At 57.5% G+C, this 112,021-nt stretch carries 114 protein-coding genes, 3 tRNA genes and 1 other RNA gene (2 of these 118 only partly in view); 59 read left to right on the top strand and 59 right to left on the bottom strand.

Going from position 1 to position 112,021, the window contains the following annotated elements; translation table 11 throughout:
- On the top strand, window positions 1-1,673 hold the 3' portion of the coding sequence (locus ACR0AH_RS10995; protein WP_480562409.1) for an acyl-CoA synthetase. The gene continues 217 nt to the left of window position 1, outside the view; only the last 1,673 of its 1,890 coding nucleotides appear in the window; its start codon lies off the left edge, out of view; it ends in the stop codon at window positions 1,671-1,673.
- Between the two features lie 12 nt (window positions 1,674-1,685).
- On the top strand, window positions 1,686-2,609 hold the full coding sequence (locus tag ACR0AH_RS10990) for an alpha/beta hydrolase (RefSeq protein WP_480591945.1): 924 nt from the start codon (window positions 1,686-1,688) through the stop codon (window positions 2,607-2,609).
- A gap of 6 nt (window positions 2,610-2,615) precedes the next feature.
- Here ACR0AH_RS10990 and ACR0AH_RS10985 read toward each other — a convergent pair whose 3' ends face one another.
- The 14 genes from ACR0AH_RS10985 to ACR0AH_RS10920 form a co-directional block, all read right to left on the bottom strand.
- Complete coding sequence (locus tag ACR0AH_RS10985; protein WP_170732972.1) at window positions 2,616-3,452, bottom strand: alkaline phosphatase family protein; 837 nt, start codon at window positions 3,450-3,452, stop codon at window positions 2,616-2,618.
- A 162-nt stretch (window positions 3,453-3,614) separates the two neighbouring features.
- On the bottom strand, window positions 3,615-5,252 hold the full coding sequence (locus ACR0AH_RS10980; protein WP_480586765.1) for an ABC transporter ATP-binding protein: 1,638 nt from the start codon (window positions 5,250-5,252) through the stop codon (window positions 3,615-3,617).
- A complete protein-coding gene (locus ACR0AH_RS10975) occupies window positions 5,249-6,064 on the bottom strand; it encodes an ABC transporter permease (RefSeq protein WP_170392918.1) in 816 nt (271 codons plus the stop codon). The genes ACR0AH_RS10980 and ACR0AH_RS10975 overlap by 4 nt, the downstream gene beginning before the upstream one ends.
- Window positions 6,064-7,020 (bottom strand): ABC transporter permease, encoded by a 957-nt coding sequence (locus tag ACR0AH_RS10970; protein ID WP_170392259.1) that lies wholly within the window; start codon window positions 7,018-7,020, stop codon window positions 6,064-6,066. Before ACR0AH_RS10970 ends, ACR0AH_RS10975 begins: the two co-directional genes overlap by 1 nt.
- Before the next feature lie 15 nt (window positions 7,021-7,035).
- Window positions 7,036-8,622: an ABC transporter substrate-binding protein gene (locus tag ACR0AH_RS10965; RefSeq protein WP_170392257.1), complete on the bottom strand. Its 1,587-nt coding sequence runs from the start codon at window positions 8,620-8,622 to the stop codon at window positions 7,036-7,038.
- A 334-nt stretch (window positions 8,623-8,956) separates the two neighbouring features.
- Entirely contained in the window at window positions 8,957-10,060 is a 1,104-nt protein-coding gene (locus ACR0AH_RS10960) for a glycerate kinase type-2 family protein (protein ID WP_480591943.1), read from the bottom strand.
- Window positions 10,060-10,497: a D-aminoacyl-tRNA deacylase gene (gene dtd, locus ACR0AH_RS10955; protein WP_170512407.1), complete on the bottom strand. Its 438-nt coding sequence runs from the start codon at window positions 10,495-10,497 to the stop codon at window positions 10,060-10,062. The genes ACR0AH_RS10960 and dtd overlap by 1 nt, the downstream gene beginning before the upstream one ends.
- Window positions 10,498-10,519: 22 nt before the next feature.
- Window positions 10,520-11,188 carry a nitroreductase gene (locus ACR0AH_RS10950; RefSeq protein ID WP_480591941.1) on the bottom strand — a complete coding sequence of 223 codons (669 nt, stop codon included), beginning with the start codon at window positions 11,186-11,188 and terminating at the stop codon, window positions 10,520-10,522.
- 63 nt (window positions 11,189-11,251) lie between these two features.
- The gene (locus ACR0AH_RS10945) at window positions 11,252-12,343 is read right to left on the bottom strand and encodes a TFIIB-type zinc finger domain-containing protein (RefSeq protein ID WP_170392249.1); all 1,092 of its coding nucleotides are present in this window, start codon (window positions 12,341-12,343) and stop codon (window positions 11,252-11,254) included.
- A gap of 35 nt (window positions 12,344-12,378) precedes the next feature.
- Window positions 12,379-13,527 (bottom strand): SPFH domain-containing protein, encoded by a 1,149-nt coding sequence (locus ACR0AH_RS10940; RefSeq protein ID WP_480567274.1) that lies wholly within the window; start codon window positions 13,525-13,527, stop codon window positions 12,379-12,381.
- Window positions 13,528-13,549: 22 nt separating this feature from the next.
- Window positions 13,550-14,521, bottom strand: coding sequence for a DUF2927 domain-containing protein (locus tag ACR0AH_RS10935; RefSeq protein ID WP_170609448.1), 972 nt, complete (start codon window positions 14,519-14,521; stop codon window positions 13,550-13,552).
- Window positions 14,521-15,711 (bottom strand): toxic anion resistance protein, encoded by a 1,191-nt coding sequence (locus ACR0AH_RS10930; RefSeq protein ID WP_170392243.1) that lies wholly within the window; start codon window positions 15,709-15,711, stop codon window positions 14,521-14,523. Before ACR0AH_RS10930 ends, ACR0AH_RS10935 begins: the two co-directional genes overlap by 1 nt.
- 29 nt (window positions 15,712-15,740) lie before the next feature.
- Complete coding sequence (locus ACR0AH_RS10925) at window positions 15,741-16,655, bottom strand: 5-bromo-4-chloroindolyl phosphate hydrolysis family protein (protein WP_480591938.1); 915 nt, start codon at window positions 16,653-16,655, stop codon at window positions 15,741-15,743.
- 175 nt (window positions 16,656-16,830) lie between these two features.
- The gene (locus ACR0AH_RS10920; RefSeq protein WP_480444218.1) at window positions 16,831-17,646 is read right to left on the bottom strand and encodes a pseudouridine synthase; all 816 of its coding nucleotides are present in this window, start codon (window positions 17,644-17,646) and stop codon (window positions 16,831-16,833) included.
- A 61-nt stretch (window positions 17,647-17,707) separates the two neighbouring features.
- Between ACR0AH_RS10920 and ACR0AH_RS10915 the strand changes: the two genes are divergently transcribed.
- On the top strand, window positions 17,708-18,160 hold the full coding sequence (locus ACR0AH_RS10915; protein ID WP_170420696.1) for a nucleoside deaminase: 453 nt from the start codon (window positions 17,708-17,710) through the stop codon (window positions 18,158-18,160).
- Here ACR0AH_RS10915 and ACR0AH_RS10910 read toward each other — a convergent pair.
- The gene (locus tag ACR0AH_RS10910; RefSeq protein WP_480591935.1) at window positions 18,157-19,323 is read right to left on the bottom strand and encodes a M24 family metallopeptidase; all 1,167 of its coding nucleotides are present in this window, start codon (window positions 19,321-19,323) and stop codon (window positions 18,157-18,159) included. The two genes, ACR0AH_RS10915 and ACR0AH_RS10910, sit on opposite strands and share 4 nt — an antisense overlap.
- Entirely contained in the window at window positions 19,323-20,015 is a 693-nt protein-coding gene (locus ACR0AH_RS10905; protein ID WP_480591933.1) for a metal-dependent hydrolase, read from the bottom strand. The genes ACR0AH_RS10910 and ACR0AH_RS10905 overlap by 1 nt, the downstream gene beginning before the upstream one ends.
- 57 nt (window positions 20,016-20,072) lie before the next feature.
- Here ACR0AH_RS10905 and ACR0AH_RS10900 point away from each other — a divergent pair, with 57 nt between their 5' ends.
- On the top strand, window positions 20,073-20,756 hold the full coding sequence (locus tag ACR0AH_RS10900) for a ceramidase domain-containing protein (protein WP_480591931.1): 684 nt from the start codon (window positions 20,073-20,075) through the stop codon (window positions 20,754-20,756).
- Between the two features lie 29 nt (window positions 20,757-20,785).
- Here ACR0AH_RS10900 and ACR0AH_RS10895 read toward each other — a convergent pair whose 3' ends face one another.
- On the bottom strand, window positions 20,786-21,349 hold the full coding sequence (locus ACR0AH_RS10895) for a DUF4202 domain-containing protein (RefSeq protein ID WP_480591929.1): 564 nt from the start codon (window positions 21,347-21,349) through the stop codon (window positions 20,786-20,788).
- Window positions 21,350-21,503: 154 nt separating this feature from the next.
- A complete protein-coding gene (locus tag ACR0AH_RS10890; RefSeq protein WP_170588530.1) occupies window positions 21,504-21,662 on the bottom strand; it encodes a hypothetical protein in 159 nt (52 codons plus the stop codon).
- A gap of 224 nt (window positions 21,663-21,886) precedes the next feature.
- Between ACR0AH_RS10890 and gatC the strand changes: the two genes are divergently transcribed.
- The 5 genes from gatC to rnpB all read left to right on the top strand — a co-directional run bounded on the left by gatC (window position 21,887) and on the right by rnpB (window position 25,584).
- Window positions 21,887-22,174: an Asp-tRNA(Asn)/Glu-tRNA(Gln) amidotransferase subunit GatC gene (gene gatC, locus ACR0AH_RS10885; RefSeq protein WP_170392224.1), complete on the top strand. Its 288-nt coding sequence runs from the start codon at window positions 21,887-21,889 to the stop codon at window positions 22,172-22,174.
- Between the two features lie 3 nt (window positions 22,175-22,177).
- The gene (gene gatA / locus ACR0AH_RS10880) at window positions 22,178-23,665 is read left to right on the top strand and encodes an Asp-tRNA(Asn)/Glu-tRNA(Gln) amidotransferase subunit GatA (RefSeq protein WP_480591927.1); all 1,488 of its coding nucleotides are present in this window, start codon (window positions 22,178-22,180) and stop codon (window positions 23,663-23,665) included.
- 41 nt (window positions 23,666-23,706) lie between these two features.
- Window positions 23,707-24,411 (top strand): hypothetical protein, encoded by a 705-nt coding sequence (locus ACR0AH_RS10875; RefSeq protein ID WP_170732965.1) that lies wholly within the window; start codon window positions 23,707-23,709, stop codon window positions 24,409-24,411.
- Entirely contained in the window at window positions 24,395-25,066 is a 672-nt protein-coding gene (locus tag ACR0AH_RS10870; protein ID WP_480439162.1) for an N-acetylmuramoyl-L-alanine amidase, read from the top strand. The genes ACR0AH_RS10875 and ACR0AH_RS10870 overlap by 17 nt, the downstream gene beginning before the upstream one ends.
- 124 nt (window positions 25,067-25,190) lie before the next feature.
- An RNA gene (gene rnpB / locus ACR0AH_RS10865) (RNase P RNA component class A) lies at window positions 25,191-25,584 on the top strand.
- Window positions 25,585-25,590: 6 nt separating this feature from the next.
- On the opposite strand, the gene ACR0AH_RS10860 is transcribed toward rnpB, so the two are convergent.
- Window positions 25,591-25,923: a GYD domain-containing protein gene (locus tag ACR0AH_RS10860; RefSeq protein ID WP_170732963.1), complete on the bottom strand. Its 333-nt coding sequence runs from the start codon at window positions 25,921-25,923 to the stop codon at window positions 25,591-25,593.
- A 379-nt stretch (window positions 25,924-26,302) separates the two neighbouring features.
- Between ACR0AH_RS10860 and rpmG the strand changes: the two genes are divergently transcribed.
- Both rpmG and ACR0AH_RS10850 read left to right on the top strand, forming a co-directional pair.
- Window positions 26,303-26,470, top strand: coding sequence for a 50S ribosomal protein L33 (gene rpmG, locus ACR0AH_RS10855; RefSeq protein ID WP_010441901.1), 168 nt, complete (start codon window positions 26,303-26,305; stop codon window positions 26,468-26,470).
- Window positions 26,471-26,677: 207 nt separating this feature from the next.
- Window positions 26,678-27,184, top strand: coding sequence for a membrane lipoprotein lipid attachment site-containing protein (locus tag ACR0AH_RS10850; RefSeq protein ID WP_170392214.1), 507 nt, complete (start codon window positions 26,678-26,680; stop codon window positions 27,182-27,184).
- Between the two features lie 294 nt (window positions 27,185-27,478).
- On the opposite strand, the gene ACR0AH_RS10845 is transcribed toward ACR0AH_RS10850, so the two are convergent.
- The 8 genes from ACR0AH_RS10845 to ACR0AH_RS10810 all read right to left on the bottom strand — a co-directional run bounded on the left by ACR0AH_RS10845 (window position 27,479) and on the right by ACR0AH_RS10810 (window position 36,388).
- Window positions 27,479-28,534 (bottom strand): ABC transporter ATP-binding protein, encoded by a 1,056-nt coding sequence (locus ACR0AH_RS10845; protein WP_480591925.1) that lies wholly within the window; start codon window positions 28,532-28,534, stop codon window positions 27,479-27,481.
- Window positions 28,534-29,781 (bottom strand): MGH1-like glycoside hydrolase domain-containing protein, encoded by a 1,248-nt coding sequence (locus ACR0AH_RS10840; RefSeq protein WP_480591923.1) that lies wholly within the window; start codon window positions 29,779-29,781, stop codon window positions 28,534-28,536. The genes ACR0AH_RS10845 and ACR0AH_RS10840 overlap by 1 nt, the downstream gene beginning before the upstream one ends.
- A 5-nt stretch (window positions 29,782-29,786) precedes the next feature.
- A complete protein-coding gene (locus tag ACR0AH_RS10835; RefSeq protein WP_170512414.1) occupies window positions 29,787-30,995 on the bottom strand; it encodes a carbohydrate ABC transporter permease in 1,209 nt (402 codons plus the stop codon).
- A complete protein-coding gene (locus ACR0AH_RS10830) occupies window positions 30,995-32,227 on the bottom strand; it encodes a carbohydrate ABC transporter permease (RefSeq protein ID WP_170512378.1) in 1,233 nt (410 codons plus the stop codon). Before ACR0AH_RS10830 ends, ACR0AH_RS10835 begins: the two co-directional genes overlap by 1 nt.
- A gap of 57 nt (window positions 32,228-32,284) precedes the next feature.
- Window positions 32,285-33,640, bottom strand: a complete 1,356-nt coding sequence (locus tag ACR0AH_RS10825; RefSeq protein WP_170625244.1) for an extracellular solute-binding protein — start codon at window positions 33,638-33,640, stop codon at window positions 32,285-32,287.
- On the bottom strand, window positions 33,637-34,794 hold the full coding sequence (locus tag ACR0AH_RS10820) for a LacI family DNA-binding transcriptional regulator (protein ID WP_170733103.1): 1,158 nt from the start codon (window positions 34,792-34,794) through the stop codon (window positions 33,637-33,639). The genes ACR0AH_RS10825 and ACR0AH_RS10820 overlap by 4 nt, the downstream gene beginning before the upstream one ends.
- A gap of 442 nt (window positions 34,795-35,236) precedes the next feature.
- Window positions 35,237-35,974, bottom strand: coding sequence for a Bax inhibitor-1/YccA family protein (locus tag ACR0AH_RS10815; protein ID WP_010441904.1), 738 nt, complete (start codon window positions 35,972-35,974; stop codon window positions 35,237-35,239).
- A gap of 195 nt (window positions 35,975-36,169) precedes the next feature.
- Window positions 36,170-36,388: a DUF1127 domain-containing protein gene (locus ACR0AH_RS10810; RefSeq protein ID WP_480591922.1), complete on the bottom strand. Its 219-nt coding sequence runs from the start codon at window positions 36,386-36,388 to the stop codon at window positions 36,170-36,172.
- 127 nt (window positions 36,389-36,515) lie between these two features.
- Here ACR0AH_RS10810 and ACR0AH_RS10805 point away from each other — a divergent pair, with 127 nt between their 5' ends.
- On the top strand, window positions 36,516-37,394 hold the full coding sequence (locus ACR0AH_RS10805) for a LysR family transcriptional regulator (RefSeq protein WP_170392200.1): 879 nt from the start codon (window positions 36,516-36,518) through the stop codon (window positions 37,392-37,394).
- Here the strand turns inward: ACR0AH_RS10805 and ACR0AH_RS10800 are convergent.
- Window positions 37,378-38,346, bottom strand: coding sequence for an NADPH:quinone oxidoreductase family protein (locus tag ACR0AH_RS10800; RefSeq protein ID WP_480567255.1), 969 nt, complete (start codon window positions 38,344-38,346; stop codon window positions 37,378-37,380). The two genes, ACR0AH_RS10805 and ACR0AH_RS10800, sit on opposite strands and share 17 nt — an antisense overlap.
- A 337-nt stretch (window positions 38,347-38,683) precedes the next feature.
- Here ACR0AH_RS10800 and ACR0AH_RS10795 point away from each other — a divergent pair, with 337 nt between their 5' ends.
- From ACR0AH_RS10795 to ACR0AH_RS10785, 3 genes are all read left to right on the top strand, one after another.
- Window positions 38,684-39,055, top strand: coding sequence for a helix-turn-helix domain-containing protein (locus ACR0AH_RS10795; RefSeq protein WP_170588513.1), 372 nt, complete (start codon window positions 38,684-38,686; stop codon window positions 39,053-39,055).
- Window positions 39,056-39,099: 44 nt separating this feature from the next.
- Entirely contained in the window at window positions 39,100-39,891 is a 792-nt protein-coding gene (hisN, locus tag ACR0AH_RS10790; protein ID WP_480591920.1) for a histidinol-phosphatase, read from the top strand.
- Between the two features lie 114 nt (window positions 39,892-40,005).
- Window positions 40,006-41,340 carry an 8-oxoguanine deaminase gene (locus ACR0AH_RS10785; protein WP_480591919.1) on the top strand — a complete coding sequence of 445 codons (1,335 nt, stop codon included), beginning with the start codon at window positions 40,006-40,008 and terminating at the stop codon, window positions 41,338-41,340.
- Between the two features lie 62 nt (window positions 41,341-41,402).
- Here the strand turns inward: ACR0AH_RS10785 and guaD are convergent, their stop codons facing one another.
- A complete protein-coding gene (guaD, locus tag ACR0AH_RS10780; protein WP_480591918.1) occupies window positions 41,403-42,695 on the bottom strand; it encodes a guanine deaminase in 1,293 nt (430 codons plus the stop codon).
- Window positions 42,696-42,833: 138 nt separating this feature from the next.
- Between guaD and mgtE the strand changes: the two genes are divergently transcribed.
- The 5 genes from mgtE (at window position 42,834) to ACR0AH_RS10755 (ending at window position 48,429) form a co-directional block, all read left to right on the top strand.
- Entirely contained in the window at window positions 42,834-44,228 is a 1,395-nt protein-coding gene (gene mgtE / locus ACR0AH_RS10775) for a magnesium transporter (protein WP_170563935.1), read from the top strand.
- Window positions 44,225-44,791, top strand: coding sequence for a 5-formyltetrahydrofolate cyclo-ligase (locus ACR0AH_RS10770; protein WP_223116808.1), 567 nt, complete (start codon window positions 44,225-44,227; stop codon window positions 44,789-44,791). The genes mgtE and ACR0AH_RS10770 overlap by 4 nt, the downstream gene beginning before the upstream one ends.
- A gap of 112 nt (window positions 44,792-44,903) precedes the next feature.
- Window positions 44,904-45,716 (top strand): TIGR00282 family metallophosphoesterase, encoded by an 813-nt coding sequence (locus tag ACR0AH_RS10765; RefSeq protein ID WP_480591916.1) that lies wholly within the window; start codon window positions 44,904-44,906, stop codon window positions 45,714-45,716.
- Between the two features lie 91 nt (window positions 45,717-45,807).
- Window positions 45,808-47,586 carry an SLC13 family permease gene (locus tag ACR0AH_RS10760; RefSeq protein WP_170392185.1) on the top strand — a complete coding sequence of 593 codons (1,779 nt, stop codon included), beginning with the start codon at window positions 45,808-45,810 and terminating at the stop codon, window positions 47,584-47,586.
- A 96-nt stretch (window positions 47,587-47,682) separates the two neighbouring features.
- Window positions 47,683-48,429, top strand: a complete 747-nt coding sequence (locus tag ACR0AH_RS10755) for a YbaY family lipoprotein (protein WP_480591915.1) — start codon at window positions 47,683-47,685, stop codon at window positions 48,427-48,429.
- On the opposite strand, the gene ACR0AH_RS10750 is transcribed toward ACR0AH_RS10755, so the two are convergent.
- The 4 genes from ACR0AH_RS10750 to ACR0AH_RS10735 form a co-directional block, all read right to left on the bottom strand.
- The gene (locus tag ACR0AH_RS10750; RefSeq protein WP_480591913.1) at window positions 48,430-50,091 is read right to left on the bottom strand and encodes an FAD-binding dehydrogenase; all 1,662 of its coding nucleotides are present in this window, start codon (window positions 50,089-50,091) and stop codon (window positions 48,430-48,432) included.
- A gap of 11 nt (window positions 50,092-50,102) precedes the next feature.
- A complete protein-coding gene (locus ACR0AH_RS10745) occupies window positions 50,103-50,960 on the bottom strand; it encodes a bile acid:sodium symporter family protein (RefSeq protein ID WP_170732954.1) in 858 nt (285 codons plus the stop codon).
- A 72-nt stretch (window positions 50,961-51,032) separates the two neighbouring features.
- A complete protein-coding gene (locus ACR0AH_RS10740; protein ID WP_480591911.1) occupies window positions 51,033-51,767 on the bottom strand; it encodes a glutamine amidotransferase in 735 nt (244 codons plus the stop codon).
- A 16-nt stretch (window positions 51,768-51,783) separates the two neighbouring features.
- The gene (locus ACR0AH_RS10735) at window positions 51,784-53,556 is read right to left on the bottom strand and encodes an SLC13 family permease (RefSeq protein ID WP_170732952.1); all 1,773 of its coding nucleotides are present in this window, start codon (window positions 53,554-53,556) and stop codon (window positions 51,784-51,786) included.
- Window positions 53,557-53,666: 110 nt separating this feature from the next.
- Here ACR0AH_RS10735 and ACR0AH_RS10730 point away from each other — a divergent pair, with 110 nt between their 5' ends.
- Complete coding sequence (locus ACR0AH_RS10730) at window positions 53,667-54,407, top strand: YebC/PmpR family DNA-binding transcriptional regulator (RefSeq protein ID WP_170392173.1); 741 nt, start codon at window positions 53,667-53,669, stop codon at window positions 54,405-54,407.
- A gap of 172 nt (window positions 54,408-54,579) precedes the next feature.
- Window positions 54,580-55,854: an MFS transporter gene (locus ACR0AH_RS10725; protein WP_480591908.1), complete on the top strand. Its 1,275-nt coding sequence runs from the start codon at window positions 54,580-54,582 to the stop codon at window positions 55,852-55,854.
- Here the strand turns inward: ACR0AH_RS10725 and ACR0AH_RS10720 are convergent.
- Window positions 55,851-56,744 (bottom strand): LysR family transcriptional regulator ArgP, encoded by an 894-nt coding sequence (locus ACR0AH_RS10720; protein ID WP_170392170.1) that lies wholly within the window; start codon window positions 56,742-56,744, stop codon window positions 55,851-55,853. The two genes, ACR0AH_RS10725 and ACR0AH_RS10720, sit on opposite strands and share 4 nt — an antisense overlap.
- A gap of 84 nt (window positions 56,745-56,828) precedes the next feature.
- Between ACR0AH_RS10720 and ACR0AH_RS10715 the strand changes: the two genes are divergently transcribed.
- The 6 genes from ACR0AH_RS10715 to ACR0AH_RS10690 all read left to right on the top strand — a co-directional run bounded on the left by ACR0AH_RS10715 (window position 56,829) and on the right by ACR0AH_RS10690 (window position 62,656).
- Complete coding sequence (locus ACR0AH_RS10715) at window positions 56,829-57,428, top strand: LysE/ArgO family amino acid transporter (RefSeq protein ID WP_170392168.1); 600 nt, start codon at window positions 56,829-56,831, stop codon at window positions 57,426-57,428.
- A 40-nt stretch (window positions 57,429-57,468) separates the two neighbouring features.
- Window positions 57,469-58,401, top strand: coding sequence for a DMT family transporter (locus ACR0AH_RS10710; protein WP_480591905.1), 933 nt, complete (start codon window positions 57,469-57,471; stop codon window positions 58,399-58,401).
- A gap of 57 nt (window positions 58,402-58,458) precedes the next feature.
- On the top strand, window positions 58,459-59,031 hold the full coding sequence (gene betI, locus ACR0AH_RS10705) for a choline-binding transcriptional repressor BetI (protein ID WP_170392164.1): 573 nt from the start codon (window positions 58,459-58,461) through the stop codon (window positions 59,029-59,031).
- On the top strand, window positions 59,028-60,536 hold the full coding sequence (gene betC, locus ACR0AH_RS10700) for a choline-sulfatase (protein WP_170732949.1): 1,509 nt from the start codon (window positions 59,028-59,030) through the stop codon (window positions 60,534-60,536). Before betI ends, betC begins: the two co-directional genes overlap by 4 nt.
- An 88-nt stretch (window positions 60,537-60,624) precedes the next feature.
- On the top strand, window positions 60,625-62,283 hold the full coding sequence (betA, locus tag ACR0AH_RS10695) for a choline dehydrogenase (RefSeq protein WP_480591903.1): 1,659 nt from the start codon (window positions 60,625-60,627) through the stop codon (window positions 62,281-62,283).
- A gap of 133 nt (window positions 62,284-62,416) precedes the next feature.
- Window positions 62,417-62,656, top strand: a complete 240-nt coding sequence (locus ACR0AH_RS10690) for an HP1242/YdcH family protein (RefSeq protein WP_170392158.1) — start codon at window positions 62,417-62,419, stop codon at window positions 62,654-62,656.
- A gap of 56 nt (window positions 62,657-62,712) precedes the next feature.
- Here ACR0AH_RS10690 and ACR0AH_RS10685 read toward each other — a convergent pair whose 3' ends face one another.
- Complete coding sequence (locus ACR0AH_RS10685; protein ID WP_480591900.1) at window positions 62,713-64,113, bottom strand: helix-turn-helix domain-containing protein; 1,401 nt, start codon at window positions 64,111-64,113, stop codon at window positions 62,713-62,715.
- 64 nt (window positions 64,114-64,177) lie between these two features.
- Window positions 64,178-65,383 carry a multidrug effflux MFS transporter gene (locus ACR0AH_RS10680; RefSeq protein ID WP_170420747.1) on the bottom strand — a complete coding sequence of 402 codons (1,206 nt, stop codon included), beginning with the start codon at window positions 65,381-65,383 and terminating at the stop codon, window positions 64,178-64,180.
- Window positions 65,384-65,564: 181 nt separating this feature from the next.
- Between ACR0AH_RS10680 and ACR0AH_RS10675 the strand changes: the two genes are divergently transcribed.
- From ACR0AH_RS10675 to ACR0AH_RS10665, 3 genes are all read left to right on the top strand, one after another.
- The gene (locus tag ACR0AH_RS10675) at window positions 65,565-67,097 is read left to right on the top strand and encodes an acyl-CoA carboxylase subunit beta (RefSeq protein WP_170563888.1); all 1,533 of its coding nucleotides are present in this window, start codon (window positions 65,565-65,567) and stop codon (window positions 67,095-67,097) included.
- Window positions 67,098-67,125: 28 nt separating this feature from the next.
- The gene (locus tag ACR0AH_RS10670) at window positions 67,126-67,605 is read left to right on the top strand and encodes a DUF6497 family protein (protein ID WP_480439172.1); all 480 of its coding nucleotides are present in this window, start codon (window positions 67,126-67,128) and stop codon (window positions 67,603-67,605) included.
- 136 nt (window positions 67,606-67,741) lie between these two features.
- On the top strand, window positions 67,742-68,095 hold the full coding sequence (locus tag ACR0AH_RS10665; RefSeq protein WP_170392151.1) for a hypothetical protein: 354 nt from the start codon (window positions 67,742-67,744) through the stop codon (window positions 68,093-68,095).
- An 86-nt stretch (window positions 68,096-68,181) separates the two neighbouring features.
- On the opposite strand, the gene ACR0AH_RS10660 is transcribed toward ACR0AH_RS10665, so the two are convergent.
- On the bottom strand, window positions 68,182-69,333 hold the full coding sequence (locus ACR0AH_RS10660; RefSeq protein ID WP_170563885.1) for a DcaP family trimeric outer membrane transporter: 1,152 nt from the start codon (window positions 69,331-69,333) through the stop codon (window positions 68,182-68,184).
- Window positions 69,334-69,983: 650 nt separating this feature from the next.
- Here ACR0AH_RS10660 and ACR0AH_RS10655 point away from each other — a divergent pair.
- Together ACR0AH_RS10655 and ACR0AH_RS10650 are read left to right on the top strand one after the other, a co-directional pair.
- A complete protein-coding gene (locus ACR0AH_RS10655) occupies window positions 69,984-70,187 on the top strand; it encodes a hypothetical protein (protein ID WP_170392147.1) in 204 nt (67 codons plus the stop codon).
- 117 nt (window positions 70,188-70,304) lie between these two features.
- Window positions 70,305-72,350, top strand: a complete 2,046-nt coding sequence (locus ACR0AH_RS10650) for an ATP-binding protein (protein WP_480591896.1) — start codon at window positions 70,305-70,307, stop codon at window positions 72,348-72,350.
- Window positions 72,351-72,426: 76 nt separating this feature from the next.
- Here the strand turns inward: ACR0AH_RS10650 and ACR0AH_RS10645 are convergent, their stop codons facing one another.
- Window positions 72,427-72,873, bottom strand: coding sequence for a DUF4174 domain-containing protein (locus tag ACR0AH_RS10645; protein WP_170392143.1), 447 nt, complete (start codon window positions 72,871-72,873; stop codon window positions 72,427-72,429).
- Between the two features lie 170 nt (window positions 72,874-73,043).
- On the opposite strand from ACR0AH_RS10645, the gene ACR0AH_RS10640 reads away from it, so the two are divergent.
- The 7 genes from ACR0AH_RS10640 (at window position 73,044) to ACR0AH_RS10610 (ending at window position 79,310) form a co-directional block, all read left to right on the top strand.
- Window positions 73,044-73,859, top strand: a complete 816-nt coding sequence (locus ACR0AH_RS10640) for a hypothetical protein (protein ID WP_480591893.1) — start codon at window positions 73,044-73,046, stop codon at window positions 73,857-73,859.
- Window positions 73,856-75,982: a methylmalonyl-CoA mutase gene (scpA, locus tag ACR0AH_RS10635; protein ID WP_170661943.1), complete on the top strand. Its 2,127-nt coding sequence runs from the start codon at window positions 73,856-73,858 to the stop codon at window positions 75,980-75,982. The genes ACR0AH_RS10640 and scpA overlap by 4 nt, the downstream gene beginning before the upstream one ends.
- A gap of 109 nt (window positions 75,983-76,091) precedes the next feature.
- Window positions 76,092-76,694, top strand: a complete 603-nt coding sequence (locus tag ACR0AH_RS10630) for a VOC family protein (protein WP_170732941.1) — start codon at window positions 76,092-76,094, stop codon at window positions 76,692-76,694.
- Window positions 76,691-77,215, top strand: coding sequence for an N-acetyltransferase family protein (locus ACR0AH_RS10625; protein WP_480591890.1), 525 nt, complete (start codon window positions 76,691-76,693; stop codon window positions 77,213-77,215). Before ACR0AH_RS10630 ends, ACR0AH_RS10625 begins: the two co-directional genes overlap by 4 nt.
- Before the next feature lie 9 nt (window positions 77,216-77,224).
- Window positions 77,225-77,905: a molecular chaperone DjiA gene (locus tag ACR0AH_RS10620; RefSeq protein WP_170392133.1), complete on the top strand. Its 681-nt coding sequence runs from the start codon at window positions 77,225-77,227 to the stop codon at window positions 77,903-77,905.
- A gap of 3 nt (window positions 77,906-77,908) precedes the next feature.
- Window positions 77,909-78,901, top strand: a complete 993-nt coding sequence (locus ACR0AH_RS10615; protein WP_480591887.1) for an endonuclease/exonuclease/phosphatase family protein — start codon at window positions 77,909-77,911, stop codon at window positions 78,899-78,901.
- A 37-nt stretch (window positions 78,902-78,938) separates the two neighbouring features.
- The gene (locus ACR0AH_RS10610) at window positions 78,939-79,310 is read left to right on the top strand and encodes a hypothetical protein (RefSeq protein WP_480591885.1); all 372 of its coding nucleotides are present in this window, start codon (window positions 78,939-78,941) and stop codon (window positions 79,308-79,310) included.
- Here the strand turns inward: ACR0AH_RS10610 and ACR0AH_RS10605 are convergent, their stop codons facing one another.
- From ACR0AH_RS10605 to ACR0AH_RS10585, 5 genes are all read right to left on the bottom strand, one after another.
- Window positions 79,311-80,855: a Ppx/GppA family phosphatase gene (locus tag ACR0AH_RS10605; RefSeq protein WP_480591882.1), complete on the bottom strand. Its 1,545-nt coding sequence runs from the start codon at window positions 80,853-80,855 to the stop codon at window positions 79,311-79,313.
- 50 nt (window positions 80,856-80,905) lie between these two features.
- Window positions 80,906-81,595, bottom strand: a complete 690-nt coding sequence (locus tag ACR0AH_RS10600; protein WP_170392125.1) for an HdaA/DnaA family protein — start codon at window positions 81,593-81,595, stop codon at window positions 80,906-80,908.
- Window positions 81,596-82,669: an AI-2E family transporter gene (locus ACR0AH_RS10595; protein ID WP_170392915.1), complete on the bottom strand. Its 1,074-nt coding sequence runs from the start codon at window positions 82,667-82,669 to the stop codon at window positions 81,596-81,598.
- Window positions 82,670-82,759: 90 nt separating this feature from the next.
- Complete coding sequence (locus ACR0AH_RS10590; protein ID WP_170647978.1) at window positions 82,760-83,734, bottom strand: 2OG-Fe(II) oxygenase family protein; 975 nt, start codon at window positions 83,732-83,734, stop codon at window positions 82,760-82,762.
- Window positions 83,734-85,131, bottom strand: coding sequence for an FAD-dependent oxidoreductase (locus ACR0AH_RS10585; RefSeq protein ID WP_480591879.1), 1,398 nt, complete (start codon window positions 85,129-85,131; stop codon window positions 83,734-83,736). The genes ACR0AH_RS10590 and ACR0AH_RS10585 overlap by 1 nt, the downstream gene beginning before the upstream one ends.
- Window positions 85,132-85,263: 132 nt before the next feature.
- Here ACR0AH_RS10585 and proS point away from each other — a divergent pair, with 132 nt between their 5' ends.
- Window positions 85,264-86,604, top strand: a complete 1,341-nt coding sequence (proS, locus tag ACR0AH_RS10580) for a proline--tRNA ligase (RefSeq protein WP_480591876.1) — start codon at window positions 85,264-85,266, stop codon at window positions 86,602-86,604.
- Window positions 86,605-86,634: 30 nt separating this feature from the next.
- On the opposite strand, the gene ACR0AH_RS10575 is transcribed toward proS, so the two are convergent.
- A complete protein-coding gene (locus tag ACR0AH_RS10575) occupies window positions 86,635-86,991 on the bottom strand; it encodes a hypothetical protein (protein ID WP_170563856.1) in 357 nt (118 codons plus the stop codon).
- Window positions 86,992-87,383: 392 nt separating this feature from the next.
- On the opposite strand from ACR0AH_RS10575, the gene ACR0AH_RS10570 reads away from it, so the two are divergent.
- Window positions 87,384-88,670 carry a lipoprotein-releasing ABC transporter permease subunit gene (locus tag ACR0AH_RS10570; RefSeq protein WP_170512314.1) on the top strand — a complete coding sequence of 429 codons (1,287 nt, stop codon included), beginning with the start codon at window positions 87,384-87,386 and terminating at the stop codon, window positions 88,668-88,670.
- Window positions 88,663-89,349: an ABC transporter ATP-binding protein gene (locus ACR0AH_RS10565; protein ID WP_170392116.1), complete on the top strand. Its 687-nt coding sequence runs from the start codon at window positions 88,663-88,665 to the stop codon at window positions 89,347-89,349. The genes ACR0AH_RS10570 and ACR0AH_RS10565 overlap by 8 nt, the downstream gene beginning before the upstream one ends.
- Here the strand turns inward: ACR0AH_RS10565 and ACR0AH_RS10560 are convergent.
- Window positions 89,333-89,770: a DMT family transporter gene (locus ACR0AH_RS10560; RefSeq protein WP_170512310.1), complete on the bottom strand. Its 438-nt coding sequence runs from the start codon at window positions 89,768-89,770 to the stop codon at window positions 89,333-89,335. The two genes, ACR0AH_RS10565 and ACR0AH_RS10560, sit on opposite strands and share 17 nt — an antisense overlap.
- Before the next feature lie 97 nt (window positions 89,771-89,867).
- On the opposite strand from ACR0AH_RS10560, the gene ACR0AH_RS10555 reads away from it, so the two are divergent.
- On the top strand, window positions 89,868-90,275 hold the full coding sequence (locus tag ACR0AH_RS10555; RefSeq protein ID WP_170512308.1) for a c-type cytochrome: 408 nt from the start codon (window positions 89,868-89,870) through the stop codon (window positions 90,273-90,275).
- Window positions 90,276-90,280: 5 nt separating this feature from the next.
- Here ACR0AH_RS10555 and ACR0AH_RS10550 read toward each other — a convergent pair whose 3' ends face one another.
- The gene (locus ACR0AH_RS10550) at window positions 90,281-90,967 is read right to left on the bottom strand and encodes a hypothetical protein (RefSeq protein WP_170392110.1); all 687 of its coding nucleotides are present in this window, start codon (window positions 90,965-90,967) and stop codon (window positions 90,281-90,283) included.
- 42 nt (window positions 90,968-91,009) lie between these two features.
- The gene (locus tag ACR0AH_RS10545) at window positions 91,010-91,672 is read right to left on the bottom strand and encodes a DNA-3-methyladenine glycosylase I (protein WP_170732935.1); all 663 of its coding nucleotides are present in this window, start codon (window positions 91,670-91,672) and stop codon (window positions 91,010-91,012) included.
- A gap of 334 nt (window positions 91,673-92,006) precedes the next feature.
- Here ACR0AH_RS10545 and ACR0AH_RS10540 point away from each other — a divergent pair, with 334 nt between their 5' ends.
- The 6 genes from ACR0AH_RS10540 (at window position 92,007) to ACR0AH_RS10515 (ending at window position 99,091) form a co-directional block, all read left to right on the top strand.
- Complete coding sequence (locus ACR0AH_RS10540; RefSeq protein ID WP_170392106.1) at window positions 92,007-92,957, top strand: ABC transporter substrate-binding protein; 951 nt, start codon at window positions 92,007-92,009, stop codon at window positions 92,955-92,957.
- Window positions 92,958-92,967: 10 nt separating this feature from the next.
- Complete coding sequence (locus tag ACR0AH_RS10535; RefSeq protein WP_170732934.1) at window positions 92,968-94,017, top strand: betaine/proline/choline family ABC transporter ATP-binding protein; 1,050 nt, start codon at window positions 92,968-92,970, stop codon at window positions 94,015-94,017.
- The gene (locus tag ACR0AH_RS10530) at window positions 94,014-96,077 is read left to right on the top strand and encodes an ABC transporter permease subunit (protein ID WP_170401463.1); all 2,064 of its coding nucleotides are present in this window, start codon (window positions 94,014-94,016) and stop codon (window positions 96,075-96,077) included. Before ACR0AH_RS10535 ends, ACR0AH_RS10530 begins: the two co-directional genes overlap by 4 nt.
- A gap of 105 nt (window positions 96,078-96,182) precedes the next feature.
- On the top strand, window positions 96,183-96,848 hold the full coding sequence (locus tag ACR0AH_RS10525) for an NnrU family protein (RefSeq protein ID WP_480591872.1): 666 nt from the start codon (window positions 96,183-96,185) through the stop codon (window positions 96,846-96,848).
- 75 nt (window positions 96,849-96,923) lie between these two features.
- Window positions 96,924-97,460, top strand: coding sequence for a DUF2478 domain-containing protein (locus ACR0AH_RS10520; protein WP_170732932.1), 537 nt, complete (start codon window positions 96,924-96,926; stop codon window positions 97,458-97,460).
- A 158-nt stretch (window positions 97,461-97,618) separates the two neighbouring features.
- A complete protein-coding gene (locus tag ACR0AH_RS10515) occupies window positions 97,619-99,091 on the top strand; it encodes an ArnT family glycosyltransferase (RefSeq protein ID WP_480591869.1) in 1,473 nt (490 codons plus the stop codon).
- An 86-nt stretch (window positions 99,092-99,177) separates the two neighbouring features.
- Here the strand turns inward: ACR0AH_RS10515 and ACR0AH_RS10510 are convergent.
- Window positions 99,178-99,261, bottom strand: a tRNA-Tyr gene (locus ACR0AH_RS10510).
- A 116-nt stretch (window positions 99,262-99,377) separates the two neighbouring features.
- On the opposite strand from ACR0AH_RS10510, the gene rlmB reads away from it, so the two are divergent.
- From rlmB to ACR0AH_RS10485, 5 genes are all read left to right on the top strand, one after another.
- Entirely contained in the window at window positions 99,378-100,151 is a 774-nt protein-coding gene (gene rlmB, locus ACR0AH_RS10505) for a 23S rRNA (guanosine(2251)-2'-O)-methyltransferase RlmB (protein ID WP_170512293.1), read from the top strand.
- 12 nt (window positions 100,152-100,163) lie between these two features.
- A complete protein-coding gene (locus ACR0AH_RS10500) occupies window positions 100,164-100,439 on the top strand; it encodes a hypothetical protein (RefSeq protein WP_255612144.1) in 276 nt (91 codons plus the stop codon).
- Between the two features lie 175 nt (window positions 100,440-100,614).
- On the top strand, window positions 100,615-100,986 hold the full coding sequence (locus ACR0AH_RS10495) for a YHS domain-containing (seleno)protein (protein WP_170735482.1): 372 nt from the start codon (window positions 100,615-100,617) through the stop codon (window positions 100,984-100,986).
- A 291-nt stretch (window positions 100,987-101,277) separates the two neighbouring features.
- Window positions 101,278-101,748: a CoA-binding protein gene (locus ACR0AH_RS10490; protein WP_170392089.1), complete on the top strand. Its 471-nt coding sequence runs from the start codon at window positions 101,278-101,280 to the stop codon at window positions 101,746-101,748.
- A gap of 120 nt (window positions 101,749-101,868) precedes the next feature.
- Window positions 101,869-102,285, top strand: coding sequence for a VOC family protein (locus tag ACR0AH_RS10485; protein ID WP_170392087.1), 417 nt, complete (start codon window positions 101,869-101,871; stop codon window positions 102,283-102,285).
- A gap of 53 nt (window positions 102,286-102,338) precedes the next feature.
- Here ACR0AH_RS10485 and ACR0AH_RS10480 read toward each other — a convergent pair whose 3' ends face one another.
- The 3 genes from ACR0AH_RS10480 to hisF all read right to left on the bottom strand — a co-directional run bounded on the left by ACR0AH_RS10480 (window position 102,339) and on the right by hisF (window position 104,032).
- On the bottom strand, window positions 102,339-102,887 hold the full coding sequence (locus tag ACR0AH_RS10480) for a hypothetical protein (RefSeq protein WP_170732927.1): 549 nt from the start codon (window positions 102,885-102,887) through the stop codon (window positions 102,339-102,341).
- Between the two features lie 69 nt (window positions 102,888-102,956).
- Window positions 102,957-103,274, bottom strand: a complete 318-nt coding sequence (locus ACR0AH_RS10475; RefSeq protein WP_170732926.1) for a phosphoribosyl-ATP diphosphatase — start codon at window positions 103,272-103,274, stop codon at window positions 102,957-102,959.
- Window positions 103,271-104,032, bottom strand: coding sequence for an imidazole glycerol phosphate synthase subunit HisF (hisF, locus tag ACR0AH_RS10470; RefSeq protein WP_480591865.1), 762 nt, complete (start codon window positions 104,030-104,032; stop codon window positions 103,271-103,273). The genes ACR0AH_RS10475 and hisF overlap by 4 nt, the downstream gene beginning before the upstream one ends.
- Window positions 104,033-104,152: 120 nt before the next feature.
- Between hisF and ACR0AH_RS10465 the strand changes: the two genes are divergently transcribed.
- Window positions 104,153-104,599: a DUF302 domain-containing protein gene (locus tag ACR0AH_RS10465; protein ID WP_480439179.1), complete on the top strand. Its 447-nt coding sequence runs from the start codon at window positions 104,153-104,155 to the stop codon at window positions 104,597-104,599.
- A gap of 1 nt (window position 104,600) precedes the next feature.
- Here the strand turns inward: ACR0AH_RS10465 and hisA are convergent, their stop codons facing one another.
- Window positions 104,601-105,320 carry a 1-(5-phosphoribosyl)-5-[(5-phosphoribosylamino)methylideneamino]imidazole-4-carboxamide isomerase gene (hisA, locus tag ACR0AH_RS10460; RefSeq protein WP_170392079.1) on the bottom strand — a complete coding sequence of 240 codons (720 nt, stop codon included), beginning with the start codon at window positions 105,318-105,320 and terminating at the stop codon, window positions 104,601-104,603.
- 134 nt (window positions 105,321-105,454) lie between these two features.
- Between hisA and ACR0AH_RS10455 the strand changes: the two genes are divergently transcribed.
- Window positions 105,455-105,856, top strand: coding sequence for a DUF2147 domain-containing protein (locus tag ACR0AH_RS10455; protein WP_170392077.1), 402 nt, complete (start codon window positions 105,455-105,457; stop codon window positions 105,854-105,856).
- 3 nt (window positions 105,857-105,859) lie between these two features.
- On the opposite strand, the gene hisH is transcribed toward ACR0AH_RS10455, so the two are convergent.
- Both hisH and hisB read right to left on the bottom strand, forming a co-directional pair.
- Window positions 105,860-106,498: an imidazole glycerol phosphate synthase subunit HisH gene (gene hisH, locus ACR0AH_RS10450; RefSeq protein ID WP_480591862.1), complete on the bottom strand. Its 639-nt coding sequence runs from the start codon at window positions 106,496-106,498 to the stop codon at window positions 105,860-105,862.
- The gene (gene hisB / locus ACR0AH_RS10445; RefSeq protein ID WP_170563807.1) at window positions 106,499-107,086 is read right to left on the bottom strand and encodes an imidazoleglycerol-phosphate dehydratase HisB; all 588 of its coding nucleotides are present in this window, start codon (window positions 107,084-107,086) and stop codon (window positions 106,499-106,501) included.
- 154 nt (window positions 107,087-107,240) lie between these two features.
- Between hisB and ACR0AH_RS10440 the strand changes: the two genes are divergently transcribed.
- A complete protein-coding gene (locus ACR0AH_RS10440) occupies window positions 107,241-107,480 on the top strand; it encodes an Lrp/AsnC family transcriptional regulator (protein ID WP_170325761.1) in 240 nt (79 codons plus the stop codon).
- Here ACR0AH_RS10440 and ACR0AH_RS10435 read toward each other — a convergent pair.
- From ACR0AH_RS10435 to ACR0AH_RS10425, 3 genes are all read right to left on the bottom strand, one after another.
- On the bottom strand, window positions 107,477-108,343 hold the full coding sequence (locus tag ACR0AH_RS10435) for a GNAT family N-acetyltransferase (protein WP_170594744.1): 867 nt from the start codon (window positions 108,341-108,343) through the stop codon (window positions 107,477-107,479). The genes ACR0AH_RS10440 and ACR0AH_RS10435 overlap by 4 nt on opposite strands.
- Before the next feature lie 85 nt (window positions 108,344-108,428).
- Window positions 108,429-108,503: transfer RNA gene (locus ACR0AH_RS10430), tRNA-Gly, on the bottom strand.
- Window positions 108,504-108,536: 33 nt separating this feature from the next.
- Window positions 108,537-108,611, bottom strand: a tRNA-Gly gene (locus ACR0AH_RS10425).
- Between the two features lie 148 nt (window positions 108,612-108,759).
- On the opposite strand from ACR0AH_RS10425, the gene ACR0AH_RS10420 reads away from it, so the two are divergent.
- Entirely contained in the window at window positions 108,760-108,912 is a 153-nt protein-coding gene (locus tag ACR0AH_RS10420; RefSeq protein ID WP_170609401.1) for a hypothetical protein, read from the top strand.
- Between the two features lie 6 nt (window positions 108,913-108,918).
- Here ACR0AH_RS10420 and ACR0AH_RS10415 read toward each other — a convergent pair whose 3' ends face one another.
- The gene (locus ACR0AH_RS10415; RefSeq protein WP_170401416.1) at window positions 108,919-109,302 is read right to left on the bottom strand and encodes an MAPEG family protein; all 384 of its coding nucleotides are present in this window, start codon (window positions 109,300-109,302) and stop codon (window positions 108,919-108,921) included.
- A 71-nt stretch (window positions 109,303-109,373) separates the two neighbouring features.
- Window positions 109,374-112,021, bottom strand: the 3' portion of a protein-coding gene (locus ACR0AH_RS10410; protein WP_170420808.1) for a pyruvate carboxylase. Its footprint extends 790 nt past the window's final position; 2,648 of the gene's 3,438 nt are visible here — the last part of the coding sequence; its start codon lies beyond the right edge, outside the window; the stop codon is at window positions 109,374-109,376.

Here is a 112,021-nt window from a genome sequence, read left to right as displayed (position 1 = left end):
ACCTATTCCGTTCCCTTGGCATCGGAGAAAACGATGTGGTGGCCTATGTGCTGCCCAACTGCAACGAGACGCTGGTCACCATGATGGGCGGTGCGGTGGCCGGGATCGTGAACCCGATCAACCCGTTGCTGGAGCCAGAGCAGATCGCGGCGATCCTGCGTGAGACCAAGGCCAAGGTTGTCGTCACCCTGAAATCCTTTCCCAAAACCGATGTGGCCCAAAAGGTTGAAGAGGCTGTGCGTCACGCTCCGGGTGTCAACACGATCCTTGAGATCGACCTGAATCGCTATCTGACGCCGCCCAAATCCTGGCTTGTACCGTTCTTGCGCCCAAAGATGGGTGATAAAGAAAAGCTGGCCCATGCGGACTACAAGAACTTCCTTGATGAGCTGAACAAGCAGCCTAAAACGCTGAACTTTGAGGATAGCCAGGAAGATCGGGTGGCGTGCTACTTCCACACGGGCGGCACCACGGGCATGCCGAAAGTGGCGCAGCACAAATACTCGGGCCTTATCTACAATGGCTGGTTGGGCAACACGCTGCTCTTTGACGAGAACGACGTCATCATGTGCCCTCTGCCGATGTTCCATGTCTTTGCGGTGCATGTCATCGTGATGGCGGCGGTGTCGTCTGGTGCACATGTGGTATTCCCGACGCCTGCCGGGTATCGCGGTGATGGCGTATTCGACAATTTCTGGAAACTGATCGAACGCTGGAAGGTTTCGTTCATCATCACAGTGCCGACAGCGATTTCAGCCAAAATGCAGCGACCTGTGGATGCGGATATATCCAGCGTTAAAACAGCATTTTCGGGATCAGCTCCGTTGCCGGTCGAACTGTTCCGTCGGTTTGAAGAAGCGACCGGCGTTACTATCGTCGAGGGCTACGGCCTGACCGAGGCCACTTGTCTGGTGTCATGCAACCCCGTGGATGGGGAAAAGAAGATCGGCTCGATCGGCATCCCGTTCCCCTATACGGACGTCAAAATCCTGCAGGACGGGCCGGATGGACCAACCGAGTGCGGCGTAGATCAGATCGGTGAAATTTGCATCTCGAACCCCGGCGTATACGCGGGAAATACTTATACCGAGACCGACAAGAATACGAACCTCTATCATTTCGATAAATACCTGCGCACGGGCGATCTGGGACGGTTTGATGAGGACGGCTATCTGTGGATCACCGGTCGCGCGAAGGACCTGATCATTCGCGGCGGACACAATATCGATCCTGCAGAAATCGAAGAGGCCTTGCTGGGCCATGATGCCGTCGCCTTTGCAGGGGCCATCGGTCAGCCTGATGCGCATTCGGGTGAGGTGCCTTGCGCCTTTGTTGAACTGGTCGAGGGGGCCTCGGTCACTGAACAGGAGCTGATGGACTATTGCAAGGTCCACGTCCATGAACGTGCGGCACAGCCCAAGCATATGACCATTCTGGATGAATTGCCGAAAACCGCCGTTGGCAAGGTTTTCAAACCCGAACTGCGCAAGCAGGCCATCACTCGCATCTACAACGGTGCTTTGGACGCCGCAGGCATTGAAGCGCGTGTCGTTTCGGTAATCGACGACAAGAAGAGGGGTCTTGTCGCGCAGCTTGACGCGAATGGGTCTTCCGAAGACGATGTCTCAAAAGTGCTGGGTTCGTTTACCCGGCCATGGGAGTGGTCTGAATAATTCGGAGGAACAATGGACTATGAACGTCTGATCGACGAGGAGACCTGGGGTTTCATCCGGCGCACAGCCGAGAGCTATCCGGATGATACAGTAGAGATGTCCATTGCTGACCAACGCCGGGTCTATGACGCGATGTGTCAGGACTTCCGCCAGCCGCGCCCACCTGGCATCGAGGTGCGCGACAGGTCCGCCGATGGCGTACCTCTTCGCATCTATAGTGCCGGTGACCCCACCCGGACCGTCATCTATATACATGGTGGTGGGTTCGTCGTCGGGGGCTTGGATAGCCACGATGATGTCTGTGCGGAACTCTGCGCCCAGACGGGCTATCGGATCGTTTCGGTCGACTATCGGTTGTGCCCTGAGCATGTGCACCCGGCGCAGTTTCAGGATAGCTGGACCGCCACGAACTGGGTGGTTCAGGAATACGGAGAGCCGATCGTGCTGGCCGGTGACAGCGCGGGTGGCAATCTGGCAGCAGCCGTTTCGCACCATGGTCGGGGGCGGTTGGAAAATGTGCTGGGGCAGGTCCTCATATATCCCGGCTTAGGCGGAGATATGTCGCAGGGGTCGTATATCGAACATGCCAATGCCCCGCTGCTGACATTGGACGATATCCGGTTTTATGAGACTGTTCGGTATCAAGGGACCACGCCCCAGAACGATCCTACCTATGCACCGTTGCATGACGTCGATTTCTCGGGGCTACCGCCGACGGTGGTGGTGACCGCCGATTGCGATCCGCTGCGCGATGACGGGCAAGCTTACTGTGACCGGATCACAGCCGCAGGTGGGCAAGCACATTGCATCAACGAGGCCGGTTTGGTCCACGGATACCTGCGCGCCCGAACATCGGTCAGGCGCGCCGCTGACAGCTTTGAGCGGATTTCCGTGGCGATTGAGGCTTTGGGGCAGGGGATTTGGTCCTACGACTGAACCGCGTCAGGTCAGGAACGGCTTGGCTTTCATCGTATCCGCCACCGGTGCGCCCATGCGCTGAAGTATGGTTGGTGCAAGCTGTAGCTGGTCTATCACGGTATCGGGATCAGGGCCTTTGGCCTCTCCAAAGTAGTAAAGCGCTGTTTCCTGCTGCAACGGGCTGCGCCCTCCGTGGTGGCCACGTTCGTCTTGTCCATGATCAGCCGTCACGATGACGTCATAGCCCAACTGCTGCCAGCGCGGAATGAACGGGGCCAGCATTTCGTCCATGACAAAACAGGCATGGTCCATCTCGGCGCAATCGTGGAAGAAACGATGCCCCATACTGTCCAGTGTGCAGGTGTGCAGGATGCCATAATCCAGCCCAAAGCGCAGACACAGATTGGTCAGCGAGGCAAACAGATCGACATCACTGGGCGTCATCTGGTTCGCTTTGCCGTATCCCGTCATCGAATGAAATCGACCATGGTTGATGGTCAGGCTGTCGGGCTCGTCATATTCAACGTCGCGGACGTAGTCGAATGGGTGGCGATTGAAGAATTGAGACCAATAGCTGTGGGTGACCGCGCCGGTTATGCCGCCTGCCTCACGCACCTGGCTGAACACATCCTTGTGGCTTAGCCGGAAGACGTTGCCGTTGCCGGTGCAGCCATGCTCTTGCGGTGTGACGCCGGTATGGATCGACGCATAGCAACTGGCAGAGGTCGAAGGCAGTACAGAGCAGAGTTTCCAAACCCGGGCAGCACCGCTGTCGACCCATCCTTCAAGATTGCCAAACAGTCGACGAAAGTTGCGCCAGGGGACGCCGTCGAGGATGATCAAAAGCAGTTTGCGGTCCATGTTCCGGCCCTTGTTTCTGAGTATTCGTTCCGGCGAACCTATGAGATTCGTCCGGCTATGGCTGCGCATTTGCGCCCCAAATAGCAAAATCCCGACGTCTGCTTGTGTTCACAGCGCCGGGAATTTGAATGGTCTTCGGTGTTTCTATGAGAAGGGCGCGGATCAGTTCCCCGCGCTCTCCATTTTGCGGTGAGCGACAACCTCTTCCAGCCAGCCAAGATGCATCTCAGGCACCGAGCTAAGCAGCAAGTCTGTATAGTCGTCGAATGGAGGGCTTAGCACCTGGCTCTTGGGACCGTAGCGAACCACCCGACCCTGGTACATCACCGCGATACTATCGCTGATCGCACGGACTGTCGCCAGATCGTGGGTGATGAACAGGTATGCCACATCCTCGATCTTTTGCAGATCCAGCAGCAGCTTGAGGATACCGTCCGCGACCAGCGGGTCGAGCGCCGAGGTGACCTCATCACAGATGATCATCTTTGGCTTGGCTGCCAGCGATCGCGCGATACAGACACGCTGTTTTTGACCACCTGACAGTTCCGCCGGATAACGATCGATGAACTTCTCGCCCAGTTCGATCTCATCCAGCAGCTCAACGATCCGCTTGCGTTTCTCGGCGCCACGCATGTTGAAGTAGAACTCGAGTGGGCGGCCGATAATCGTACCGACGGTCTGACGCGGGTTCATTGCCACGTCGGCCATCTGGTAGATCATTTGCAGCTCACGCAGGTCTTCACGCGTGCGGCCTTTCAGATCAGAGCTGAGCTTGCGGCCCGCAAAGGTAATCTCACCATCGCGGGGTGGAAGAAGCCCGGTGATGACCCGTGCCAGCGTAGACTTACCCGACCCGGATTCACCCACAACCGCCAGTGTCTGGCCCGGATGAAGCTCGACGTTGACATTATGCAGCACGTCGAAATTCAAGCCTTTGTAGCGTGCGGTGATACCATCGACGCTCAGCACGGGTTCAGGAGTTGGTTTTTTCTCTTCGTGCTCGATTGAGCGGACCGAAACCAGCGCCTGTGTGTACTCTTCTTGCGGGCGGTTGATGATTTGGTCGGTATTTCCGTATTCGACCGTATCGCCCATCCGCAGCACCATGATGTCATCACTGACCTGGGCCACAACTGCCAGATCATGGGTGATATACAAGGCGGCAACGCCCGAGTCGCGAATGGCGTCTTTGATGGCCATCAGCACATCGATTTGGGTAGTCACGTCCAGTGCCGTGGTAGGTTCGTCAAAAACCACCAGATCAGGCTCGGGGCAAAGCGCCAGCGCCGTCATGCAGCGCTGCAGCTGTCCGCCCGAAACCTGGTGCGGGTAACGATCACCGATATTGTCAGGGTCGGGCAGACCCAGCTTGGCAAAAAGCTCACGCGCGCGGGATTCAGCCTCTTTGCGCGAAAACTTCTTCTGCTCAACTGCGGCCTCAACCACTTGATCCATGATCTTCTTTGCGGGGTTGAACGATGCGGCGGCGGATTGAGAAACATATGTTACCTCGCCACCGCGTAGTTTGCGGATATCCCCATGAGATGTCTTGAGGATATCACGCCCGTTTACCCAAACCTCGCCCCCGGTGATTTTCACACCGCCACGGCCATAGGCCATCGAGGCCAGACCGATGGTAGATTTGCCAGCCCCGGATTCGCCGATCAGACCCAGCACCTTGCCTGGCGCGAGGTCAAAGCTGACCCCGTGCACGATCTCGATGTCATGGGGCTTTTCACCCGGCGGATAGACGGTCGCGCCGATTTTGAGGTCGCGGACCTTGAGAAGGACATCACTCATCCCCGGCCTCCTTTCAGCGATGTGGTACGATTCAGGACCCAGTCAGCCACCAGGTTGACCGAGATTGCCAGCGTCGCAATGGCCACAGCGGGATAAAGCGCTGCGCCGATGCCATAGACGATGCCATCCTTGTTTTCCTTCACGATACCGCCCCAGTCAGCCAGCGGTGGCTGGACGCCCAGTCCCAGGAACGACAGGGTCGAGATGAACAGAACCATGAAGATGAACCGTAGCCCGAATTCGGCCACAAGTGGCGACAGCGCATTGGGCAGGATTTCCCGGAAGATGATCCAGGCGCGCCCTTCGCCGCGCAGCTTGGCGGCTTCAACATAGTCCATCACGTTGATGTCCACCGCTACAGATCGCGATAGGCGATACGGGCGGGTGGCATCCAGTAAGCCCATAACAAGGATCAGGATCGGGACGGTCACCGGAACGATGGCCAGAATGACCAGTGCCAGGATCAGAGTCGGGATTGACATGATCAGATCCACCGTACGGCTGAGCGCCTGATCAGCCCATCCGCCCAGTACAGCAGCCAGCAGGCCCAGCGACGTACCGGTCAGAAAGCTGAGCAGCGTCGCCGCTGCCGCGATGAAGATTGTCGTGCGCCCGCCATAGATCATGCGGGTCAGCAGATCGCGACCGATATTGTCAGTGCCTAGCAGATGTTCGGAGCTGCTCGGCTCCCAGACGTCGCCGACGACTTCTGCCATTCCATAGGGTGCAATCAACGGGGCGGCGATCGCCACGAAGAAATAAGCGAAGGTGAAGATAAGGCCAATCAGAGCCGAAAGAGGAATGTTCTTTATCATTTCGGATGCCTCAGTCTTGGGTTGGCAAGGATCGACACGATATCTGCAACCATGTTCAGACCGATATAAACGGCCGCAAACACCACGCCGCAGGCCAGAACAACCGGCACATCACGTTTGGTCACGGCATCCACAAGGTATTGCCCCATACCGGGATAGACGAACACAACCTCGACCACGACAACACCCACGACCAAATAGGCCAGGTTCAGCATGACTACGTTCACGATCGGTGAAATCGCGTTAGGAAAGGCATGGCGGGCAATAACCTGAAATGTGCTGAGGCCTTTCAATTCAGCGGTTTCGATATAGGCCGATTGCATGAGGTTCAGAATGGCCGCGCGCGTCATGCGCATCATCTGCGCCAGCACGACCAGCGTCAGAACAAAGGCAGGCAGTGCGATTGCATTCAACTTTTGTCCAAACGACATAGAATCATTGATCATCGCAAGCGACGAGAACCACCCCAATTTCACTGAGATATAGTAGATCACCACATAACCGATCAGAAACTCGGGGATCGAAACCGTCGTCAGGGTGATGGCTGAAATCAGTTTGTCGGGCCAGCGATTGCGGAACCGCACGGCAAGCAGCCCCAGAAAGATTGCAAGCGGTACGGAAACTATTGCTGCCACGCAAGCCAGGAACAGAGTGTTCCCAAGGCGTTTTCCAATACTCTCGGAGATATCAAGTTTGTTGGTCAGGGATTGACCCAGGTCACCCTGAAGTATGCCGCCCAACCACTCGAAATAGCGTGTAAGGGCAGGCCGGTTCAGGCCCATTTCTTCGCGTAGGTTTGCCAAGGCCTCTGGAGTTGCGGACTGCCCCAGGACGGCTTGCGCGGCGTCTCCGGGTAGGGCTTCGGTTAGGCCGAAAATCAGGGCCGAAGCGCCGAGCAGCAAAAGGAGTCCCAGCGCCAGGCGCTGGGAAACCAATTTGATGATGGGATGCATTATCCGTAGCCCGTTTTAGACGAACCACATTTTGCGGGATATGTTGCCGTTCATCATCTCTTGCGTTGGGTCAGATTCCCAGCCATCCAACTGGTTGCTGACGCCTTCGACAAAGTCGTTGAACATCGGGCAGATCAGGCCGCCTTCGTTGCGGACCATTTGACCCATCTGGCTATAGATGGCTTTGCGTTTCTCAGGGTCGAGTTCCGCCTTTGCTGCAAACAATAAGTCGTCAAACGCCTGAACCTTAAACCTCGTGTCATTCCAGTCTGCGGTCGACAGATACGCAGTCGAGTACATCTGGTCCTGAACCGGACGGCCGCCCCAGTAAGACGCACAGAAGGGTTGAACGTTCCAAACCTCGGACCAGTAGCCATCATTGGGCTCACGCTTGATTTCAAGCGGAATTCCAGCCTGTGCAGCAGTCTGCTGGAACAGAGCAGCAGCATCTACAGCACCTGGGAACGCACCATCGGCAACGCGCAAAATAATCGGAGAGCCATCATGTCCAGATTTCTTATAGTGCTCTGCAGCCTTTTCAACGCTGAATTCGCGCTGTTCGATGGTTTCATCAAACAATGGATAGGCTGAATTGATCGGCATATCATTCCCGATCGAGCCATAGCCGCGCAGAACTTTGTCAACCAATTCTGCGCGGTTGATGGCGTACTTCAGTGCGGTGCGCAGTTCATTGTTATCAAACGGAGCCGTGTCGCAATGCATGATGAAGACATAGTGACCGCGACCAGCGGTTGAATGCACCGTCAGGTTAGGCGCACGGCCCAACAGGTCGGCAACTTTGGGTTCAACGCGGTTGACGGCGTGGACCTGTCCGGACTGCAGTGCAGCGGTCCGTGCCGTCGCATCGTTGATCACAACAACTTCTACGCTGTCAAAATTGCCGAAATCGCTGTTCCAGTGGTTTTCGTTCTTGGTGAACAAGTGACGGACGCCGGGTTCGTCCACTTCTAGTTTGTACGGGCCGGTGCCGATACCTGCCGCCGGATTATCCATGCCGCCATCGGGCTGAATGATGAGGTGATAGTCGGCCATTAGATACGGCAGGTCGGCGTTCGGCTCGGTCAGTGTGACCTGGAAATTATCTCCATCGGCCTTCATCGACTCGATGCCTTTCATGATGCCCAATGCACCTGATTTGGAATCTTCGTTCGAGTGGCGCTGCATAGTTTTCAGCACGTCTTCGCTGGTCATGGTCTTGCCGTTGTGGAACTCGACCCCTTGACGCAGCTTGAACGTCCATACTTTCGCGTCTGCACTTCCTTCGACGCTTTCAGCCAGGCGCGGTTCGATGGTTCCGTCGGGCGCCACTTCGACCAGTTGGTCTCCGAACTGCTTGCCGTTCTGGAACGGGACTGAGCTTGCGTAGGTTGCCGGATCAAGTGAGTTGGTTGATTCACCACCCTGCAAACCGAATTTCAGATCGCCGCCCTTTTTCGGACCAGCGGCACGTGCCGCATCGGCAAACATAGTGCTTGCCATTGCGGCCGAGACACCCAGTGCCGCTGCTTTGCCCATGAATTCACGGCGGGTCAGCTTTCCAGCTGTGACCTGCTTTGACATGTGAGTGAGTTGTTCGTTCATCCAGATTTCTCCCAGTTGATAGGATGTTCAGCCCGTTGGCGGGCTTTTTATTGACGCATGAGTCAACTTAGGTGCAATTCAGGGCAGCGGGCAAGTGCAAATCTCTTGAAATAATGGGGAGGTTCCGCCTTTGATCGCGCCAGATGATCTTGTTATGAGCCTTTGGAAATCCAAAACCCCTTATTACTAACTACTTACTCTGACCTGAACAAATTATCCGATAGTTGCCTGGTCAGTTTAGCATGAACTTTCGTTCCACAGATCAAACGCCATTCCGGCCTTTAAGTGATTCTATCTGGTGGTTTTTTCGGATGGGCGGAGTCAGGGTCCCGGATCAGTTTTTTATTGCAACAATCAGATCCATTACGTTTGTGCCTGTGGGTCCCGTGACCAACAGCGCCCCCGCCTTGTCGAGGAAACTGCCGCTATCTGCATTGTCCAGATACGCTTGCGCCTTATCAGACCAAGTGTCGCCGGTAACGATGGCGCCTGCTGCATCTGTTGGCCCGTCGGTGCCATCTGTTCCTCCGACGATGACGGTCAAATCAGATTGCCCTGCGATTTCGCGCGCGAGTGCTAGAGCAAGGGCCTGATTGCGCCCACCGCGCCCTGGCGCATCAGGTAGGACCACGGTTGGTTCGCCGCCAAATACCATGGCGCCCTTGGGCATATTCCGCAGCCGATCTCCTAATTTAGCTGCAACCGAGAGATAGTCATCGTGCATCGCTTCTTCGTTGCCGAGGACCTTGATGCCTGAGTTCTCGGCCGCAAATGCTGCGGCGTCGCGCGCGTGTGCGTTTGATGCGATTATCGCGGTGTGGGCAGAAAACTCCGGTTCTTCGGGCAATGACCCGATACCGGAGCCAATAACGCCCAGATCATCACCCGGGACGTCCGAGATCGCCAGAACGGTCACACTTTTCCCCGAGAATGCCGACAACAAACCGCCACCCTTGATCCGGGACAGCTTGCGCCGTTCCGTGTTCATTGCACCGATGTCGAGACCTTCACTCAGCAGTCTTTGGTTGAGGGCCTCAAGATCATCCAATGTCGTACCGGCCACGAGGTCCTCGGCAAGCGAAGAAGCCCCTCCCGAAACTAGCAGAAGCAGCTTGCTGTTGGGTTTCATCGCCTCAACCGTTTCGCGCAAAGCCTGCCCACCCTTCAGACTGCGGGCATCGGGAACCGGGTGTGCAGCTTCAATCACCACAATATGCTTAGGCAGGTCGTGGCCATGGCCATCCTTGGTAACCACCAGAGTGGGCACTGGGCCAAACCGTTCGACGGCGGCACGGGCCATGGCCCCTGCGGCTTTTCCAACGGCCAATATCTGATCTGGGGCTTCGATCGCCTGAGTGGCCTCCAGCGTTGCGCGATATCCATCAACCGCCGCCACACCTGCGCGCCAAATGTCCTGTGCCTTTTGCGAACTCTGCATCAGCTTTCCATCCAAATTGTGACTGGTCCGTCATTGACCAACTCTACCGCCATGTCAGCTCCGAACGCACCTGTCTCAACCGGAATGCCCCGCGATGAAAGGTTGTGTACAAACGCCTCGTAGAGGTGTTCGCCCTCAGCCGCCGGGGCGGCCCCGGAAAACCCAGGCCTGTTTCCACGCGATGTGTCAGCTGCCAAGGTGAACTGGCTGACCACCAGGGCCGAGCCCTCAATGTCCAATATCGACCGGTTCATCTTTCCCGCGTCGTCCTTGAAGATACGGAGCTTTGCGATCTTTTCAGCCAATTGATCAGCTTGTGTCTCTCCATCCCCCTGCATCGCACAAACCAGAATCATCAATCCGGGGCCCGATCGCCCGATGACTGTTCCATCGACTTTGACCGAGGCACTGGAAATTCTTTGAAGTAAGGCGCGCATCTGCAGGTCCTGTATTCTATTGCTATTCGTGCCAATCGATCACTTCATCCAGCGCGGCACGTTCTGTTCTGAACGCGTTCGCCGGGTGATCCATATCCGCATATCCGAACGAAATCGCGCACAGAATCAAGCGATCTTCTGATATCCCGAAATAACGGTGAAGAAATGCGCCATGTGCCGCTACCGCTGCCTGCGGGATACAAGCCACACCCAGGGCCTGCGCCGCCAGTGAAAATGCGGTCACGAAGCCACCACAATCCATCGCGCCGTAAGGGCCCAGTTCAGCCGGGCTGGACAGTATGGCGCAATGTGGGGCGCCGAACAGAGCATAGTTTTCCATCATCTGTTGCGCCGAAGCCCTGCGATCACCTTTTTCGATACCAACCGCTTTGTAGAGGGCCCAGCCACAGGCGCGACGGCGCTCTTGATAAACACCGGAGTAGCCGGTTGGAAAGGGTAGGTCCGGAGTAGGCGCAACGTGCGAAGCTTCGTGTTGCAACGCGTCCCGAAACTGGTCTGTCTCGGCCCCGCTGGTGATGACGACCTGCCAGGGTTGCGCGTTGCACCAGCTTGGAACACGCGCAGCACTGGCGACGATCTGTTCAATCTGTTCGCGCGGCACCAGGTCCGTGCGAAAGGCACGGCAAGAAAAACGATCGGCCAAGAGCGCGTTCAGAGCGTCAAGGTGCAATTCAACATCTCCTTTCAGGCATGCCGAGGAGTAGGTTCCATGAGCGTGCTCTGCTTATCAGCGTTATTGCTGTCCAGTTGCCACCAGATACCCGACGCCGGCCGCAACGAGAAGGCCCAGAACCACGGCGATCGTAATCTTGATTGCGGACCAGGGACGCTCACCCTGAACGCGGCCGGTCCGGCCATTGACCACAAAACGATAGGTCTGGCCGCGGTATTTGTAGGCCGCCATCCAAACCGGCAAGAGGATGTGTTTGAATGTGACATCTCGCACTTCGGTGTCGACAGCGTGAATGCGCTGACGATCGCCTCCGATATCAAACCGCACGTCACGCTCGATCACCCGTGCCATATGTGCGCGGGCCTCTTGATAACCTTCTCGCAGTTCGACCGTGTAAGCCTCGGCGCGGAAACCGGCCAGATATTCCGGCTGGTATGGCTCAAGCGCAGGCAGGTCCCATGGCTCCAGCGCATCGGTATAGGATTTGGGCAGCGATTGTGATGCCAACACCAGAACATCGTCAAAGAACCGTGCAACCCGTCCGGATTTTGGCGTCCAGCGCACTTTGGGAACCTGTTGCTGCACGCGCTTTCCATCGCGCATGACGGTTCGGGTTTCGTAATACACCACACCGCGTTCCCCACGATAGCTCGACTTGGTATCAGCGTCGAAGGTCCAATACGGGACATAAATGCCCTGCATCTTGCGTCCCTTTCGGGCGTATTCCTTCAACCCGTTGGGTGCAAACCACAGTCGGCCCAGCCAATCCCCCATTGCCTTGTGGGCCGAGCGTTCATCCAGTGCAAACGGCAACACTCCGCGGGGTTTGATATGGCGGCTAACGCCTGTATCGGTCACTACCGGAGTGGCACAGAACGGGCATTCCGCAGCATGGGTGTTCGGATCAAACTCAACCTGAGCCGCGCAGTTCGGACAGGTCAGAACACGGGTTTCTTCAATCTCGCTGTCAGGCAAGCGATCCGCGATGGCGGCGTCGAAATCCAGCTCTCGCAGACTCGCACCACCCCATGGGCCAGCACCGATCGTTCTGGTGTTGCCACAATGATCGCAGGTCAGCGTTCCGTCACCGGGATTGAACCGATAATCCGCCCCGCATTGGTCACAGGGGAAACGGTGTTCGTCTTTCGCCATGACAGAACCTCGAAATCAGGTTACCAAATGTCAGATCACGCGCCCGGAGGCGGCGGCGGTAAAATCGTGAACAGCTGCGCCAACTCCTGCACGTCGCCTGCCTTCTTCCAGCCGTCCTGTCCGGCGGTCCAAACGTGGGTCTCGCGCGTTATCTCACCATCGGTCGCCATTCGGCCCATCTTGGCCTTGGAAAACGGCCCGCTGGTCTGGCCATCCTCCGCGATATGCCACACGTGCTCGACGGGTGGCGGGGGTGGCGGTGCCGCAGGCGCTGCGGCTTGCGGGGCAGCGGGGGCGGAACCGCCCCAAGGGCCGCTTGGTTGACCCGCTGCCATGTTCGACATCTGCTGTGCCATCGCCATGCCCATTCCCATGCCAAGACCCGCTCCCATGCCGCCACCCTGGCCAGGGTTGTTGGCTGCCGCAGTCATCGCTTCGGCTGCGGAATACTGCGTGAATTTACCCAGATCGCCCGCCAACCCCATCGATGTGCGCTTGTCCAGCGCGGCCTCGACCGCTGGTGGCAGCGAGATGTTCTCGATGTAGAACTCGGGCATGCTCAAACCATACCCGTCCAGCACCGGTGACACCTCGGCGGCAATCAGTTTGCCCAGATCGGCAGTGTTCGCCGCCATATCGAGAACTGGAATGCCCGAGCCTGCGATGACGCGGCTGAATTCCTGCACGATGATGTTTCTGATCTGAAAGCTGATCTCGTCCATGGTGAATTCACCATCGGTGCCTACGATCTCTACTAGGAATTTCGCCGGGTCCTTGACCCGCACTGTATAGGTGCCGAAGGCCCGGATGCGTGTTGGTCCAAACTCGGGATCGCGCAGCATGATCGGGTTCTTGGTGCCCCATTTCAGGTCATTGAACCGGGTCGTGTTAACGAAGTAAATTTCAGACTTGAACGGAGACTGAAAGCCGTGATCCCAATGCTGCAGCGTCGTCATGATCGGCATGTTGTTTGTCTCAAGCATGTAGAGACCTGGGGTGAAGACATCCGCCAACTGCCCCTCATGCACAAAGACCGCCGCTTGACCTTCGCGCACGGTCAGCTTGGCGCCGTATTTGATCTCGTGTCCTTCACGCTCGAACCGCCAGACCATGGTGTCGCGCGTATCGTCGACCCAGTGGATGACATCTATGAATTCACCGGTCAGAAAATCAAAAATTCCCATTGGATTTCTCCTGTCTTCGGGGTCAGAGCGACTGCCCCATCAATTCGCGTGCAATGATACGGACCACTGGCCGCGCTTCGTCAGCTGTCATGCCAGGCTTGAGGCGCGGGTCGTATAGAATGGTTAGTAGTTTTTCATCATGGCTTGTGAGCAGGGCGAACTCGTCGTCATCGTTGAAGATTGATGGCCGGGCAGACGGGCTGTCATTCGGCAGCCCCAATCCCTGAGCGATCTCTTCGTGGACGCAACTCAGGCGCACCAGATCGGGATGTTCCGCCCGGATCAGGGCAACAGCCCGGGTATATGTCTGTGGCGCGCTGTTCGACGCCGAAGCGAATACAAAGCAATAGAAAGAGCGTGGCAGTTTGTCGAAGAGGTCAAGTTGTGCCTGCCCTATGCCCGGGATCAGTTGTCGCAGCCGGGCTTGCACATAAGCGGTATCATCTTCACCCGCCACGAAGACGTGGAAATTTGCATTCCGGGTGGTGGTTGAGACCGGGTGTCCAGTGAGCCGCGACAAGCGGTTGGCGTAGGCGTCAATTCGGGCGGCCTCTTGCTGCCGGACTTCAGGTGCAACCGATGGACCAAACTCGGGCTTTATGCGAACCGGCGACGACCAGCGACTAAGCTGTCGGCTGGTGCGACTGCTGCCGCTGGCAACGGCTTGCCCCGGATATTCATTATAAAACGCTATGGTCTCAAAGTTCCGAGCCAGATCATCGGCATCATAGGGCGTATCAGGGCCACCGCCATCGGTTCTCAGCAACCCGCGCGTCAGCAGGTTATTTTGTACGCTTTCATAGTATCGCGCGAGATCAAGGCTCGCTGGTGAGGGCGCTTGATATGCATTGCTCAGGCCTTGCGGCTGGGCAGGTTGAGGTTCAGGAGCGATCGTCGTCGTCAATGCCTCATCGCAGCCAGCAAATGCCAGCAGCGACAAGCCCAATACTGCAATCTTAGCGCGATGAAATGGCCGCACGCCCGCTGTTTCCATTATCCGGGAACAGCCGTTCCGGCATTGTCGCCGATCCCGTCCTGCCGCGCCTTGGCCGAGGCGAGCGTGTCGCGCAATTCGGCCTCCATCTTCTTCAGTTCTTCCTCGGCTGCGGCGCGTTTGGCCTTGCCTTCGTCTGCAATGGCGAGGCTTTCGTTGATGGTGCCGATCAGGTCTGCATTGGCTTGTTTGACGGCTTCGATATCGAAGACGCCACGCTCCATCTCTTCGCGGATCATTTTGTTGGATTCGCGCAAGTTGGCGGCGTTCGAGGTCAGCAATTCATTGGTCAGATCATTGGCATCACGTACGGCAGCGGCGGCCTCGGCACTGCGCTGTATGGTGACAGCTTGTGCCAGCTGGGTTTCCCAGAGCGGTACTGTGTTGACGAGGGTCGAGTTGATCTTGGTCACCAGCGACTTGTCATTTTCCTGCACCAGACGGATGGAGGGCAGCGATTGCATCGTCACCTGACGGGTAAGCTTCAGGTCGTGGACCCGGCGTTCCAGATCATCGCGCGCGGCACGCAAGTCGCGCAATTCCTGCGCTTTCATCACCTGTTGGTCTTCGGGCGCGGCCTGAACCTCGGCCTCTTTTTCAGGAATGTCGTGGCTGTCCAGCTCGGTCAGCTTCTCCTCTCCCGCTGCGATGTACAGTGCGAGTTCGTCGTAGAACTCCAGCGTTTTTTCGTACAGCAGATCCAAAGACTTGATATCTTTCAGCAGTGTATGCTCATGCCCCAGAAGATCATCAGTGATCCGGTCGATCTGGCTTTGAACGTCTTCATACTGCGCTGTGAACTTGGCAAAGGGTGCAGCGCGGCCCAGCAGTTTTTCCCACCAACTGCGTTCGCGACGCACATCCAGTTCGCTGACTGAAAACCCCCGGATCGTTGTTACGATATTGCGAAGGCTGTCACCCGCCGGGCCCACATCCTTGTTGCGCACGTCGGCCAGCATGGCCTGACTGATCTCTTGCAATTCCGCCTGTGCGGATGATCCGAACGAGACGATCGAGTTTGTGTCGCCCATGTCGATCTCACCCATCCGCTTGCGGATCTCGGCACCAACCGGTTCGTCGGCCTCTTCCAACGGGACAATCTCGGCCTGCGGCTCGGGGAGGGCTACGGCGGTGACTTCCTGCACCAGCGTTTCAGCCTCGACTGCCTTGTTTTTAATCTCATCGGACATGGGGTAATCCTCGCTTACATAAAAGCCGGTCAGTCCAACCGGACGCCTTCGCGCTGCAGCCGGTCGCGCAGCACATCAATTTCAACCGTCAGATCACTGCGGTCATCCAATAGCATCTTTCGCGTCCGCGCCGCGAAATTCTGTTCAAGATCGTCCAGCAACGCCGAATAGTCCGCCAACGCCTGCGCATCACGCGTCCGTGCATAGACGTCCGAAAACTTCACCGTCGCATCGCGCGCGCCCTGCAAATAAACCGTCAGGTATTTTCGGGCACCAGCCAGATCGCGCGGGTCTTCCTCGACCGTGCGAAACAGATCGCGGGCTGTATCCTGAAAGCGTTCGACCCGCGCTTCGATCCGGCGGTCACCTGCGCGTTTTATTGCATCTGTCATTTGGGTCAGATGGGTTTCGGCGTCCTCGACCACGCGTGCGACACGGTCCTGCTGGAAGGTGTCGACACCCTCCATTCCTTTGTCCTTCATTGGATCGAGGCCGAAGGAAACCGAATGTAGAACCGTTGCAGCGGCGCCAAACAGGATGGGGGCCAGCAGGCTTACCTGTGATGCTGTTTCGGCGTCCAGAAATTCGGTCCGGTATGAGGCTAGCGCCGCCCCCAAACCGGTCAGAACGCTGGAAAACACCTTGCGGGGAAACGCAGGTCTGCGTGCGGTGCGGCGGGCGTTGTAAGCGGATTCGGCCCTTAAACCTTCGCGCAGCAGAAACGCGGCAGCGGTCAGTAGCCCTGCCGCAACCAGGCCGATGGTCATTCCGATCGCGCCATCGTTCAGAGACAGAAACACCAGTGGTATCGCCGGGACAAACAGGATGTTCGCGCGTGCACCTGCCGGTTCGACACGGGCACCATCGAATTGGCCACGCGATGGCTGATCCTGCGAGGAAACATCGCCTTCTGGGCTGAATTTGCCGCCGTACCGTTTGGCCATTTCGCTACAGGCCCCCCAACAGACCGGTGCAGACGCCGAACAACAGCACCAACAGGGCCGCATAGGCCAATTTTTGTACTCCGGTCCCGGACATAGCGCCCCCCAACTGTGACCATCAGGGAAAATTTAGGCGATACGAGGGCTTGGCGCTAGGGGGAAGGTTGAATAACCCGCGTCACTTGCGAGGTTTCTTGCCGATTGCTGGTCTTTTGCGCTGCGGTCGAGCGGGGCGTTTGGCCGGGGGTATTCCGCTATCCTCAGCATCCAGCCCCAGTTGGTCGCGCATGACACGGCGGCGGATTTCTTCAACCTCGCCGGGTTTCAGGTTGCCCAGTTGGAATGGGCCGTAAGAAACCCGCAAAAGCCTGTTCACCACATAACCGATATCTTCGATAGCGCGGCGGATTTCGCGATTCTTGCCTTCGCGCAGGCCGATGGTCAGCCAAGCGTTCGCGCCCTGTTGACGGTCCAGTGTCACGGTCATGGGCTGAAACCGTTCACCATCGATTACCAGGCCTTTGCGCAGCGGTTCGAAATCCTCGTCTTTGGGGCGTCCATTTACCCGCACCCGGTATTTGCGCAGCCATCCAGTTGAGGGCAGTTCCAGCTTGCGCTTGATGCCGCCATCATTAGTCAGCAGTAGCAATCCTTCCGAGTTCAGATCGAGTCGCCCGACGCTCATGACCCGGGGCATATCCTCGGGCAGGTCGTCAAAAATCGTCTTGCGGCCTTTTTCGTCACGCGCCGTCGTCACTAGTCCCGGTGGCTTGTGATAGAGCCACAGGCGTGATGGCTCGGGCTCGGATACTGGTTTACCATCGACGGTAATCCTGTCCTTGGCGGTTACGTTCAGCGCAGGGCTGTTGATCGCCTTGCCATTCACGGTCACACGTCCGGCTTCGATCATGCGTTCAGCTTCGCGGCGCGAGGCGACACCGGCGCGGGCCAGCACTTTGGCGATCCGGTCGCCGGGAGGAGGGGTATTGGTCATCCTCCGGCCATAACCCATCCCGGCGGCTTGCGAAAGACGGGTTTCTGAGGCAGTCAGAGGCATGAAGTTCAGATCCCACATGAAACAGGCGCTGGAACAGGCACAGGCGGCAGCAGACCGAGGTGAAGTGCCGGTCGGCGCGGTGATCGTCGCGCCCGACGGGCAGGTAGTGGCCGCAGATGGGAACCGCACCCGCGAGTTGAATGACCCCACTGCCCATGCTGAGATTCTGGCTCTGCGCGCCGCATGTGCCGCGGCCGGGTCCGAGCGTTTACCCGATCATGACCTTTACGTAACCCTTGAGCCTTGTGCCATGTGCGCCGCAGCGCTGGCCGCAGCCCGCATCCGGCGCATCTACTACGGCGCTTCCGATCCGAAATCTGGCGGTGTCGCGCATGGCGCGCGCGTGTTTTCACACCCACAGGCCCACCATCGACCCGAGGTCTATGACGGCATTGCCGCCGAAGAGGCTGCCGCGCTGCTGAAACGCTTCTTCGCGGCGCAGCGCGGTTAAGTTTTTACGACCATTTCACGTGGGATATCAGCCAGGGGCTTGCCCCCATCTGACGTCACCACAAAGCTTTCGGTAATCGCCAGTCCCCAGTCTGGGGTCCAGAGGCCGGGCATTAGGTGAAAGGTCATATTCTCTTGCAATTCCGTCGTGTCACCGGGTCGCAGGCTCATGGTGCGCTCGCCCCAGTCGGGCGGATAGCTGAGCCCGATGGGATAGCCGGTGCGGTTGGCTTTGACATACCCCGCGCGGGCGAAACTGTCATAGACACAAGCCGCGACCTCTTCGCAGGTGATGCCAGGGCGTGCGGCGGTCATTGTGTCGTCGATAGCGGTTAGAACGGCGGCTTCGGCCCGGCGGATATCATCCGGGGGATCACCCAGAAACAGGCTGCGACTGGCGGGGCAGTGATAGCGTCGATAGCAGCCGGAGATTTCGAAATAGGTCGCCTCATCCCGCACCAGAGGTCGGTCGTTCCAAGTAATGTGCGAGGCAGAAGCCTCACGACCGGAGGGTGCAATCGGCACGATAGCAGGGTAATCTCCGGCTAGGCCGGGCAGTCCGGCGATGCCTGCCGCCTGCACTTCGGCGACAAGTTGGTTTTTGGGCAATCCTTCGCGATATGCGTCACGCAGAACACCGTGCATATGTGCGGTCAGCTGACCCGCCTTGCGCATCATTGCGATCTCGGCATCGCTTTTTACGGCGCGCTTCCAATTCACAAGCCCTGTGGCATCAATCAATGCACCGAAGGCGCGTTCGAGGATGCGGTGACTGGCGGCTGAGTAATAATAGTTATCCATCTCCACGCCGATACCAGAGGTCCAGCCGCGATCCCGCAACGCAAGGACGAGCGCGTCGACCGGATGGTGGTCCGGGTGTTGCACATGCTCTTCGGGCCAGTCCAGCAGGTCCATCTGGTCCAGCCAGGTGGTCTGCGCAGCCCCCGCCTTGTCCTGCGTTCTGCCCCACCAAAGGGGCGATCCGCTGGCGGGCAGGATGACCATCTGCGGTACGTAAAAGCTCCAACCGTCATAACCGGTGAGCCACGCCATGTTCGATGGGTCCGTGATCAACAAGGTCTCGATACCCTGTTGATCCATCGCAGAACGGGTCTTGTGAATGCGGTCAGCGTATTCCTGCGCGCTGAAATCCGACGCGGGCATCAGAGAGAAATCGCCTGCATGACCTCGGGCTCGATTACATCGACACCGGGTAACCCGTCAGCCAATTCCTGAGCCGATTGCGCGAGAATCGGAAAGGTCTTGTAATGGCACGGGATCACTGTCTTGAAATTGAAATACCGCTTGGCAGCATAGGCAGTGCCCTTCATGTCCATGGTAAAGTGGCCGCCTGCCGAAAGGATGCCGATATCGGGTTTGTAATAATCACCCATCCACTCCATGTCGGCCATAATGTCGGTATCGCCAGAGAAATAGAGCATACGGTCCTCGGACGCGATCATATAGCCGACCTCGGTTCCACCCGTGCGAAGACCATCAGGCGTCGAGAAGGTCGAGCTGTGCGACGCAGGCACCATCGTTAATTTGACACCGTTTAGGTCAACAGTGCCACCCTTGTTGAATCCGACCGTTTCAATACCTTCAGCCTCGGCCCAGTAGCCCATCAGGTCATATTGTCCGACCACAGGCACGTTCAGATGTTTGGCCAGCGGCAGCACATCGACGACGTGGTCAAAATGGGTATGGGTCAGAAGGATATGCGTCGCACCCGCAACGGCCGCGTCGTGCTGATCCTCGGACAAAGACGGGTTGCCCGTCAGCCAGGGATCGACCAACAGGACCTGTCCTGCGGTTTCGATGCGAAAGCTGCCATGTCCCAGCCAAATGATATCCATGAAGAATCCTCCCATTTTCCGCTTGGAGTCAGCCTAGCATCGGCTATGTAAAAATCCATGGATTGGACGCAGTATGTTGATGGATATTGTGAGCGGCTCTCACCCGCTTATTGGGCCGAACCGATAAATGCCATTACCAATGCGGCGTTTCTGATCGCAGCATTTGTGATGTGGCAAAGGGTGCGCGGGCAGGGTGCGCCGTTGGCGATGGCTTTGGTCGTCATTCTGGCGATGATCGGAATCGGCAGTTATCTGTTCCATACTCATGCGCAGGTTTGGGCGGCGATCTTGGACGTGACGCCGATTCTGCTGTACATTCTCGTCTATATTTACGCCGTGAATCGCGATGTCTGGGGGCTGAGAAACAGATACGCGCTGGGCTTGACCGCGCTGTTCTTTCCTTACGTGGCGCTGACGATCCCGTTGTTTCAGTTGGTGCCGGGGCTTGGTGGCTCGGCAGCCTATGCCCCGGTTCCCTTGTTGATTCTGATTTACGCAGTCCTGTTGCGTCAGAAAGCCCCGGATACCGCGCGTGGCCTGGCAATTGGGGCAGGCGTCCTGATGGCCTCGATCACCTTTCGATCACTGGACATTCCAGTTTGCGGGCGCTTGCCAATGGGAACGCATTTCATGTGGCATATCCTGAACGCCATCATGCTGGGCTGGATGATCGAGGTTTATCTGCGGGCGATCCGAAATCCTCCGGCCGGAATTGTGGTGGCCGGAGGGACGGGACGCTGATCAGAATCGCCTAAGCGTCATGCTGGTAGTTAATCCCTGAACGCAGCGGCCAGGGCCTCGGGCAGATCAAACTCGGCCAAAACGCGGGCACGGCCTTCGGCTGACATCTTGAAAGCCGTTTTTTCAACAATGCGCTGGATTTTTTCGGCGGAATGCTTGGCGGCAAAAGGAGCGAAATACCATTTCAGGAAAACGAAACAGATCACGTCCTCAAGCGCCTGTACGTCGGCATTGCGCTTGATCCCCTGTTTGCGCAGCATTTGCCCGACGGCTTCTAAGTCGTCCGCGCCATATTCCGCCAGTTCCATGAACCCCTGCACAACATCAGCGTGATAAACGCCCTGCGCCTTACGCCAGGCCAGATACCCTGCGCGTCCTTCGGGGTATTCCGTGCGCTTCAGCTTCCAACGTTCAACGTGCTGGCCACGTGCGGCAATCTGCAAAGCATCCGACGCATTGGGAAACAGTCGGTCCAACTCTGCGCTCATGCGTTGGCCGTAAATCAGCTCTACCGGCTGGCCATCTTCCATGTTGGGGTCTTGCGCATTTGCTGCGTCAATTGCGTCCAGAACGGTTTGCTTGCGTGTGCTCATTCTCTGCTCCGTTAGCTCGCCTGAACGGCACCTGACGGGTGGTTCGGCGTTTGGTCCAGGACCATGCTAACGAGTTGTTGGAATGGGTGCAGCAGTCAATTGCAAGAAGCGCCGGATCAGGAGGGGGCGTACCGATCCGGCGCGCAGGTCAGGATTATTTGCCCGCCTGGGTGTGGTCCTTGGTTACGGGTTCCGAAACAGGCGCGGGGAAGCTCAGGTTTCGGGTCAGATTGTTCATATCGATACCCAGAGCCATTGCAGGCGAGGTCAGAACCAGAGCGGACAAGATGAAGGCAGGAATAAGGGTTTTCATGAGGTGTCTCCGATTTCTCGTTGCGTCACGATACTGAGGTGAACTGTTCGGTTCAGTTTTTCAACGGCAAAGCTGAACTAATTAGTTTACTTATTTGCATATCAGGCATTCAAATATGCATGGCAGCGCGCGATCACGGGTTTGAATCCGCGTCTGCCGCCTGCCGCTCTTGCGAGTGCTGCGGCAGACAGGTAAACGCCCCCTAACGTAGATGAGGGTTTCCGATGTCGATTGACCAAAGCACCGCCGCCAAGGTGGCCAAACTGGCCCGGATCAAGGTCGAGGATGACGCGCTGCCTGCGCTGGCGTCCGAGTTCAACAATATCCTCGGGTTTATCGAGCAACTGAACGAAGTGGATGTCGAAGGCGTCGAGCCGATGGTCTCGGTCGAGCCGATGCGCTTGAAACGTCGTCAGGACGTGGTCACCGATGGAAACCAGCAGGACAAGGTTTTGTCCAACGCCCCCGATGCGCGCGAAGGGTTCTTCGCTGTTCCCAAAGTTGTGGAGTAAGTCATGAGCGATCTGAACAAACTGGGCCTGGCCGAGGCCCGCGATGCGCTGCGTGCCAAAGAAGTAACATCCGTTGAACTGACCGAGGCCTGCCTCAAGGCGATAGACGACGCCGACGCACTGAACGCCTTTGTCCACAAAACACCCGAGATCGCGCTGGAGCGCGCCAAGGCGGCGGATGAGCGGATCAAAGGCGGCGACGCGCCTGCGATGTGCGGCCTGCCGATCGGTATCAAGGATCTGTTTTGCACTAAGGGCGTGCCCTCGCAAGCGGCCTCGAAAATTCTCGAGGGGTTCAAGCCCGAATACGAATCCACCGTGTCGCAACAATTGGCGGATGCTGGTGCTGTGATGCTGGGCAAGCTGAACATGGACGAGTTCGCGATGGGTTCGTCTAATGAAACATCCGTTTACGGCAATGCGGTCAGCCCGTGGCGGCGCGGCAATGACGATGCACAGCTGACACCCGGCGGCTCGTCCGGTGGCTCAGCCTCGGCTGTCTCGGCTGACCTGTGTCTGGCCGCGACCGGTACCGATACCGGCGGTTCGATCCGCCAGCCTGCTGCTTTTGTCGGTATCACCGGCATCAAGCCAACCTATGGTCGTTGCTCGCGCTGGGGCATTGTGGCCTTCGCCTCTTCTCTGGATCAGGCCGGTCCGATGACCAAGAACGTCCGAGACGCAGCGATCATGCTGGAAACCATGTGCGGTCATGACCCCAAGGATTCCACCAGCGCCGAGCTGGCCGTGCCAAATTTCGAGGCGATGCTGACCGGCGATATCAAAGGCAAGAAAATCGGTATCCCCAAGGAATACCGCATGGACGGCATGCCTGCCGAGATTGAAAAGCTTTGGGCCGATGGCACCGCTATGCTGAAAGACGCAGGCGCCGAAATCGTAGATATCTCGCTGCCGCATACCAAATACGCGCTGCCTGCCTATTACGTGATTGCTCCTGCCGAGGCGTCGTCGAACCTCGCCCGCTATGACGGTGTCCGTTATGGCCGCCGTGCACAGCTGGCTCAGGGCGATGGCATCACCGAGATGTACGAAAAGACCCGCGCCGAAGGCTTCGGCCATGAGGTCCAGCGCCGGGTGATGATCGGCACCTACGTGCTGTCTGCAGGCTTCTATGACGCCTACTACAACCGCGCCCGCAAGGTCCGCACCCTGATCAAGAAGGACTTCGAAGATGTCTTTGCCGCAGGCGTTGATGCGATCCTGACCCCGGCAACGCCGTCGGCCTCGTTCGGTCTGGGCGAGATGACCGAGGCTGATCCTGTTCAGATGTACCTGAACGATGTGTTCACCGTGACAGTGAACCTCGCAGGCCTGCCCGGTATTTCGGTTCCTGCTGGTCTGGACAAACAGGGCCTTCCGTTGGGTCTGCAGCTGATCGGCCGTCCGTGGGAGGAAGGCGATCTGCTCAACACCGCCTACGCGCTAGAGAGCGCGGCTGGGTTTGTGGCCAAGCCCGGAAAATGGTGGTAATCCTCAATCCTGACACGGCAATAAAGAACCGGAGCAGCCAAATGCGCAAATTGCTTCTGATCCCGGCCCTTGGGCTGATCGCGGCATGTGATACCGTTACCCCTGTTTCGGGTACCGGTTTCAATACGCCGGAATATCAGGCGCAGCGCGAGGCCGAACTGGCCGGGCAGGGTCTTGCCGGTAATCCGCTTGCACCACCCGAGGCGGTTTCCGAACAGCCGCTCTCGGCGCAGGGGGCTGTTGGTGCCGCACCAACAGGCGACGCCTCTGACATCGCCAACCAGACGGCCATTGCCTTGGCGAATACGTCGGGTCAAGAGACGCGCGTCGCGCCTCTGACTGCAACAAACAACCCAAGTATCTCTGATGAGCAGGATTTTAAGGCTGTCTCAAACCGTCGCAGTATCGATGCCGACGCCGCTCGTATCGAACAGAATCGGCAGTCTTACGAGGTCGTCGCCCCTACTGCCGTGCCCGAGCGCGGCTCTGACGGGCAACCCAATATCGTGCAATACGCCCTGAGCACTTCGAACCCCATCGGTACCCAGTTGTACAGCCGAGCCGGATTTAACCTGCAGGCCAAGGCACAGCGCAACTGCGCTCAGTTCGCCTCTCCTGATCAGGCGCAGATTGAGTTTCTGTCGAATGGTGGCCCCCAGCGTGACCGCAAAGGGCTGGATCCGGACGGCGACGGTTACGCCTGCGGCTGGGACCCCAGCCCGTTCCGCAGTGCCGTCAACAACTAAGCTCTCCCCCATCTGGCACCCATCGCCCAATTTCGGCCCCCGCCGGGATGGGCTGTCACCCGAGCTGATCGTGCTGCACTACACTGCAATGGAGAGCGCTGCTGCCGCGCTTGAACGTCTCTGCGATCCGGGTCCCGAGGTCTCCGCCCACTACCTGATCGGTCGCGACGGTGCGCTCTGGCAGCTTGTCCGAGAGGAAGATCGCGCTTGGCACGCCGGGGCAGGGGAGTGGCAAGGGCAAGCCGACATAAACTCCCGCTCGATCGGGATCGAGCTGGACAATGGCGGAGACCACCCGTTTGCCGAACCCCAAATGCGTGTATTGGAGCAGCTTTTGCCCGAACTCATGCAGCGTTGGACCATCGCGCCAGAGGGTGTGATCGGGCATTCCGACATGGCACCGGGCCGCAAGTCCGACCCCGGCCCTCGGTTCGACTGGCAAAGGCTGGAACACCAGCGCATTGCCGCTCGGCGTGGTACTGCCCTCGAACCGAACGTCAACTTCCGCGAGCTGGCGCAGAACCGGGGCTACACAGCGACAAGCGACGAGAAGACGCTCCTAAATTCCACACGCCTGCGCTATCGCCCGTGGGCCTCAGGCCCCTTGCACCTCGATGATCTCATAGCCCTCTGTCCGCTCCCAAAATCGACCTGATCCGCCCTTCATCTGGCCAAAAATATCTCGGGGATGAATTGGCCGTAGGCCAAGAAGGGGCTGGCCCCTTCACCACCCCAACCCCTCTTGACGCCATCACGCACAGAGCCTACCCAACCCACGCGCGGAGGGCCGGATGGTCGCTGGGGTCGTTAGGCCCGAGAGGAAAGTCCGGACTCCACAAGGCAACGGTGCCGGGTAACGCCCGGGCGGGGAAACCCGACGGAAAGCGCCACAGAAATCAGACCGCCACACACGTGTGGCAAGGGTGAAACGGTGGGGTAAGAGCCCACCGCGCCGCTGGCAACAGTGGCGGCACGGCAAGCCCCACCGGGAGCAATGCCGAATAGGGTCCCCGCGCGGGCCGGTCGGTGCAAACCGATACCGCCGCTAGGCACGCCTTGGCCGAGAGGGACCGGGTAGGCAGCTCGAGCCGCGCAGCAATGCACGGCCTAGAGGAATGGTCATCGAAGGGGGCAACCCTGGAACAGGATCCGGCTTACAGGCCCTCCGCGCATCTCCTGTTACCCGCCCGGAGGTGTGTAGGTGCCGCCAAGTGCTGCAGCTTTTTCGGCGACGGCAACAAATTCCTGCGCCGACCATGCGCGAACGGTCTCGATCCTCGAAACCGCACCCGTGCCCGCGACGGCCATGCCAATTGCCACAGCATCACTGCCTTCAGGCAGTTCGCTGATAACGACGACATCATTGCCTCCAGTGGTTATATAAAATGAGATCAGTCTGCCGCCTGCTTTCTCAAGCAAGACCTTGACGGGACCGGTGCGATCTTCCGGTTTTGCCAACATTCCTTTGACCCCATCTTGCGAATAAGACGCATAGGTAATGAAAACAGGCATATTTCTCTCCCTTGGTTGCAGTTTATTCGGAGCGCTAAAGCGGCCGACTCCTTGGCCGTGTCGCGTGCAGGATTGCGCGCAAACCGGAAAAGACCCGGCCAAATAGACAGCCGGGCGTTGCTATAGTTGTGAGCGGTGTTGTCTGCCGGAATTTACATCCAGCCCGGTATTACCTAAGTCCGCAAAACGGGCTTCGAAGGTTCCGGCGACACTATCACAGAATCGTGAGCGTTCCAAATCGACTGCTCTTGAAGCCGTGTCAGGAATTGTTCCCCCAACGCGGCGAATCCGGTTGACTTGGGCGCATGAGCGGTTAAAAGCGCACGCTCATAAGGATTCAACCGAAAGGCCCCTGCCTTTTCGGACGCAGGAGATAACCATGGCGAAGCCGACGACAATCAAGATCCGTCTGAACTCGACCGCGGGCACGGGCCACTTCTACGTGACCAAGAAGAACGCGCGCACCATGACCGAGAAAATGACCATTCGTAAATACGATCCGGTCGCTCGGAAGCATGTCGAGTACAAAGAAGGCAAGATCAAGTAATCTGCCCTCTGACATACTTTTTGAAGAAGGACTCTGCCATGCAGGGTCCTTTTTTGTATTGTTTTGGGGTATCTCTTGGTCGGCCTAAACCAAGCGGGGGCGTTGCAGGGGCGCATCAGAGGTTTGGGTGTTCTGAATCTCAGCGGCTTGCTTTTTCTAATCCCCTGCCGCTACGCTTCAGCAACCCTTTCCAAAATGTTGACCGCCATGAAAAAAATCTTGTTGCCCGCTCTTGCTGTTCTGACATTGTCAGCCTGCGAAGACCCCTTTAACCGCGAAGGTGTTGGTTTCACCGGGATTGATGGTGAACCGCGCACAGTGTCGGATGTAAAAGGCGCCGTAGCCTTTTTGCCGCCAGAAACCAACATCCCGGCGGAACTGGCCAAGCTACCAACGGTCCAGGTTACATCGGACAAAGCCGAGCTTGAAAAGATCGCGGGTGTCGCTATCGATAATGGCGGTCGCTCAGATGCGAATTCAGTTCAACTCACTGGCAGTGATACCAATCTGTACCTGAGCAATGTCAGTGTAAACGGTCAGTTGTTCGGCGTCCTGCGTACGGAAAACAACTCCACCAAAGTTGATACATCGGTGGGCTCGGCCTTTGGCGCTCAAACGGAACGCTTTACCGGATGTTTGCCCGCGGGTGATGTATACCGCAAAGGTTCGTCCGAGCGCAGTTCGGGTTTTGCAGTGCCACTGAACTGCCGTTAATTTAGCTTACACAATCTAAGTAAAAGCCCCCGCCATTGGCGGGGGCTTTCTAGTTTCAGTGTTTCTGCAAGTCTTACGAGGCACTGAACAAGGGCTCAAACCCAGCACCGGTCATTCAATCCATGTGACACACCGGGCGATGATCACGCGAGTTCAGAGGCCCCCGCCATCCGTTGGCATCCAAGCAAGCGCTGTGCGTGTTCTCTATTTCACCCCACCGCCAAAGAATAATCAGTGGTGAAACTCAGACCCGATCAGCAGTACTGTTTAACCTCAACTGATAGGAAGCAACGTTCATTGCTCTACCAATGCCTGCCCATTCTCGTCAAAGAAATGAAGTTTGTCGGTGGGAAAATGCAGGCCGATCTTTGCCCCAGGCTTTAGAGCGGTGTCCCCATTCAGGCGCACGGTAACCTTCTCTTCGGCGCCGCAATCCACGATCAGGAAGGTATCTGCCCCCAGATACTCAATCACCTCGATGATGCCATCACATTGCCCATCGCCCGATGACACAACATCGATGTGTTCGGGGCGAATGCCGAGTTTGCTTGCTACACCCGAGCGTGCGAAGTCGCCGCGTCTGCCATGTTCCAAAGTGTAGCCATCGTTCTGAGTCGTGCACGGCAATATGTTCATTTTGGGGCTGCCAATGAACTGTGCGACAAACAGATTGGCAGGGCGTTCGTAAAGTTCGCGGGGTGTGCCGACTTGCGCGATCTTGCCGTACTCAAGCACGACGATGCGGTCGGCCAATGTCATCGCTTCAACCTGATCGTGCGTCACGTAGATCATTGTGCGCTTTAGGTTCTGATGAAGTTTCGCGATTTCGTAACGCATTTCGACACGAAGCGCTGCATCAAGATTCGAGAGCGGTTCATCGAACAGAAACGCCGTCGGGTCGCGCACGATAGAACGACCAATTGCAACGCGCTGCCGCTGTCCACCGGACAGGTCCTTGGGGCGACGTTCCAGAAAAGGTCCCAGCTTGAGAACCTCGGCGGCTTTATTGACCTGCTCTGCTATCTCGGCCTTCGGAACACCCGCGACCTTAAGTGAGAACCCCATATTTTCGGCGACTGTCAAGTGGGGATAAAGCGCATAGGACTGGAACACCATCGTCAGACCCCGCTTGGAGGGTGGGTGATCCGTGACATCATTGCCGTTGATTAGTAGCGATCCGCGCGAGATATCTTCAAGCCCACCGATCATGCGAAGCAGGGTGGATTTTCCACAGCCCGATGGACCGACGAAGACGATGAATTCACCTTCATCAATCATTAGGTCAACGCCTTTGATGACCTGGGCCGAGCCAAACCACTTTTCGACGGATTTTAGTTCGATGCTGCCCATTAGTTCCTCCCTGCCCAATGCAGCCAAACTGCGGCTGTCCAGGTGAATGAATTCCCTCCGGCAGGGCTGCCGGTCAGTGGATCGTAGTATTCAGCGAAGCCGTTCGTTGCGATCAGCTGCGACGTTTTCTGGCGCAGTGCCTCGGCTTCTTCCAGGTGCCCCATATCCGCCAATCCAAACCCGATCAGCATATTCATGAACCCCCAAGTGGGACCCCTCCAGTACCTGCGTTGGTCGAAGTTGGGCATCGCGGGGTCATAGCTGGGAACTGGAAAGGGTACTTTTGCAAGCGTCGCCTGCAGGCGCTCCAGCATGTGCTGTGAATCAAGTCCCCCAAACCAGCAAAGATACGACGCGTTAGAGATGCTTCCGGCCCAATCACCAGTCAGCGCATCACGCGAGTCGAACGAGCTCAGCGTTTCGTTCCACAAAGATCGCGCGCCCGCTTCGAGCCTTTGAATGTCGCTACTTAGTCCATCCGCAGCAATTCCAAGCCTTTCGCTGATCTCCTGCAGATCGCGTGCGGCGCGCAGAGTGATAAATGTCATCGTCGGATCTGCGACTCGGAAGGGATTCAGGCTCAGCAACTTCTGTTGATCCCAGTCGGCCTGACAGCCGATCTGAACCAATTTGATATAGCGGTCATAGTCGTATTTGGTCGGTCGGTCTGCACTGTTGACGTGGCTTGTGTCACGGCGCTGGTAGTCTCCGACACCTGTGGGATCTACGCCCTCCATTGCCTTGTCCCAGTCCGGTGCATTGTCGCGACCAGCTTCCCACGGATGCGTGGTGCAGACCGCGCCGTTTTCGTCGAGTCGCCATCTCATGATCCAGCGATGCCACGCCAGCAGAGATGGGAAAAGCGCGCGAACGCGGTCCGCGCCTGCATCGCCATCTTTTTCCCAGATCTTCCGCGCCACAGTTGCAGCCACCGGGGGCTGAATGATGCCAGAGGACGGGATCGGCCCGTGGCCACCCCAGACATCCGGGCCGGGGTAATATCCGTCATCCTGTTTGTGGAACAGGATATGCGGCACCATTCCATCGTCCCACTGGCCCGAGAACAGTGTTTCAAGTTCCACCCAGGCTCGATCAATGTCGAACTCGGCAAAGCCAAGCGCCGCAATCGCGCTGTCCCAATTCCATTGATAGGGGTAAAGCCCTTCGGTCGGGATGGTGTAGCCGCCGCGATCATTGGCAACCAGAATGTTGCGCGCCTCGCGGTCGGGGTTTGTATGTTGGTTCATCTCAGTCATCCTTTGACGGACCCCGCAGTCAGGCCCTTAGTCATGAAACGTTCAAGTCCCAGGAACAGCGCCATGATCGGAACGGTGGCGATCACCGCACCCGCCATCAGGTGTTGTCGGGGAATCTCCGAGGAGTTCAGCATCGTGACGCCTCGGGTCAGGGTAAATTTCGAAGGGTCGTCCAGCAGCATGAAGGCCAGCAGGAACTCGTTCCAAGCGATCATAAAGACGTAGAGCGAGACCGACGCCAGCGCAGGCAGGCTAAGCGGCAGCGTAATCTTCCAAATCACTGCCAGCCGCGACAGCCCATCCATGAGACCGGCCTCTTCCACCTCAGTCGGCAAGCCACGGAAATAACCTTGCAGCATGTACAGCGCGACAGGGATTGTCGTGACCGGGTAGATCATCACGATGCCAAGTATCGAGTTGCGCAAGCCAGTCAGCGAGAACGCGATATAGATCGGCAGCGCCAGAACGATCATCGGCACCATGTAGATCAGCAGAATCGAGCGCGAGAACGCCTTTTGCCCTGAGAAACGGAACCGCGCCACCGCATAGGCTCCGGGGACGCTGAACAGCAGGGTGATAAAGACCGTCAGGACCGAGACGTAGAGCGAGGTCCAAAGATAGGTGCCGAAGTTGAAATCGCGAAACAGCTCGGTATAGCTGCGAAACAGCGCGGTGCCTTGTGATAGATCTACCGAGAAATCCAGCGGGTTCTGCAACAGGGCCTGTTGCGACTTCAGGCTGGTCATCACCATCACATAGAACGGGATGATCACGATCGCGGTAAAGAAGATGTAGCCAAAGCCCGTACAGAACCTGATCACGGCCTCTTCGTACTCATGACGGGTGAGCTCGCCGAACGGAGTCTCTTTCAGGATTGCGGCAACGGATAGGTGCATCACGACTGCCATCGCTACCACGGTGACCAGTATTGCCTGCAGGGATGTGTCAGAGCCGATCAGGACAGGCCCGACTCCGGTCAGGCAAGACAGGCCTAACAAGGCGGATACACCCAGTCGGGCCGGTGCGCGTTGCGCCGGGAAGCGGACATACACCAGACCGGCAACAGCCCCCCATATCAAGCAGAGCAAGACCTGTGGCCGGAACGCAGCCCCGGTCGAGAATGACATGGTGATGGCGACAGTAGTGGCGATCACCACCAGCCAGAGCGCGCCTAGAATCGGGGCGGTTATATACCCTTTGCGCATCACAAACCCTCCTCACGGCTGATGAAGCGGAAGAAGACGAAGCTGAAGGCGATCAGGCACATCAGGATCACAACGGCCACCGCTGCGCCTGCGCCGATGTTCGAAACCGCAAAGGCCTGTTCATAGACATTTACGGTCAGAGTACGGGTGCCGGCATTGCCGCCGGTCAGCAGGAAGATGTCGTCGAACTTGTTGAACGTCCAAATGAAACGCAGCAGGAACAGTACCGACAGGATGCCCAGCAGTTGCGGGATGCTCAGTAGCCAGAATTTCTGGAATGGTGAGGCTCCATCCATATCTGCTGCTTCATACATGCTGGAGTCGATTGATTGCATCCGCGCCAGAATGAACAGGAACGACAGCGGGAAATAGCGCCAGATCTCGAACACTGTCACCATGATAAGCGCCAAAGGGCGTTCCCCGAAGAAGTTGATCGGTTCACTGCTTAGTCCCATCTGCACCAACAATGCGTTGGCAGAACCCGAGAACGGGTCGAACAAGGTGACCCATGTGAAGGCCACAGCGATGACCGGCGCCACATAGGGGAACAGATAGAGGCCGCGTATGAACCCTTGTCCTTTGAAGCTTTTGTTCAGCAACAAGGCTGCAAACAGGCCCATCACCAAAGCTCCAATGGTGCCGACCACGGTGTAGAACAACGTAACCCACAGCACGCCCCAGAACTCGTCTCCATCAAAGACACGGGCGTAGTTTTCCAGACTGAATTCAAGGTTGGTCAGGACGCTGGGTCCGCTCCCGGTCACGCCGGGCTCTGATCCTTCGAGCAGCTCTTCGAAAGCGTCCGGATCTCCGTCCAATGTGACCGGAATACGGATGCGTTCGCGTTGACCGCCTTCCAGTGTGCCGAAATCGCAGAACAGGTTTTGCCCGTCCAGAACACAGGGACTTGCAACTTCGCGCGCCGTCACGCCGTCCGGTAGAACATCTGTCAGGGTGACGCCGACAACGGCGATGTCCTGACTTGAGTTGCGGACGCGGTATTCAATCCGCAGATCCTCGCCAGATCCGCGCAAGCTTTCACGCACCACAGGTGCAGGCGGACGAAGGTCAGACAGGGTGAAGGGCTTGAAGCTGATCCAAAAGATCGCCAGCAAGGGCAGGATCACCACAAGCGATACACTGATCACTGTCGGAGCCAGCAGCGTCCAGGCCAGACGCGCCTCGCGTTTGGCTAGCGCCCCGGTTCCGGTCGGTGGGGTGGCCGAAGACATGGGATACCTCGAAGGGTTGGGTGCAGCGGCGTAATCGCCGCTGCATGTGTCACAAGGTTACTGAACCTTCGCGAGCTCGTCGTTCATTGCGGCCACTGCAGCGGCGGCATCGATTTCATCGTCGATATATTGGCGCACGACCCGGTTAATTGCCTGGCTGTTGATCATTTTGGACGCCAAAGCCAGCTGGCCTTCAGCAACGCCCCAGCGCTGCGCCACGTCCAGACCGCCGACGATCTCATCGATCATCGCCTGATCATACAGCTCGCCCAACGGGGCTTTGCGGTCCACGCCAACAGGCAGCTCTGCCCATGCTTCCGAGAACGCGGTCGGGTTGTCAGCATTACCGCGACGGACCGGGAACTTGCCCTCGGGTGCGATGGCCAGTGTTTGAGTATAGCCGTCATCCATGGCGAATTTCACGAACTCCATCGCCGCGTCGGTGTCGGCGTCGTTGGTGATGCCAAAGTAACGAACGTCACCCCAAGCCGCGCCATCTGGGTTCGATGGGCCCGAGAAGTTAGTGACGATACCAGTCTTCGAGGCCAGATCGCGTGAGGTCGGATCATCGTTGATCGTCGGCGGGGCGCTGTCGCGCAGACCGGCCAGTTCGTCAAGGATGAAGGGCGACCAGATGATCATCGCTGCTTTGCCATCAAAATACAGCTCGCGCGATTGTTTCCAGAATAGCTCACCCGGGGGCGAGGCTTTCGAGATCGCCTTGTAGAAATCCAATACCTCTATGGTCTTGGCTTCATCCAGCGGCTGGAATCCGTCCGCGCCAACAGGGGTCACGCCATTGGCGAGGAACACATGTTCCAAAACCTGACTCATGAAGTTTTCATCAACTTTGGTTGCAGCAACGAAACCGTACATCTCGGGCGGGTTGTGCAACTGCTCCAGCGCAGCAACGACGTTGGCGAATGAGTTCGGGGCCTCAAGGCCCGCTTCATCAAACAGGTCTTTGCGGTAGACAACCATTTGGGTCCATCCATCGACCGGTACCGACGCGGTTTCGTCATTGAACGCCGCCATACCAAGCGCGCCGGGGGCGAAGGTGTCGGCGCCCAGTTCTTCGATCACTTCGGTGGCGGCTTCGGTATCCAGAATGCCCGCTTCGGCCCATGGCAGGGCATATTGCAGCGGATGATAGACCACATCTGGCAGGTCTCCGGCGGCAAATGCTGCTGTGGCGCGTGTACCCAGATCACTTTCGGTGACCGGGATAACCTCGACCGTGGTGCCGGTTTCAGCCTTGAACTGGTCAGCCATTTCCTGTTGCTTGGCCAGCCGCTCGGGCTGTTCTTCGGTGGTCCAGAAGCGGATCGTATCCGCCTGAGCGGACATCGCCGCCAATACTAGCGCAAGCGATGTTCCAAGCATCATTCGCGATGCTACAGGTGCAAGTTTCATAGTCGGTTTCCTCCCCGGTTATGATCTTTTGAAAGTTGAATTTTTCGGGCCAGTTCCTCGGCTGTAACGCTTGGTGGCCCGTCGGAATTGCGTTCGATCAGAACGGCCTCACCAATCTCACGCAGATCTGCGGGCGCTTCACCGCGAGTCTGACTGATCAGCATCGTCGCAAGGCGTTCTCCTGCCCGCTTAGAATCGACGCTGAACGTGGTAAGACCAGGGCTGACATATTGGCATTCAGGGATGCCGTCATATCCCAGAATTGATACATCTTGCCCGACCTCGAGGCCCAGTTCTGTACAGACCGAGTAACACCCCAGCGCAGCCAGATCCGTTGCAAATACTATTGCAGTAGGTGGGTGATTCAGCGTCAAAAGCGCGCGTGCCTCAACCGCACCCTCCTCGCGCGTACGAGCACCTTCCCGGATCAACTCGGGATCGGCAGGCAAGGCCGCGATCTTGAGACCTTCAAGATAACCGTCACGGCGCAGATGGCTGTAGTTGAATTTCGGATCGCTACCGACATATCCGATACGCGTATGGCCAAAATCGACGAGCCGACCAACCGCATCACGGGTTGCAGATTCACCCGAAATGTCGAACCAGGATGTCTCATCCTGCCAGTCCGCCTGCCCATACCCCGTGCGGCCATACATGATGAAGGGAACCTTCAACTCTTGCAGGTATTTCACCCTCGCATCGTCGACCTCGGTCCGGGGCAGAATGAATCCATCGGCTTTGCGCTCTTCGACAAGCCGCCCCAATACATCAAGCATATCTTTTTCGGACTTCGCCGTAGAAATCGTCATCGTCCAGTCGGATGCGCTCGCCGCTTCGCATGCTCCGGCCAGAAAATCCTGAAGAAATGGATTATGCCGGTCTGGTTCTTCGCTGTTGATGACCATGGCAATGGCGCGCACCCGCCCGGTTCGTATCGCCTGCGCATGGCTGAGTGGGCGATAGCCCATCTTTCGCGCCGTGGTTTCAACGCGCTTTCTCGTGGATTCCGAGATGTCGGTATATCCATTCAGGGCGCGGGACACCGTGCTCTTAGAAAGCCCAAGATGATCGGCCAATTGATCCAGTTTTACCCTGCCGGGGCCAGAATGACTCCGGGGGCGAGACTGCGGTTGCTGGAGAGTTGGATTCGTCATCATTCTTCTATTTGTTTTCTCCGAAACCGGTTTCGGCAATCAAAATTATGAAATTCTTTGATTGGATCGACCAAGTACACGAACGTTCCAATGGCGAAAGGCGCTGATGAACGCATATGCAAACTTGCAAACGCGGCTTTCAGAGTGGTGCAAAATTAGGGTTGCGCCAACATGGTTGACTGCCGACTGCTACAGTAACTGCAGGCTGATCATTGTTCGCGGAGCTTTGATGGGAATCGGTGAATTGAGCATGAGGACTATGCGTAAATACGGGCGACTATCCGGCTATGAGGGCGTGTAAAATTTGTGGAGGCAAAATAAACTGGTCGGAACATCATGCGAATTCACCAAGGCTTGGTATTGGCTTTTGAAGAGCAACATAAAAAAAGCCCCGCTTAGCAAAGTGCCAAGCGGGGCTTTCTGTATTCTGTTGGAAGCGGTTTTATTCTCTGTTGCCCAGTAGTTGCAGCAGGAACATGAACATGTTGATGAAGTCCAGATACAGGTTCAAAGCACCCATGATCGCCGCTTTGCCAAGCCATTCCTGATCGCCCGCATGAGCCATCTGCAGATAGGTGGTTTTGATCTTCTGCGTGTCATAGGCGGTCAGGCCGGCAAAGATCAGCACACCCAGGATCGACACTGCGAACATGATCGCTGGTGATTGCAGGAAGATGTTGATGACCATCGCAACGATCAGGCCAATCACACCCATCATCAGGAAGGTGCCCATGCCCGAAAGGTCTTTCTTGGTCACATAACCGTACAGCGAAAGACCTGCAAACGCGATCGAAGTCACCAGGAACACCTGCGCGATCGAAATGCCGGTGAATGCTACGAAAATCCAGCTCAGCGACAGGCCCATGACGGCTGCAAATGCATAGAAAAACAGCTGTGCGCCAGATGCAGACAGCCGGTTGATCGCAGCGCCAAAGCCAAACACCATCGCCAAAGGTGCAAACATCACGATCCAGCCCAGGATATTGGGGCTCAGCGTGACCGGATCACGGAAGATCGACAGCAGTTGCGGGCTCGAGCCCACGGCCCATGCCACGGCAAATGTGATCAGCATGCCTACGGACATCGTGCCGTAGACTTTGTTCATATGGGCGCGCAGGCCCTCGTCTATCTCGGCAGCGCGCGCGCCGGACGCCGTCCGGATCGTGTCGAATTGTGCCATATAGGGGTCTCCCTTCAATATTCTGTTCGCAGCCCACGGATGCGAGCCGGTTTCCCGGTAAATATCGGAGAGTGTGGCCCTCGTTTCAAGGGTTTTAAGCCTGAAACTCAGCAAAACTGTCGGCAATTTTTGCAACTGTCGCCAAAAAACCGGCGGCTTGGTCGCCAAATCCCTCAAGCCGCCGGTATTTTCGAATTAATACAGATGTTTGTGCCAGCTGTCGGGCGCGTCCCAGAACGGGCGCTCTGCTTCGTTACGCGCGTCTTTGCGTGAAACGCCGATGTCATTCAGTGCATCATCATCAAGCTGGGCGAGTTCGCGACGCTGACTAGCGAGGTTAAACAGGTCAAGTATCCGAGCACCAATCGCCTTACGCTTGATGCGACGAGGGGTTGAGATGGCTATATGGGTCATAATCATTGCCCTTTCCTGATTGTTTGATGAAACTTAGCGCTTCAATCAATTTCCTTGATCTATATGGAGCAGTCTGACATATTTTGGAAATGAATGTTTATGACGAGTCTCATAAGGAATCTTGAACATGCGAAATTTGGACATCACTACATTGCGGTCTTTCGTAGCTGTTGCTGATCATGGTGGCGTGACGCGTGCCGCTGGATTTCTTCACCTCACGCAATCTGCGGTCTCTATGCAGCTAAAACGGCTGGAAGAGCTTTTGGGCCTGGAATTACTGGATCGATCCGGTCGAACCATCGCGCTAACGGCGTCCGGAGAGCAGTTGCTGGCTTATGCGCGGCGGATGATTGCGTTGAATGATGAGGTAATCGGGCGGCTGACGGATCAGGCGTTTGAGGGCGAGGTCGTGCTAGGCGTACCTCATGACGTCGTTCATCCGTTCATCCCGCGCGTGTTGAAGCGTTTCAATGCCAGCTTTCCTCGGGTCAGCGTAAACTTGGTCACTTCCAACACGCGGCACTTGAAAGAAGAGTTCGCACGCGGAAGCTTCGATCTGATTGTGACTACGGAATCGGGTGCGGGCGAAGGTGCCGAAACCCTGCACCATATGCCTTTGCGTTGGGTTGGCGCGCTGAACGGATCTGCCTGGCGCCAAAAGCCTTTGCGGCTGGGGTTTTGCCGGAATTGCATTTTTCGCCCAGTCGCGACAGCGGCGCTGGATGATGCGGGAATCGAATGGGATATGAGCATCGACAGCGATTCCGACCGCACCGTTGAAGCCACCGTCAGCGCTGATCTGGCTGTGGGAGTTTTGCTGGAAGGCACCCAGCCCAGCCATCAGGAACTGATTGACCATGCCGGGGTTCTGCCGGATTTGCCTGTGCAGTTCATCAACCTCTATGGTGCCGAGCGGGTACGTGAGGAATACGTATCAGAGCTTGCGAACCTACTGCGCCAAAATTTCAATCATCCAACGGCGCAGCCGCTTAAAGTGGCGAGTTGATGCGGATCACCACCTTGCCAGTGGATTTGCGATCGCGCAGCAGTTCCAAACCTTTTGCTGCATCCTGCAAGGGCAGGACGTGGCTGATATGAGGCTTTATCCGGCCCTCAGAATGCCAGCGGAACAAGGTGCTGAAGCTGTCGCGCACGATCTCGGGTCTGAAATTCAGATAGCCGCCGATATATACGCCGATCACGGTCAGGTTCTTGACCAATAGATGGTTGGCCGGGATCTGGGGCACCTCACCTCCGGCAAATCCGATCGGTAACAAGCGGCCTTCCGGGTTGGTCGCGCGGAAGGCGGCCTTGAAGACATCTCCACCAATCGCATCGTAGACCACGTCAGCACCACCCAGAGCGAGAACGCGGTCGCGCAGGTCTTCGCTTGCGTCAAGCAGATGGTCTGCACCAGCTTTTTGTGCCACGGCCAATTTGTCCTGCCCGCGGGCTTGGGCGATGACTGTCGCACCCATCAGTTTTCCGATTTCAACTGCGGTCAATCCCACGCCACCGGCAGCACCGGTGACCAGTAGGGTCTCGCCCGGTTGCAGTCGCGCCCGGTGCGCAAGAGCAATATGGCTGGTGCCATAGGCAATTTGGATCGCGGCCGCGTCTTCGAAACTCATGGAATCTGGAAGGGGAATTGCCCGGTCCGCATCAAAAACGCCTGATTCGGCCAGGCCGCCTTGACCTGAATAGACTGCAACACGATCGCCCAACTTCAAATGCGTAGCATTGTTTCCAATTTCGGTGACAATCCCTGCAATCTCCATGCCCAGCGTAAACGGTGCTTCGGGGGTGTCTTGATACGTTCCTTTCTGCATCAGAAGGTCTGCAAAGTTCAGGCCGCAGGCGCGGATTGCGATACGAACTTGGTTCTCTTGCAGCGGTGCTTCGCGTGTTTCGCATAGCTGAGCGGGTGCCCCTTTGGTCTCGATACGAAATGCCTGCATCATTGGTCTCCGCTCTTTTGTCGCCATAGGCCGTTTGGCTTGACCGTTTGTCAATTCCATTCGCAATCTTCACAGCGTTAAACTGAATAGGGTGGATCAACTGTTTCCCATTTAGAAACTATCAATCTCTATGTCGGTCGCACAACCACAAACCACTGTCCGAATTCTCTGATTCAACCAGCTTGAAAAAATAACTTATTGCGGCAATATTACCTTATGGTGCTGTTCGGGGGGCACGATCCGAATTAGGGAGTTCTTAAGCAGCGACCCGCTAACTAAGCGGTGATGGCTGCTGTCGCGGTTTCCCGGACAGGTTTTTGAGTAAAGGAGACTACCAATGACCCATCACGTCGATGTCCATGTGGGCAAACGCGTCCGGCATCGCCGCTGGCTGATTGGCATGACTCAACAGCAGTTGGCGCAGCAAGTTGGTATCAAGTTTCAACAAATCCAAAAATACGAAACAGGGGCCAACCGGATAAGCGCATCGCGTTTGTGGGACATTGCCGAAGCATTGGACGTTCCCGTCAGCTTTTTCTTCGAAGGCCTTGAAGAGACTCAGAAGTCGGATGCGGACAAGAAATCGGTTCCTGCAGATCTGATGGGTGACAAAGAGGCGCTCGATCTTGTTCGCTCGTATTATGCGATACCGGAAAATCAGCGTCGCCGCCTGTTTGAACTGGCGCGTGTGCTGAGCGACGTCGCCTGATACAATCGCTTGACTTCGCGGGGTGTCGGGCGCACGGGTAATCCATGCAAAACACCCAACAAAGTGATCTAGAGATTGCCGAAGAAATGGCCGACGCGGCGCGGGCGGCCATTCTTCCGTTTTTCCGCCAATCTAACCTGAAGACAGACAACAAACTCGATGCCGGTTTTGATCCGGTGACAGCCGCTGATCGCGAAGCAGAAAAAGCAATGCGTAGGGTGCTGGCTGATCACCGGCCTGAGGACGGTATCCTGGGGGAAGAGTTCGGTCATTCCGAGGGAACTACCGGACGAGTTTGGGTGCTGGACCCAATTGATGGCACGCGCGGTTTCATAAGTGGTACACCCACATGGGGTGTTCTGATTGCCCTGAGCGATGCGACTGGACCGAAGCTTGGCGTAATCGATCAGCCCTATATCGGTGAACGCTTTATCGGAGATAAAGAGCACGCCTTTGTCAAAGGCCCTATGGGGCGCACAGAACTTGGGACGCGTGACACTCGATCTCTGGACCAGGCGATCATCTTCACCACTTTCCCGGAGGTTGGCAGCGCGGTCGAGGCCGCCGCCTTCAAGGCGGTTTCTCAGAAAACGAAGCTGACACGCTATGGGATGGATTGTTATGCCTACGCGTTGCTCGCTGCAGGTCAAACCGATCTAGTGGTCGAGGCCGGATTGAATTCCTACGATATCCAGGCCCCAATCGCGGTGATCGAGGCCGCGGGTGGTATTGTGACGGATTGGCAGGGCAATCCAGCTCATAATGGTGGGCGTGCGCTCGCTGCAGCCAATACTGAGATTCATGCGGCAGCGCTAGAAATTCTGAAGCAATACTAAACGGGTTGCCGACCCTTCTTTGCGACTTTAAACTGATCACGGCTGGTTCTTACGCCCGTTTTCCACCAGCCCATTACTCCATGCATGAGACGGGCAGTATGCGGGAGTGCGAAAATGACAGAATTTCTGATCCGTAACGCCGATATGATCCTGACGATGGGTGATGATCGGCAAGAGCTTGCAGGCGCTGATCTGCTGGTTCGGGATGGTAAGATTGCCCAGATTGGCCAGCGCCTTACGAGCGATGGCGAAATACATGATGCCACTGGGTGTGTTGTGACCCCCGGTCTGGTGAACACCCATCACCATCTCTACCAAACGCTCACCCGCGCGGTTCCCGGCGGGCAGGACGCTTTGCTGTTTGGTTGGTTGCGAACGCTCTATCCCATCTGGTCCCGCTTTGGTCCTGACGAGATGTTTATATCTGCCCAGATCGGATTGGCCGAGATGGCACTGTCCGGCTGCTCGCTTAGCTCTGACCACCTTTACCTATATCCCAATGGCGCGCGGCTTGAACACACGATCCATGCAGCGTCAGAGCTGGGGCTGCGTTTTCATCCCACGCGTGGAGCTATGAGCATTGGCGAAAGTGATGGTGGACTGCCTCCTGATGCTTTGGTCGAATCCGAGCAGGCTATTCTGGAGGATATGATCCGCGTAGTAGATGCCTATCACGACCCATCTGAGGGTTCGATGTGTCGCGTTGGTTTGGCGCCATGTTCGCCGTTCTCGGTTAGTCGGGACCTGATGCGCGATGCCGCGCTTTTAGCGCGCGACAAAGGTGTGATGCTGCACACCCATTTGGCGGAGAACGATGAGGATATAGCCTATTCTCAAGATCAGTTCGGCTGTAGACCCGGCCAATACGCCGAAGAATTGGGCTGGACCGGTTCGGATGTCTGGCACGCTCATTGTGTCAAGCTGGATGGCGCCGAGATTGACCTGTTTGCACGTAGCCGAACCGGCGTTGCGCACTGTCCATGTTCCAATTGTCGTCTTGGTTCAGGTATCGCGCCAGTCCGAAAAATGCGTGATCAAGGCGTGCCAGTCGGGTTGGGTGTGGATGGATCAGCCAGCAACGACAGCGGCAATCTGATGGCCGAGGCGCGCCAGTCCATGCTGCTGCAACGAGTCGCAAACGGCGCTGACGCCATGTCGGCCCGTGAGGCGCTTGAGATCGCCACCCGAGGCGGGGCGGATGTGTTGGATCGGCCCGATTGCGGCCGGCTTATGCCCGGTAAACGAGCTGATATTGCCATTTGGGACGTGCAAGGAATTGAAAGTGCAGGCAGTTGGGACCCCGCTGCGCTCCTTCTGGCCGGACCAACGCGTGTCAAACACCTCTTTGTCGAGGGACGCCAGATTGTTCGTAACAGTCAGATCGCCACGATCGACCTGCCAAGGGTCATAGAAACCCAGAATCGTCTGGCACGCGCGCTGGCAGAATAGCGGATCCGCTCTTCATCTGGCTAATAATACCTCCGCCGGAGGCATGGGCCATAGGCCCATTCCTATCGACCAGAAACAGCTCGTCCGGCGATCCAGGTATCGGTTACGGCACGGTCATCACCCATCATAATGGTCGGGAACACCGCTTCCCAAAGATCATCAGCATGAGCTTCGCGCTGGGCGATAGCAGGCGTCGATGCGAGGTTCAGCACCGCCAGATCGGCCTCCATGCCCACGGCGATGTTGCCAATACGGTCATCAATCCGCAGGGTACGAGCCGATCCCACCGTTCCAAGCCAAAGCAATTGCGAGGGGTGCAAGGGATGGCCTCGCAATTGACCAATCTCATAGGCCGCAGCCATTGTGCGCAGCATTGAAAAACTTGAGCCGCCTCCGGTGTCGGTGGCCAAGCCCACGCGGTGCCCTGAGTGGATCAGACCATTCATGTCAAACAGGCCAGAGCCGATAAACGTGTTTGATGTGGGGCAGTGGATCAGAGCTGCATCTACCTCGCGCAGACGATCGCGCTCCCGCTCTTCCAGATGGATCACGTGCCCGTAAAGGCCATTTCCACCCAGCAGCCCAAACTGCTCATAGGTGTCCAGATAGTCGCGCGCGTCGGGGAACAGGGATCGGACCCATTCGATCTCATCGGTCTGTTCGCTCAGATGGGTTTGCATCAGGCAGTCGGGATGCTCGGCCCAAAGCGCGCCCATCGCCTCCAGCTGTTCTGGCGTCGATGTCGGCGAAAATCGTGGAGTGATGGCGTAAGATATGCGATCAACCCCATGCCACTTTTCAAGCAGAGCTTTGGACTGGTCGTACCCGGTTTGTGCAGTATCCCGCAGCCCCTCAGGCGCATTGCGATCCATGCAAGTTTTACCCGCGATGACCCGCTGCCCACGCGCCTGCGCCGCGGTAAAGAAGGCATCGACACTCTCGGGATGAATGGTGCAAAAGCTGCACATGGTTGTGGTGCCGTGGGCAGCGGTCAGGTCCAGATATCTATTCGCAATTTCAGCGGCATAGGCGGGGTCGTCAAACTTCATCTCTTCAGGGAACGTGTAGCTGTTCAGCCAATCGATCAGCCGCTTTCCCCAGCTCGCGATCATTGCCGTCTGCGGATAGTGGACATGAGAATCCACTAATCCCGCCATGATCAGGTGATCGCCATAATCCTTAATGTTGGCGTCGGGATGCGCGTCAGACAGGTCGGACGCCTGGCCCAGTGCCGCGATGCGGCCATCTTCGATCAGGACGGCTTGGTGAATTCTGGTCGCATCGGTGGGCTCACCTTCGAACGGTGATCCGTTGAAGCTAAGCACACGTCCCTTCAGAAGCGTCTTTTGCGCCATTTGTTCTGTTCTCCGCCTGTTTTGGACCGCCAACCAGCATAGGGGCGCGAAAGATGCGGGTAAATTGGACCATTGTCATTGTTTTCCGGTAGCTGCTTCTTCTATCTAGGGGCAATCGACAAGAAAGAGGGGCAGCGCATGACGACAGGCAACGACGAAGCCAGACCCGATCAGCCCCGCGATGAGGACGCCTATGCGCTGGACCCGCGAACCGTTGCGGCCATCCTTTATGCGGTTGATGTCGAAGATCGTGCCAAGCTGATTGAGCTGATGGAGCCGCTGCACGCGGCCGATATCGCTGACCTTCTGGAACAGATCAATCCTTACGACCGTGCGCGCCTGATCCGGCTGTATGACAAAGAGTTCGACGGCGATATCCTGTCGGAGCTCGACGAGTCAGTTCGGGAAGAAGTAATCAATGTCCTGAAACCGGACGTTCTGGCCGAAGCCGTTCGGGATATGGAAAGTGATGACGTTGTTGACCTTCTGGAAGACCTTGAAGAGCCGCAGCAAGAAACCATCCTGGGCGCGCTTGAAGACTCCGAACGCGTCGCGGCAGAGCAAGCCCTATCTTATCCAGAAAACTCTGCTGGCCGCCTTATGCAGCGCGAGGTGGTCATGGCGCCCGATCACTGGACCGTGGGGCAGGCCATCGATTTCATGCGTGCCAACGACGATTTGCCGGAACAGTTCTATCACGTCATACTTGTTGACCCGCGATTGAAACCGGTTGCTCAGGTCACGCTGGGCAAGTTGATGGCAACCCGGCGCGAGGTGCCGCTGCAGGACATTGCCGAAGATGAATTCCACACCATCCCCGTCGAACAGGATGAAGAGGACGTGGCCTATGCGTTCAATCAGTATCACCTGATTTCGGCTCCAGTCGTGGATGGCGACGGTCGTTTGGTCGGTGTCATCACCATCGACGATGCGATGGTGGTCCTGGACGAAGAATACGAAGAGGATATGCTGCGTCTTGCGGGCGTCTCGGACGAAAGCTCTCTGTCCGATAGTGTGGCGGCAACCAGTAGGCGCCGCTTGCCTTGGCTTGGTGTCAATCTGGTTACCGCGATTTGCGGATCGCTGGTGATTTCTCAGTTTGAGGCCGCGATTGATCAACTGGTGGCGCTCGCGATCCTGATGCCGATCGTCGCCTCGATGGGGGGCAATGCCGGGACCCAATCACTTACCGTTGCAGTGCGGGCGTTGGCAACACGCGACCTGACCGGCTCGAACGTAGGGCGCGTGATCCGGCGAGAACTGCTGGTGGGAATGCTCAACGGGCTGTGTTTCGCTATCGTGTTGGGAACCGTCGGGATGATGTGGTTCGACTCTCCGCTGCTGGGTGTCGTGATCGGATCTGCGCTGGTCGTGAACATGATCATCGCGGGCTTTGCTGGTACGGTAGTACCGGTCGTGCTGGACCGTCTGGGTGTTGACCCGGCGCTGGCGTCAGGAACCTTTGTGACCACGACAACGGATGTCATGGGGTTCTTCATCTTTCTGGGGCTTGCCAGCGTGGTGCTATTGTGAACGAGACAACCGATCTGACCGAAATCAAGGCCGCAGCGCGCAAGGCGGCATTCGCGCGACGCAAGGTAGCGTTTGATATGCGCATCCCGGGCGCGGCCGGGCGCTTGTCCGAGGTTCTGGCGGGTCATCGCGGTGTTCCCATGTCTGGCTACATGCCGATCCGCACCGAAATCGACCCGCTGCCTGCAATGGCCGAGGCTTCTGCATATGGTCCAGTGGGCGTGCCTGTCATTCAGGCCGCAGGGCAGGCGTTGCGCTTCTCTCGATGGACGCCTGAGGGCATACTGAAAGATGGACCCTTCGGCGCGAAAGTGCCCGAGATCGATGACTATTTCGACCCGGAAATCCTGATCGTGCCACTGGTTGCGTTTGATGCGAAGGGTGGCCGCTTGGGCTATGGCGGCGGCTTCTATGATCGCACGCTTGAAGGGTTGCGCGCCAAGCGCCCGACGCTTGCCATAGGATTTGCCTTTGATGCGCAGGAAGCCGAACATCTGCCGCTGGAGCCGACCGATCAACCACTCGATATGGTGATTACTGAAAGCCGGGTGCTAACTTTCTAAGTTATCCCTCGCTATGCGCGATCGCGATTTCCTTTACATTGGCAGCCTTCAGGCTGAGTGATTGTTTGCTTCTGCCTTGTTATTGCCACTTCAAGCCCCTAGGACCGCAATCATGAGGATTTTGTTTCTTGGTGACGTCATGGGGCGTTCGGGTCGCGCCGCCATCCAACAGCATTTGCCACGTCTGCGTGACGAATGGCGGCTGGATTTTGTCGTTGTCAACGGCGAGAACGCCTCGAACGGAATGGGGCTGAGCGGGGACCACGCCAAGCTGCTTTTGGACGCGGGAGCCGATTGTATCACTTTGGGCGATCATGCTTTCGACCAGAAAGACATGCTGCAGTTTATTGAGAAAGAACCTCGCATCGTGCGTCCGTTGAATTATGCCAAAGGGGCACCGGGGCGAGGGCATCGACTGTTCACCGCGCCGGGCGGTCGCAAGGTTCTGGTGGTGCAGGTGTTAGGGCAGGTCTTCATGAAACGCCCCTTTGACGATCCCTTTTCGGCCATTGAACCGATCCTGAAATCGCACCCACGCGGCGGCCAGGCGCAGGCGATCATCGTCGACATGCATTGCGAGGCAACGTCCGAGAAGATGGCGATGGGCCATTATTGCGACAAACGCGCGAGTCTTGTGGTTGGGACGCATACGCATGTGCCTACCGCGGATGCGCAGGTATTGCCGGGCGGTACAGGATACCTGACCGATGCCGGGATGTGCGGCGACTATGACTCGGTCATCGGAATGGACAAGCAGGAACCGATGCGCCGGTTCATAACCGGGATGCCCAAGGCGCGGTTTACGCCTGCGACCGGTGAGGCGACCTTGAGCGGAGTTTTTGTCGAAACCGATGACCGCGATGGAAGCGCAAAATCCGTGCAGATGATTCGTGTTGGCGGGCGGTTGCAGCAGTCTAAACCCTGAAAAGCACGTCAGACTTGCCCCGCCGCACGCAATACGTGAAACTACCTACTAGGCGCGTATGCCAGATCAGGGTTCGGACAGAATACCAAGAATGCAATTCCTTCAACTGACAGAGATGGGCAGCGCAATTCTGGCGCTGATGATCGTAGCGGGCATGTTCATCATGTTTCTGCGCGAGGTCTATCCGACCGAAGTTGTCGCAATCGGCGGGGCGGCCCTGATGCTGGCAACCGGTATCCTGCCCTATCAAAGTGCGCTTGCAGTCCTTTCGAATCCCGCGCCGTGGACCATCGGCGCGATGTTCATCATCATGGGTGCCTTGGTGCGCACCGGAGCGCTTGATGCCTTCACCTCGCTCGCGCAGAAGCAGGCGCAGGTGAACCCTCGGTTTGCCATCGGGTTATTGATGGCGTTTGTCGTCGTCGCTTCGGCGGTGGTGTCGAACACACCGGTTGTCGTTGTAATGATCCCGGTCTTTATCCAGATCGCCCGCACGCTGAACGTTTCGGCGTCCAAATTGTTGATCCCGCTCAGCTATGCGGCGATCCTTGGGGGTACGCTGACGCTGATTGGCACCTCGACTAACCTGTTGGTCGATGGTGTGGCCCGCGCCCAGGGTATGACGGCGTTTTCAATCTTCGAGGTTACCCCGCTGGGCATCGCGCTGGTGATCTACGGTATGGTGTACCTGCGCTTCATTGCGCCACGACTGCTACCCGAGCGTGACAGCATGGCTGAGATGCTCAGCGACCGGTCCAAGATGAAGTTCTTTACTGAGGCGGTTATCCCACCCGACAGCAATCTGATCGACCGCGAAGTGACCGGCGTTCAGCTGTTCAAGCGCCCCGGAGTGCGTCTGATCGACGTGATCCGGGGGGATGACTCGCTGCGGCGGAACCTCAAGGGGGTGACGCTGAAAGTGGGCGACAGGGTAGTTTTGCGCACCGAGATGACCGAATTGCTGAGTCTTCAAAGCAACAAGGAACTCAAGCGCGTGGATCAGGTCTCAGCCGTTGAGACCAAGACAGTTGAGGTTCTGATCACGCCGGGCTGCCGAATGGTCGGTCGAACGCTTGGTGCGATGCGGTTACGTCGCCGATATGGTGTCTACGTCCTGGCGGTTCATCGCAGGAACCAGAATATCGGGCGTCAGTTGGATGCTTTGACCGTGCGCGTCGGGGATACGCTGCTGTTAGAGGGCTCGCCTGCGGATATCCAGAAGCTGGCCGCCGATATGGATATGGTCGATGTTACGCAACCTTCGGCACGAGCGTTTCGCCGCAGCCATGCGCCCATAGCCATCGGTGCGCTGGTCGGGATCGTCGCCCTGGCGGGGTTGGGCGTGGCACCGATTTTGCTGTTGTCGATCATCGCCGTTGCTGTGGTTTTGCTGACCCGATGTATCGACGCGGATGAGGCGTTCTCATTTGTCGAAGGCCGATTGCTGGCCCTGATCTTCTCCATGCTCGCAATTGGGGCTGCGCTCGATAAATCGGGCGCGGTTACACTGATTGTCGAAGCGGTCGCACCGGCGCTGGGGATGCTGCCACCTTTCTTGATCATATGGGCCGTATATCTGTTGACTTCGGTGCTAACCGAATTGGTTTCGAACAACGCCGTGGCGGTGGTGGTCACACCGATCGCGATCTCTCTGGCTCAGGCCGTAGGAATTGATCCGCGCCCGCTGGTGGTCGCGGTGATGGTGGCGGCATCGGCATCCTTCGCGACGCCCATAGGCTATCAGACCAACATGATGGTGTATGGCCCGGGTGGGTACAGATTCACCGATTTTCTGAAAGTTGGTGTGCCGCTGAACCTGACTGTGGGTCTGCTGGCGTCACTTCTTATTCCGTTCATCTGGCCGCTCTGACACTGGCACGGATTCGCCGACCTGGTGTTTCGGGCCTTGTAAATGTCGATATCGTCACAATCTTTTTGCCTAAGATGAATGTGAAAGGATGGGATCATGCCTTTTCCAAAACTCGGGCAGGCCATTGTGGCCGGAGCAATCGTATTGGCCTTGCTGGGCAGCCAAAGCTCGGCAGGAACAGTCACTGGCACGGCAACCTACCGTGAACGGATCGCCCTGCCACCGGATGCGACGCTATTTGTCGAATTGCAGGATATCTCTCGGGCCGATGCGGCAGCGGTCACGCTGGCGGCGCAACGCTATGCGTTGAACGGAGTGCCCTCGGAATTTGAGCTGACTTTTGATGACGCGCTGATCCGCGAGGGTATGACCTATGCAGTACGCGGATCGATCTATCGCGGGGGTGAGCTGTTGTTTACGACGGATACGGTCCATCCCGTGCTGACCAACGGCGAAGGCAATTCGGCAGATCTTGTGCTGGTGCAGGCCGGTGCTCAGAGCCCCGCGACCCTGGAAGGGACCGAGTGGACAGCCATCGGTATCGGTGGAACCGTGCTCGATACAAAACGGCCGCCCCAGCTTTCCTTCGCCCAAGGTGGTGCGTTCGGTGGCACGGGCGGTTGCAACCGGTTTTCCGGGCAAGCCAAGATCACCGGCAACAGCCTTGAGTTTCCAGACAATATGGCCGCGACTTTAATGGCGTGCCCGCCAGAACTGGACGAGGTCGAGGATCAGTTCTTTGCCGCCCTGCAAAACGTGACGAGCTATGCCGTTGCCGGCGACAGCATGGTTTTGCTCGATGCTGCAGGTGAGCCTATACTGAAATTCGTGCGCACCCAGTAATCAGGCCACTGCGCGGGACCTTCCTGCGTTGCGACCCGAGAAGATGCAACCGCCCAGGAATGTGCCCTCTAGCGCGTTGTACCCGTGATAGCCGCCGCCGCCAAAGCCCGCGACCTCTCCGGCTGCAAACAAGCCAGGGACGATTTGTCCATTGGCGCCGATCATCTGACTGTCCAGATTGGTCTGCAGCCCGCCCAATGTCTTGCGGGTCAGTACGTGCAGCTTGACCGCGATTAGCGGGCCGTTTGATGGATCGAGGAACTTGTGCGGTTTGGCCGTCCGGATCAGCTTGTCGCCCCGATAATTGCGTGCGGCAAGGATGGCCATCATCTGGGCGTCTTTGGAAAACGGATTGTCGACCTGAGAATCCCGTGCCTCGATCTGGGTGCGCAAATGCGTCTCGTCTATCAGACCTCCGCCTAATTGGTTCATGCCGCTGACCAATTCAGTCAGCGTGTTGGCGACGACGAAATCCTCGCCCTTTTCCTTGAATGCCTCGACCGGGCCGGTCGCCTTGGTGCCAGACAGGATGCGCTGACGGATCACCTCTTTCCAGCTGCCCGAAGTGAAATCCGGGTTCTGCTCGGACCCCGATAGTGCAAATTCCTTTTTGATGATCTTCTGGGTCAGAACGAACCAGCTGTATTCATATCCGGTTTTCAGGATCTCTTTCAGCGTTCCCAGCGTATCGAACCCCGGTAGGCAAGGTGGCTGCAGGCGATTGCCGCGCGCATCGAACCACATTGAGCTTGGGCCGGGTAGAATACGTATACCGTGCGCGGGCCAGATCGGATCCCAATTGCGCACGCCTTCGGTGTAATGCCACATCCGATCGCCGTTTATGACATGTCCGCCGGCTTTCTCGCTGATCGGGATCATACGGCCATCGACATGAAACGGCACACCCGCCACCATATCTTTGGGCGGTTCACCCAGCCGGTCGCGGGGCCAGCTTTGTCTTACCATCTCAAAATTCCCGCCGATCCCACCAGAGGTGACGATGACCGAAGGGGCGTAGACTTCGAACTCGCCCACTTCGTCCCGATTGGTCTTGCCACCCCTTTGGATGCCGTCATCGGCCAGAACCTCTCCGGACACGCCTTTGGCAGTGCCATTTTGCATAATGATATGGCTGACTTGGTGGCGGAACTTCAATTGGATCAACCCGGCGTCGACATGCGCGCGGACGCGGCGGACAAAATGCTCAAGCACACCCGGGCCGGTTCCCCAGGTGATGTGAAAGCGCGGGACCGAATTGCCATGACCGTCCGCATAAGACCCGCCCCGTTCGGCCCAGCCCACGACCGGAAACCAACGCAGCCCCATGTCATGCAGCCACGGGCGCATTTCACCCGCGGCGAATTCGACATAAGCTTCGGCCCATTTGCGGGGCCAGGCGTCTTCGTCGCGATCAAACTGCGCGCTGCCCATCCAGTCGCGCAGTGCCAGATCGTGGCTGTCGCGGATGCCCATGCGGCGCTGCTCGGGGGTGTCGACCATGAACAGGCCGCCGAGGCTCCAAAACGCCTGTCCACCCAGAAAATGCTCGGGCTCCTGATCCAACACGATCACCCGCTTGCCCCGGTCGCCCAATTCGGCCGCCGCCGAGAGGCCCGCAAGGCCGCCTCCGATCACGATCGCATCTGCGGTGTTATTGGTCATCGAATGTCCTTTCAGCGGCTGCGGAACCAAAGGATGAAGGGGGTTACGACCACATACATCGTGATACCATAAACGGCGGCGGGAACGGCAAGTGGGCTGAAGCCGGTCGTGGTGCCGGTGATCAAAGCTGCCAGCGTAATTCCCATCGCCGAATTCTGAATGCCAGTCTCGACCGAGATCGTTTTCGCCTCACTCCATGTCAGATTGGCGATGCGCGCCAGCCCCAGACCGATCAGCAACAGCGCAACGTTCAACGCGATCAGAGCTGCCCCAATCGAGCTGAGGCTTTGGATGAAGAACTGCCAGTTTCCGGCCAGTGCCGCCGCGACGATCAGCACGAACAGTATCGATGCGAGCGTCGAAAGCGGGCCGTCGACCCGAATGGCGAACCCCCTTGCAAAGTGACGTATGGCGACACCAATGGCGACTGGTAGGGTCGTGATCAGGAACAGCGCGGTGGCTAATGCGCTGATCGAAACTTTGGGTGCGGCCTCGCCCATGAAATGATCTATGGACCATGCGGCCAGAATGGGGACGGTCACGATGGACAGCAGGCTGATCACCGCTGTCAGGCTGACCGACAGCGCCACATCACCTTTGGCAAATTTTGCGAGGATGTTGCTGGTGACCCCACCGGGGCAAAAGCTTAAAAGCATGACACCCACGGCGATTTCAGCGGGCAGTCCGAACAGAGTGACCGTCGCGAAGGCAGCCAATGGTATCAGCACAACTTGACTGATGGCGCCAATGGCGAAGGGGTACCCCCGCGCCAAAACCCGGCGGAAATCGGCGGCTTCTAGCCCGATCCCCAGTGACAACATGATAATGGCCAGCGAAATGGGCAGGCCAACGTTGATAAGCAGGTCCAAGAACAACTCCTCCCAAAGTCATTCGGGCCAGCCTATGCGAGGGGTCGTAGATCAGGCAACAACGCCGTTGGGTCACCCGTAGCGTTGAGCAAACCGGCGCAGGATTTCACCCGGCTCCGTAACGTCTGCGGAATGGCACATATCGATCAAGCTTTGCGCATCCTCTGGCGGAAAATAGCCGTGGTCCTTGTAGATGTTGATCCGCTGCTCAAAATCTTTGGCGTCCGCTTCGGGGTGGAATTGGGTGGCATAGACATTCTGCCCCCAGCGGATCATCTGAAACGGGCAGGGGTCAGACGCTACCAGATGAACGCAGCCATCCGGCAGTAACTGCACGGCTTCCTTATGTCCCACAAACGCTTCGAATTTCGGCTTTAGGCCTGCGGTCAAGGGGTCTTGGGCGCCATCCTCTGTCAGACGGCAGTCGGACGGTCCGACCGGTTCGCCAAATTGCCGTTTGCTGACATCTCCGCCCAAATGTACGGCGAGAATACCCAAGCCATAGCAGCAGCCCATGAACGGGTGATCTTTCGCAGTGATCTGGGGCATCAGTCCCATGATTGCGCCTTCGATCTTTGCATCCAGCGCGGATTTGGTGGTCGGATCGTCGCTGACGCAGCCGGGACCCCCACCCACGATGACACCAGCGTAATCGACGACATCCAACCCTTCGGGCAGGTCTTCGCAATCCAGCCGGATGCGATGAGTTTGCGCAGGGCTCAGCCCGGTTTTGTCCAGTATCGAGGCATATTCGGCATCCGATGCATCGGTTTCCGGGCGCAGTTGCAGGATCAGAAAGCGTTTCATAGACAGCCTTTAGCCATCAAAGCGGCCAGAACACAAGGATCGCGGGGATCGAGACCGCGATGATCAGGATTTCCAGCGGCAGCCCCATGCGCCAGTAATCACCAAAACGGTATCCTCCGGGACCAAGCACCAGCGTATTGTTCTTGTGCCCAATGGGCGTCAGAAACGCGGCAGACGCCGCAACGGCCACCGTCATCAGAAACGGATCTGGCGACACCTCAAGCGTGCGCGCCATCTGAATGCCAACAGGGGCCGCGACAATGGCGGTGGCTGTGTTGTTCAACACATCGGACAGGGTCATCGTCACGACCATCAGTACGGTCAGGATTGCCCAGGCGGGCAGGCCGTTGGTCAGCTGAATCAAGGCGTTGGCGATCAACTCGGTTCCGCCCGAGGTTTCAAGCGCGCTGCCCAATGGGATCATTGACCCCAGCAATACAACCACCGGCCATTCGATGTGGTTGTAGATATCCGCAATCGGCATGATCTTGGTCAGCACATAGGCGACGACCACGAACCCCAGTGCGATCGGCAGATAGATCAGCCCGATACTGGCCGCCAACACGGCTGCGGCAAACAGGCCGATGGCAAGCCAGGCTTTATCATTCGCGGTTACATTCAAGCCGCGCTCGGCCAGGGGCAGGCAGCCGAGCCACTCGGTGACATCGGGTGCTCGGTCGCGCGGGCACAGCAGCAATAAGATGTCGCCGGGCTCGACCTCGGTTTTGCGAACCTGACTGGTGATCCGGCGCCCTTGGCGTGAAATGCCCATCAGGACTGTACTCTGTCGCCAGGCCAGTCCTAACGCCTGCGCAGTTCGCCCAGTGATGCGCGCGCTTTCGGGGACAACGACTTCAACCACTTCCAGCCCTTCGCCTTCGGCAGTCAAAACCTCCTGCCGACGGGCGTCCGAGAAATCCAGATTGAGCGCGGCGCGGAACTCATCCAGCGCTTCGGGGCGTGCTTCCAGAACAAGCGCATCGCCTTCATGCAGGGTTGCGTGGGTTGATCGACCATAGCGTCGCTTTCCGTCCCGGATCAGGCCGATGATAGCGACGTCAGATTTCTCGGCGGCCTCATAAAGCTCACTGACCCGTTTCCCGATATGGGGCGATTCAGGCGGGATCGTCAGTTCGGCGATGTATTCGGCCAAAACTTCCGAGGTTTCTTCCTGCGCGCCGCGATTGGGAATGAGGCGCCAGCCGATCAGCGCGACGAACGCCAGCCCCGCAATTGCAGCCAATCCGCCCACCGGTGCGAAATCGAACATGTGAAACGGTTCGCCCAGTGTTTCAGCCCTGATCGAGGCGATGATGATATTTGGCGGCGTACCAATCAGCGTGGCCATCCCTCCCAGGATCGTCGCAAAGCTGAGCGGCATCAGGCTAAGGCCGACCGGGCGCCCCGCTTTGCGCGCGGTCTGGATATCGACTGGCATCAGTAGCGCCAGCGCCGCGACGTTGTTCATGAAGGCCGATAGGATCGCCCCGATGCCGCCCATTAGCGCGATATGCGCGCCCAATCCGCGCGATGCGTCGACCAGTGTGCGCGTGATCATGAACACTGCACCCGAGCGCACAAGACCGGCAGAAACCACCAGCACCAACGCCACGATGATCGTGGCCGGGTGCCCGAACCCGGCAAAGGCATTGTCAACGGGCACCACACCCAGCGTGACCGCGATCATCAAGGCGGTGAATGCTACAAGGTCATAGCGGAACCGCCCCCAGAGCAGCATTCCGAAAACGGCGATGAAAAGGGAAAAAAGAATGATCTGATCTGTCGTCATACCGCCACCATAGTCACGGGCGAAGACAGGGCAAGCCGCTCTCTTGATCCTTTGCCCCGCAAACGTCTATATGAGCGCCAAACACGCAATCACGATGACGAGGACGCACCATGGCAGGCCACTCCAAATGGGCCAATATCCAACACCGCAAGGGACGTCAGGACGCCGCGCGGTCCAAACTGTTTTCCAAGCTGTCGAAAGAGATCACGGTCGCCGCCAAGATGGGCGACCCCGATCCCGACAAGAACCCGCGCCTGCGTCTGGCGGTGAAAGAGGCCAAGTCGAATTCGGTGCCCAAGGACGTGATCGACCGTGCGATCAAGAAGTCCGTAGCAGGCGAGGGCGATGAATACGAAGAAATCCGGTATGAGGGCTATGGTCCCAACGGTGTGGCCGTGATTGTTGAAACGATGACCGATAATCGGAACCGTACCGCCTCGACTGTTCGTTCGACCTTTTCGAAGAATGGTGGAAACTTGGGTGAAACCGGCTCGGTCGGGTTCATGTTCGACCGCAAGGGCGAAGTTGTGTATCAGGCAGACGCAGGCGATGCGGATACGATTTTCGAAGCCGCGATCGAGGCCGGGGCAGAGGATGTCGAAAGCTCGGATGACGGTCACATCATCTGGTGCGCAGATACGGATCTGAACGATGTGTCAAACGCGCTGGAAGAGGCGCTGGGCGAATCCGAATCCACCAAGCTGGTCTGGAAGCCGACAACGACGACCGAGTTGGGTCTGGAAGACATGCAAAAGCTGATGAAATTGGTGGATGCATTGGAAGACGACGACGACGTTCAGCGCGTGACCACTAACTTCGAAGCGACCGACGAGGTTATGGCGCAGCTCTGATGTATCGGACAAACGCCAGATGAACCAAACCCGGCCCAGCGGCCGGGTTTTTCTGTTGCAGCTGCGCGTTTTACACAAGCCTTGGTCCTGAAGCCTCTTGCGATTAAACTCAGATCATTGAGGCTGAAGGACCTGAAAGGCAACCGTAGGCACATCATGCAGAGCATCGCAAATGGCGAGTAAATCGACTGATCCGGCCCGACGAAATGTCCCGGTTCTGGCTAGCCAAAGTATCCTTTCCCAGGTGGCGTGGACTTTGGGCAGCCCGTCTATCGTATTGCCATTCCTTGCGGTCTCGCTGGAGTTACCGATGTTCCTTGCCGGTGCATTGGTGTCGATCCGCATGGTTGGCAGCATGATCTCGGACGTGTTTTTCGCCCGCTCCATTGCTGCGCAGGCGCGGAAGAAACGCGGGATTGCCCTGACCGAGATCGGAATTGGCGGTTGCCTTCTGATGGCCCTTTTGATCGCGGCTACCGGCAGTGTCTCATTGACGGCCATTGCCTTTGTGATCGCCTTTTTCATGATTGGGCTTATTGAAGAAAGCCAATCCCTGATGCTGTCTGACCTGTTGGGCGATCATCTGAAATCGAAATCCCGGATGGTTATCCGTTATCTCCAATTGGGCGCGGGAGGTCTTTGTGCCATCGGCTTGGTGTTGCTGATACACGAGATCACGAAAGAGTACCCGCCATTCTCGCGGCATTCCGCGGTGATTGCGGCCTCGGTCGTGTTTTTCTTGTTTTCAGCATTATGCATTCTCGGCATGGCCGAGATCGCCCCCGATGAATCCGGTAATGGAAAACCTAAAGGTGCAGGACGTCAATCGCTGCAGAACATCATCTCCGGAATCGTAAGTATGTTCGAACAGCCATGGTTCCGGCGCTATATGGCTCTGCGGCTTCCTTTGGTTGTCGTATCGCTGTCGGTTCCGTTTTTTGCGCTCATCGCTGCCGAGGCACATCACAACTCGGCCAAGGGTTTGACGGCCATGATCATCTCATCCGCGTCCGGCTATCTGGTCTCGGCGCCCTTGTGGCAACTGGTGAACATGAAATCACACCGTACCGTGATGGTCGCGGGCAACTTGTTGGTCGCAGTGACAGGGATCGTTTTGTTGGCGTTCCACTATGCCGGTATCGATCACGAAGTTCACTTGCACGCCATTGCTCTGTTTGTCGTCTCGGTGGCGACAACTGGAATTTCCAGTGCGCGCCAGCTTTATTTTTTAGACGTTGCGCCCAAGGAACAACGTATTCAGGGCGCAGCAGCCATCAAATCCATCTGCAGACTCGCTGCCGTTGCACTGTCCGCAATTTTGGCCGCGGTTGCACATATGCACGAGGTTGCAGCTGCCATCGTGTTTATCGTGCTGGCCAGCATCTGGGCGGCATTTAGCTGTTACCGCATCGCGAAACCGCAAAAGGCTTCAGAGTTGCAGGCCTAATGTGCCGCCGGTGCGATCAGTTGCTGCGTTGCCGCGCGGCGTACCGCTTGGGTCAAGGGTGCAAGGGCGGGGGCAAGGACGCGCCCGATCTGCCAGGTCAGTTCGATATCGAGCGGCGCATCGGGGATTACTTCGCAGATCTGCCCATTTGCGATCGCTCTTCTTACAAGGCTTTCGGGGTTCATACCCCATCCTAATCCGGCGATTGCCGCGTCAACAAAGGCATTTGTGGACGGCAGAAAGTGAGACGGTGGCGAAAGACGGCTGCCTGTCTGGGCATATATCCAGGATTTCTGCAGATTATCCTTGCGGTTAAAGGTCAAGCAGGGGGCCTGTGCCAGGGATTTGGCGGAAACCCCATCAGAAAACCACCGTTGCATGAAGCCAGGGCTCGCGGTCGGCAAATAGCGCAAAGTGCCCAACGCAATGGCATCGCATCCGGTAATGTTCTGACCACCCACCGTTATCGCCGCACTTACGTCGCCACGCCGCAGCCAGTCAGCCGAATGGTCCTGATCGTCAATTACAAGGTCGAACAGTATGTCTTCGGCGCGCGCCATCGCGTCGATAAACCATGTGGCCAGACTGTCAGCCGGTAGCGCGACGCGAACCCGTACCGGACCTTCACGCTGATCCAAAGTCAGCTCTCGCGCCAGCTTTGCCTCCAACAGACCGATATCTTCGGCATGACGGGCGATCCGCAGACCCGCCGGAGTGCCGATGCATGGGGTGCCGCGATGAATAAGGGCCGCACCAACACGATCCTCCAACGCCTTGATCCTCTGCGAAATAGCCGACGGGGTGACGGATAGCTCTGCGGCTGCGGCCTCAAAGCTGCCGTGTCGCAAGATCGCCGCCAATGCTGAGAGCTGATGAGGGTCGAGGAGCATTAGAGTTACTTAATCTGGGTAATCATCATTAATTTGATAGATTCACACCGGCCATGTAGTCAACGAGCATCGACAGGAGGCTGCATGTTCCCATCAATGATTGCCGGGTTTGCCCTGAGTTTTAGCCTTATATTGGCGATAGGCGCTCAGAACGCCTTTGTTCTGCGCCAAGGCCTGCGGCGCGAGCACGTCTTTGCACTGTGCCTGACCTGCGCAGTGTCTGACGCGATACTGATCGGGGCGGGTGTTGCAGGGTTCGGCACCCTGGCTCAGGCCGCGCCGTGGTTTGAAACGGTGATGCGCTATGGTGGGGCGGTGTTTCTGATTTGGTACGCCCTACGAAGTTTTGGGTCTGCCTGGCAAGGTGGGGCGGTGATGGATACCGTAACAGGGCAGCGCACCAGTCTGCGTGCGGCCATGCTGACCGTGCTGGCCTTCACTTGGCTCAACCCCCATGTATATCTGGATACGGTCGTATTGATCGGGTCGATATCGGCCCAATATTCAGATCGCATGGGGTTTGCGATAGGGGCGATGACTTCGAGTTTCGTTTTCTTCTTTTCGCTCGGCTACGGTGCTAGAGTGCTTTCACCGATTTTTGCCCGCCCGCGCGCATGGCAGATTCTTGATTTTATCATCGGAATCGTGATGCTTATGATCGCGTTGAAACTTGTTATCATGTGAAGGGTTGTCCCGGATCAGAATTCGGTGTTCAACCGTTTGTATGACCTCACCTAATGATCAGCACCGCCCGCTTGTTGGCATGTTTTGGATGCTTGCGGCCGGGCTGTCCTTTGTGGGTATGAATGCGCTGGTGAAGGTTCTGGGAACCAGCATGAACCCCATTCAAGCGGCATTCTTGCGCTATGTCCTGGGTCTGGTGTTTCTTTTGCCCGCAATCCGGGCGATCCTCGGAACTCCATTGACCCCGCGCAATCTAACGCTGTTTGGACTACGCGGAATGGTCCACGCCATCGCCGTCATGCTTTGGTTTTTTGCGATGACGCGCATCCCCCTCGCCGAGGTGACCGCGATGAATTACATGACACCTATCTACGTCACGGTGGGTGCGGCACTGTTCTTGGGTGAAAAGCTAGCTTTTCGTCGTATCGCCGCGATTGGTGTTGCTGTGATTGGAGTAGTGATCATCCTGCGCCCGGGCTTTCGCGAGATATTGCCCGGTCACATAGCGATGCTGGGGGCTGCACTAGCGCTTGGTGGTTCCTATCTGCTGGCCAAAGTCATGGTCCGTGATATCCGTCCCTCAGCCGTTGTTGCCCATCTTTCGATATGGGTCACCATCGCGCTTATCCCTTTCGCCGTCGCGGTTTGGGAGCCGCCCAGCCTGCGCGATCTTGGTATACTTTTCATCGTCGCCAGCTTTGCGACTGCGGGGCACTATTTCATGACGCTTGCATTGCAGGCTGCCCCGGTGGCCGTGACCCAGCCGGTGACGTTCCTGCAGCTGATCTGGGCCACTTTGCTCGGCGCTTTGGCATTCCATGAACGCATCGACATCTGGGTAATTGCAGGAGGCACTCTGATCCTGGCTGCCGTCAGCTTCATCACCTGGCGTGAAGCCGTGCTGAGCCGTGGCGGCACACCGCCGCAAGGTTCTGAGACCCCACCGGCGAAACCAAAAACCGTTATTGATTGACGAGTCAATAAAAACCGCTTAGCCTTCCTTGCACTCAGGTATGGCGAAGAGGCGAAGATGCCAAAACTCGGAATGGAGCCGATCCGGCGGGACGCGATCGTCAAGGCGACGATCGCCGAGCTTGGCGCGCAAAAATCCCTTGATGTCACCGTTAGCCAGATCGCCAAACGCGCAGGTATGTCCAGTGCATTGGCGCATCATTACTTTGGGGGCAAAGAACAGATATTCCTAGCCGCGATGCGGCGTATCCTAACGGATTTTGGATCTGAAGCGCGCGCACAACTCAGCACGGCAGATCCGGAAGAGCGCGCACAGGCCATCATTCGCGCCTGTTTCGCGCCATCGTGTTTCACACCGGATGTTATCGCAGCTTGGATGACTTTTTATGTTTTGGCGCAAACCAACGATGATGCGCTGAGGCTCTGGCAAATCTATCAGGCGCGCATCCGCTCGAACCTGATCCATGCGTTGCGTCCACATATGAGTGACCCGAGCGAGGCTGCCGAAGGTATGATCGCGCTGATCGATGGGTTGTACATCCACTCTGCACTGAATTCCCCACAAGAGCCGCAGCGGGCAGTCACCCATGCGCTGCGGGTACTGAGAGTTTTCCTAGAGGCCGAAAAATGACAAAGCCGAATATTCTGATCCTGATGGTGGATCAGCTCAACGGGACCCTCTTCCCCGACGGTCCTGCAGAATGGTTGCATGCGCCGAACCTGAAGAAGCTGGCGGCAAGATCAACGCGTTTCGCAAATGCATACACTGCCTCGCCGCTCTGTGCTCCGGGACGTGCGAGCTTTATGTCGGGTCAACTGCCATCGCGCACTGGCGTCTATGACAACGCCGCCGAGTTTAGCAGCGATATCCCGACCTATGCCCACCACCTTCGTCGTGCAGGATATTACACCTGCTTGTCCGGCAAGATGCACTTTGTCGGCCCAGACCAGTTGCACGGGTTCGAAGATCGTCTGACCACTGATATCTACCCGGCAGATTTCGGTTGGACGCCGGACTATCGTAAACCCGGTGAGCGCATCGACTGGTGGTATCACAATATGGGCTCGGTCACTGGGGCAGGCATTGCCGAGATTTCCAACCAGATGGAATATGATGACGAGGTCGCTTATAACGCCAAGGCCAAGCTATATGACCTTGCACGCGGCAAGGATGATCGCCCCTGGTGTGTGACCGTCAGCTTCACGCACCCACACGATCCTTACGTGGCGCGACGCAAGTACTGGGATCTGTATGAAGATTGTGAGCATCTTGAGCCACAGATCGCGGATCTGGGATATGACAATCAGGACCCGCATTCCAAACGTATTTTCGATGCCAATGACTGGCGCAGCTTCGACATAACGACCGAGGATATTCGCAAATCCCGTCGCGCCTATTTCGCCAATATCTCATATCTGGATGACAAGATCGGTGAGATACTGGAGGTTCTGGAAACGACGCGGCAAGAGGCGATCATACTGTTCGTGTCCGACCACGGCGACATGCTGGGTGAGCGCGGGTTATGGTTCAAGATGACTTTCTTCGAGGGCTCTTCCCGCGTGCCGCTCATGATTTCTGCCTCCGATCTTCCAGTTGGTCGCATCGATACACCAGTTTCGACGATCGACGTGACACCGACGCTTGGTACGTTGGCGGGCGTCGATATGGCTGAAATCTCACCTTGGACGGATGGTGAGGACCTTGTTCCGTTGGCAAAGGGCACAGACCGAACCGCGCCGGTTGCAATGGAATATGCCGCCGAGGCCTCATACGCTCCTTTAGTCTCTTTGCGTTATGGCAAGTGGAAATACAATCGCTGTACATTGGACCCCGATCAACTGTTCGATCTCGAGGCTGATCCGCATGAGATGGAAAATCTCGCTGGCCTGCCCGAACATGCAGGCACCTTGCAAACACTGCGTGCTAAATCCGAGGCGCGATGGGATTTGGATCGCTTTGACGCCGATGTGAGGGCCAGCCAAGCCCGGCGCTGGGTGGTTTATGAGGCACTGCGGCAGGGTGGCTATTATCCTTGGGATTATCAGCCTCTTCAGAAAGCGTCTGAACGGTACATGCGCAATCATATGGACCTGAACGATGTCGAGGATAGCCAGCGTTATCCGCGTGGCGAGTAATCCTTTACATTTTTGAAATTGCACCCGTCGGAAGTGCAGAGACTTTTCGTCGAAAAATCTTGCCCCGAAGGTGAACGGAGACACGAATATGGAAGCAGATTTTGTCATTGTTGGCGCCGGTTCTGCTGGTTGCGCGATGTCTTACCGTCTGAGTGAGGCCGGAGCTTCGGTTCTGGTGATCGAGCATGGCGGCACTGACGCCGGACCCTTCATCCAAATGCCTGCCGCCCTAAGCTATCCGATGAATATGTCGCGATATGACTGGGGCTACAAATCCGAGCCCGAACCGCATCTGAACAATCGTCAACTTGCTTGCCCCAGAGGCAAGGTGATCGGAGGGTCGTCTTCGATCAATGGCATGGTTTATGTGCGCGGTCACGCGCGGGATTTTGACACCTGGGCCGAGATGGGTGCAGATGGATGGTCCTATGCAGATGTGCTGCCGTACTACAAGCGCATGGAAACCTGGCATGATGGTGGTCATGGCGGTGATCACACTTGGAGAGGCACGGATGGACCTCTGCACGTGTCGCGAGGGCCTCGTGAAAATCCGCTGTTTAAGGCGTTCGTCGATGCAGGTCAGCAGGCTGGATATGAGGTCACTGGCGACTATAACGGTGAGAAACAAGAAGGTTTTGGGCCGATGGAGCAGACCGTCTGGAAAGGACGGCGCTGGTCGGCGGCGAATGCGTACCTTAGGCCAGCGCTCAAGCGGCAAAACTGCGAAATCATCCGGGGTCTTGCGGCGCGCGTGATTATTGAATCCGGGCGCGCATCCGGGGTCGAATTGATCCGGGGTGGCAAACGGGAAGTGATCACAGCGCGGCGCGAGGTTGTATTGGCGGCTTCGTCTATCAATTCGCCTAAGTTGCTGATGCTTTCGGGGGTTGGACCCGCGGCGCACCTGGCCGAGCACGGTATCAAAGTGGTCGCCGACCGCCCTGGCGTCGGCGCCAATCTGCAGGATCACCTAGAACTTTATATCCAACAGGCCTCGATCCAGCCGATCACGCTTTACAAGCATTGGAACCTGATCAGCAAAGGAATGATCGGAGCGCAATGGCTGTTTACCAAAACAGGCCTTGGTGCATCGAACCAATTTGAAAGCGCCGCCTTCGTGCGTTCGAAACCGGGTGTGGAATATCCTGACATACAATATCATTTTCTGCCGATGGCGGTTCGCTATGACGGGCAGGCGGCAGCCGAAGGGCACGGATTCCAGGCGCATGTGGGGCCAATGCGGTCGCCCTCGCGCGGCGCTGTGACTCTGCGATCTGCCAAAGCCGAAGACGCGCCGGTGATCCGGTTCAACTACATGAGCCATGATTCGGATTGGGAAGACTTCAGAACCTGCATTCGCTTGACCCGAGAGATCTTTGGACAGCAGGCGTTCAAACCCTTTGCCGGTAAAGAGATCCAACCGGGGGCGGAGGTTCAGTCGGACGATGAGCTAGATGCCTTTATCGCTGAGCATGCCGAAAGCGCCTATCACCCTTGCGGGACTTGCCGCATGGGCCGTCCGGATGACAAGGATGCCGTTGTCGACCCGCAGGGGCGTGTGATTGGGGTGGATGGATTGCGCGTCGCCGATAGCTCGATTTTCCCGCAAATCACCAATGGCAATCTGAACGCGCCGTCGATCATGGTGGGTGAAAAGGTGTCGGACCATTTGCTGCAGAAAGACCCTCTGCCCAAAGCGAACGACCAGCCCTGGATAAGTCCGAGATGGGCAACGGCACAGCGCTGACACATCCAAAACCCACGGCGTGCATTTATCCTGAAAGCTGGTTGATTGCGCTCGGAATTTGATCGGCGTCAAAGCGGAGTGCGACAGTCATGTTTAGCCTTGGGATGTAACGCTGAAACAAGGAGCCAACTGGATGTCTCATACCCCGCATGAACTGGCTGAAGAGTTCCCCGACAAGCTCGAAGTGATGAGTCAGCTCAAGCAAACGGATGCGCATTTTGCCCGACTTGCGGATGAGTATCATGAGGTCAACCGCACCGTGCATCGGGCTGAAACCAACGTCGAACCGATGGAGGAATTGGCCGAGGTTGATTTGCGCAAGAAACGCGCGGCGCTCAAAGACGAGATCTGGGCGATCTTGTCAAAAAGCTGAGGATTAGGCGGGGGCTCTGCCCCCGGACTCGCAGGATATATATGGCCAGGCGAAGATCAGGTGACCTCATAAGGCAGGGTGCCGCGGCTATGGGCGTCGATGGTCAGGCGGCGCTCTAACGGTGGGACTGATCTTTGGTGGCAGGTTTGACGCTCGCAGATGCGGCAGGATATGCCGATGGGCTCGTAAGCGCTCGCGTTGTTTATGTCGAGATTATCGGCGTAGACCAATGCTTCGGCATGACGAACCTCACATCCCAAGGCGATGGCATAGCGGCGGACAGGAGCACCGAACGAGCCTCCGGATTTTGAAACATCACGAGCCAATGAGATATAGCGGACGCCATCCGGTGTCTCGGCTAGCTGTTGCAGGAAATGACCCGGGGTCTCGAATGCCCGGTGGACATTCCAGAGTGGGCAGGCACCGCCGAAACGGGCAAATTGCAAGCGCGTAGCTGAATGGCGTTTGGTGATCGTTCCGGCCTGATCGACACGGACAAAAAAGAACGGAACCCCCTTTGCGCCGGGGCGCTGTAGCGTGGACAGGCGGTGCGCCACCTGTTCAATCGATGCCCCGAACCGGTTGCTGAGCAGCTCCAAATCATGCCGATAGTCTTGCGCTGCGGACAGGAAAGCGCCGTAAGGCATCAGCGAAGCCCCGGCAAAATAGTTGGCGAGGCCAATCTTGGCGATGGCGCGGGCCTCATCGCTTTGGAAACGGGCGAAATCTAGCGTTGCTTCAAGCAGCTTATCCTGACTGATCAACGCCACCTGCAGCAGCAGTTGGAAGACCTGCGTTTGTGGTGCGGCGCGCGAGGAAAGGCGCAGGGTTTTGTCACCAGCATTGTAGCTGCGTAAGGTTTCTGTGTCGGCGAAAGTGACGTGAATGCCGCGTTCTGACAGGCTGTTCAGGGCGACTTTCCGAATATCGCTGGTTTCATCGGCACGGCTGGCGAAGCGTTCGGCGGCGCGGTCAACGGCGTCAATATAATTGTCGCAGTAGTGAAAGAAATCGCGCACCTCTTCCCATGGGCTGGCCTGAATACGGGCATCCTCGCGGCCCAATGCCTCGTCGAGCGAGGCGAGGCGTTCATGGGTCTGGCGATAGGCGCGGTGTAACTCGATGAACGCGCGTGCAAGCGCGGGCGCATTTGAAGCGGTGAGCCTGAGATCAGCCAGAGGGGGCGCCGTTTCGGCGAACACCGGATCGGCCAGTGCTTCGCGCATATCCGAAACCAATCGTTCGCTATCCCCTGTGCTGAGTTCGGTCACATCCATACCAAACTCTTGCGCCAGTGCCAGAACAACGGTCGTCGAAATCGGCCGGTTGTTATTCTCCATCTGGTTCAAATAGGGCAGTGAAACGCCCAGTTTTGCGGCGAAATCCTTCTGCGTGAGGGTCAGGCGTGTGCGCATTTCGCGCAGCTTGGCGCCAGCGTATAATTTCTGAGTGGCCATGGCGGTTCTTTGCAGCTTTACTGAATCTGCAGGCTAACTTTGCAAACCCTGCCGCGCAAGCCGTCTACAGACCCAATTGCCGTTCGCGCCAGATAACAACGCTGATCGCGCAGATTGCCAGGGCGGCGGTTGCCAGCATCAGCCAAAGCAGAGGCATCGCTCCTGTCTCATGCGTCAGCAATGCGCCTGCCAATGCGCTGAGTGCCGCGCCGCCGCCCAACATGATCGCACCGCTCAAACCAGAGGCAGTAGCCGCCAGATGCGGGCGGACCGAAAGCGATCCGGCAGTCGCATTCGGGATCGCCATGCCGTTACCTAACCCGACGAAGGTCATCAGGCCAAAGAAGCTGAGCGCCGTTCCCAAATCCACTAGGAACAACAAAGCTGATAGGGCCACGCCAATTGCATTCAGCCAGCATCCCCAACGCACCATTCGGTTGACGCCGAAGCGAACCGAGAATCGACCGCTGATGAAGTTACCGAAGAAATAGCCAATCGCAGGCGCGCCAAAGTAGATGCCGACCTCGGCGGCTGTCATGCCGAAAACTTCGGTCCCGATAAAGGGTGCGCCCCCGAGATAGGCAAAGAACGCGCCTGAAGAGAAAGCTGAGGACAGGGAATAGCCCCAGAAGCGGGGCGATTTCAGCAGTTCAGGGTATTCGCGAAATTGCTGCATCAGTGTTTTGCCGCTTGCGGCGGCGGTTTCGCCAAAATCTTGGTAGGTCAGCACCAACGCTAGCGCCGCAAGGGCAAAGGGTAGCCAGAAATTGGCTTTCCAGCCAAAAGTTTCTTCGAGAAGCCCGCCAACTGCAGGGCCGATCATTGGGACAACTGCCATTCCCATGGTGACATATCCGAGCATCGAAGCAGCCTGGTCCTGTTCGTACATGTCCCGCACAGCCGCACGACTTAAGACAATACCAACGACAATGACGGCCTGAAACATTCTGAAGGCCAGAAAGGTCTCGACATTTGGGGCGTATATACACCCCAGCGTTGCCAGCAGAAAAAGGGCGAGTCCCCACAGCAGTACAGGCCGACGTCCGGCCTTATCGGCAATGGGTCCTATTAAGATTTGCAGTGCCGCGTTGACCAGAAGATAAAGCGCGATCGAAAGCTGCATCACCTTGTAATCAGTCTGAAAATACGTCGCCATAAAGGGAAGGCTGGGCAGATACAGATTCATGCTCAGAGCCGACAATCCTGACAACAAAACGAGTGTTGCAAGCGTGGGGGGCGTGCGGCTGACAGAGGGTGAACTGAACTGCATGGTTTACCTTTAGACCCTGATCGCGCGAAATGCCATCGGCAGTTTGGCTTGTTGTGTTAATTAACAAATTTGCAGTTATCTCAAATAGTGTTGCCAAATATTTGCAAATTTGCCGAAAACTTCTTTGGCCGCCGATCCCAACTCGTTATGGTCGCGCAAATTCTCTTGGGAGACTACCGACATGAAAGACATCCTTTCCGAGCTCGAAGGCCGTCGCAACAACGCGCGATTGGGTGGTGGGCAAAAACGCATCGACTCGCAACACGCCCGCGGAAAGCTGACGGCACGCGAACGGATCGAGTTGCTGGTAGACGAAGGCAGCTTTGAAGAGTTTGACATGTTTGTCAGCCATCGCTGCACTGATTTCGGAATGGAGAAACAAAAGCCTGCTGGTGACGGGGTGGTCACAGGCTGGGGTACAATCAATGGTCGAATGGTCTACGTCTTCAGCCAGGATTTCACCGTATTCGGTGGCTCGCTGTCAGAAACCCATGCGCAGAAGATTTGCAAGATCATGGATATGGCAGTTCAAAACGGAGCGCCGGTGATCGGGATCAACGACTCGGGCGGGGCGCGGATTCAGGAGGGCGTCGCTTCATTGGCCGGATATGCTGAGGTGTTCCAGCGTAACATCATGGCCTCAGGCGTCGTGCCACAGATTAGCGTGATAATGGGGCCGTGTGCAGGTGGTGCGGTTTACAGTCCTGCGATGACCGACTTCATATTCATGGTCAAAGACACCTCGTACATGTTCGTAACCGGCCCAGACGTTGTGAAGACCGTCACCAATGAGGTCGTGACGGCAGAGGAATTGGGCGGGGCTTCAACCCACACCAAAAAGTCTTCGGTCGCTGATGGTGCGTTTGAAAACGATGTGGAGGCCCTGGCCGAGGTGCGCCGTCTTGTCGACTTCCTTCCGCTCAACAATCGCGAGAAACCGCCAGTTCGTCCGTTTTTTGACAGCCCTGACAGGGTCGAGACATCGCTGGATACGCTGATCCCGGACAATCCGAACACGCCGTACGACATGAAGGAACTGATCACCAAAGTGGCGGATGAGGGTGATTTTTACGAGATTCAGGAAGACTACGCTAAGAACATCATCACCGGTTTTATCCGGCTTGAAGGGCAGACCGTGGGCGTCGTGGCCAACCAACCCATGGTATTGGCAGGATGTTTGGACATCGATAGTTCCCGAAAAGCGGCCCGGTTCGTGCGGTTCTGTGATTGCTTTGAAATCCCGATCCTGACGCTTGTTGATGTTCCGGGCTTTCTGCCGGGCACTTCGCAGGAGTATGGCGGCGTGATCAAGCACGGCGCGAAACTGCTATTTGCTTATGGCGAAGCGACCGTGCCAAAGGTCACCGTAATCACGCGTAAGGCCTACGGTGGCGCGTATGATGTTATGGCCTCCAAACACCTGCGCGGCGACTTCAACTATGCGTGGCCCACGGCTGAGATCGCGGTGATGGGCGCAAAGGGCGCGACCGAAATCATCCACCGCGCCGATCTGGGCGACGCCGACAAGATTGCGAAACACACTCAGGACTACGAGGACCGGTTCGCAAATCCCTTCGTCGCGGCCGAGCGCGGCTTTATCGACGAGGTGATCATGCCACAATCGACCCGCCGCCGTGTATCACGTGCATTTGCGAGCCTGCGCGGCAAGCAACTGAAGAACCCTTGGAAAAAGCACGACAATATCCCGCTGTAAATGCCCGCCGAGGAGGCCCGAGCCGTAAATGCCCCGATTGACCGGACATAAGACCGTGCAGGTTGCAACTACTCTGCACGCTCCCCCAGAGGAAGGAAGCCGCCGCTGGCGGATCCGGGGATGCGCCGGGGTTTTTACGTTGCTGGTCGGAGTAGGTTCGGCGCTGGCCTCAAACCTGCTGCCCGTGCCGTCGGGTCAACCGGTCGAGCTTAGCGATGTGCTTCTGGACACCAATCCGGGTGAGCTTTGGGTGCGGTTTCGGTTCATTGCACCCAAGATCGGATCGACTGCAGGTCGTATCACATATGATGTCGCCGTAGTCGACATGGAGCATTTGTGTGAAACACTGGCGGTGCCTTACGTGGCCCAGCACGAATTGCAGCCTGCCCGGATTGTGATTTCGTTTTCGGACAGACCGGTAGCGTTCGGCACCTCCGAACCTGACGCAACGCAGTTCTTCGAAGCCTACCGGCTGGATCAATCCCGGTGTATCTGGGAGGGGCTCTGACCATGAACCAACAATGTCACGGTCTCAGAGTGTCCCGATACAGTGATGCAGCTCTGGAGGTTCGCATGATCACTTCAATCCCGCAGGCATGTCCGATGGCCTGCCATATCTGGAACTTGTCCGTTGAGGTTTCGCAATGCTGAAACATCGCGGTTTCCCCGGACGTTTGCCCGGAACAGACTTCCAGTTCACCATTCGGCGGGCCAATCCCAAGGGCGTTACGCCGCTGACCCAGCGAGAACGCTTTCGCGATCGCAAACCCGCCGACAAGCGCGCAGATGTCGCGTTTATCGAGGCGTTATGGGCGCATTTTGGTGATCAGCCCTTTGAGCGAGGCAATCTGGACGCGGGCCGTCTAAGTTGGCTGTTCGGGCGTGAGGTTGTCGCCGCCGAAGACCCGTTTGATCCTGCAAGCTACGATGCTCTGCTGGTGATCAATCTGGACGCCGCGCGCCAATCTTTCCCTGACGTGTTCGACGGAGTGCGCTGATTGTGACCGGGGCTGCCGCACATAACACTCAGATGATCAGTGACACTGGAACCCTGCCCGCTAATGGGCAGGGTAGGCTGTTTTCATCAGAAGTTGAGTTGCGCGGCCAACTGGACACGATTGCCGTCGAATGTGTCGCCGGAAATTGTGTCGTTCCGCTCTCCATAGATGTATTCGGCGCTGAGCGTCAGGTTGTCTGTCGCCTTGTAAAAGGCATTGACGTGGATCGTCTCAAGCTCGGTGAACGACAAAGTACCGGTCGAGGTAGGCAGGTCGTAGTCTTCCTTGCCATAGGCGATGCCGACGTTCCATTTGGAACTCAGGTCCTGACGGAATTCGATGGTGTAGCCATCAACATCGTTGGCCTGACCCCCGACGACTGCGTCACCCAAGCCGATCAGGTAGGGGCCAAGTGCCTCGCCGTTGACATAGTTGACCTGAAACAACCCACCTTCCCACGGTCGGATCGAGCCCGACAAAGAGAAACCGGTCTGATCGACCTCGACGTCGCCGGATTGCGCCTTGCCGTAGAGCGCCGAGGCACGAGCGATGTATTTGCCATCGTTGTATTCGACCGAACCAGTCAGCACAGGATCATCCGAATCCGAGCCGCCGACGTTTTCTTCAACGGAAACGGCGAAGGTGGTATTCGATCCGATATTGTTGGTGTAGCGCACCTGCGGAACGCGCGCGAAAGCGATCCCGACCGGCCCGTTAAATTCCACCGAGGTCGGGTAGGTGTCCAGAGGTTGGAAATTGGTCCAGTATTGTCCGATCAGCCATTGTTCCCCAATTCGGATATTGGCATGACGAATTCGGAATTCGGCGGTTCCGTCCGAGCCGAAGGCATCGACTTCGATCTGGCCCTGAATGTCTCCGATTCCCGAAGGCGTGCTGGTGCGCAGCCCGATACGAGACTGACGGACTGTGGCGCCAAACGTACCATCTGTCTCGGCCGAGGGTTCACCAATCACGTTTACGAATGCGGTGTCGCCCTGATCGTATTCGAAGTCATAGAAGAAGTCGGCTTTGACATAACCGTAGACGTCCAGAGTGGTGTTGCCGATCTGCAGATCCCCAGTGCCAGACCCGGGATTGGAGGATTCCAGCGCTTCGACCCGGGCGCGCAGTGCATCCAGTTCAGCCTGAGTTTGTGCATCTTGCGCCAAGGCTTGCATACCGGTCACGGAAAGCGCGCTGGCAGCGAGCAGGCTAGCAGTTTTACCCTTTGTTATCATATGGATAGTTCCTTGTGTGCGAGTGTGCAGGGGCACCGTTCCACGCAACTGAATTCTTGGGAAATCACCAAGTTGAGAGAAGATGCTCTCAATTTTTCAAGCAAAAGTGTCGGTAGACATGTGACGTTTCACACTGCGGTGAAACCGGAATCTAAGTTACTGTCACCGGAAGGATTTTTGCGTGAGTTTGTAGTGATGTTGCGTGAGGTGCCTCGCGCACTGCCTCGCTACAAGTCTTCGATTTGTAACAGGAACGTGACAGATTTCAGACGTAGTCGTCGCTGTCCGGGCGATTACGACGTCGGCGCAAATCTGCGTGGTGCCGCGCTGGATGGGCAGGTTTCAGCCGGAATCTCAGATGGAAACAATAACTGGTTGGCGGCCAGAATTGTGCTGTGCACAGTGATTGGGCCGTGCGGCTCTACTTTGCCTGCGTCGCACAAGCACCTACTATTCCGTACCCCTTCCTTCCGCGGGCAGGCTTGTGTTCCCCACAGAGTTCTGTCCGCGGTTTTCTTTTTGTCAGGTTTGGACAAAAAACGGCAAAAACCTGCGCAATTCGCAAGTTTGTGGTCCGTGTTGTTGCATAACAAGGCGCGAAATCGGCATCTGCTCTCAAAGACTGCAAAAAATCTAGAAGGGCAGAAACCATGCGAATCAAACGAATTTCTCTTGCGTTGGCAACCTGCGCGGGTTTGGCGGCCTGCGGTGGCTCGACCGGTGAACAGGCGATCCTTGGCGGCGGTGCGGGGGCTCTGGGGGCGGCGGTCCTCAGTGCAGATCCGCTGCTTGGGGCGGCAGTCGGGGCTGCGGGCAACGTGCTTTACTGCAAGACCCAGAACAACTGTAACTAAAGCTGAATTTAACGGGGCTGGAAAAGTCCCGTCCGTCATTGCGCATCACGCCGTCGTGGGGTCAACGCCCCGCGGCGGCGTTTTGCGTTTCCAGAACATCAAGCCAAAGGACGTTCCATGTTCAACAAGATCCTGATCGCAAACCGGGGCGAGATTGCCTGCCGGGTCATCAAGACCGCCCGCAAGATGGGCATTGGCACGGTTGCCATCTATTCAGATGCTGACAAGAACGCCCTGCATGTTTCAATGGCGGATGAGGCCGTGCATATCGGCCCACCGCCCGCCAACCAGTCATACATCGTCATCGACAAGGTGATGGATGCCATTCATAAAAGCGGCGCGCAGGCGGTCCATCCCGGTTATGGCTTTCTGTCCGAGAACTCCAAATTCGCCGAGGCGCTGGATGCCGAAGGCGTCGCCTTTGTCGGCCCCCCGGTCGGTGCGATCGAAAGCATGGGGGACAAGATCACCTCGAAGAAGATCGCGCAGGAGGCCGGGGTTTCGACGGTGCCCGGTTACATGGGCCTGATCGAAGACGCCGATGAGGCAGTGAAGATTTCGAACGACATTGGCTATCCGGTGATGATCAAGGCCAGCGCTGGCGGCGGTGGCAAGGGCATGCGGATTGCGTGGAATGACGAAGAGGCGCGGGAAGGTTTCCAGTCATCCAAGAACGAGGCCGCGAACTCCTTCGGCGACGACCGGATTTTCATCGAGAAATTCGTGACTCAGCCGCGCCATATCGAGATTCAGGTGCTCTGTGACAGTCACGGCAATGGCATCTATCTCGGGGAACGCGAATGCTCGATCCAGCGCCGGAACCAGAAGGTTGTGGAAGAGGCGCCATCGCCCTTTCTTGACCCCGAAACCCGTAAGGCGATGGGCGAACAGGCGGTCGCGTTGGCCAAGGCTGTGAACTATGCCAGCGCCGGTACGGTCGAGTTCATCGTGGATGGCGAAAAGAACTTCTACTTCCTCGAAATGAACACCCGCCTGCAGGTGGAACACCCGGTGACCGAACTGATCACTGGTGTCGATCTTGTCGAACAGATGATCCGTGTGGCCGCTGGTGAAAAACTGTCGATCACGCAGGATGACGTCACCCTGACAGGCTGGGCGATTGAAAACCGTCTTTATGCAGAGGACCCGTATCGTGGCTTCTTGCCCTCGATTGGCCGCCTTACCCGTTATCGCCCGCCGCAGGAGGTCGCAGCCGGCCCGCTGCTTGTGAATGACAAATGGCAAGGTGATGCGTCTAAAGGGGATAGCGCTGTGCGTAACGATACCGGCGTCTATGAGGGCGGCGAGATCAGCATGTATTACGACCCGATGATCGCCAAGCTGTGTACCTGGGCACCGACCCGCGAACAGGCGATTGAGGCGATGCGCGTGGCGCTAGATAGTTTCGAAGTCGAAGGCATCGGTCACAACTTGCCATTCCTGTCAGCGGTCATGGATCACCCGAAATTTGTAAGTGGTGACATGACGACCGCTTTCATCGCCGAGGAGTATCCGGACGGGTTCGAAGGCGTCGACCTTCCCGAAGAAGATCTGCGTCGCATCGCAGCCTCGTGCGCTGCCATGCACCGGGTTGCCGAAATCCGTCGCACCCGCGTATCGGGCCGGATGGACAACCATGAACGGAAGGTCGGCAAACGTTGGAATGTCGCTCTGCAAGGGCAGGATTTCAGCGTCAAGGTTAAGGCTGACAAACAGGGCGCGACTGTCAAATTCAAAGACGGGTCAGCTCTGCGTGTGTCCTCTGACTGGACGCCGGGTGACCAACTTGCGGTGTTGGACGTGGATGGCAGCCCGTTGGTCTTGAAGGTTGGAAAGATATCGGGCGGGTTCCGTATCCGAAACCGAGGGGCTGACCTCAAGGTACATGTGCGCACCCCGCGTCAGGCCGAACTGGCCCGCCTGATGCCCGAGAAGCTGCCGCCTGATACATCGAAAATGCTGCTCTGCCCAATGCCGGGCTTGATCGTGAAGATTGATGTGGAAGTAGGTCAGGAGGTGCAGGAAGGTCAGGCACTTTGTACCGTTGAGGCGATGAAGATGGAGAACATCCTGCGCGCTGAGAAAAAAGGCGTTGTCTCCAAGATCAACGCGGGCCCCGGCGACAGTCTGGCCGTTGACGATGTGATCATCGAGTTCGAGTGATGATGCGCGCACCTGCGACATATCTCTCAAGGTTCCCTGCGGCTTCCGCCGGGATATTGAGGCATGTCGCAGGTGCTCAGCCGCCCTCACGTCGTTCGCGGATTTCGCGTTCGCGCAAAGGCGTCTTGTCAATGGATCGGCCAATCTCACGCACGCTCCATGGGCTGGGTTTGCGCAGTTTGACGACACCATCCTTGTCGACAAATACCATCTGGAAACCACGCGGTCGCAGTTTTGATCGGATCGATGATCGCGCCGCCGGATCAGTATCGGTCAAGACGATCACGTCGCGATCCCGCATTGCGTCCTCGCCTTCGAGTAACATGTCAATCTGTTGCTGGAATCTTGGGTCTGCCGGGGTATCGGCAAAAACGACGATCGGGCGATGCGTCCAGAGAAAATCGCTTAGATCGCTGTCAGCTACTGGACGAACAAAGCTGTCATCCGCAGGGGCAGTCGCGTCGGCGGCCAAGGCGGCCAACGGGAATAGTGCCGAGAAAACAAAGGCAAGCGTGCGTGTCATGAGGCCTCCTGTTGTGATGAATATAGCCTCTGCTGGGGCGAATGCGACTGACGAAATGCGTGTGATCACCAAAAATTTGCTTCGTGGACGCCGCACCCACCCATGCGTATTTATCAATTTGCCTACAAAATGCGCCGTTCCCGCGGCCTTCGTGTGGGGAGAGTAGGCCGATGGAAGTGATCCTGCATTGCGGTGCACATCGATGTGCAAGCACCAGTTTCCAGAACTATCTGAGCCGGAACGTGCAGATCCTTGCAGATCAAGGTCTGGCGTATTGGGGGCCGGAGCGAACACGCTCCAATGGCCTCAACAGCTTGAACAAATTGACGCCTGAGGTCTGTGATGGATTACGCCGCGAGCTGGACGTATGTCAGAAAGACGGCGCGACGCAGCTATTGGTCAGCCAAGAGAATTTCGTGGGCTCAATGGAGCGCAATATTGCCTTTGCCTCGCTCTATCCAGGTATGCAGGAACGTGGGCAGCTTTTGGCAAGGGCATTTGATGGAAGAGTCACCAAAATTGCTTTGAATATCCGCGCGTTGGATATGTATTGGTCTTCCGTGGCCGCCTATAAGTTCAAACGTGGCAGCGCCCCAATAGAGCCCACAAAGTGGACCCGTATCGCGCAAAGCAAGCGGAGCTGGCGAGACGTCATCACCGATATTAGCCACGCCTTCCCGGGCGTCCCATTGCTCGTTTTGCCGTTTGAGGAGTTTGCGGGTCATCAACAGGCGCAGCTTCAGGCGCTGACGGGTCGCACCGCGCCCGAATTCAGCGATGGCCTTGCGTTGAATGCTGCGCCCAAACCTACGCCCCATGGTCTGACCGCTGAACAGGCGATGCAGCTTTGGGCTGATTATGCCGATGATCTGGAATGGCTTGCCTCGGGCGCCGATGGGAGGGCTGAACTGGTCTGCCGGACAGATAGCAATGCACGCGGGGTCGCCCCCGCCGAAACCAGAATTGAACAGAGGAAAACGACATGACCGACACCAACGACTGGCAGGTGCTGGCTGAAAAAGAGCTGCGCGGCCGACCTTTGGGCGATCTGACCAAAGAGACGCTGGAAGGCATCGACGTCAAACCGCTTTATACTCAGGAAGACACGGCTGATCTGCCGCATATGGGCTCGCTTCCGGGCTTCGGGCCGTTTACGCGCGGCGTTAAAGCGACGATGTATGCAGGGCGTCCTTGGACGATCCGTCAATATGCAGGCTTCTCGACGGCTGAAGAATCGAATGCATTTTACCGCCGCAATCTGGCGGCCGGCCAGCAAGGTGTCTCGGTCGCCTTCGATCTGGCGACTCACCGGGGTTATGACAGTGACCATCCCCGCGTGGTGGGCGATGTCGGCAAAGCCGGTGTGGCCATCGACAGCGTTGAGGATATGAAAATCCTGTTCGACGGTATCCCGCTGGACAAGGTTTCGGTCTCAATGACGATGAACGGAGCGGTGATCCCGGTTCTGGCCAGCTTCATCGTTGCAGGTGAAGAGCAGGGGCATGACAAGGCCGTGCTCTCGGGCACCATTCAGAACGACATTCTGAAAGAGTTTATGGTGCGTAACACCTATATCTACCCGCCCGAGCCTTCGATGAAGATCATCTCGGACATCATCGATTACACTTCGAATGAGATGCCCAAGTTCAACTCGATCTCGATCTCGGGCTATCACATGCAAGAGGCCGGGGCGAACCTGGTGCAGGAACTGGCTTATACGCTGGCCGATGGGCGCGAATATGTGCGCGCTGCGACGGAATCAGGCATGGACGTGGATAAGTTCGCGGGTCGTCTGTCGTTCTTCTTCGCCATTGGCATGAATTTCTTCATGGAGATCGCGAAACTGCGCGCCGCGCGCACCCTTTGGCATCGGGTAATGACCGAGTTTGGGGCGAAATCCGAACGGTCGAAAATGCTGCGAACTCATTGCCAGACCTCGGGCGTGTCGCTGCAGGAACAGGACCCCTATAACAACGTGGTCCGCACCGCCTACGAGGCCATGAGCGCGGTTCTGGGCGGCACACAGTCACTGCATACCAACGCACTGGACGAGGCGATCGCGCTGCCAACCGATTTCTCGGCACGTATCGCGCGAAACACGCAGCTGGTGTTGCAAGAGGAAACCGGCGTGACCGATGTGGTCGATCCGCTGGCGGGCTCTTACTACGTCGAAAGCCTGACCAACGAGCTGGTCGAAAAAGCCTGGGCTCTTATGGAAGAGGTCGAGGAAATGGGCGGTATGACCAAGGCCGTTGCCAGTGGCATGCCCAAGCTGCGGATCGAAGAAAGCGCTGCGCGCCGTCAGGCCATGATCGACCGGGGCGAAGAGGTCATCGTTGGTGTCAACAAGTATCGCAAAGAGCAAGAAGACCCGATCGATATTCTGGACGTCGATAACGTGGCCGTGCGTGAAGCTCAGGTCGCGCGGCTGGAGCGTATCCGTGCAACGCGCGACGAGGCGGCTTGCCAACAGGCGCTGGACGCCCTGACAACAACCGCCCGCGAGGGAGGCAACCTGCTGGCCGCCGCCGTCGAGGCCGCCCGAGCCCGCGCATCCGTAGGAGAGATCAGCATGGCAATGGAGAAAGAGTTCGGTCGCCACCGTGCCGAAGTGAAGACCCTGGCCGGTGTTTACGGTGCGGCCTACGAGGGTGACGAAGGTTTTGCCGCGATTCAGAATTCCATAGAAGAATTCGCCAAGGCCGAGGGGCGACGCCCGCGTCTGCTGGTGGTCAAGATGGGGCAAGACGGCCACGATCGAGGGGCCAAGGTGATCGCCACTGCTTTTGCTGATATCGGGTTTGACGTAGATGTCGGCCCTCTGTTTCAGACACCTGCAGAAGCCGCACAGGACGCGGTGGACAATGATGTGCATGTGATCGGGATCTCTTCGCAGGCTGCGGGGCATAAGACATTGGCGCCTCAGTTGGTTGAGGAACTGAAAAAGGCAGGGGCTGAAGACATCATAGTCATCTGCGGTGGGGTCATTCCGCAACAGGATTACCAGTTCCTTTACGATCACGGTGTGAAGGCGATCTTTGGTCCGGGAACGAACATCCCTGAAGCGGCCCAAGACATCTTGCGTTTGATCGGCGAAGCCAAAACCTAACGCCGGCGCCAAGATTTTTCGTACGAAAAATCTTGTGATTTCGCCCCTTTGCGGAAAACATGCGACCAGACCCAAATGGTCTGGTCGTTTGTCATCAGGAGGCGTCTTCATGTTACTGGATCATCTGGCTGTTGCGGGCGAAACGCTTGAAGAAGCTTCTGACCATATCGAACAGGCGCTGGGCGTACGGCTTCAGGACGGCGGCAAGCACGAAAAATTCGGAACGTATAATCGACTTCTGGGCTTGCGGGATGGGCTCTATCTGGAGGCGATTGCGATCGACCCCGAAGCCTCCAAACCGCAAAGGACGCGCTGGTTCGATCTGGACCGGTTCACCGGATCACCCCGCCTGACCAACTGGATTTGCCGGGTTCCGGATATCGAAGCGTCACTGACCGTTTTCCCCGACGGCGTCGGACAACCTATCGATCTGAACCGAGGCGCGCTGCGCTGGCGTATGGCAGTCCCCCCAAATGGACGTCTGCCATTTGACAACCTCTTTCCGGCGCTTATTGAGTGGCAGGGTGATCTGCATCCGGCGCAAATGCTTCAGGACAGTGGCTGCCGGTTACGCCGCCTTATAGTGTGCCATCCGGATGCAATCGACTTAGCCAAAGGTTTGGGGGCGTTGGAGTATGTCGCGTTTGACAGCGGTCCGGCTGCATTGCGCGCTGAAATCGAAACACCGCACGGGTTGCGCGTGCTGGAATGAACATCCGGCAGGCCAGAGCCCAAGATGCATCCGCGATTGCGGCGATAGCAAACGTGATTATCCGTGATACGCTGGTCACTTTCACCACCGATGAACGCAGCGTCGAAAGCGTGGTGGCAGAGATCGAAACCAGAGGTCCCGCCTTCTTGGTCGCCGAGCGCAGTGGTGCCGTCGAGGGGTTTGCGACCTATGGCACCTTCCGCTCGGGACCGGGATATGCGCAGTGCCGCGAACATTCGATACAGTTGGCACCCGAAGCCAGAAGCCAGAATGTTGGCCGTTCGTTGATGGAGGCTCTTGAAGCCATCGCGCGGGAGGATAACGTGCATGTCTTGGTGGCGGGCATTTCATCGGCCAACCCCGCAGCCATCGCCTTCCATAAGGCAATTGGCTTCAAGCAGGTGGGACGCATGCCTGAAGTGGGGTTCAAATGGGGGCAGCGGCTGGATCTTGTCCTGATGCAGAAAATACTCGGCCCGCAGTCATCTGTCGCACCTGACAGTCGTGACAAGGCACGCTAGGGTGCGCCCATGTCGATCTGGTCCAGAATAGCCGACGCGCTGAACGCGCTTGCCCAGGGCGAAAGCCTGACTGCGGTGTTTGAGAAACTGCGCACGCCGCCAGAACGTTCGGTGGCCTTTGCGATTGCTGTCGTGGCGCTTGGCGCCAAGATGGCCAAGGCCGACGGTCAGGTGACGCGGGATGAGGTGACGGCTTTCCGTGAAGTGTTCCAGATCGCGCCCGAAGATGAAGACGGGGCGGCCAAGGTCTTTGACATGGCACGGACAGACGTTGCTGGATATCAGGACTACGCCCGCCGGATTGCCCGCATGTTCGCCGAAGATAGCACCACCCTGTGCGATTTGATGGAAGGGCTGTTTCACATTGCCATGGCGGACGGGTTCTACCATCCGAACGAAAACGAGTTTTTGGAAGAAGTCAGCCGCATTTTCGGCCAGACCGACGCTCAGTTCATGGCCCTGCGCGCGCGTTTCGTACCGGATGCGCCGAAAGACCCCTATACGGTTCTGGGCGTTCCCCGCGACGCTCCTCTGACCGAAATTCGCAAGGTTTGGCGGCAACTGGTGCGAGAAACTCACCCCGATGCGATGCTGGCACGCGGCGTTCCGGAAGAGGCGGTGCGGCTGGCCGAGAAAAAGATGATCGACATCAACCGCGCCTGGGATGAAATCAATGGCGCTCGGGTCTGATCCGTGCGGTTGGCGACCTACAATATCGAATGGTTCGCCAACCTGTTTGATCGCAATGACAGCCTGATTGTCGATGACAGCTGGTCAGGGCGTCACGATGTGACCAAGGCCCGGCAGGTTGAGGCGATCGCAAAGGTGCTGACGGCGATTGATGCCGATGCGATGCTGATCGTCGAAGCCCCCAACACAGGCAAGTCTCAGAATACGGTCCGTGCCTTGCAGCGATTTGCCGAGGCGTTCGGTCTGCGTACAAGCCATGCAATCATGGGATTTCCCAATGATACACATCAGGAATTGGCCCTGCTTTATGATCCCGAAATTCTTACAGCCAAACACGACGCAAGGGAGGCTGAGAACGCGCCGCGTTTCGATGCCGAGTTCCGGATCGACCTGGATGTGGATGCGACCGAGGATCTTGTTCGGTTTTCAAAGCCTCCGATGGAATTGGCGATCCAAACAACCTCAGGGCAGGAGTTTCGACTGATCGGGGCGCATCTGAAGTCCAAAGCACCCCATGGCGCTGCATCGCGGGATGAGATGATACGAATTTCGATTGCCAATCGCCGTAAGCAGTTGGCGCAGGCGGTATGGCTGGGTCGACGGGTCCGACATCATTTGACGGAGCAAGAGCCGGTGATTTTGCTGGGCGATCTCAATGACGGACCCGGGCTGGACGAGTTCGAACACCTCTTCGGTCGATCGTCGGTCGAGATATTGTTGCAGGCGGGGCTCTATGATCCTCATGCGGCACGGGCATTGGAACTGCGCCCCGGTTCCGTCCCGGCAACTGCACGATTTGCGCGGCCGAATGAAGGACGGTATCTTGAGGCGTTGTTGGACTACATCATGATTAGCGAGGATTTGCGCGCCCACCACCCGAACTGGCGCATCTGGCATCCGTTTCGCGATGCCGCCTGCTGGGGCAACCCCGAGCTGAGGGATGCCTTGCTAACCGCATCCGACCACTTCCCGGTGACGTTGGAAATCGACCTCTGACCTTTCAACACTCGGCACGCTCGCTTATATTCAAGCTATGCTACGTCTAATGCTGATCAGCGCTGTTTGTACCGCCTTGGCCCTGCCTGCCCAAGCACAGAACGATTCAGGTAAGTCGCTGATGGAGCGGGGTGCCGAGTTGTTTCTGGAAGGCTTGCGGCAAGAGATGGAGCCCACGCTCGAAGACCTGCGTGGACTTGCGGACCAATTTGGTCCGGCTTTGCAGTCTTTCATGCGGGAAATGGGTCCGGCGCTGGCTGATTTGGCTGCTCAGGTGCAGGATTGGAGCGCATATGAAGCGCCCGAGATGTTACCAAACGGCGACATCATCATCCGCAAAAAGCCCAAGGATCAACAAGAAGAGGTGGGGCCAGAGGAAGAACACTCTGACGGTTACACCGAAATCTGATTATCCCCGAATGATCACTTTGGGTTCTGATTTAAGCGCGGCAGCCAGCGAGTTATAGCGCGCCTCGGCAACCTCGGTGAACAGAGGACCCGCAGACTTGGGCAGACGCAGTTCGAGTTTTTGTTTTTTGGGATAGTAACGCATCTTGCCCATGGTTGCGTCGTGCTGCATCCAAAGCATCGCTCCGAACCGTAGTGCTTTGCCCAGGATTTCGGCTTGTTCCTGGCCGCGTTCGTCGAGCAGTTCGTAAAGCTCGGTAAAGCGGCTCCCTTCACGTTTGTTGCGATATCGGTGTTGCAAAGCGAGCCCGATAAAGATCCGCTCGGAGTGTTTGATCCCGCTCATGTTGGCGCGGGTGACATATTCGAAACAGGCCTCGGCCCGGTAATCTGGATGCGCACGCCAACTGACGTCATGCAGCAGACAAGCTGCCTTGATCAGGCGCAGCATCGGTTCCGGCGCCGAACGGAACAAGGGCATGACAAAATCGAACAGGTGTTTGCCGAAACCGGGCAAGCGCGCGTCTTTCGCTTCGGCAAACCGGCAGGCTTCGATCAACGGATCCCGGTCGCGAAGGCGTTGTGGCATCTGTTCATACAGCAATCCTTCGCGGATGCCGTAACTTGAAATCGCGATGTCCTTGGGCTTGAAGGTGCGGATCAGGCGTGAAAGCACATCCATTGCATAGGGGATCAATGCCATACGCGAGCCCGACACACCGGCCAATGCGCGCAATTCATCAGGATCATTCTGTTCGATGAACTTGATGGTCTCGCGTACCTGACTTTGTGTCATGCGGTATTCGTGCAGCACGTTCAGCGGATAGCCTCGGCGCAGCATGTCCAGACGTGCGAAGGCGCGCCAGCTGCCGCCGACCAGAAACAGCCGATCGCGTTGAGGGCCCATCCGGTCGCGCATCTCTTCCAGCGTCTTCTTGATATGCTCCTTACGCGCCCGGCGACCGCCTTTGATATCGCGCAGCTTGAGCGGCCCCAGGGGCGAAGTCATGCGACGTCCGACCTTGCCGCCTCCGATCTCAGCGAGTTCGACGGACGAGCCACCGATGTCGCAGATCAGCCCATAAGCTCCGGGCCAACCCAGCAGCACGCCCTGAGCTGAGAGCCGTGCTTCTTCCTCGCCATCGACAACGTTGATGATCAGGCCGGTTTCGGCTTTTGCCTGCGCGCAGAAATCCGGTCCATCGCTGGCCTCGCGCACCGCAGCGGTGGCGACCGCGTGCAGGGCGGGCAGGCCGAGGTCTCTGGCAAGATGCTGAAACCTGTGCAAGGCAGCCAGCGCCCGTTTGCGACCTTCAGGGTTCAGTCGGCCGGTCTCTGACAGGCCGGCGCCCAGTTCGCACATCACCTTTTCATTGTAGAAATAGGCCGGTGAGCGCGCCGCGCCGTCAAAAATCACCATCCGGACCGAGTTCGATCCGATATCGACAACCCCGACCCGGGAAAGTGCACGGGCGCCCGGATCTTCGAACAGCGGCCTTCCGAACAGCCCGTGATCCGGGAAATCAGTCTCGGCAATCTTGGTCATGGTGTCCCCAGGTCTTTTGCGCGACAGGATGCGAGATCACCCTTGTCCGGTCAATTGCAGGCATCCGATTGTTCGGCCTCTGTGTTCAATAGACGCACCGCCAGCGCACGGGTGATGTCGCGTTTTTCAGTCAGCGCAATTTCGTCAAGCTGCTCGACCACGCGGGCGGCGGTTTCAAAGCTTCGATTCATGTGCTTGACCAGATATGCTATGACATCCGGCCCCGGATTGAGCTGCCGGTCGGTGAATAGCTTCGCCAGCACTGCGCCCAGCAGCGCATCGTCCGGCCCTTCAAGCGACACATGATGCGCACCTTCGGCCCGGCTTTGCAGATCGGCCAGCGGCAGATGCCACAGTTTCGGCGTCGTGCGCCCGGTCATCAGCAAGGCGTGGCCCTCGGCCAGAACCAGATTGTGCAAATGGAACAGAGTTTTCTGCTGCTCGACGTCCGCCGCGATTACCGGCACATCTTCGACCGCCACCGGACCGCGCGCCAGGTCCGGCACGTCGTCATATCGAAGCGCGGCGGCTTGTACGATTCGACCGCCGGTCTCGCCGGCCCAGACATGCGCCAGATGGGTCTTGCCCGATCCTGCAGGGCCGCTCAGCACCAGTTTGTTGCCAGGCCATGAGGTGGCAGAGATCATCGCAACAGCCAGCGCATTAGCAGGCGAGACGAAAAAGTCTTCGCGGCCCAAGGCAGTCTTGGAAGGCAGATCAAAGCTGAGCTGCATGGCCATTTATTCGTCTTCCTGATTGAGCCCTTCAAGCCCGGTATATAGGCGGCTGTGCAGATACTGCTCGGTCGCAAACCGTGCCAGCACACCCAAGGCAGCCGCTACAGGTACTGCGATCAGCATTCCGACGAAGCCGAACAGCGCGCCGAAGACCGACAAGGCCAGCAGCAGCCAGACCGGGTGCAGGCCCACCGAACTACCGACGAGTTTGGGCGTCAGGAAGTTGCCCTCGGTCACCTGTCCGATAGCAAAAATACCGGCGACCAAACCGATATGTGCCCAATCCCCCCAGAACTGAAACAGGGCCAGGCCTATGGCTAGGGTGCCTCCGATCAGGGCGCCCAAATAGGGGATGAAGGTTACCAGTCCTGCAATGAAGCCGACGATCAGGCCGAATTGCAGGCCGACCAGCATCAATGCGACAGCATAGTAGGTGCCGAGGATCAGGCAGACGGTACCCATTCCACGCACGAATGAGGCAAGAACGGCGTCGATTTCACCAGCAAGTCGTTTGATCGTGGGGGCGTGATCACGGGGCAAGAGCTCTCCGATCCGGGTGATCATGCGATCCCAATCCATCAGCAGGTAAACCGCTACAACCGGTACGATAACCAGCAGGACGACGACATTTATCGCTGAACCCAATGAGGCCAGAACGGTTTGCAGCACATCGCCGGTTTTTGATTTCAGCGTCTCGCCAAATGACACCAGCATCTGGTGGGTATTTGATTCGCGATCGAGCAAAGCCGGGAATTGTTTCTCAATAAAGGCGCGCAGTTCTTTAAAAAGGCTTGGCAAAACATCAATCAGATCCAGTAGCTGTGTGATCAACGCGGGCACAACCATAAGAATCATCAAAACAAAACCAAACACGCCGACAACGGTAATGATCCCGGTCGCAGCCATGCGCGAAAGGCCGAGTGTTTCCAGGCGGTCCGCAACGGGATCAAGGAAATATGCAATCGCACCACCGATCACAAAGGGCAGCAAGACATCGCCCAACAGGTACAAAAGCAGCACGAAAACAGCGGCGGCAATGCCCCAGTATCTAAGCTGATCCTTCACCGGCAAGGCCATGGCGCAATCCCTCGTTTGCACAGCATTGCCGTGTTCTTGGCCCATGACGCCCGGCGATGCAAGCGGTTCATGGCGAGCGATTTTTATACCCTAGTCTGTCAGAGTACCCAGTTCCGGTGTCTCACCTGTGGCCATTTCATCAGGCCAGTTGGTGCGCCAGATTTCCGCCGACCAGTGTCCGCAATGTACCTTCGGGCGATCAAAGCCGGGCAGGGCAGGCAGCAGTGGCGCAACCACCACATCGTGGCGCGGAACGGCGAAATAAGGGAAGGAATAGCGTTCACGCCCGGATCGATTAACCACGCGATGCGGGGTCGATTTCAACCGCCCGCCCGACCACAGTTCCAGCATGTCGCCGATATTGACCACGAAGCCGCCGGGCGGGCAGTCCGGTGTGATCCAGCCGCCGGTGCGGGTCTGCACCTCAAGTCCTCCGACCGGATCGGGAGCGATTATTGTCAGTGCGTCGGTGTCCTTATGCGGATGAATTCCATAGCCACGCTCATCCGGGGATTGTGGCGGATAGTGTAGCAGGGTCATGTTGGTCATCGGGTCGCGGAAGGCGTCGCGTAGTGTGTTGGGCGGGATTTTTAACCCCACTTCCAATGCACCCAGCAAAAGATCTGTTACGCCATCAAGCTGTAGCCAGTAATCCAGTATTACCGCGCGGGCCTGGGGCACTTCTCGGGGCCAGATATTCGGGCCGTAAAGTGCGCATTCAACCCGGATCGGCGCATCTTCGGCTGCTTCGAAATGCAGCTTGTACCCTTCGTACTTATCCGCCGCGCCCGAGCCGTCATTGGGCGTGAAGAACCCCATCGGAATGTACCCACGATAGTTTTCGCGGGTGATGGCCTGATCCCATTTTCGGGCCTCGTCGATATCAAAGATCGCACTGACACACTCGCGCACCTGCTCGATGTGCTCAGGCGCGATGCCTGTCCCTGTGATCGATAGAAACCCGATGCTGGTGCAGGCATCCATGATCTGCGCGACCGTTGCCTGATACAGCGGACCAGAAGGATCAGTCAGCGGGCTGATATCTATGGTTGGAATACGCTCCATCAGTTAATTCTCACGCCTTGTCGTTCCAGTTCCTGATGCACAGGAACAAGGTTCATGCTGTCGAGATCTTGATTGCTTTTCAAGGATAACGCCGCAGCGATCCCTGCGCCCTGACCCATCACCGCGCAGCAGGACATGTTGCGCGTCGCGGCGTGAGCGACCCGATCCGCGCCATGGGACCGGCCCGCAACCAACAGGCCCTTGATCCCTTTGGGCAGCATCGAGCGATACGGAATCTGCATATATCGCCCCGTGGTCGGCAAGATCAGAATGCCGTAGCCATCGATGAATTCAGGGTAGATACCGATGGAATCCTCGAACCGGCCCTGATGTCGGGCATCGGTTTCGGTCATGTTGTAGACGGCATCGATCTTGCGCGTATCCCGAATGCCGATGGTCATTCCGAAATTGCGTAGACGTGCGTTTTCGCAACCCGGCATGAAACGGCGAAGGGCATCAATGGCCAGCATCGCCTGTCGGCGGCCTTCGATTTCACCAAAGGTCAGGCTGTCGGGGTCGGTTCCATCGATCTGGTCCATATGAATCAGGTTCATATAAGTCAGCTCTCCGGTATCGTGCATCGCTCCCCACGTGCCTGCAATCGTGTTCAGATGCGCCGGGATCAGGCCCTCATCAATCGCCTGCTGGAAGGGTTTCTTGACGAAGGGTGAGAACATGTCGTCCTCTTTGCCAGAGGTCTCGATATTCCATTCGCCACCGCCGCCCCAGTCCTTGTAGGTCTGCGGATCGGCTTTGATGCCTTCCATAAACGCCCGTTTGTCGACACCGGCCAGATGGAACATGACCGAGGCTGCCATCATGTCCTCACGCGGCGTCTTGTGCGTCGGGGCGCCCGCGCGATGCGCTACATCTGCATCCCCTGTGGCGTCGATGACAACCTTGGCCAAGATCGCCTCACGCCCCGCTTTGGATTCGGTAATCACCCCAGTGATGCGATCCCCTTCCATGATTGGGGCAACGAATTGACGGTGCAGCATCGGGTGAACGCCGGCCTCTTCGACCAGCTTGTCGGCCACCAGCTTGAAACCCTCGCTGTCCAGTTCGTAGCTGAGCGATTGGCTTTCAGGCACTGCTGCACCCATCTCTTTGGCGCGGGTTTCGAACTCCATGCCGATGCCTCCGGCCTCGACAGTTTGTTCGTGGCGATACCAGGCAAAGCCTTCGACACCGACTGCCGTAATATTCCCACCCATGCAACCGAACCTATCCATCAAGGAAACTTCGGCCCCAGCGCGTGCGGCAGCCAGCGCTGCTGACAATCCAGCGGGGCCCGAGCCCACAACCAATACGTCTGTCTGGTGAACAACGGGGATCTGGCGGGCGGGTTCGGTGATTGTTTGCATTGCTGCCTCGCGGTTGAACGTTTGCGCCAACATTGAAAACCCCGGCGTTGCGGTCAATCAAAAAACCGACTGAGCATGGGTCGCAAAACACCGATGTGCGATTGCCCCCGGCTAGGCTTTGGAATAATCACCTTGCAGCGAAATTCTCACCCGTAAGGTTACGTTATGCGCCTCAGCCGTTACTTTCTGCCCGTTCTCAAGGAAAACCCCTCGGAGGCTCAGATCGTCAGCCACCGGCTGATGCTGCGTGCCGGGATGATCAAACAGGCCGCCGCCGGGATCTATTCCTGGTTGCCATTGGGCTTCAAAGTTCTACGCAAGCTGGAGAACATTGTGCATGAAGAGCAGGCGCGGGCTGGGCACATCGCGATCCAGATGCCGATTCTGCAATCAGCCGACCTGTGGCGCGAATCCGGTCGTTATGACGACTATGGCCAGGAAATGCTGCGCATGCAGGACCGCCACGGTCGCGATATGCTGTACACGCCAACCGCCGAGGAACTGGTGACCGACATCTTCCGCGGCCACGTGAGCAGCTACAAAGACCTGCCGCTGACGCTATATCAGATTCAGTGGAAGTTCCGCGATGAAATCCGCCCACGTTTCGGCGTGATGCGGGGGCGCGAGTTCTACATGAAGGACGGATACAATTTCGATCTGACCAAAGAAGACGCGCTGCACGCCTATAACCGCCACTTGGTCAGCTATCTGCGTACTTATGAGCGGATGGGTCTGCAAGCCATCCCGATGCGTGCTGATTCTGGACCTATCGGCGGTGACTACACGCATGAGTTCCTCGTACTGGCCGATACTGGCGAATCCGAGGTCTTTTATGACAGCGCGGTCACCGATCTGACCTTCGGCGATCGTGAGATCGACTATGATAACCGCGAACAGTGTCAGGCGATCCTCGAAGAGTTCACCTCTAAATACGCCCGCACGGACGAAACCCACGATGAAGCCCTGTTTGACCAAATCCCCGAAAACCGCCGCCGCGTGGCGCGTGGTATCGAAGTGGGGCAGATCTTTTATTTTGGCACCCAGTATTCCGAAGCTCTTGGAGCGACTGTGCAAGGCCCCGATGGCAAGCCGGTTCCGGTGCATATGGGCAGCCACGGCATCGGCGTTAGCCGCCTGATCGGTGCGATCATCGAAGCCAGCCATGACGATAAGGGCATCATTTGGCCCGAAGGCGTGACTCCATTCCATTGCGGCATTGTGAACTTGAAGCAAGGTGATGAAGAGGCGGACGCGGCGTGCGTTAAACTCTACAGCGCGTTGACTGCGCTGGGGCTTGAGCCGCTTTATGATGATCGGAATGAACGGGCAGGGGGCAAGTTTGCCACCATGGACCTGATCGGTCTGCCGTGGCGCATCACAGTGGGCCCGCGTGGTCTGAAGAACGGTGTGGTCGAACTCACCAGCCGCCGTACCGGCGAAAGTGAGGAACTCAGCCCCGAAGAGGCCGTCACCAAGATCGCAGAAATCTATGAGGGCATCGCCTGAACAAGGCGGTGCAACCTTCGGCGGTTTAGCTCAGGAAGCAGAGGTCGGACGTGCGGTCAGGAAATCGCCGTCCGCTTCGCTGCCGCGTGCGACCACGATCGGGCGACCAAAGCGGCGTACAAGTTCCGCCAGTTCGAAGCCCAGAAACCGCAATCCACAGACGCGTTCGTCAGTGGTGCGATCCGTGATACACAGCCGCCCCTGCCGGAAAGCAAGGCGATAGCCTTTGTCCCGCAGTATGTCGGCCAACCCGGCCCAGCTTGCTGCGCTTGTGAAAACTGGCCTGATCGCTGCCCGCAACAATGCGGCGCTTTCGCAATCCAGTTCTGTTGCTGCTGAACGGGCAGTAATCGGGCCCGTACCTTCCATATGTTCTTGAATACCCATGAGCGTGCCTCCGCCCTTAAACTCTTAAAATGTGTCCCCCACACAAATAGGGTGACAAAGTTTCTCACACTAATCAATTTGTGAAACAATATTTCGCACCTGAATGTTGCGATTGTGACTCAGTCGGGTGCTGATATCTCACATTGACTTCATAACTGAAACAATAAGCCCTTGTCTGTGAAGGGGTTCACAACCATTGGTATAATTTGCGGCCAGTGATTTCTCGCGCTGCCGCTGATGAGTTGGCGCTTGGGGCAAATGATTCGTTTCAAACTGTTCTTTTCGCCCCTTTATCGGGCGCAGTAACGCCGAACCGGTGTCCGCACGATAACTGGCTTGACCATCCGGCGAAATGTCGAAAGGGTCGCGAAAAATCTGAACCCGAGGCAGGAATGGCCAAATCTCCCCCGCCCTTTGCCCCTTTCGAATGGAAAATCGCCTGGCGATACCTCCGTGCCCGTAGGGCCGAAGGGGGCGTTAGCGTGATGACCTGGATCTCGCTGATCGGGATTACGCTCGCTGTGTTCGCTTTGATCGCGACGCTGGCTGTTCGGTCCGGATTCCGGTCAGAATTCGTGGGCACTATTCTTGGGGCCAACGCACATGTCACGGTTTATTCCGCCGGAGAAATCGATGCGCAGGGGCGGCTAGACCGTACCATCACGGATTTCGATGGAATGGCCGAGCGGATCGCGCAGGTGCCGGGGGTCGAACGGGCAGCACCGCTTGTCAAAGGTCAGGTGCTGATCACCAACGCGGACCGCAGTTCAGGCGTGCAGGTCTTTGGCATTCGTCCCGACGATCTGGCCGAGTTGCCAGGTATTGCAGAAAGCGAAGAGGCCTATGGTGACCTGTCCCGGTTCCCGGACGGCATCGCCATCGGCTCGGGCGTGGCGCGGGCCATCGGGGCGACGGTGGGGGATCGGGTCAAACTGACCTCGCCCAACGGTGTCAAAACCGCATTTGGCACATCTCCCCGCGTGAACGCTTATGAGGTGGTCTATGTCTTTTCTGCCGGGCGCTATGACATCGACCGCACGCGCGTCTACATGCCGTTTGCCGAGGCGCAAAGCTTCTTCAACCGTGAAGGCGTGGCGGACGAGATCGAAGTGATGGTTGAGCGCCCCGAAGAGTTGACCCCGATCCTGATTCCGATCCTTGAGGCCGCAGGTGAGCGCAGCCAGATCTGGACTTGGCAGGATGCCTCTGGAGGATTCCTGCGGGCGCTGGAGGTCGAAGACAATGTGATGTTCATCATCCTGTCGATCCTCGTGCTGATTGCAGCAATGAACATCGTCTCGGGGTTGATCATGCTGGTGAAGAACAAAGGGCGCGACATCGGTATCTTACGCACCATCGGGCTCAGCGAAGGATCAGTGCTGCGGGTGTTCTTCATTTGCGGGGCCTTTACGGGAATCATCGGAACAGCGATGGGCGTCGTACTGGGCTGCCTCTTCGCTATCTATATCGATCCGATTTTTTCCTTCGTGAACTACGTCATGGGTGGCGGCGTCTGGGACCCGTCCATTCGCGGCATCTACGCATTGCCCGCCGAATTGCACCTGTCTGACGTCATGAAAGCGATAGGGCTGTCACTTGGCCTGTCTTTCCTTGTCACCTATTTCCCGGCTCGTCGCGCAGCGCGGCTGAACCCGGTTGAGGCGCTGCGCTATGAGTGATGTGACTTTAAGGCTCAGCGGTCTGACCAAGACCTATCTGCAAGGCACCCCAGGAGAGGTGCAGGTTCTGCGCGGTGCCGATCTGGAGCTGCGCGCGGGTGAGGCTGTGGCATTGGTTGCGCCATCCGGGGCGGGCAAGTCGACCCTGCTGCATATCGCGGGCCTGCTGGATATCCCGGATACCGGCGAAGTCGAAGTCGCAGGGCAGGGCGCGACGGGCAAAGGGGATCGCACGCGCACAGCGATCCGTCGGCGCGATGTTGGCTTCGTCTATCAGTTCCACCATCTGTTGCCTGAGTTTACGGCGCTGGAGAACATCGTGTTGCCGCAACTGGCAAACGGTGCTTCCGAGAAAGCAGCGCAAGCCCGTGCGATGCAGTTGCTTGATCGCGTTGGCGTCGCTCCGCGCGCAGATCACCGGCCAGCAGCCTTGTCGGGCGGAGAGCAACAGCGCGTGGCCTTCTGCCGGGCACTGGCAAATCAGCCACGTGTGCTGCTGGCGGATGAGCCAACCGGCAATCTGGACCCCGATACCTCGGATCAGGTGTTTGCGGCCCTTATGGCGCTGGTGCGGGATGAAGGGCTTTCGGCGCTGATCGCGACGCATAACCTTGATCTGGCGGCGCGGATGGACCGGATGTTGCGGCTGGAAGGGGGCGTGCTCAGGCCAGCTGAGTGATGGCGACCCCGATTGCCATTACTGCAATGCCTCCTGCCCGCATGAACGTCAGCGGCGTAACCTGAGCGCCGAACAGACCGAAATGGTCAATCGCAGCTGTGCTGATCAACTGGCCGAGCAAGACGAAAAACACCGCATTGCCCACGCCAAAATGTGGGGCCACATGGGTGATTGATAGCACATAGAAGGCGATTAATACGCCGCCCAGCAGCAGATGTTTGGGGGCTTGGGTGAGTTTGGCAAAGGCATCGGATCCACCGAGTACCAACAGCGCCAGCGCTGAAGCGACAAAGGCGATCGCGAACAGGACGACGGCGGCCGCATTGGGTGAGCCGATCAACCTGCCCAAGGCTGCATTCAGAGCGGCGAGGATGGGAACGCCGATCCCGGCGGCCAGCATGATGGCTGCGTATTGTGTCATTGCCTTTTGTCCCTGCGCCTATTTCGTTGATCTGGATCATTGCGCCAGCGTGAACTCCCGGCAAGTCTCGATTTGCCAGGCAGGAGGGAGAAAAGTGATGATCCGATCAATACTTGGCGCAGGCGCGCTGACTGTACTTACCATGATACCACAGGCCTCTTCAGCTCAGGACGTGGAGACCGGGGCCGAGCTGTATCAGCACTATTGCGCTACCTGTCATGGGTTGGATGCAACGGGGCATGGGCCAATGGCCGGGGTGCTGGTGATCCAGCCAACAAACCTGAGAACGCTGGCCGATGCAAATGGTGTATTTCCGACAGCGCGCGTCGTGGCGCGGATTGACGGGCGCGAACCGTTGGTCAGCCATGGCAGCCCGATGCCGGTTTATGGCCCCTATTTCGAAGGTAACGACACCGCGATCAAATCGCCGGAAGGGCAGCCTATCCTGACCAGCAAGCCAATCGTGGATCTAGTGGCGTACCTGAAGACCCTGCAAGTGAACTAAAAAGCTCAGCGACAGATGCCATTAATCTCTGCGCCCGCCCAGGGTATCAGGACGGAGCTTTCGCGCCTGTTACCGGGCAATTTCGAGACTTCGAATTGGGCGCTTAGCATATCGTGCAGACGCTTGGTTCGAGGTGCGTCGGGGTCGAGCGCCCGGCAGCAAACATATTCCTCGACGATGGCGCCCTGCTGTTCGTAGCCATAGGCCAGAAAATCGGGCGAAGTATCAAGGTCGAACAGGTAAGGATCGTCCTTCCGGCCATGCTCTGCCGCAGCGCGGAACGGGTGATAACCAGTTGTCTTGCGATTTTGCCACTGCCAGACATGGGTTAATTCATGCGCAAGCAACATTGCCCCGATCAGGTTCACCTGATCGGGGTACTGGCTCATGTAGTCGTCCAGATACCAGTCCTTCGTGAAGTATACATGATTGAACAGCGCAACGCCCGCGGGTTTGCCGGTCACGGTTTCCTCTTTGACAGGTGGTAAGATTCGTTCACGGCAGGCAACCCGAGGGCGGGCTTTGCGGGTAAATGTAACCGCTGCGACGGGGGCACCCTCTACCAATCGCACACGATCCAGATTCAATGTGTCTCCGTGGATTTTACTGACAAATGCGCGCTCGTGATCGGTTAGAGGTCGACCACAGGCTACACATAGAAACAGCAATGAAATCAACAGGGGGCGGATCATAGCATTAAGCCTAATGCGGCAGCTCGGCGCTGCAAGTCGTTTTCAAAGGCTCATCGCTAGAACCCGGCTGATTTCCGTCAGCGATCGCCCGGATTGTTCCATCCATATATTGAACGCGGCCTGCACAGCGGCCATTGCTTTTTTGGAGGTTGCAGGTTTGTCGATAACGCCCTCAGCGATCAGACGAGCTGTTACATCTTGGGACAGAATAAAGCTGTCCCGTCCGGCAAACCGCATAGCATACTGCGCCGAAGCACCGCCAAGCCGCGATCCGCGCTTGGCGAGCATCTGTAGCAAGCCGACATAATCCTGTGATGGCCACCCGCCCAGAATTTGCCCGACGCCACCTTCCGCGCGGAGTTCCAGCAGAAACGCGGCATTGTCGCGCACTGTGGCAATCTTGGTTCCGTTGCGGACAATGCGGGTGTCCTGCAGCAGTGCGTCGAATTTCTCGTCATCCATGAATGCGCAGCGTCCAATGTCGAAGCCGTCAAATGCCGTTTCGAATCCGTCCCACTTCGATTCGATCACTTTCCAGTTAAACCCTGCCTGGAACACGGTTTTCGTAATAAGCGATAACCAGCGATCATCTGACATCGCCACCAATTCGGCGATTGGTTTAGGCTTGCTTAGCTTGCTTTCCAGTTCGGCGGGGCCGCCGTGGCGATCAGCCGATATCTGGTAGATCTTTTCAAAGTGACGCATCTCCCAGACCCTCCCTTATCCAGATGCTGCCTTATTAAGAAGATTTGACAAGGCAAATCAGATCTTGAGATGAAGCGCGTGTTTTATATTGACTAGTCAATCAATATCTTTGACGGTTCCGAACTGACGGTGTTAAGTGTGTGTATTGCCGAGTGGAGCAGCAGGGATGGGTCGTGGTTTAACGCTAGATGAAGCGCGTCGGACCCGGAACAACTGTTCCCTTTCCTTTTTCGGCTAAACTTGTGCATGTTGCGAAATGTGCTGTGACCACAAATGATCCTGGGCGGGCTCGATATCGCCATGGGGCAAACGTAAAAAACAGGGAGTTGTTGTTATGAAAAAGCTAAGCGTAAGCTTTTTGGCTATCGCAGTGGCCGGGGCGGCCCATGCCGCAGATATGGGCGCGGTCGATGAACCGATCAAGCTGGCGATCAACGAATGGACCGGTCAACATGTGACCACCCATGTGGCAGGTGAGATGCTGAAGGCCGCCGGTTATAACGTAGAATACGTGACCGCCGGGATGATGAATCAGTTCCAGGCGTTGGCCGATGGGGACATTGACGCGACATTGGAAATCTGGTCGTCCAACGTGTCCGACGAATACGCCAAGAAGATCGACGAAGGCACCGTTGTTGAAATCGGCGATCTGGGGCTTGATGCCAAGGAAGGCATTGCCTACCCGGCACATGTAGCGGAGCTGTGCCCGGGCCTGCCTGCGTGGGAAGCGCTGAAAGAGTGTGCGCAAGTTTTTGCTACGGCTGAAACTCTGCCCGGTGGCCGTCTGGTCGATTACCCAGCGGATTGGGGTACGCCCGGCGCGGATCGTATGACCGGTCTTGAATTGCCGTTCAAAGCGGTCCCCGCGGGTTCCGAGGGCGCTTTGATCGCCGAATTGCGCGCCTCGACCGAGCGCAAGTCGCCGTTGCTGATCACCTTCTGGCAGCCACATTGGGCGATGTCGGCATATGACGTACAGTTTGTCGAACTGCCTGCAGGCGAAGAGGCGTGCTTTAACGATCCGTCTTGGGGCCCGAACCCCAACGCAGTGAATGATTGCGATTTCTCGCCGTCACGTATCTTCAAGGCCGGTTGGAGCGGCATGGCAGACAAGTGGCCCGCTGCCTATGAAATCCTGACTAACTATCAGCTTTCGGTCGAAGACCAGCAGCCAATGATGGGGGCGATCGACGTAGATGGTGGCGCGGTCGAAGAAGTCGTCGCGGCATGGATGGCCGAGAATGAAGACAAATGGCGCCCCGTCGTTGACGCGGCAACGCAGTGAGTCCGCTTAAGTGACTGAAGCGAATACGCCAGCCATCGCCTGCCAGAATCTCTGGCAGGTGTTTGGCCAAGGTGCCGACAAAGCTCTGACCGACGCGCTGTCTCGGTCAGGGAGTGACGCTGACAAAGCCGCCGCCGATTTGCGCGAACTGGGGTTTATCCCTGCTGTTCAGGATGCCAATTTCGAGGTCAAAGAAGGCGAGCTTTTTGTCATCATGGGTCTGTCCGGCTCGGGCAAATCGACGCTGATTCGTTGCATTTCGCAACTTCTGCCCGGTACGGGCGGCGAGATCCGTGTGGATGGCGAGAATGTCGTCGGTGCATCCAAGAAAACCCTGACTGAACTAAGGCGCAAGAAGCTGGGCATGGTTTTCCAGCATTTTGGCCTGTTCCCTCATATGACCGTGGCTGAAAACGTGGCTTATCCGCTACGTGTGCAAGGCGTCGGCAAAAAGGAACGTTTGGCGCGTGCGCAGGAAGTAATCTCGCTGGTCGGCCTGGAAGGCCGCGAAGATAGCTTTCCTCGGCAGCTTTCGGGTGGTCAACGCCAACGCGTGGGGATCGCGCGCAGCCTTGCGGTGAATCCCGATATCTGGTTTCTGGACGAGCCGTTCTCGGCCCTTGATCCTTTGATCCGCCGCCAGCTGCAGGATGAATTCCTACGCATCCAGGCGACGTTGAAGAAATCCATCGTCTTTATCACTCACGACATTCAAGAGGCGCTGAAACTGGCCGACCGCATCGCCATTATGCGCGATGGCAAAATCGTTCAGATCGGCACGCCGACGGATATCGTGCTGCGTCCGGTAGACGACTACGTGCGCGAATTTTCTAAGGACGTGGCCAAAGGCCAGCATGCCAAGGTTGCTTCGGTCATGCGTGATGATGCTGAGCGTGGGCCGGATGATCCGGGCTTGACCACATCCATGACGCTCGACGCGGCGCTCGCACATTGCATGGAGCTGTATGAACCCGTGCCCGTCCGCGATGCAGACGGCAATATTGTCGGTACGGTTCATCCGTCCGATCTCGCCGCAGCCCTGCAGGTGGATGAAGCATGACCGCTGTGACGGATATCCCCGCGCGGCAGGCCCGCCTGACGGCTGGGGCGCAGGCCGCGCTGATTACCCTTGTCGTTGGTGCGGTTTGCCTTGCGCTGGAAGGCGTTGCCCCATGGCTGATCACATGGCCCAAAGAATGGGAACTGCCTGCAACGCAATGGGTTGGGGCGTTTCTCGACTGGTTTCTGAATGGCATTAAACCGGCGATGCGGTTGTTTTCGGACCTGATGACGTATCCGATGAATGCTGCAAACTACGTGCTCGGCAGCACGCCCTGGCCGATCTTGATTGGGGTCGTCACTGCGCTGGGTTGGTATCTGGGCGGTTTGCCGATGGCTGCGCTGGGGTTCTTTGGCCTCAGCTTCGTTCTGGCTTCAGGCTATTGGGCCGAGAGCATGAATACGCTGGCCCTTGTCGCCGTGTCTGTCCCCGTGGCGCTGATTATGGGCGGGGCTATCGGTATTCTTGCCAATGAAGTGCCACGTGTGAAGGCCTTTGTTCAGGCAGTACTGGACATCATGCAAACGGTGCCGACCTTTGCCTATCTGACGCCGCTGCTGCTTCTGTTTGGCTTCGGTCCGGTGGTCGGCCTGATCGCTTCGGCCATCTACGCCGCGCCACCTATGGCTCGCAACGTTATGCTGGGGCTGGAACGGGTAGAGCCCGAAATCAAAGAAGCTGCGATCATGTCCGGCGGGACGCGCTGGCAGCAGCTCTTTCAGGTCGAAATTCCTGCTGCCACGACTCAGATCATGGTTGGTGTGAACCAATGCCTGATGGCCGCCCTGTCGATGGTGATCATCGCTGCGGTCATCGGCGGCTTCAACGACATCGGCTGGGAAGTCCTTTTGACCATGCGCAAGGCGCAGTTCGGTGAATCCCTCATGGCCGGTCTGGTCATCGTTGTCTTCGCAGTGATCATCGACAGGATGAGCGGCACTTTGGCGACCGAGCGCAAGCGATATGACAGCCGCGTTGTCTGGGCGATGCTGGGCTTTGCAGTGCTATTTACCGCTGCCTTCTGGTCCCGGTTGCCGAACCCGTCTGACCTTACAGTTCTGGACCCGATGGCCGAGGCGATTGACACCGGCCTGACCTCATTTACGCAGGCTAACGGGCCTTGGCTGGACGCACTCAAGAACAACTCTCTGTTCTATGTGTTGTTGCCCTTGCGGATCGGTCTGGACCAGGCTGTACTACCGTTCACCTGGGGGTTCCAGTGGACCCCGAGCATGAGCTGGGGTCTGTTCGCCGCTGGTGCGGCTATCGCTCTGCTGATGACATGGCGCGGGCATCTGACCGGTGGACTGATCGTTCTTATCCTGATCGGAATGCTGGAAACCGGCATATCAAACCTGCCTTGGCCGTTTGTCTTGACGGGCGCGGCTGCGCTGGGTTGGGTCGCGGGTGGCTGGCGTCTTGCGGCGCTGTCGGTTGGGCTGCTGTGTACCATCCTCGTTTCAGGCCTGTGGGAGCGGGCACTCCTGTCGCTCTACCTCAGCGGTGCCGCAGTGTTTTCCTGCGCAGTAGTCGGAGGGCTGATCGGTCTTGCCAGCGCAGTTTGGGGGCCGGTCTGGAAAGTGGTTCGCCCGATCTGTGATATGCTGCAGACGATCCCACTGTTTGTGTTCCTGATCCCGGTTCTGATGGTGTTTCAGATCGGTGAGTTCTCGGCCTTCCTGGCGATCTGCGCCTACGCCATCGTCCCGATGATCCGCTACACGCGACACGGGCTGGTCAACACACCCGAGGAAATGATGGAAGCCGCAATCTCCAGCGGCGCGACCGAGTGGCAGATCATGCGCGACGTCCGCGCGCCCTATGCCGCACCGACCATCCTACTGGGGCTGAACCAGACCATCCTCTATGCCTTCGCCATGCTGGTGATAGCGGCACTGATCGGGACAACCGGTCTGGGCCAGTCGATTTATCTGGCGCTGGGGCAGGCGGATGTGGGGCTTGGCATCTCGGCCGGTGCCGCCATGGCTATTTTAGCACTGATCGCTGATCGTATGGTGCAGGGTTTTGCCGAGGAACGCCGCAAGGCGCTGGGCCTGTAAGACAGGGCAGGGGCGGGTAACCGCCCCTTTGCCCTCACTTGATTTCGGACAAAGACCAGCGCGCTGTCACGGCCTAAACCGGGCGCAACACGTTCGGAGATTACGATGACTGGTTGGGGCCTCTTCCTCGCAGCACTTGCCACATTCCTTCTTAGCCACGTGATTCCAGCACGCCCAGCAGTGCGCGGCTGGCTGATCGGTACGATGGGAAAGCGCGCATATTTCGCCAGCTATTCAATGATTTCGCTAGCAGTTTTGGCCTGGTTGATCATCGCCGCCGCAAATGCACCCTATGTCGAAGTGATCCCGCCGCTTCCAATCTTTCGCTGGGTGCCTTTGCTGGTCATGCCTATAGTCTGCTGGTTGGCCATTGCGGGCCTGTCGATCCGGAACCCGTTCTCATTCGGAGGGCTGGGGCACCGTCCGTTCGATCCCGAAAACCCTGGAATCCTGCGCACGACGCGTCATCCGATACTTGTGGCGTTGATGCTATGGGCTTTGGCGCATCTCTTGGCCAATGGAAGCCTGTCGCATGTCATCCTGTTCGGCTTGTTTGCTGGCTTTGCGTTGATGGGCATGGCGCTCATTGATCACCGCACCGCGCGCAATTTGGGGACGGAATGGGTGCGCCTTTCCCGCAATACCGCGCGCCTGTCACTCAGCGCGCCCCGCCCTTGGCCCAGCCTTTGGGTCTGGTTGACTGCTTTGGCTTCTTACGCGGTTCTCCTCCACCTGCACGCATCGGTGATCGGGCTTTCTCCGTTGCCTTGATGGATGAAGGTGGTCGGACAAGCCGACGCGTGCTATCTGAAACGTCATCGACTGAAATCTGAGGTCCAAAAAAAAATGCATCTGGCCTATGTAACGACAACCGATCGCGGTGCGACTGACCGCCTGCTTAGCGAATTTGCGGATGGTCTTGTGCAGGCCGGAACACCGATTGCCGGGGTTGTGCAGACCAACACCGAATGTGCCGACGGATATAAATGCGATATGGATCTGAAAGTCATTCCGACCGGGGAAACCATTCGCATCTCACAATCCCTTGGCAAGAACGCTCGGGGTTGCCGTCTGGATCCGGCTGAATTGGAACGGGCCGTCGGCCTCGTGACGCGGTCGCTTGAGGATGGCCCTCAATTGCTGATCATCAACAAGTTCGGAAAGCACGAGGCGGACGGGCGGGGCTTTCGCCCGATTATCGCCGACGCTCTTGAACGTGAAATTCCCGTCTTGGTGGGCGTCAATCAGTTGAACATTGAAAAGTTTCAGGAATTCGCCGGCGGCATAGCCGAGGCGCTTGGCCCCGATGTCAGCAGTCTGACTGAGTGGTTTGACAAAATATCCCAAACTGACGTTCAACCCGCCGCGGCATCTGGCGGCTGAAGCCCAGGCATCCATCTGCTGAGCTGCGCGCATTGTTTCACGCGCCCAACTGCCGCAAAAATGGTGGACTTGAGCCCACACATCGGGTCTAGCTTCGGTCAAAGTTGCAATCCGGCGGCCAGATATCCTGGGCGAGTGCCGACGAAATGGGCTTATCCATGATCGAAGATCAGTGCGTCTCAGATGAGCGATCTCTGGAAACCGCTTGCGGGGTCGATGACCCGGCAGCGAAGCAATCCCGTCTCGATGGGTTGATGTCGACAGATCGCTTCTGGTTAAGCATAGTAACGGCTTACTTTCTGCTTCATGTCGTATTGCGAGTTGCAACCGGCGGCGCGCTTGGTCTGGATGAGGCTGAGATACTTCTTGATGCGCGCCGCTTGGAATGGGGCTACGGCCCGCAACTGCCACTTTATGCCTGGCTGCAATGGGGCATCTTTCAGATAACCGGTCCCGGCATATTAGGGCTGTCACTGCTGAAGAACGGGATGCTGCTGGCGACGGTTGTCGCGCTGTACCTGACCATACGAACCCGTCATGCGCCACTGTGGGCAGGGCTGTCGGTCCTGTCACTTCTGATGCTCTATCAGTTTAGTTGGGAGGCGCAACGCGCGCTGACGCATACCGTTCTGGCCAATCTCTGCTCGGTTCTGACCTTCGCGGTGATTTGGGGGCTAATTCGCAAACCGACGACTTGGGGATTCGTCTTGCTGGGCGTAGTCGTGGCAATGGGAAGTTTGTCAAAATACAACTATGCGATCGCGCTGCTGGCCATGTTGCTGGCGGCTTTCAGTGCATCTGAGACGGGCAAGCCTCTCTGGTCGCCTCGACTGCTGCTTTCGTTGGGTGTCGCCGCATTGCTTGTCACACCACCGATGCTATGGGTTCTGAACAATCCCGAACACGCATTTGCAAGCGCGCGCAAGTTGGACATGAGCAGCGATGGCCCAACCACATTGATCGCGCTGCAAGGCTTGGTTGAGTTGGCCTTGGCGTCGGCTGGGTTTGTATCGCTCTTGCTAATCGTCCTGGGTGTTCTCTGGTTGGTCTACCTCAGACAAGGGGTGGCCGCCAAAGGCGATGATCTGAGGCGATTGATGACGCGTACTCTGGTCTGGGCGTTGTTACTTATGGCGGCTGTAGTGCTTGTGAGCGGAAGCACCAACGTAAAGGATCGCTGGCTGCAACCGATATTGATTTATGCCGGCCCCGTGCTGTGTTTGTGTTTGTTACCGAGTGCAGGTCGTAAAGGCGTAAGGCGATTTGCCCAGGTCAGCGCCGTTCTGGCGGTGTTTATTGGACTGGCGATGCTGCATCACAATCTGGCAGGGGATGCCAAACGTGCGGCCCCTTTCGCTACTTTGACCTCTGAGATAATCGCGCAAACAACGCCCGAAAGTGCAATTGTTGCTGACAATTGGATTTCCGGAAACATGGCCTATTTTGCGCCCAATCATCCTGTTTACAGCGATCGGGACCCGCGCGCGCCAAATGCTGCTCTTCGGGTTTGGGAATCGGCTCGAAATGTCCCGAAGGACGTCGACCCAGCACAGGTGAAAACCTTGGTTGCGCCATACCGCTTTGACAACAACGAAGAGATGACGCTGTCATTTGGACCTGTGACGCAATAGCGCGGGGACCATGGCAACTGACAGCGCGCGGTGCAATCAAACAGATATCGGCCTGAACGAATGGCCCAAATTTATCGGTGAGTAAGTGGTGGGCGACCCTGGAATCGAACCAGGCGTGCGTCTCCGCGAGGGAGTTACAGTCCCCTGCCACACCTTGCGGCCTGTCGCCCACTGTCAGGCGTTGCACCTGACGTGGAGGCGTGATTACTAGCGCGTCTAAAGGGCGTCAACAGGAAAATACCGCTTTGACGCAGGAAACCGAATTCCCGGCCCGGAGGCCCGTATTATGAAGAAACCAAAGTGGGTCGTTGAGAAGGAACAGGCGCGCAAAGCGGCTGCGGCAGAAACCGTCTGGCTGTTCGGTTTACACGCCGTACGCGACGCGCTGATGAACCCGAAACGGCAGAAGCTGCGCCTGATTGTGACGCGCAATGCCCGCGACAAACTGCTGGAAGCTATTGAATTTGCGGAGATTGTACCCGAGATGGTTGATCCGCGAAAATTCACCGCACCGATTGATCCGGGATCGGTTCATCAGGGCGCGGCACTTGAGGTCAAGCCGCTGGAATGGGGTGGGCTTGCCGACAATTGTATTGGGCAGGAAAACCCACGTGTGCTGCTGCTGGACCGGGTGACAGACCCACATAACGTCGGGGCGATTCTACGCTCGGCAGAAGTGCTGGGCGCCAGCGCCGTCATTGGCACCCGCCACCATTCAGCGCCCGAGACCGGCGCTTTGGCAAAAACTGCCAGCGGCGCGTTGGAACGACAACCCTATCTACGCGTGCGCAATTTGGCCGATACGATCATCGAGCTGCAGAACATGGGGTATTTAGTCCTGGGTCTGGATGGTGAGGCCGAACAGACGATAGAAGCCACGCTGGGTGACAAGCGTGATCGCCCGGTGGCGCTGGTGCTTGGGGCCGAGGGGCCTGGGTTGCGGCAGAAAACCAAAGAAACCGTCGATCAATTGGTAAAAATTGACGCGGCGGGGGGATTTGGTTCTCTAAACGTCTCAAATGCCGCGGCTATCGCACTATATGCATCCAAACCCAGATGACAGGAGGCCCCCATATCCACTCCACATAAAATTGCCACCTGCTGCTATTGCGGTACCCGTGCCGCATTGGTTCTTCGGGGAAAGCAACAGCACGAGCTGAGTTGCGCAAGCTGCGGCGCACCCCTGCATAATCTCAAGATGGTGCCAAAAGCCAAACTGGCAGATCGGCCGATCAAAAGTTACCAGCCGGCACAGAAGCACAAAAAATACAAAAAGAAGAAAAAGCGGGGCCTGTTCTCAAAGGTGTTGGACGAAGCCTGGGACGTGATCGAAGACGTTTTCGATTAACAACCGCACGCCCGTTCACATCGGCGTCATGGGGGTTTCAGATACGGTTTGAAATATGCATCTTGAAGCCCTCTAACCGCAATCCAGTGAATCACCTATGTTGTCTCGACGTTCCTTCTTGATCAGTCTCTCTTGTACCCCGTTTGCCTCTGTCGTCGGTGCGCAGGAAATGCCCATGTTCTACGTGGACGATGGGATGGCGGTCTCAGGCTATGATGCGGTTTCTTATTTCAAGGCTGGAGCACCAGAGTTGGGTCAGCCCGACATAGCGCTGATGTGGAAGGGTGCGATTTGGCGGTTTGCGTCAGAGGAAAATCGCGATCGATTTGAACGCAATCCGCGCGCCTATGCCCCGCAGTTTGGTGGTTACTGCGCCTATGCGATGGCGAAAGGTCTGCTAAGCAGTACCGATCCCAAGGCATGGCAGATTGTGGATGGGCGGTTATATCTGACCCACTCGGAAGCGATCGAACGTATCTGGGAACGCGATGTCACCAATTACATCCGCGAGGCCGAGGGGCATTGGCCTGCGGTTCTTTACCAATAAAACCTATTGCTCTTGGCTTAAGATCGGCGCGCGGCTTATGTAACGAGCCGTTCTGACCATGATCGCCGAAGGAAATGCGCACGGTCCCATTCGGCGACATTCCGCCTTTTGTGATGTGTCATCACAAAAATGCGCGCGACCTCTTTTTTTTAGAAAACTCATGCTTAAATGTCACAGTGGCCGCGGAATGGAACTGCCGCGGGTCATTTCACTGTCCCTCGTTCCAACAACTGGCGCTCAGGAGTTTCCTGGGCGCTTTTTTCTTTGCATGCGCTTGCTTATGGTGTGCTCATGAATGACTACTCCGACGATGTTCTGACCCAAATCCTTAGGCGCACCAAAGTGGTTGCGGTGGTTGGGGTTTCAATGAACCCGGTGCGGCCCAGCTATTACGTGGCGCGTTATCTGTCGCTCAAGGGATATCGGGTGATCCCGGTCAATCCGGGCCATGCAGGCAAGATGCTGTTTGGCCAGACGGTGCAGGCTTCGCTGTCCGATATTCCCGAGCCCGTCGATATGGTTGACATCTTTCGCCGCTCCGAGGCCGTGCCACCCATTGTCGACGAGGCGCTGGATGCGTTTCCCGACTTGCGCACCATCTGGATGCAGATCGGAGTTGAACATGCCGAGGCCGCTGCTAAAGCGCAGGCCCGCGATATCGACGTAGTCATGAACCGCTGCCCCAAGATCGAATATCAGCGCTTGTTTGGCGAACTGCGTATGGGTGGGTTTGCGACTGGAGTGATTTCGTCCAAGCTGTGACGGCCCTGACGTTTGTGTCTACGTCCCGGCCTGAATTGAACAGAAATGGTGCATTTGTTGAGGGGGAGGTCCAATTGACCTATACCCATTCAGCAAACCAATAAGACAGGACCATGCGGAATGATTGCTTATGTGACTGTTGGTGTTGACGATATCACGCGTGCCGAGCGGTTTTATTCGGCGTTCCTGCCCGCCCTTGGTTATGCGTTGGAGCGGTATCACGGAGACTTGAGCTATGCGCTGCCAGTGCCGCCGGGGCAATCCCCGGTTCAGCCCGAGTTCTATGTAAAATCACCCTTTGATGGAGGCGCGGCTTCGGCTGGCAACGGGTCCATGGTGGCGTTTGAGGCGCGCACCCAACAGCAGGTTCGCGACCTTCACGCCGCTGCGCTTGCCGCAGGCGGGTCTGACGAAGGCCAGCCGGGCTTTCGCGCCTCGTATGGTCCGAATTTCTATGTCGGCTATCTGCGCGATCCTCAGGGCAACAAAATCGCGCTGTTTTCCAGCAATCCAAACGAGCCGGGGCGCGACGGGTAACGCTTTCGTCGGGTCGCTATGGCGCTTCGATCACTGCCCGCAGAAGCTCAGTCTCACGGGCTGGATGTTTGTTCCTGTCGCCGCTTTTCCAGAACCACTTCGCGTGGAACCCACTCGTAACGGGTGTCCTCAACCAGGGGCGACCAGAATAGCACTCCGCCATAGCGCCAGGGATCCAAGACAACGCCTTCGTACATGCTCTCTCCCTTGCGGCTGATAATGGCAGTGCTGTGGTCGATGCGGAACGGGTTATCCGCGTTGGCGATGGCGCGGTGCATTTCCAGAGTGCGGAACTGCTCCTGATCCAGTCGCCGCTCAATATCTTCAGCCCAGTGCCAGCACAGACCACGCGGACGCAGACCCTTGTTGACCTTGGCGTTGTGGACAAGCGGAGGGTCGGTGATCTCGTATTCCTGCGCCAGTTGCGCAGTATAGGCATAGGCGATGCGGGCGGCGCGGGTGGCCTCTTCCGGGTCGATATCGGGGCCGAGGCTTTGGATTTCAGCCGCCAGCCGCTGGACCTCATCTCCGGAAGACGGGGGAGGGGTGGCACAGGCGGCGAGGGTGGCAAGCGCTGCCGCGAACACCAAAGCTCTGATCATCTGCGCGTCCTTTGCCTCAATGCACCCGAAGCCGCAGTATAGCGGGCCGGGTCATCGCACGAAACCCGCTTAGTCTTTTGGTCGGGATGCCTTTTCCGTGATGCCGCTGGTGCCCTGTCGACGGGCCAGTTCGCCGAGCACATCATCCAGCGCAACATCGCGCGCAGCCAGCATCACTAGCAGGTGATAAAGCACATCAGCCGCCTCGGAGGTCAGTTTTCCCCTGTCCCCTTTGGCGGCTTCGATGATTGCTTCAATGGCTTCTTCGCCGAATTTCTCGGCACATTTCTCGGGACCTTTGGCCAACAGCTTGGCGGTCCAGCTGCTATCAGGATCAGTACCCTTGCGCGCCTCAATCGTGGCGGCAAGATCGTGCAGAATGCTCATGTCAGCCTCATCGGAATGCCAGCGGCGGCCATATGCTCCTTGGCCTCCTGGATGGTGTATTCGCCGAAATGGAAGATCGAGGCTGCGAGAACGGCGCTGGCCCCACCATTAGTCACACCTTCGACCAGATGATCCAGATTGCCCACGCCGCCGCTCGCGATGACCGGCACTTCCACCGCGTCACTGATCGCTCGGGTCAGGGGCAGGTTGAACCCGGCCTTGGTACCATCACGGTCCATTGAGGTCAGCAGGATTTCCCCCGCGCCCTTGGCAACAACGGTTTTAGCAAATTCAACCGCGTCAATGCCTGTTGGTTTGCGCCCGCCATGAGTAAATATCTCCCACTTGCCGGGGCTGACGGTCTTGGCGTCAATGGCGCAGACAATGCACTGGCTGCCGAACTGGTCCGCAGCCTCGGCAATCACATCCGGATTCGCGACGGCGGCCGAGTTAAAGCTGACCTTATCAGCCCCCGCCAGCAACAGGGCCCGCACGTCATCTTTGGTGCGCACGCCACCACCTACAGTCAGAGGCACAAAGCACTGCTCTGCCGTGCGTTGGACCACATCGAACATCGTGCCGCGGTTCTCATGCGTCGCATGGATGTCCAGAAAGCAGATCTCATCCGCTCCGGCGGCGTCGTATGCCTTGGCCGATTCCACGGGGTCACCAGCATCGCGTAGGCCAACGAAATTCACACCTTTGACCACACGGCCATCGGCGACATCCAAACAGGGAATGATGCGGGTTTTCAGCATGGGCTTTCCTTTGCTCGGGGCACCTGTACCGGCAAAGCCCCGCCGATGCCAGACTTGTGATTGTGATCTGTCGCGAAGCCATGGAAATTAGGGGTGAAATTTATGAAAAGGATTACGCAGATGCGACAACTTCTTTTGGCTTCAATTCTCACATTCGGAGGCGCTCTGTCCGCCATGGCTGACGACATCATCAAAGTGGAAACCAACAAATCCGTGGCCGAGGCGCTGGACGCGCTGGAAGCCGCCGTGGGTAATGCGGGCGCCACCGTGTTTGCCCGCGTGGATCACGCGGCGGGGGCGGAAAAGGTCGGAACGCCGATCCCGGCCAATCAGGTGCTGATTTTCGGCAACCCGGCTCTGGGCACTCCCGCCATGCAGATCGACCCGCGCGCGGGGCTATTCTTGCCGCTGAAGGTGCAGGCCTACGAAGACGCAAATGGACAGGTCTGGCTGGCTTATGAAGACCCGAAAGAGACGATGGACGAGCTCGACGAGGTCGAGAAATCCCCTGTCATTGAAAAGATGCGCGGTGCTCTGGCGAAACTGACTGCCGCAGCTGCTCAATAACTCAGTTCAGGGCGCGAATGGCCTCTTTCAGGTCAATCGCGCCATCATAGAGCGCGCGGCCAGAGATCGCGCCGTTCAACTCGACGCCACAATCGCGCAGGGCGATCAGGTCGTCCAGTGAGCTGACGCCGCCCGAGGCAATCACCGGAATCGAAACCGCCTGCGCGAGCGCCGCCGTGGCTTCGATATTCGGACCCTGCATCACACCGTCGCGGTTGATGTCTGTATATATGATCGCTGCCACGCCAGCGTCCTCGAAACTGTGCGCCAGATCGGTGACCTGTACGTCGGTCTCTTCGGCCCAGCCCTTGGTGGCAACCATGCCGTTTCGTGCATCTATACCGACGGCTACCTTGCCCGGGAAGGCTTTGGCAGCTTCGCGCACCAGATCTGGGTTTTCGACTGCAACGGTGCCCAGAATCACCCGCGCCAGACCTTTTTCGATCCAGGTCTCGATTGTGGCCATGTCCCGGATACCACCACCCAGCTGAGCGGGCACATCACAGGCTTTCAGAATTGCCTCAACGGGTGCCGCATTAACAGGCTCCCCGGCAAAAGCACCGTTCAGATCAACCAGATGCAGCCACTCGCAACCAGCCTCGACAAAGGCGCGGGCCTGCGCAGCAGGGTCTTCGTTAAAGACCGTCGCCTTATCCATTTCACCACGCAGCAGGCGCACGGCGTTGCCGTCTTTCAGATCGATGGCGGGGTAGAGGATCATGTCGGGCGGCCCTATATCACTGTTACACGCGCGGGATATCGCACAGGCAGGGCAGGGGCGCAACGCGACGCTAAGTCATTCTTGCCCGGTGCCGAACGGCAGGTCAGACTGACCGGAAAGACAGGGAGATAACCATGAAGACATATTCTCTTGCAGCGGTCTTCGCTGCGATGGCCACCACCGCCTTTGCTGCCGATCCGGTAGACGGGCTGTGGAAGACCGCTCCGGGCGATACGGGCGGCTATTTGCATGTGTCGATTTCGGAATGTGGCAGCGCCATCTGCGGAACTATCGACAGCGCATTTGATGCCCAAGGCAACCAACAGCTGGAGTACGAAAACCTTGGCAAGCAAATCATCTGGGACATGATCCCCGAGGGTGACGGCAGCTATGACGACGGCAAAATCTGGGCCCCGGATCGCGACAAAACCTATAGTTCGAAAATGACACTGGACAGCCAGAACAAACTGACCGTTAAGGGATGTGCCGTTGGGGGTCTGGTCTGCCGGGGTCAGGTCTGGACACGGGTTCAGTAAATCTCAGGGCTTCCAGGTCAGGAAATTGCCGATCATCCGCAGGCCAACGTCTTGGCTTTTCTCAGGGTGAAACTGCATCCCAACCATAGTGTCGCGGCCAATCACGGCCGTGACCTCTTGCCCGTAGCCCACATAGGCCAACCGTTGCGCCGGATCCGTCACCCGGAAGTGGTAGGAGTGCACAAAATAGGCATGATCGCCTGATTTTATCCCGTCAAAGACCGGATGGCCGCTTTCCAGAATCAGATCGTTCCAGCCCATATGTGGCACCTTGAGCGCGCTGTCCGAGGGTTCAATCTTCACAACATCACCGGCAACCCAGCCGAGACCATCGGTCGCGGAGTATTCATGACCCTTGGTCGCCATCAGCTGCATTCCGACGCAGATGCCCAGAAACGGGCGGCCTTTCTGCTCAACGGCTTCAACCATAGAGTCATAGATGCCTTTGTGGCCGCGCAACTCGGCGGCGCATGCCGGGAAAGCGCCATCACCGGGCAGAACCAATCGATCAGCCCGCGCGACAACATCTGCATCCGATGTCACGACGACCTCGCCCGCATCCAGTTCGCGGGCCATCCGTTGAAACGCCTTCTCCGCCGAGTGCAGGTTACCGCTCTCGTAGTCAATGATGGCTGTCAGCATCTACAGCGCGCCCTTAGTCGAGGGAATCGCATCCGCCTTGCGTGGGTCGGTTTCGACCGCATCGCGCAAAGCACGGGCAACGGCCTTGAAGGCGGCCTCGGCAATGTGGTGGCTGTTGAAACCATGCAACTGATCGATATGCAGGGTGATCCCGCCATGGGTGCTGAGCGCCTGAAAGAACTCGCGCACCAGCTCGGTGTCGAATGTGCCAATCTTTTGCGTCGGTAGATCCACGTTCCAGATCAAGAACGGACGGCTCGAGAGATCCAGCGCACAACGCACCTGTGCGTCATCCATCGGCAGGTGGCATTCTCCGTACCGACGAATACCTTTTTTATCCCCTAGCGCCTGCGTCAGTGCCTGACCCAGCGCAATCCCGGTGTCTTCGACCGTGTGGTGGTCGTCGATGTGGTAATCACCCTTGGCACGGATCGTCATGTTGATCAGCGAATGCCGCGCCAATTGATCCAGCATGTGGTCAAAGAACCCGACGCCGGTCTGGTTGTCATACTGGCCGGTGCCGTCCAGATTGACCTCGACCGAAATCTCGGTTTCGGCGGTCTGACGGCTGATCTTAGCGCTGCGCATGGGCGAATTCCTTTTGCTACAGGCGCGCTTATAGACCCGGATGGGCGACCTATCCAGACCGCTTTAAGCCTTCGTCGCAAACTGTTGCAGGGGATTGCACCCGGACGCGGCCCGTGCCAGCCTGCGGGCAACACGAACCAACAAGGCCCGGCCCATGTCCACCTGCGTTTTCATCCAGATCCGTTGTAAACCCGGCACCACTTACAAAGTCGCCGAAGAGATCGCGCTGCGTGAAATCCATTCCGAATTGTATTCCACAAGCGGCGAATACGACCTGCTGCTGAAGCTCTACATCCCCGAAACCGAGGATGTGGGCCATTTCATCAACGAAAACCTGCTGGTGATTCCCAATATCGAACGCTCGCTGACCACGATGACGTTCAAGGCGTTCTAACCCAGTTCAAACGTCGTGATGCCATATATCCGGTCAAGGTCGATGTCCGGCGCGTGACTGGAATACATACGCCCCGTTTCAAATACCTTGGTCAGCCCCAACTGTTTGGCCAATTCCATGGCTTGTGCGTTTGGATTAGGCTTGTCGATGAATACCTCGGCCTTTGCCTGATCGGCGGGTAGCGTCGTCAGAAGGGAAACCAAAAGCGCCTGCGCGATTTGTGGATTGTCGGCAAACAGAGGCCCGACCTTGTACCCGCTCAGGCAGCGCCGCAACGTTGCATAGCCTTTGATCCGCCCATTTTCCTCAAACACCCGCGAAACGTGGCTGGGTGCCTCCAACCAGCCGCGCAAGAACGTGTCGCGCGCGGCGGGGAACAGGCCTCGGTCATACGACTTTAGATCATCGGTTAGTGCGTTGATTGGACGAACCCGAGTGTCCTCCACGCGACCCAGGGCATCCAGGATGCCGCCGACGGTGCCCGCGAATCGATAATTGTCATACGCCAGTTCAAAACCGAATTTCCGATAGTTGTCCTGCTGTTCGACCACACCATCCATGCCCATGTTACGATCCTGGCAATGTGCCTTGACCGCTTCGGCGACCTGCAATCCGTATCCCGAGCCGCGAAACTCGGGACGCACGATGTAGAAGCCAAGAAATGCGTAGGCATCATCGTAGTTCACGGCGGATGCGGACGCGATCATCTGGCCGTCCAGGAAACCGCCCTTGAACCCTTCGGGGTCCGAACTGCGAAAACAGACCGCGTCGTGCAGCCCGGGGTTCCAGCCTTCCTGACCCGCCCAATCAACGGCGGTTTGAAGTTCGTCTGCTGTTAAGGCGCGAATGACGTAATCGGGCATATCCGCATCTCCGTCGTAATTTCATGTGCAGCAAAGATGCCGCAGCAATCGCGAAAGAGCCAGCATGTTCGGAGAGTTTGGTATCTGGAGCGGGCGAGGCGATTCGAACGCCCGACCCTAACCTTGGCAAGGTTATGCTCTACCCCTGAGCTACGCCCGCATCAGATACTTATATGGTCCGTAGACCTCTCAATGGAGCGGGCGAGGCGATTCGAACGCCCGACCCTAACCTTGGCAAGGTTATGCTCTACCCCTGAGCTACGCCCGCGCCGTTGAGTGAGGAGGGATGTATAAATTCCCAAACGAGGCTGCAAGCGGAAAAACACAAAATACAGCAAAAATCTTTCGACGGAAATTCGGGGCTGCGGTGTTCAAGAGATATAGCAATGAACGAAATAAGGGATTGGGCAGAGGAAATGAAAGATATTGCAGACATTAAAATGGCGGCATTGGCGGCGCTGATTGTTCTTACCACCGTGATCTACAGTCAGAGCGATGAAACACTGGCAGAGGCGCAGCCTAGCCTCCCGCATGCTCCTTTGATCGAGACGCAGGTTTTGACGGGCTAAACGTTCTCATACAGCCAGAACAAGATTCGCCATGGCCGCCAGCAATATGGCCGTAAAGGTCAGACCCATTCCGATCTGGCGCAGGATGATGATCTGTGGGGTCTTGCCAAAACCATAAGCGTGCAGAAGCCTGCCTGCCAAAAGTAACATCCCCAGCAGGTTCACAAGCCAGCCGCCAGCATCTTGCAGTTCGACCATGGCGATAAGCAGCAAAGCAAAGGGAGCGTATTCGGCGCAGTTCGCATGCGTTCGCATTGCCTTGATCATGGCCTTGTCGCCATGATCCCCGACCGATATTTTGCCCACCCGGCGTTGCCGAATGACATTCACGCTGAGTGCGACGTACAGAAATGCGATCAACGCGGCGTAGATCGGGGTGATGGTCAGCATGCGGCCTCCTGATGTTGAAAGGGCCGCCCGGTTCCCCGAACGGCCCTTATTAGCTTAGAAGGCTAAACCGGTTATTCCAGTTCGACCAGCAGATCCTTGGCGTCGATTTGACCTCCGGGCTGGACGTGAACGGCCTTGACCACCGCGTCGCGCTCGGCGTGGATACCTGTTTCCATCTTCATCGCTTCGATGGTCAGCAGCAGATCGCCTTCTTTGACTTCTTGACCTGTGACAGCGGCAACAGTTGCAACGACACCCGGCATTGGCGCGCCGATATGGTTGGGGTTACCAACTTCGGCCTTTGGCCGCTGAGCGGTTGATGCTTTCACCAAACGGTTCGGCACGCGGATCACGCGGGGCTGACCGTTGAGTTCGAAGAACACGCGAACCTCGCCATTCTCGTCCGTCTCGCCGATGGCCTGACAGCGAATCTCCAGCGTCTTGCCTGGATCGATCTCGGCGGTGATCTCCTCGCCCGGCTCCATGCCGTAAAAGAAGGTACGCGTGGGGAGAGTACGGACCGGGCCATAAGTGCGGTGACGGCCCATATAGTCGAGGAACACCTTGGGATACATCAGATATCCATTCAGGTCCTCGTCATCGATCTCTTTGCCCTCAAGCTGTTTGGACAAATCGGCGCGGGTGGCCTCGAGATCGACCGCTTCGACATGCTTGCCGGGGCGTTCGGTGTTGGGGGCCTCGTCCTTCAGGACCTTCTGGATGATGGTATCGGGGAACCCGCCCGGAGGCTGACCCAGATTGCCGCGCATCATGTCCACCACCGAGTCGGGGAAGGCGACATCAGTGTTCGGGTCTTCGACCTGCGCGCGGGTCATGTTCTGGCTGACCATCATCAGCGCCATGTCACCGACCACCTTGGACGACGGCGTCACCTTGACGATATCGCCGAACATCTGGTTCACGTCCGCATACATCTGAGCAACCTCGTGCCAGCGTTCTTCGAGTCCAAGCGAACGCGCCTGTGCCTTGAGGTTGGTAAACTGACCACCAGGCATTTCGTGCAGATATACCTCGGAGGCCGGGGCCTGCAGGCTGGACTCGAAGGCCGCGTATTGGCCACGCACTGCCTCGAAATAGTCGCTGATCTCACGGATGGCCTTGATGTCCAGCCCGGTGTCTCGCTCGGTATGGCGCAACGCCTCGACCACGGTGCCGAGCGTTGCCTGAGAGGTGTTGCCGCTGAAACTGTCCATCGCGCAATCCACCGCGTCCACACCGGCCTCGGAGGCGGCCAGAATGGTGGCGCTTGCAATGCCTGCGGTGTCATGGGTGTGGAAGTGGATCGGCAGCCCGACCTCTTCCTTCAGCGCCCGGATCAGGATCTTGGCGGAGGCCGGTTTCAGCAGTCCGGCCATATCCTTCAGGCCCAGCACATGTGCGCCAGCGTCACGCAGTTCCTTGGCCATTCCGACATAGTATTTGAGGTCATACTTAGCACGGTCCGGGTCCAGAATATCGCCGGTATAGCAAACGGTGCCTTCACAGATCTTGTTGTTTTCGATCACCGCGTCCATGGCGACGCGCATGTTCTCGACCCAGTTCAGCGAGTCGAACACGCGGAACACGTCGACACCCTTGGCCGCCTGACGCACAAACTCCTGCACCACGTTATCGGGATAGTTGGTATAGCCAACCCCGTTCGCCCCGCGCAGCAGCATCTGGGTCATCAGGTTCGGCATCGCCTCACGCAGATCACGCAGGCGCTGCCAAGGGCATTCCTGCAGGAAGCGATAGGCGACATCGAAGGTTGCACCGCCCCAGCATTCGACGCTGAATAGCTGCGGCAAGTTCGCAGCATAGCTGGGTGCTACTTTGATCATATCGATCGAGCGCATCCGGGTTGCCAGCAGCGACTGGTGCCCGTCGCGCATGGTGGTGTCGGTGATCAGCAGTTGACGCTGCGCCTTCATCCAGTCAGCAACCGCCTGCGGGCCTTTTTGCTCCAGCAGGTTGCGGGTGCCCATCTGCGGTTCGGCCTTGGGCGCGGGGGGCCTGGCCTCTTTCAGGTCGGGGCGCGGCATCGGGCGGTCCTTGGTTTCGGGATGCCCGTTCACAGTGATGTCGGCGATATAGTTCAGAACCTTGGTGCCCCGGTCGCGGCGCTTCTTGAACTGGAACAGGTCCGGTGTCTCATCGATGAACTTGGTGGTGTATTCATTCGACAGGAAAGTCGGGTGCTTTAGCAGGTTTTCGACAAATGCGATGTTGGTGGAAACACCGCGCACACGGAATTCCCGCAGCGCACGGTCCATCCGCGCAATCGCCTTTTCTGGCGTTGGGGCCCAAGCGGTCACCTTGGTCAGCAGCGAATCGTAATACCGCGTGATCACACCGCCTGCATAAGCGGTGCCGCCATCCAGACGGATGCCCATGCCGGTGGCCGAGCGATAGGCGGTGATGCGGCCATAGTCGGGGATGAAGTTGTTTAGTGGGTCCTCGGTGGTCACGCGGGTCTGCAGCGCGTGGCCGTTCAGGCGAATGTCGGACTGCGTGGCCTTGCCGGTGGCCTCGGTCAGGGTCTTGCCCTCGGCGATCAGGATCTGAGCCTGCACGATGTCGATGCCGGTGACTTCCTCGGTGACAGTGTGTTCCACCTGCACGCGCGGGTTCACTTCGATGAAGTAGAACTTGCCGGTGTTCATATCCATCAGGAACTCGACGGTGCCCGCGCATTCATAGTTCACATGGGCGCAGATAC

The organism is Ruegeria sp. AM5, from assembly GCF_056540645.1.
This window is presented reverse-complemented; position numbering and strand designations above follow the sequence as displayed.

Bases quoted from the DNA above. Each gene is read 5' to 3' on its own strand.
- ACR0AH_RS10990 (WP_480591945.1), top strand. From the start codon at position 1,686: ATGGACTATGAACGTCTGATCGACGAGGAGACCTGGGGTTTCATCCGG.
- ACR0AH_RS10985 (WP_170732972.1), bottom strand. From the start codon at position 3,452: ATGGACCGCAAACTGCTTTTGATCATCCTCGACGGCGTCCCCTGGCGC.
- ACR0AH_RS10980 (WP_480586765.1), bottom strand. From the start codon at position 5,252: ATGAGTGATGTCCTTCTCAAGGTCCGCGACCTCAAAATCGGCGCGACC.
- ACR0AH_RS10970 (WP_170392259.1), bottom strand. From the start codon at position 7,020: ATGCATCCCATCATCAAATTGGTTTCCCAGCGCCTGGCGCTGGGACTC.
- ACR0AH_RS10965 (WP_170392257.1), bottom strand. From the start codon at position 8,622: ATGAACGAACAACTCACTCACATGTCAAAGCAGGTCACAGCTGGAAAG.
- ACR0AH_RS10960 (WP_480591943.1), bottom strand. From the start codon at position 10,060: ATGCAGAGTTCGCAAAAGGCACAGGACATTTGGCGCGCAGGTGTGGCG.
- dtd (WP_170512407.1), bottom strand. From the start codon at position 10,497: ATGCGCGCCTTACTTCAAAGAATTTCCAGTGCCTCGGTCAAAGTCGAT.
- ACR0AH_RS10945 (WP_170392249.1), bottom strand. From the start codon at position 12,343: ATGGCGAAAGACGAACACCGTTTCCCCTGTGACCAATGCGGGGCGGAT.
- ACR0AH_RS10940 (WP_480567274.1), bottom strand. From the start codon at position 13,527: ATGGGAATTTTTGATTTTCTGACCGGTGAATTCATAGATGTCATCCAC.
- ACR0AH_RS10935 (WP_170609448.1), bottom strand. From the start codon at position 14,521: ATGGAAACAGCGGGCGTGCGGCCATTTCATCGCGCTAAGATTGCAGTA.
- ACR0AH_RS10930 (WP_170392243.1), bottom strand. From the start codon at position 15,711: ATGTCCGATGAGATTAAAAACAAGGCAGTCGAGGCTGAAACGCTGGTG.
- ACR0AH_RS10925 (WP_480591938.1), bottom strand. From the start codon at position 16,655: ATGGCCAAACGGTACGGCGGCAAATTCAGCCCAGAAGGCGATGTTTCC.
- ACR0AH_RS10920 (WP_480444218.1), bottom strand. From the start codon at position 17,646: ATGACCAATACCCCTCCTCCCGGCGACCGGATCGCCAAAGTGCTGGCC.
- ACR0AH_RS10915 (WP_170420696.1), top strand. From the start codon at position 17,708: ATGAAGTTCAGATCCCACATGAAACAGGCGCTGGAACAGGCACAGGCG.
- ACR0AH_RS10910 (WP_480591935.1), bottom strand. From the start codon at position 19,323: ATGCCCGCGTCGGATTTCAGCGCGCAGGAATACGCTGACCGCATTCAC.
- ACR0AH_RS10905 (WP_480591933.1), bottom strand. From the start codon at position 20,015: ATGGATATCATTTGGCTGGGACATGGCAGCTTTCGCATCGAAACCGCA.
- ACR0AH_RS10900 (WP_480591931.1), top strand. From the start codon at position 20,073: ATGGATTGGACGCAGTATGTTGATGGATATTGTGAGCGGCTCTCACCC.
- ACR0AH_RS10895 (WP_480591929.1), bottom strand. From the start codon at position 21,349: ATGAGCACACGCAAGCAAACCGTTCTGGACGCAATTGACGCAGCAAAT.
- ACR0AH_RS10890 (WP_170588530.1), bottom strand. From the start codon at position 21,662: ATGAAAACCCTTATTCCTGCCTTCATCTTGTCCGCTCTGGTTCTGACC.
- gatC (WP_170392224.1), top strand. From the start codon at position 21,887: ATGTCGATTGACCAAAGCACCGCCGCCAAGGTGGCCAAACTGGCCCGG.
- gatA (WP_480591927.1), top strand. From the start codon at position 22,178: ATGAGCGATCTGAACAAACTGGGCCTGGCCGAGGCCCGCGATGCGCTG.
- ACR0AH_RS10875 (WP_170732965.1), top strand. From the start codon at position 23,707: ATGCGCAAATTGCTTCTGATCCCGGCCCTTGGGCTGATCGCGGCATGT.
- ACR0AH_RS10860 (WP_170732963.1), bottom strand. From the start codon at position 25,923: ATGCCTGTTTTCATTACCTATGCGTCTTATTCGCAAGATGGGGTCAAA.
- rpmG (WP_010441901.1), top strand. From the start codon at position 26,303: ATGGCGAAGCCGACGACAATCAAGATCCGTCTGAACTCGACCGCGGGC.
- ACR0AH_RS10850 (WP_170392214.1), top strand. From the start codon at position 26,678: ATGAAAAAAATCTTGTTGCCCGCTCTTGCTGTTCTGACATTGTCAGCC.
- ACR0AH_RS10845 (WP_480591925.1), bottom strand. From the start codon at position 28,534: ATGGGCAGCATCGAACTAAAATCCGTCGAAAAGTGGTTTGGCTCGGCC.
- ACR0AH_RS10840 (WP_480591923.1), bottom strand. From the start codon at position 29,781: ATGAACCAACATACAAACCCCGACCGCGAGGCGCGCAACATTCTGGTT.
- ACR0AH_RS10835 (WP_170512414.1), bottom strand. From the start codon at position 30,995: ATGCGCAAAGGGTATATAACCGCCCCGATTCTAGGCGCGCTCTGGCTG.
- ACR0AH_RS10830 (WP_170512378.1), bottom strand. From the start codon at position 32,227: ATGTCTTCGGCCACCCCACCGACCGGAACCGGGGCGCTAGCCAAACGC.
- ACR0AH_RS10825 (WP_170625244.1), bottom strand. From the start codon at position 33,640: ATGAAACTTGCACCTGTAGCATCGCGAATGATGCTTGGAACATCGCTT.
- ACR0AH_RS10820 (WP_170733103.1), bottom strand. From the start codon at position 34,794: ATGACGAATCCAACTCTCCAGCAACCGCAGTCTCGCCCCCGGAGTCAT.
- ACR0AH_RS10815 (WP_010441904.1), bottom strand. From the start codon at position 35,974: ATGGCACAATTCGACACGATCCGGACGGCGTCCGGCGCGCGCGCTGCC.
- ACR0AH_RS10810 (WP_480591922.1), bottom strand. From the start codon at position 36,388: ATGACCCATATAGCCATCTCAACCCCTCGTCGCATCAAGCGTAAGGCG.
- ACR0AH_RS10805 (WP_170392200.1), top strand. From the start codon at position 36,516: ATGCGAAATTTGGACATCACTACATTGCGGTCTTTCGTAGCTGTTGCT.
- ACR0AH_RS10800 (WP_480567255.1), bottom strand. From the start codon at position 38,346: ATGCAGGCATTTCGTATCGAGACCAAAGGGGCACCCGCTCAGCTATGC.
- ACR0AH_RS10795 (WP_170588513.1), top strand. From the start codon at position 38,684: ATGACCCATCACGTCGATGTCCATGTGGGCAAACGCGTCCGGCATCGC.
- hisN (WP_480591920.1), top strand. From the start codon at position 39,100: ATGCAAAACACCCAACAAAGTGATCTAGAGATTGCCGAAGAAATGGCC.
- ACR0AH_RS10785 (WP_480591919.1), top strand. From the start codon at position 40,006: ATGACAGAATTTCTGATCCGTAACGCCGATATGATCCTGACGATGGGT.
- guaD (WP_480591918.1), bottom strand. From the start codon at position 42,695: ATGGCGCAAAAGACGCTTCTGAAGGGACGTGTGCTTAGCTTCAACGGA.
- mgtE (WP_170563935.1), top strand. From the start codon at position 42,834: ATGACGACAGGCAACGACGAAGCCAGACCCGATCAGCCCCGCGATGAG.
- ACR0AH_RS10765 (WP_480591916.1), top strand. From the start codon at position 44,904: ATGAGGATTTTGTTTCTTGGTGACGTCATGGGGCGTTCGGGTCGCGCC.
- ACR0AH_RS10760 (WP_170392185.1), top strand. From the start codon at position 45,808: ATGCAATTCCTTCAACTGACAGAGATGGGCAGCGCAATTCTGGCGCTG.
- ACR0AH_RS10755 (WP_480591915.1), top strand. From the start codon at position 47,683: ATGCCTTTTCCAAAACTCGGGCAGGCCATTGTGGCCGGAGCAATCGTA.
- ACR0AH_RS10750 (WP_480591913.1), bottom strand. From the start codon at position 50,091: ATGACCAATAACACCGCAGATGCGATCGTGATCGGAGGCGGCCTTGCG.
- ACR0AH_RS10740 (WP_480591911.1), bottom strand. From the start codon at position 51,767: ATGAAACGCTTTCTGATCCTGCAACTGCGCCCGGAAACCGATGCATCG.
- ACR0AH_RS10735 (WP_170732952.1), bottom strand. From the start codon at position 53,556: ATGACGACAGATCAGATCATTCTTTTTTCCCTTTTCATCGCCGTTTTC.
- ACR0AH_RS10730 (WP_170392173.1), top strand. From the start codon at position 53,667: ATGGCAGGCCACTCCAAATGGGCCAATATCCAACACCGCAAGGGACGT.
- ACR0AH_RS10725 (WP_480591908.1), top strand. From the start codon at position 54,580: ATGGCGAGTAAATCGACTGATCCGGCCCGACGAAATGTCCCGGTTCTG.
- ACR0AH_RS10720 (WP_170392170.1), bottom strand. From the start codon at position 56,744: ATGCTCCTCGACCCTCATCAGCTCTCAGCATTGGCGGCGATCTTGCGA.
- ACR0AH_RS10715 (WP_170392168.1), top strand. From the start codon at position 56,829: ATGTTCCCATCAATGATTGCCGGGTTTGCCCTGAGTTTTAGCCTTATA.
- ACR0AH_RS10710 (WP_480591905.1), top strand. From the start codon at position 57,469: ATGACCTCACCTAATGATCAGCACCGCCCGCTTGTTGGCATGTTTTGG.
- betI (WP_170392164.1), top strand. From the start codon at position 58,459: ATGCCAAAACTCGGAATGGAGCCGATCCGGCGGGACGCGATCGTCAAG.
- betC (WP_170732949.1), top strand. From the start codon at position 59,028: ATGACAAAGCCGAATATTCTGATCCTGATGGTGGATCAGCTCAACGGG.
- betA (WP_480591903.1), top strand. From the start codon at position 60,625: ATGGAAGCAGATTTTGTCATTGTTGGCGCCGGTTCTGCTGGTTGCGCG.
- ACR0AH_RS10690 (WP_170392158.1), top strand. From the start codon at position 62,417: ATGTCTCATACCCCGCATGAACTGGCTGAAGAGTTCCCCGACAAGCTC.
- ACR0AH_RS10685 (WP_480591900.1), bottom strand. From the start codon at position 64,113: ATGGCCACTCAGAAATTATACGCTGGCGCCAAGCTGCGCGAAATGCGC.
- ACR0AH_RS10680 (WP_170420747.1), bottom strand. From the start codon at position 65,383: ATGCAGTTCAGTTCACCCTCTGTCAGCCGCACGCCCCCCACGCTTGCA.
- ACR0AH_RS10675 (WP_170563888.1), top strand. From the start codon at position 65,565: ATGAAAGACATCCTTTCCGAGCTCGAAGGCCGTCGCAACAACGCGCGA.
- ACR0AH_RS10670 (WP_480439172.1), top strand. From the start codon at position 67,126: ATGCCCCGATTGACCGGACATAAGACCGTGCAGGTTGCAACTACTCTG.
- ACR0AH_RS10665 (WP_170392151.1), top strand. From the start codon at position 67,742: ATGCTGAAACATCGCGGTTTCCCCGGACGTTTGCCCGGAACAGACTTC.
- ACR0AH_RS10660 (WP_170563885.1), bottom strand. From the start codon at position 69,333: ATGATAACAAAGGGTAAAACTGCTAGCCTGCTCGCTGCCAGCGCGCTT.
- ACR0AH_RS10655 (WP_170392147.1), top strand. From the start codon at position 69,984: ATGCGAATCAAACGAATTTCTCTTGCGTTGGCAACCTGCGCGGGTTTG.
- ACR0AH_RS10650 (WP_480591896.1), top strand. From the start codon at position 70,305: ATGTTCAACAAGATCCTGATCGCAAACCGGGGCGAGATTGCCTGCCGG.
- ACR0AH_RS10645 (WP_170392143.1), bottom strand. From the start codon at position 72,873: ATGACACGCACGCTTGCCTTTGTTTTCTCGGCACTATTCCCGTTGGCC.
- ACR0AH_RS10640 (WP_480591893.1), top strand. From the start codon at position 73,044: ATGGAAGTGATCCTGCATTGCGGTGCACATCGATGTGCAAGCACCAGT.
- scpA (WP_170661943.1), top strand. From the start codon at position 73,856: ATGACCGACACCAACGACTGGCAGGTGCTGGCTGAAAAAGAGCTGCGC.
- ACR0AH_RS10630 (WP_170732941.1), top strand. From the start codon at position 76,092: ATGTTACTGGATCATCTGGCTGTTGCGGGCGAAACGCTTGAAGAAGCT.
- ACR0AH_RS10625 (WP_480591890.1), top strand. From the start codon at position 76,691: ATGAACATCCGGCAGGCCAGAGCCCAAGATGCATCCGCGATTGCGGCG.
- ACR0AH_RS10620 (WP_170392133.1), top strand. From the start codon at position 77,225: ATGTCGATCTGGTCCAGAATAGCCGACGCGCTGAACGCGCTTGCCCAG.
- ACR0AH_RS10610 (WP_480591885.1), top strand. From the start codon at position 78,939: ATGCTACGTCTAATGCTGATCAGCGCTGTTTGTACCGCCTTGGCCCTG.
- ACR0AH_RS10605 (WP_480591882.1), bottom strand. From the start codon at position 80,855: ATGACCAAGATTGCCGAGACTGATTTCCCGGATCACGGGCTGTTCGGA.
- ACR0AH_RS10600 (WP_170392125.1), bottom strand. From the start codon at position 81,595: ATGGCCATGCAGCTCAGCTTTGATCTGCCTTCCAAGACTGCCTTGGGC.
- ACR0AH_RS10595 (WP_170392915.1), bottom strand. From the start codon at position 82,669: ATGGCCTTGCCGGTGAAGGATCAGCTTAGATACTGGGGCATTGCCGCC.
- ACR0AH_RS10590 (WP_170647978.1), bottom strand. From the start codon at position 83,734: ATGGAGCGTATTCCAACCATAGATATCAGCCCGCTGACTGATCCTTCT.
- ACR0AH_RS10585 (WP_480591879.1), bottom strand. From the start codon at position 85,131: ATGTTGGCGCAAACGTTCAACCGCGAGGCAGCAATGCAAACAATCACC.
- proS (WP_480591876.1), top strand. From the start codon at position 85,264: ATGCGCCTCAGCCGTTACTTTCTGCCCGTTCTCAAGGAAAACCCCTCG.
- ACR0AH_RS10575 (WP_170563856.1), bottom strand. From the start codon at position 86,991: ATGGGTATTCAAGAACATATGGAAGGTACGGGCCCGATTACTGCCCGT.
- ACR0AH_RS10570 (WP_170512314.1), top strand. From the start codon at position 87,384: ATGGCCAAATCTCCCCCGCCCTTTGCCCCTTTCGAATGGAAAATCGCC.
- ACR0AH_RS10565 (WP_170392116.1), top strand. From the start codon at position 88,663: ATGAGTGATGTGACTTTAAGGCTCAGCGGTCTGACCAAGACCTATCTG.
- ACR0AH_RS10560 (WP_170512310.1), bottom strand. From the start codon at position 89,770: ATGACACAATACGCAGCCATCATGCTGGCCGCCGGGATCGGCGTTCCC.
- ACR0AH_RS10555 (WP_170512308.1), top strand. From the start codon at position 89,868: ATGATCCGATCAATACTTGGCGCAGGCGCGCTGACTGTACTTACCATG.
- ACR0AH_RS10550 (WP_170392110.1), bottom strand. From the start codon at position 90,967: ATGATCCGCCCCCTGTTGATTTCATTGCTGTTTCTATGTGTAGCCTGT.
- ACR0AH_RS10545 (WP_170732935.1), bottom strand. From the start codon at position 91,672: ATGCGTCACTTTGAAAAGATCTACCAGATATCGGCTGATCGCCACGGC.
- ACR0AH_RS10540 (WP_170392106.1), top strand. From the start codon at position 92,007: ATGAAAAAGCTAAGCGTAAGCTTTTTGGCTATCGCAGTGGCCGGGGCG.
- ACR0AH_RS10530 (WP_170401463.1), top strand. From the start codon at position 94,014: ATGACCGCTGTGACGGATATCCCCGCGCGGCAGGCCCGCCTGACGGCT.
- ACR0AH_RS10525 (WP_480591872.1), top strand. From the start codon at position 96,183: ATGACTGGTTGGGGCCTCTTCCTCGCAGCACTTGCCACATTCCTTCTT.
- ACR0AH_RS10520 (WP_170732932.1), top strand. From the start codon at position 96,924: ATGCATCTGGCCTATGTAACGACAACCGATCGCGGTGCGACTGACCGC.
- ACR0AH_RS10515 (WP_480591869.1), top strand. From the start codon at position 97,619: ATGATCGAAGATCAGTGCGTCTCAGATGAGCGATCTCTGGAAACCGCT.
- rlmB (WP_170512293.1), top strand. From the start codon at position 99,378: ATGAAGAAACCAAAGTGGGTCGTTGAGAAGGAACAGGCGCGCAAAGCG.
- ACR0AH_RS10495 (WP_170735482.1), top strand. From the start codon at position 100,615: ATGTTCTACGTGGACGATGGGATGGCGGTCTCAGGCTATGATGCGGTT.
- ACR0AH_RS10490 (WP_170392089.1), top strand. From the start codon at position 101,278: ATGAATGACTACTCCGACGATGTTCTGACCCAAATCCTTAGGCGCACC.
- ACR0AH_RS10485 (WP_170392087.1), top strand. From the start codon at position 101,869: ATGATTGCTTATGTGACTGTTGGTGTTGACGATATCACGCGTGCCGAG.
- ACR0AH_RS10480 (WP_170732927.1), bottom strand. From the start codon at position 102,887: ATGATCAGAGCTTTGGTGTTCGCGGCAGCGCTTGCCACCCTCGCCGCC.
- ACR0AH_RS10475 (WP_170732926.1), bottom strand. From the start codon at position 103,274: ATGAGCATTCTGCACGATCTTGCCGCCACGATTGAGGCGCGCAAGGGT.
- hisF (WP_480591865.1), bottom strand. From the start codon at position 104,032: ATGCTGAAAACCCGCATCATTCCCTGTTTGGATGTCGCCGATGGCCGT.
- ACR0AH_RS10465 (WP_480439179.1), top strand. From the start codon at position 104,153: ATGCGACAACTTCTTTTGGCTTCAATTCTCACATTCGGAGGCGCTCTG.
- hisA (WP_170392079.1), bottom strand. From the start codon at position 105,320: ATGATCCTCTACCCCGCCATCGATCTGAAAGACGGCAACGCCGTGCGC.
- ACR0AH_RS10455 (WP_170392077.1), top strand. From the start codon at position 105,455: ATGAAGACATATTCTCTTGCAGCGGTCTTCGCTGCGATGGCCACCACC.
- hisH (WP_480591862.1), bottom strand. From the start codon at position 106,498: ATGCTGACAGCCATCATTGACTACGAGAGCGGTAACCTGCACTCGGCG.
- hisB (WP_170563807.1), bottom strand. From the start codon at position 107,086: ATGCGCAGCGCTAAGATCAGCCGTCAGACCGCCGAAACCGAGATTTCG.
- ACR0AH_RS10440 (WP_170325761.1), top strand. From the start codon at position 107,241: ATGTCCACCTGCGTTTTCATCCAGATCCGTTGTAAACCCGGCACCACT.
- ACR0AH_RS10435 (WP_170594744.1), bottom strand. From the start codon at position 108,343: ATGCCCGATTACGTCATTCGCGCCTTAACAGCAGACGAACTTCAAACC.
- ACR0AH_RS10420 (WP_170609401.1), top strand. From the start codon at position 108,760: ATGAAAGATATTGCAGACATTAAAATGGCGGCATTGGCGGCGCTGATT.
- ACR0AH_RS10415 (WP_170401416.1), bottom strand. From the start codon at position 109,302: ATGCTGACCATCACCCCGATCTACGCCGCGTTGATCGCATTTCTGTAC.